Here is a 112987-nt window from a genome sequence, read left to right as displayed (position 1 = left end):
GACTTCGCATTCGTACGGGCCTGGCGCGGCGACCGCCACGGCAACCTCGTCTTCCGTCGGGCTGCCGCCAACTTCAATCCGCTGGCCGCGATGGCCGGCCGCATCACCGTCGCGGAGGTCGAAGAGCTCGTGGAACCCGGCGAGTTGAGGCCCGACGAGATCCACCTGCCGGGCGTCTTCGTCCAGCGCGTCGTGCGACTCACCCCCGCCCAGGCCGCCGACAAGCACATCGAACACCTCCTGACTTCCGCGCCTTCGACACGAGGGACCGTACGAGCATGAGCTGGACCCGCGACCAGATGGCCGCCCGCGCCGCCGCCGAACTCACAGACGGCTCCTATGTCAACCTCGGCATCGGCCTGCCCACCCTCATCCCCGGGCACCTGCCACCCGGCGTCCACATCGTGCTGCACTCCGAGAACGGCATCCTGGGCACGGGCCCGTACCCGTACGAGGACGAGGTCGATCCCGACCTGATCAACGCGGGCAAGGAGACCGTCACCGTCCTGCCAGGCGCGTCCTTCTTCGACTCCGCGTCCTCCTTCGGCATGATCCGAGGCGGCCACATCGACACCGCCGTCCTCGGCGCCATGCAGGTCTCCGCCCGCGGCGACCTGGCCAACTGGATGATCCCGGGCAAGATGGTCAAGGGCATGGGCGGCGCCATGGATCTCGTCCACGGCGCCCGCCGCGTCATCGTGCTGATGGAGCACACCGCCAAGGACGGCTCACCGAAGATCGTCCGGGACTGCACCCTTCCGCTCACCGGCGAACGCTGTGTCCACCGCGTCATCACCGACCTCGGCGTCCTCGACGTCACGCCCGACGGCCTCGCCCTGGTGGAGACCGCACCCGGCGTCACCCTCGACGAGATCACCGCGAAGACCGCCGCACCCCTGCGCGCCGACGCCGTCACCGCCGCCTGCTGAACATCCCGGACCATCTCAGACGCCGGCAAACCCCAGGCCTCGACGAAACGGCGCCGCAACCTGTCGATTCAGCGTGTGGCCGTTCGTTGAGACAGTGAGCCGCCGGTGCGGTGCCGGTGCGGGACGAAGGCTGTGGTGAGGATGAACGAGGTACGGACGCTGCTCGGCGGACGGGGACTGGTCGAGTCGCCGCGCTGGCACGGTGATCGGTTGTACTTCTCCGACTGGACCGCCGGTGAGGTCATCGCCGTCGATCCGGCGGCCGGTCACAGCGAGGTGATCGCGCGCGTGGCGTCGCTGCCGCTGTGTACCGCCTGGCTCCCCGACGGGCGGATGGTGATCGTCTCGTCGCCGGACGGGCAGCTGCTGCGCCGGGAAGCCGACGGCTCCCTGGCCCCGTATGCGGACCTGGGCAGGCCGGGCTGGAACGACATCGTGATCGACGGCCGAGGCAACACCTATGTCAACCGCGGCGACTTCAACCCGATGGCGGGGGAGGAGTTCAGGCCAGGCTCGGTCTCACTGGTCACGCCGGACGGCTCGGTGCGCCAAGTGGCCGACGACATCGCGTTCCCCAACGGGATGGCGGTGACGCCCGACAACTCCACGCTGATCGTCGCGGACTCCTACCGGCACAGCCTGGTGGCCTTCGATATCGGCGCGGACGGCGGGCTGTCCGACCGGCGTGTCTGGGCCGACCTCGGCGAGGGCACCCCGGACGGCATCTGCGTCGACGCGAGGAACGCCGTCTGGTACGCCGACGTGCCGGGCCGGTGCTGCGTCCGCGTCGCCGAGGGCGGCGAGGTCCTGGACCGGATCGACCTGGACCGTGGCGGCTTCGCCTGCGCGCTGGGCGGCCCCGACGGCACCACCTTGTTCATCGTGGCCGCCGAGTGGCGGGGGATGACGGAGTCCGAGATGGTCACGCCCGGCTCCGGCCAGGTGCTGGCCACGGAGGTCGAGGTCCCGGGTGCGGGTTGGCCGTGAGACCGGCCGTCGTCGCGGCGGGCGGACGTACCTCCGCGACCGCCTCGCTCACACGGGAGGACGTACCTCCAGGACCACCGCCGTGCCGCCCACGGACCGGTCCTCGTACAAGTCGATCCGCCGGCCGGGTTCAACATGCCGCCACCCGGAGGGGACAAGGGGAACGAGCCGCACCAGTGCCCGCCCGCCGGGTTCGAGGAAGGGCTTCTGCTCGACCCAGAGCGCCGCGATGTTGACGGACAGTTCACCCGCGGGGGTTCGGTGGCCGATGTCCCACATCGGCCGCAGCACACCCGCCCCGCCGATGGGCGTCGTCCGTCGGCTCTCCCCGGCCGGGCGGAGCGTGAGGTCCGCTCGGATCACGCCCTGACGGATCTCGTGGCAGCGCCAGTGGCACCAGGCCGCGCTCCGCTCCATCCGCAGCTGCTCGGCGGCTGCGGCGAGCGTCTCCCAGAAGCTCAGCGGCGGGGGACCGGCGTCGCCGAGCTGCTCCAGCAGGCCGAGGGCGATCTCCCACTCGTCGGCGACGAGGTGGTCCCAGACGTCGCGCACCGTGAGGTCGTCCTCGGTGGCGGTCTCCTCGGGCACCAACAGGGAAGCCGCTTCGAGCAGTTCGGTCACGTCCATGCGCCGATTCTCGGCCATCGCGTCCAGGGGGTGCAGGGGCGGGGGGCTCCAAGGCGGAGTAGGGATAACCCTTGATTACCCCCAAGTAGGTGTCATGTATCGGTCAAGGATGCAATCCTTCCCCCACCTGTCGCGCAGGTCGCACAAGGCCTGTCCACGGTCTCGTTCCCGCACGCCCCTGCTCAGCTCGTCCGGACAGCACACCCGTCTGCCCGGTCTGTCACCGGCCGCCCCACATGTGGCCGTCGCAGAAGGAGTACGAGTGAGACGTATCCCCCGTCAGGCGACCGCGGCCGGAGCCCTCGTGGCCACCGCCGCATTCCTGGCCGTCGGCATACAGGCGGTCCCGGCGGCCGCCAAGCCCGCCCCCCACGCAAGTCCCCTCAAGGCAGGCGCACTTCAGGCCAAGCTTTCCCCTGCACAGCGCGCCGCGCTCATCAAGACCGCGACGGCGAAGACGGCTACGACCGCCGGCTCCCTCGGTCTCGGGGCCAAGGAGAAGCTGGTCGTCAAGGACGTCGTCAAGGACGCCGACGGCACCCTCCACACCCGCTACGAGCGCACCTACGCCGGCCTTCCGGTTCTCGGCGGTGACCTCGTCGTCCACACCCCGGCTTCCGGCACCGGAACCCTCGGCACGACCTTCAACAACAAGCACACCATCAAGGTCGCCTCCACCACCCCGAAGCTTGCCGCGGTCACCGCCCAGGGCAAGGCCCTCAAGGCCGCCAAGGCGCTCGACGCGGTCAAGCCCGCCGCCGAGAAGGCGCGCAAGGTGATCTGGGCCGGCACCGGCACCCCTGTCCTGGCCTGGGAAACCGTGGTCACCGGCCTCCAGGACGACGGCACCCCGAGCAAGCTGCACGTCATCACCGACGCCGCGACCGGGGCGAAGCTCTCCCAGTTCCAGGGCGTCGAGACCGGTACGGGCAACAGCCAGTACAGCGGCACCGTCAGCATCAACACCACGCTGTCCGGCTCGACGTACCAGCTGTACGACACCACGCGCGGCGGCCACAAGACGTACAGCCTCAGCAACGGCACGTCCGGCACCGGCACCTTGATGACCGACTCGGACGACACCTGGGGTACCGGCTCCGGCTCCAACACCCAGACAGCCGGCGTCGACGCCCACTTCGGCGCCCAGACGACCTGGGACTTCTACAAGAACACCTTCGGCCGGAGCGGCATCAAGAACGACGGTGTCGCCGCCTACTCCCGCGTCCACTACAGCACCGCGTACGTCAACGCGTTCTGGGACGACGACTGCTTCTGCATGACCTACGGCGACGGCTCGGGCAGCACCCACGCCCTCACCTCGCTCGACGTCGCCGGCCACGAGATGAGCCACGGCGTCACCTCCAACACCGCGGGTCTGGAGTACTCCGGTGAGTCCGGCGGCCTCAACGAGGCCACCTCCGACATCTTCGGCACCGGCGTCGAGTTCTACGCCAACAACAGCAGCGACGTCGGCGACTACCTCATCGGCGAGAAGATCGACATCAACGGCGACGGTACGCCGCTGCGTTACATGGACGAGCCCGACAAGGACGGCGGCTCCGCGGACAGCTGGTACTCCGGCGTCGGCAACCTGGACGTCCACTACTCCTCGGGCCCGGCGAACCACATGTTCTATCTGCTCTCCGAGGGCAGCGGCACCAAGACCATCAACGGTGTCACCTACAACTCGCCGACCTCCGACGGCGTCGCCGTCGCCGGCATCGGCCGGGCCGCCGCGCTGCAGATCTGGTACAAGGCGCTGACGACGTACATGACGTCCAGCACCAACTACGCGGGCGCCCGCACCGCGGCCCTCAATGCCGCCACCGCCCTGTACGGCGCCAGCTCGACCCAGTACGCGGGAGTGGCGAACGCCTTCGCGGGCATCAACGTCGGCGCCCATGTCACCCCGCCGTCGAGCGGCGTGACCGTCACCAACCCGGGCAGCCAGTCCTCCACCGTCGGCACCGCCGTCAGCCTGCAGATCTCGGCCAGCAGCACCAACAGCGGCTCGCTGACGTACGCCGCGACCGGACTGCCGACCGGCCTGTCGATCAGCAGCTCCACCGGCGCCATCTCCGGCACCCCGACGACGGCCGGCACCTACAGCACGACCGTCACCGTCACCGACAGCACCGGCGCGACCGGCACTGCGGCCTTCACCTGGACGGTCAGCTCCTCCGGTGGCGGCGGCACCTGCACCTCGGCCCAACTGCTGGGCAACCCCGGCTTCGAGTCGGGCAACACCACCTGGACCGCCACGAGCGGTGTCATCACCAGCTCCAGCAGTGAGGCCGCCCACGCCGGTTCGTACAAGGCCTGGCTGGACGGCTACGGCTCGACGCATACCGACACGCTCTCCCAGTCGGTGACCATCCCGTCCGGCTGCAAGGCCAGCTTCACCTTCTACCTGCACATCGACAGTGCGGAGACCACGACCAGCACCCAGTACGACAAGCTGACGGTCACCGCGGGGTCGACGACTCTGGCGACGTACTCCAACCTCAACAAGGCCACCGGGTACACCCAGAAGACCTTCGACCTGTCCTCCTACGCCGGTACCACCGTCGCGCTGAAGTTCAGCGGTGTCGAGGACTCCTCGCTCCAGACCAGCTTCGTCGTCGACGACACCGCCGTCACGACCAGCTGACCGGCACCACCTGATCCCTTCCGAACCGGCCGTGGCCCGGGGCATCCGCGAGGACGCCCCGGGCCACGCGAACTGTCAGCGTGCCGGCCGCACGTATCGCGCGAGTACGGCGGCGCCCACCAGCTCGGCCGACAGACACTCCAGGTATGCGGGCGGACCGCCGGCCGGGAAGAGCCGGTCGCCGGCGCCGAGGACCGTGGGGAAGGTCAGGAGCCGGAACTCGTCGATCAGGTCCGCGGCCATCAGCGTGCGTACGACGCTCAGGCTGCCGGCGACGATCACATCGCGTTCTTCGTGCTTGACGGCGTCGACGAGGTCGTCGTCGAGGATCCGGGAGTTCGCCCATGCCGATGTGCTGGTCAGCGTGCGGGTGGCGACCAGTTTCGGCGCGGCGTTCATCCGCGCCGAGAACGCGTCGTCGCGTCCCGGCCAGATCCGGGAGAACAGCTGCCAGGTCGTCCGGCCCAGCAGCATGACCCCGTTGTCCAGCGTGCTCCCGAGCCGGAACTTGTCCCCGGCCGCCGTCTCGGGCCCGTGCCGGAACGCCCAGCCTCCGGTCGCTGTGCCCCCGGACCCGTCCGGGTCGGACACGATTCCGTCCAGGGTGATGAACTGAATGACGATGACGCTCACGGCGAATGTCCCTTCGGTCGATGCTCACCTGTACATACCGGCGGCATCGGCCGAACTCATCGCACCGGGCGCGACTTGTCGGAGGGAATCCCCGGGGGCAGGTCGAAGACCCGGAACACGTGTGGATCGGCGAACACGACGTTGTGTGCGACCCGGCCGCCGGTGATCGTGAGGACCTGGAGCGTGTGCAGCCGATGACCGCCGCCCGGTTCCGGCGCGTACGCGGCGAGCGCGGGCTGGCCGTTGGCAGCCAGGCGCCGCATCTGCCAGCCCGTCCCGCGCAGGTCGAACACGCGGTGCATGAACAGGCCGTAGTCGTGACGGCCCCGGTACCACAGTGGGACCGGCGGCATTTCCAGGATGGCGTCGTCGGTGAGGAGCCGTACGAGCGCGGGGACGTCGGCCGCCTCGAAGGCCCGCAGGTACCGCTGGACCACCGCGCGTACCTCGGGATCGTCCGGCTCCGTGACCTCACCCGCGTCACCCACCTCCACGAGGGTGGCGCGGGCCCGCTGCAGCGCGCTGTTGACGGCCGGGACCGTGGTTCCCAGCTGCGTGGCCACCTCGGCGGCGGTGAACTCCAGCACCTCGCGGAGCACGAGCACGGCCCGCTGCCGCGGCGGCAGGACCTGCACCGCCGCGACCCACGCGAGCCGCAGGTCGGCCCGTGCCTCCGTGCCGAACCGCGTGTCCGGAAACGGCTGCAGCCAAGGGATGTCGTACGCCGGTGTGAGCGGAGCCCCGGGATCGTCGCTCGGGGCGCCCAGCCCGGACGGCAACGGACGCCGCGCGCGCCCCTCCAACGCGGTCAGGCACACGTTGGTGGCGATGCGGTACAGCCACGTCCGCAGCGACGCGCGCGTACTGTCGTACCGGTCGCGGGCCTTCCACGCGCGCAGCAACGTCTCCTGCACCAGGTCCTCGGCCTCGTGGAACGACCCCAGCATCCGATAGCAGTACGTGACCAGTTCACCGCGGTACGGTTCGAAGTCCATGGGCCGGCTACTCGAACCGTGAGGGGTCGCCCGCCCCGAGGCGGACGATTTCCGGCTCCGGGCCGGAGAAGTCGATGACGGTCGTCGGCTCGGTGCCGCAGTCACCGGAGTCGATGACCGCGTCCACCACGTGATCGAGCTCTTCCTTGATCTCCCAGCCCTGGGTGAGGGGTTTGTCCTCGTGGGGCAGCAGCAGGGTGCTCGACAGCAGCGGCTCGCCGAGCTCGGCGAGGAGCGCCTGGGTCACGACGTGGTCGGGAATCCTGACCCCGACCGTCTTCTTCTTCGGATGCAGCAGCCTGCGCGGCGCCTCCTTCGTCGCCGGGAGGATGAAGGTGTAGCTGCCGGGAGTCGCCGCCTTGACGGCGCGGAACACCGCGTTGTCGACGCGTACGAAGTGGCCCAGCTGCGCGAAGTCCTGGCACATCAGGGTGAAGTGGTGCCGCTCGTCGAGCTGGCGGATCGAGCGGATGCGGTCGAGCCCGTCACGGTTGCCCAGCGCGCACCCGAGCGCGAAGCAGGAGTCCGTCGGGTATGCGATCAGACCGCCGCCACGGACGATCTCGGCCACCTGGCCGATGATGCGTCGCTGCGGGTTTTCCGGGTGCACGTCGAAGTACTTGGCCATACGCCGAGCTTAGGACCGCGCGGGCCCCTCCCCGGACCACCGACGCCGGTGAACCGCCGGGACGGCCGGCGCCCGGCTCCGGCATCTTCACCGGTCACGGCTATAGGAACCTTGAGGTCCTCTCGCTACCCTCCGCCGCATGATTTCCACGGTGGTCTGGGGTACCGGCAATGTCGGCCGCGCGGCCATCCGCGCCGTAGAGGCCCACCCGGCGCTGAAACTCGCGGCCGTGCTCGTCCACAACCCCGGCAAGGTCGGCCGCGACGCGGGCGACCTCGCCGGGCTCGACCAGGAGTTGGGGGTCGCCGCGACCGACGACATCGACGCGGTACTGGCCCTTGGTCCCAGGGCCGTGGTGTACGCGGCGTCCGGCGACATCCGGCCCGACGAGGCGCTCGCCGATATCGGCAGGGCGATCCGGGCCGGTGCGGTGGTCGTCACCCCCGCGCTCTACCCCCTCTACGATCAGCGCAACGCCCCGCCGGAGTTCCGCGATCCGGTGCTCGCCGCCATCGAGGACGGCGGCGGCTCACTCTTCGTCTCCGGCGTCGACCCCGGCTGGGGCAATGACGTACTGCCCCTGCTGATCAGCGGTCTTGGCACCGAGGTGGACGCCATCCGCTGCCAGGAGATCTTCGACTACTCCACGTACGAACAGGAGGAGTCCGTACGGTATCTGGTCGGCATGGGGCAGCCGATGGGCTACGAGCCGCTGATGCTCGCGCCGTCTGTCCCCACCATGGTGTGGGGCGGGCAGATACGGCTGATGGCCCGGGCCCTCGGCGTCGAACTCGACGACATCCGCGAGACCATGGACCGGCGCCCGCTCGAGGCCACGGTGCGCACCCGGACGATGGGCGAGTTCGCGGCGGGTACCCAGGGCGCCGTGCGGTTCGAGGTGCGGGGGATCGTCGGGGGCGAACCCCGGATCGTCATCGAGCACATCACCCGTATCCACCCGTCCTGCGCACCGGACTGGCCGACGCCGCCCGACGGCGACGGGGCCCACCGCGTGATCATCGAGGGCCGTCCGCGCATCCAGGTCACCGTCGAGGCCACCGACGAGGGCGAGAACCGCTCCGCGGGCGGGAACGCCACCGCGGTCGGCCGGCTGGTGAGCGCCATCGACTGGCTCGTCGACGCGGAACCCGGACTCTATGACGCGCTCGACGTCCCGCTGCGACCCGCAGTCGGCAGACTCGGAAGGAAGTGACCCATGACCATGCGCATCGACATTCCCGAGGACCAGGAGCCGATCGGGTACGTGTGGGGCGAGATGGTTCCCGGTATCGGCATGGCCGCCGCGAACTTCTCGCTGTCGGTGTACGAGCACTCGACCCTGGGCCTGCGCGAGTTCGAGGCCGCGCGGCTGCGCGTCGCGCAGATCAACGGGTGCCAGTTCTGCCTCGACTGGCGCACGGAGCGCGAGGGGCGGAAGGTCGAGGAGGAGTTCGCGGACGCGGTGACCCAGTGGCGTACCACCGACGCCTTCGACGACCGCACCCGGCTGGCCGCGGAGTACGCCGAGCGGTACGCCCTGGATCACCACGGTCTCGACGACGAGTTCTGGACTCGGATGACCGCGCTCTACAGCCAGCGCGAGATCGTGGAGCTGAGCATGAGCATCGGATCCTGGCTGGCGTTCGGCCGGCTCAACCATGTGCTGGGCCTGGACACCGTGTGCGTGCTGCCCACCCACTGAGCGGGTCCGGGCCGCCCGGTCGGCCCGGACGCGCTAGAGGTCGGTGGCGATGATCGTCTCGATGTTCCGTTCGGCGAGCGCCGTGATGGTGACGAACGGGTTGACGCTGGTGTTGCCGGGGATGAGCGAGCCGTCGATCACGTACAGGCCCGAATAGCCCTGCAGACGGCCGTAGTTGTCGGTGGCCTTGTTGAGTACCGCGCCGCCGAGCGGGTGGTACGTGAGATGGTCGCCCCAGATCTTGTAGGTGCCGAAGAGGTCGGTCCGGTAGATCGTCCCCTCCTTCGCGTTGATCTTGTCGAAGATCGACTTGGCCATGTCGATGGCCGGCTGCTTCCAGGCGGTCTGCCAGTTCAGGTCGACGCTGTTGGTGGCGGCGTTCCAGGAGAACTGGGCGCGGTTCGGGTTCTTGGTGATGGACAGATAGAACGACGCGTAGGTCTCGATCCCGGTGGGCAGCGGAGCGACCTCGGCGAACGCGCCCCCGGCGGTCCAGTTGTCGATGCCGCCGCAGGGAATGCTCGCCTGGAGTGCGCCGGTGGGGTCCCACAGGTGGTTGGCGCGGCCGCACATGACGTTGCCGTTGTCGCCCCAGCCCTGGCCGATCTCGGAGTTGAGGCTGGGTAGCGCCCCGGTGGCCTTCAGCTTGACCAGCAGCTTGCTGGTGCCGACGCTGCCGGCCGCGAAGAACACCCGGTCCGCGGTGACCGTCTTGGTGGCCGTGGTGCCGCCGGTGGTGTTGAGCTGGTCGATGACGACCGTGTAGCCGCCGGCGGCCGCCGGGGAGACCGAAGTGACCTTGTGCAGCGGCGAGATGGTGACCTTGCCGGTGGCCGCCGCCTGGGCGAGGTAGGTCTTCTGCAGGGACTTCTTGCCGTAGTTGTTGCCGTAGAGGATCTCGCCCGCCAGCGCCGACTTGGGTACGGTTCCGGCGGCCTCCTGCTCCATGTAGTCCCAGTCGTACACGTCGGGCACGAAGACGAAGGGGAAGCCGGAACGCTGGGCCTGTTTGCGGCCGACTCGCGCGTACTGGTAGCAGTCGGCGCTCTCGAACCACGTCGGATCGACGGTGCCGACCCCGAGTCCGGCGTTTGCGCGCGGGTAGTACGTGCCGTACATCTCGTCGGCGTCGACCGACGGGAGGATGGCGCCGAAGTTCTCGCGCTTGGGCGTGACCGCCATACCGCCGTTGACCAGCGAGCCGCCGCCGACGCCGCGGCCCTGGTACACGAGGATGCCGCCCATGTCCTCGGCGTCCAGGATCCCGGTGTAGAGGGGGACGTCCTTGTCGATCGGGAAGCCGAGGAAGTTGCTGAGGGGCTGCTTGGTCCTGGTGCGCAGCCAGTACGACCGGTAGTCCGGACTCGTCGTGTTGGCGAAGATCTTGCCGTCCGAGCCGGGGGTGTCCCAGGCCATCCCCATCTCGATCATCTGAACGTCGACACCGGCCTGGGCGAGGCGCAGGGCGGCGACGGAGCCGCCGTATCCGGTGCCGATCACGAGGACGGGAACGTGGGCCCCGGAGGCGATCGGTCCGGCCGCCGTGACGACCTGTTCCGCAGCCGCCGCGGTGTGACCCGCAAGGGTCATGGCTCCAAGAATAGAACTTGTTCCAGCAATGAATCTTCGACGGGAGACACCCCTGGAGTCCTTGTTTTGCTGGGTAGTGTCACTCATGTGACGCTCCTCACTCTCTTTGAGTGGGAACACGTTCTACTGTTGCTTGCGTGTTAAGTCACTACATACCGGTTGGTAACTTCTGCCCGATCTTGGGGTGGTAGGGGAGTTGCGGTCCGGGCCTCTTGACTTCACAAGACCCCCGCGCCACATTCCTGACGCTGCATCAGAACCGGTACGGCGGGGGCCCGTTGGTTCCCGGAGCACAGCACGCCTCACATTCCTTCGCCCTGCTGGAGCGCCCTGCCATGTCCACGAGCGCGGACCCCGCAAGACGTACCGAAACCCCCGCCGCACCCGGCCCCTCGCGGCGCCGCGTGCTCGGTGCCGCGACAGGAGCCGGGCTCGCGCTCGCGGCCGGCCTCCCGGGTGTCACCGAGGCGGCCGATCTGCCCCTGCTCGGCACGTACGACGTCGTGGTGATCGGTTCCGGGGCGGCGGGGATGACCGCCGCGCTGACGGCCGCGAAACAGGGCCTCAGCTGTGTGGTCGTGGAGAAGGCGGCCACCTTCGGGGGCTCGGCGGCGCGCTCCGGCGCGGGCATCTGGATCCCGAACAACCCGGTGATCCTCGCCGCCGGCGTCCCCGACACCCCGGCGAAGGCCGCCACCTACCTCGCCGCGGTGGTCGGTTCCGGTGTCTCCGCCGACCGCCAACAGGCCTTCCTCGGCAACGGACCCGCCATGATCTCCTTCGTCATGGCCAACAGCCCGCTCCGCTTCCGCTGGATGGAGGGCTACAGCGACTACTACCCCGAGCTGCCGGGCGGGCTGCCCAATGGCCGTTCCATGGAGCCGGACCAGCTCGACGGGAACATCCTGGGCGCCGAACTCGCCCATCTGAACCCGCCGTACATGGCGGTCCCGAGCGGCATGGTCGTCTTCAGCGCCGACTACAAATGGCTCACGCTCTCCCTGGTCAGCGCGAAGGGCGCCGCCGTCGCCACCGAATGCCTCGCCCGCGGCACCAAGGCGGCACTCCTCGGCCAGAAGCCCCTGACGATGGGCCAGTCACTGGCCGCCGGGCTGCGCGCGGGACTGCTCGCCGCGCAGGTGCCGGTGTGGCTCAACACCCCGCTGTCCGACCTGTACGTGGAGAACGGCTCCGTCACCGGCGCCGTGGTCACCCAGAACGGCACATCCGGCCTGGTCAGGGCCCGACGCGGGGTCATCGTCGGCTCCGGCGGCTTCGAGCACAACGCGGCGATGCGCGCCCAGTACCAGCAGCAGCCGATCGGCACCGCGTGGACGGTGGGCGCCAAGGAGAACACCGGCGACGGCATCCGGGCGGGGCAGCGGGCCGGCGCCGCGCTCGACCTGATGGACGACGCCTGGTGGGGCCCGGCGATCCCGCTGCCCGACGAGCCCTACTTCTGCCTCGCCGAACGCACCCTGCCCGGCGGCCTGTTGGTCAACGCCGCCGGAGCGCGCTTCGTCAACGAGGCCGCCCCCTACAGCGACGTCGTGCACACCATGTACGAGCGCGACGCGGGCGCGCCCGACATCCCGGCGTGGCTGATCGTCGACCAGAACTACCGCAACCGCTACCTCTTCAAGGACGTCGCACCCACGTTCACGTTCCCGGACGCGTGGTACACCTCCGGCGCCGCGTACAAGGCCTGGACGCTGGACGCCCTGGCCACCGCCATCGGCGTACCCGCGGCCGCCCTGCGCACCACCGTCAGCCGCTTCAACGGCCTCGCCCAGAACGGCAAGGACACCGACTTCCACCGCGGCGACAGCGTCTACGACCACTACTACACGGATCCCGCGATCCTCCCCAACTCCTGTCTGGCACCCCTGTGGCTCGCCCCGTACTACGCCTTCAAGATCGTCCCGGGGGACCTCGGCACCAAGGGCGGGATGCGCACCGACGCCCGGGCGCGTGTGCTGCGCTCGGACGGCACCGTGATCCCCGGCCTGTACGCGGCCGGGAACGCCAGCGCGGCGGTCATGGGGCACAGCTATGCGGGCGCGGGCTCGACGATCGGTCCGGCGATGACGTTCGGCTACATCGCGGCGCTGGACATCGCGGCGGGGGCGACGGGCTGACGGCGACGGGCGTGCTTCACCGGAGGTCCCACGCTTCCGTGATCGCGCCCGTACGTACTAGTAGGTACAGCCCCAGGGTTGTGCTGAGTCCTCAACCGAGGTGCCCGCCGGGTCCGGCCGGGCCGCCTTCCGTACCTTCCGGCAGCGGTGTGAGGACCAGCATGGTGACGTCGTCACGCACCGTGGTGCAGAACCGCACAAGGTCCTCCCACACGCTGTCGATCAGGGCGGCCGGCGTCTCCTCGTCGAACTTGGGCAGACGCTCGGCCAAGGGGTAGAAGGCACCGCTCTCGTCCCGGCTCTCCGTCACCCCGTCGGATGCCAGGAACAGCCGGTCACCGCGCTCCAGCCGGACGGTGCGCCCCTGCGGCATAGAGGCGTCCAAGAGCCCGAGACCCAGCGGAGCCCCCGGCTCGAGATCGAGTTCGACGGCCTCCGCTCCCCGCAGAAGCAGCGGAGGCGGATGCCCGCAGGACACCAGCCGCACCTCATCCGCGCCGGGCGAGAACTCCAGGAGTACGGCGGTCGCGAACAGCTCGGCGTGTTCGGTACCCGCGGAGTCCACGACCAGCCTCCGGTCGAGGCGGGCCGCGGCCGCCTCCAGCCCGCGCTGGTCGAGAACCGCCTCCCGGAACGCTCCGAGAAGCGACGCGACCGTACCGACGGCCGACAGCCCGTGCCCCTGCACATCACCCATGACGGCCCGGACTCCATAGGGTCCCTCGCGCACCTCGAAGAAGTCGCCGCCGACCAGCGCCGCGCGCTGTGCCGCCCGGTACAGACCGGCGCAGCCCACCGGGCCGACGCGCTCGGGAAGCGGCGGCAGGACCGCGAACTGGGCGGCTTCCGCGACGGTCCGCACCGTGACCAGGTGGGCGTCCCGACGGCTGCGCACCAGGGACACGAACACGCTCAGCACGGCGATGAAGCTGATGGTCATCAGATCGGTGTTGCCCGGGCGGTTGAGCTCCAGAGCGGGCACGTTCAACAGAATGACGACGGCGACGCCGAACACTCCCGTCGCCACAGGCCCGTAGGAGAGCACGGCCAGCGACGGAATGGTGCCCAGCAGAAAACCGATGTCCAGCGGCTCGCTACTCGCGAACTCCGCCACGCAGACCCCTACCAGCAGCGCCGGCGGCAGCATCCGAACCCAGCGCGGAGGCGGCGAGCCACGCAGCCAGCCCCGCTCCTGATCGTCCCGCCGCACTGAAGCGGCCCTGCTGGCCATGACGCTCCTCCTTACACCACCACGCTCCTCCGTTCGGTCCCACCGCGCACTCCGGTCCGCGTGCCAACGGCGGCAAACCCATCACGGTGATCACGGCCGCCCGGCGTCTTCACCTCTGCGCGGCAGCGGTCCGTGCGCACGCGGAAGCCGTACGCACTCGCACGGCAGCGATCGGCGAGACCCACTGCGCGGCGCGGCGTTTTCCCACTCAAGCAAGATGACCGGGGCAGCTGGTCGAGGAACCTCGCCCGCTGCCGCCGATCCACACGGCGACAGCAGGTCTGTCCGGAGTCGAACCGATGGCACCGTCGTACGCGGCGCGTCGCCGCTTCGCGAGGAGGTCGTCCGTCCACAGCGGACGATGAGGGGAAAGGGGAGTACCCACTCCTTTCCACTCTCAACGTATAGCGCACCGGGGGGCTTGCGGCAAGGCCCCCGTCGTGGCGCAGAATCTCCGGCCGAGGCCAGAATCCGCGGAAATCGGGAGTCGCAAAGTGCGTGTGTTGTTGTCGACGTATGGGTCGCGCGGGGATGTCCAGCCGATGGCGGGACTCGCGGTGCGGTTGCGGGAACTCGGCGCGGAGGTGCGGGTGTGCGCGCCGTCGGACGAGGAGTTCGCGAAGCTGCTGGCCGGTGTCGGCGTGGAGCTGGTGCCGGCCGCCGAGCCGGTGCGCACACTGGTGACCGGGACGGCGCCGCTGACGCCGGAGGGCTTGCCCCGGCGCGCGGCCGCGTTGGTCGCCGCGCAGTACGAGGCGGTCGCCGCGGCGGCCGAGGGATGCGACGCGGTGGTGGCGACCGGCCTGGTCCCGGCGGTGGCCGGGGCGCAGTCGGTGGCCGAGGAACTGGGCATCCACTTCGCGTACGTGGCCTACTTCCCGACCATGCTGCCGTCGCCGCACCACGCGCCGCACGCGCTGCCGGGCCGGCCGTTCCCGCCGGGCGTGACCGACAACCGGGCGCTGTGGGACTGGAACGACCAGAGCTTCAACCTGCTGTACGGCCCAGGGATCAACGCCCACCGGGCGTCGCTCGGCCGGCCACCGGTGGACGACGTCCGCAGCCACGTCTACACCGGCCGGCCGTGGCTGGCGGCCGACCCGGTCCTGGCCCCGTGGCAGGAGACGGCGGACCTCGATGTCGTGCAGACCGGCGCATGGCTCCTGCCGGACGAACGCCCGCTGCCGGCCGAGTTGACGGCGTTCCTGGAGGCCGGCACACCGCCGGTGTACGTGGGCTTCGGCAGCATGCCCATGCGCGAATCGACGGACGTCGCGCAAGTGGCCATCGAGGCGGTGCGCGCGCAGGGCCGCCGCGCAATCGTCGCCCAGGGCTGGGCCGACCTTGGCCTGATCGACAAGGGGGACGACTGCTTCGCCGTCGGCGACGTCAACCACCAGACACTGTTCGGCCGGGTGGCCGCCGTCGTGCACCACGGCGGCGCGGGTACGACGACGACGGCCGCCCGGGCCGGCGCGCCTCAGGTGGTGGTACCCCAGATCGTCGACCAGCCGTACTGGGCCGCCCGGGTGGCCGAGTTGGGCATCGGCGCGGCACACGACGGTCCGACTCCGACCTTCGAGTCCCTGTCGGACGCGCTCACCACCGCCCTGACCCCCGAGACCCGAGCACGAGCGAGGGCCGTGGCCGCCACGATCCGCACCGACGGGGCGACGGTGGCCGCGAAGCTGCTGCTCGACGCGGTCAGCTGAGAAGGGCCGCCCGTGCCCGCGTGAACCACGCGGGATCGTCGAGCCAGGACCCAGAACACGAGAATCGGCAAACGCCGGCGACCTGGCCCGGCAAGGCCCCGGAGTCCACCTCAGGCGGCGCGTCGCTCGTCACGGCCACCAGGTTCGACACGCCCTGCCCAGACATCCGGCCGCACGCAATGGTCGCAAGTGACCTCAGATCGGAGCCCGTCACGTGAACCCCCTGACCACCAGGGCGTTTGACCTTCCCCACCACCTCTCCGCAAAGGCCGACCCGACGCTGATCGCCGGCGATGACCAGCACTTCGCGGCCATCGCGGAGTGCCTTGAGCAGTCGATCGCCGAGCTGTCCGACCGCCTCGAAACCGCGCGCAAGGCGCCCGGCGGCCTGGGCCGGCAAGGGATGGACCGGGACATGGAGATCCACCGGCTGACCGCTCGTCTGCGCGCACTGCGGCGCTTCGGTTTGGACCTGTGCCTCGGACACATGGTCGGCGCGGACAACCCCGAGCCCGTGTACGTAGGACGACTTGGCCTCACGGACAGCGCGGGCCGTCGGCTGCTGGTCGACTGGCGCTCCCCCGCGGCCGAACCGTTCTTCGGAGCCACCCACGGCAACCCGATGGGTCTGGCAAGCCGCCGCAGGTATCGCTGGACCGGCGGCCGGATCAGCGACTACTGGGACGAGGTGTTCACCTCGGACGGGATTGCCGGGCACGCAGCGCTCGACGACCAGTCCGCCTTCATCGCCAGCCTGGGCAGCAACCGGTCGCCACGGATGCGAGACGTGCTCGGCACCATCCAGGCCGACCAGGACGCCATCATCCGCGCGGGATCCCGCGGCGCTCTCGTCGTCGACGGCGGTCCGGGTACCGGGAAGACCGTCGTCGCCCTGCACCGCTCCGCCTACCTCCTCTACTCCGATCCTCGCCTCGGTCACCACCGGGGCCGCGTGCTGTTCGTCGGACCGCACCGGCCCTACTTGGCCTACGTCGCCGACGTCCTGCCCAGCCTCGGAGAGGAGGGTGTGCAGACCTGCACCCTGCGGGACCTGGTCGACGAGGGAGCCGCAGCGGCCACCGAGGCGGACCCGAACGTGGCCCTCCTCAAGTCGTCCGCGAACATGGTGAAAGCGATCGAGACGGCCGTCAGGTTCTACGAGGAGCCGCCCACCAAGGGGATGACGGTCACGACCCACTGGTCCGACATCTGGCTGAGCGCCGATGAATGGGCCACAGCGTTCGAAGCAGCAGAACCCGGTACTCCGCACAACGAGGCGCGCGACCAGGTCTTGGAGGAGCTGCTCACGATCCTGGTGGACAAGCACGACGGCGACGCCCCTGATGACCTGCTCCGCAAGTCGCTGCTGCGGAACAGGGAGCTGCTCACGGCCTTCAACCGCGCGTGGCCGCTCCTCGAAGCGGCCGACCTGGTCGGAGACCTGTGGTCGGTACCCGCCTACCTGCGGATGTGCGCTCCCTGGCTCAGCCCCGATGACGTGTCACTGCTGCAGCGCGGGGAAGCCCAGGCCTGGACGGTGTCCGACCTGCCGCTCCTGGACGCGGCACGGCAGCGGCTCGGCGACCCGGAGGCGTCCCGACGCAAGCGTCGGAACGAGGCCGCTGTCGCCGCCGAACGCGCGGGCAGGGCCGATGTCATCGAGATCCTGCTGCGGGACACCGAGATCGACGAGAGCCAAGGCGCGGTGGGGATGCTGCGCGGAAGGGACCTGCAGGACACCCTGATCGACGAGAGCGCACTGCCCGGCACCGAACCGGATCTGCTCGCCGGCCCGTTCGCGCACATCGTCGTGGACGAGGCCCAGGAACTGACCGACGCCGAGTGGCAGATGCTGCTGCTCCGATGCCCGTCCCGGAGCTTCACCATCGTCGGGGACCGCGCTCAGGCCAGGCACGGGTTCACGGAGTCGTGGCAGGAACGGCTCGAACGGATCGGGCTCGACCGGGTCAACCTGGCCTCCCTGAGCATCAACTACCGGACGCCGGAAGAAATCATGACGGAAGCCGAGCCGGTCATCCGGGCCGTGCTCCCGGACGCCAACGTGCCGACCTCCATCCGCAGCGGCGGCGTCCCCGTCGTCCACGGATCCGCTTCGGATCTGAGCTCGATCCTCGACACCTGGCTCGCTGCACATGCCGACGGGATCGCCTGCGTCATCGGCGATCCCACATTCCGCACGACGTCCCGTGTCCGGGCGCTGACCCCGGAGCTGTCGAAGGGGCTCGAGTTCGACCTGGTCGTCCTCATCGACCCAGAGGCGTTCGGCAAGGGCATCGAAGGAGCGGTCGACCGTTATGTCGCGATGACCCGAGCGACCCAGCAACTCGTCATCCTCACGAGCTCCTGACGCCGGTCGGACGTATGTCCACTCCCGCACCGCTCCGCTAGCATGTTCGAGCTCACGGCGAGCGTCTTGATCGTCCGCCCTTCGTCGGAAAACCATGCCATCCGGCATGAAGGGCAACCCAATTAACTGACATCTACAAATCGGCCAAACAACAATTGATATCTATAGCGTCGCGGATATTTTCGCGAATAAAGTGCAGAACTACGTTCGCCGCGTGGCGTCAACCGCGGGCGATGCTGTGGGCCACGGCGGGGTTGGCGGCACTCGGATTCCTCATCATGCTGGAGATCGTCGCTCGTCGCTACGGCCTGCCGGGGCCGATCACCAACCAGGTGCGAGAGCTGATATTCGCCCCCAAATCGGGGCCGTTGTTGTACGCCAGTATGGCGTTGATGATGGTGGTGCTCACCTGGCGGCAGCGGTTCATCGCGGCTGGCGCCGCGATCGGTATCGACGTCGTCTTCTCGCTGGTGCGGTGGGCGGTCGACGCCAGGACGACCGACGGCCAGCCCTTCGGAAATGGCGCGTTGTGGGTGATTCTGGGCTGTGCGGTCATCGCCGTCACGCGCCGCACCGGCCGGGAACGTGTCCTGCTGCTGAAGGGCGTCGGGCTGGGCCTGCTGCTGGTGGCCGGCCGCAAGACCGGCGATACCTGGCTACTCATCACATCGAAGACCCGCCCTGCGGTGCTGGACCAGTACGTGGCAACCGCCGATCACGCCCTCGGTGACCCCTCGTGGCTGGCAGGCCGGATTGTCGAGGCCACCGGCCCGATCGGCGCCCATGTTCTCGACTACGTCTACGTTCAGCTCGCGGTGGCCGCGGTCGTCGTCGCGCTGTACCAGCTGCGTAACGTGGCGGTCGAGCGCCGCTTCCCGCGCCATCATCTGGTGCGCACCTTTCTGGTCATCGGCCTCCTCGGGCCGGCCATCTACATGATCTTCCCGGTGGTCGGACCGGTCTTCGCCTACGGCACCGGCGCCTTCGGCACCGGCGGCGGGCACTGGCCGGTGGCCAACCTGTGGCCGGACACGCCGCCGCCGCTCACGGCCCCGCACCCGATGCCATTCGACGAGATCACCCCACGCAACTGCATGCCCAGCCTGCACACGGCGTGGGCCACCGTGATCTTCGTTCATTCCCGCAAAGGCCCACGGATTCTGCAATGGGCAGGCGCGTTCTGGCTGATTGCCACGCTCAGCGCAACGCTGGGATTCGGCTACCACTACGGCGCCGATCTCATTGCCGGCGTGGTGTTCGCGCTCACGATCGAGGCAGCACTGCGCGCGCATGACCGCGGCTGGGACCGGCCGGGAATCCAGCTGGTCACCTACGGCGCAACAGTCTTCGCTGCGCTCTTGGTGTCATATCGCTATCTGCCGATGGAGATGGCCCAACACCCGTGGGTGGCTGGACCACTTCTCATTCTGGCGATGACCTCAGTGGTCCACCGCTACGTACGGACCAGCAAACTGTGGGAACCGAAGACCGCACCGGCGCAGCAACCGGAACCGCAACCCGAACTGGTTTGAGTCATGTTGCATCACTGCTTGGCTGCGCTGCCGCGGCTGATGGCGTTGAGCCAGTCCTCGACGGAGACGACATCTGCCCACTGCGGGAACAGCTTTTCGGTGAGGACCCGGTGCACCTCGGGGTCGGTGTCGAGGCAGGCATCGACCAGGACGGTGAGGCCGATGTCCAGGTCGATGGCTCGGCACAGGGTGGACAGCACTACACCGCTGGTGGCGATGCCGGTGAGAACAAGACTGTCGATATCGCGAGCCCTGAGTACCAAGTCGAGATCGCTGCCCGAGAACGCGCTTCCTCGCCTCTTGGTGACCACGATGTCGTCCTGCTGGGGTGCGACGTCGTGGTGGATCTCGGTGCCGGGGTCGCCCTCGGTGAACAGACCGGCCTGCACGGCGGTGGTGAGCACCCTGTTGCGTGTGCTGACGTCTGGATGGCCCGGCCGTAGCCCGATGACCACGTAGATCACGGGAATGCCCGCCGCGCGGGCACCGTCGATCGCCTTGCGCAGGCGCGGCAGATATCCGGAGCCGTCGTCGGCGATGCCCACGATGTCCCGTTGAACATCCATCACGAGTAAGGCGCTGTTCGCCATGCGTGCCGTCCTTTCGTCACTGTGGACGGCGCGCGGCCGAGGGGAGATCCTCCTGGCCGATGTGCCGCCGTACGCGGCGGGTCGCCGCTTCGCGAGGAGGCTGTCCGTCCACAGGGGACGACAAATAGCAAAGGCAAGGAGATCCCTCTCCTTGCCTCTCTCAACTTATAGCGCACTGGGGGGCTTGCGGCAAGACCCGGTTTGTCCCGCAGAATCGGCGGCCGAAAGCCAGAACCTGCGGAAACAGACGGGGAGTTGCGAAGTGCGAGTGTTGTTGACGACGTGGGGGTCGCGGGGGGACGTCGAACCGCTGGCGGGACTGGCGGTGGCGTTGCGGGAACTCGGTGCGGAGGCGCGGGTGTGCGCGCCGCCGGACGAGGAGTTCGCGGCGCTGTTGGCGCGTGCCGGTGTGCCGCTGGTGCCGCTCGGCCCGACGGTGCACTCGGTGGTCGCCGGGACGAAGCCACCGACGGCCGAAGACGCGTTCCGGCTCGCCCCCGAGCTGGTCGCCGCGCGGTTCGACACGCTCACCGCGGCGGCCGAGGGATGTGACGCGCTGGTGGCGACCGGCCTGATGCCGGCGGGCGCACGGGACGTGGCCGAGAAACTGGGCATCCGCTATGTGCTCGCGTGCTTCCACACCCTCGGACTGCCGTCGCAGCACTTCCCTCCAGGGAGGCGGCCAGGCACGCCGTCCCCGCAGGACGAGACCGACAACCGGGTGCTGTGGCAGCAGGACGCCCAGAGGGTGAATGCGTTGTACGGCGAGGCGCTCAACAGCCATCGGGCGGCGATCGGATTGCCGCCGGTGGACAACGTCCGCGACCACGTCCTCACCGGCCGGCCGTGGCTGGCGGCGGACGCGACGCTGTGTCCGTCGCAGGGCAGGACGGACCTCGACCTCGTGCAGACCGGGGCGTGGATCCTGCCCGACGACCGCCCGCTCCCGCAGGAGCTGGAGACCTTCCTGAACGCGGGCGCACCACCGGTCTACGTGGGCTTCGGCAGCATGGCCGCGCACGCGCCGAAGGACATCGCCCGGGTGGCCATTGAAGCGAGCCGTGCGCAAGGCCGCCGCGTACTCCTCGCCCGCGGCTGGGCGGACCTGGCCCCGATCGACGACGCCGACGACTGCTTCGTCGTCGGCGAGGTCAACCAACAGGCACTGTTCCGCCGGGTGGCCGTCGTAGTGCACCACGGCGGCGCGGGCACCACGACGACGGCGGCCCGGGCCGGCGCGCCTCAGGTGGTGATCCCCCGGATCGCGGACCAGCCCTACTGGGCCGGCCGGGTGGCCGAGCTGGGCATCGGCTCGGCTCACTACGGCCCGACGCCGACCTTCGACTCCCTGTCCGCCGCGCTCACCACGGCCCTGACCCCCGAGACCCGAGCACGGGCGAGGGCCGTGGCCGGCACGATCCGCACCGACGGGGCGACGGTGGCCGCGAAACTGCTCCTGGAGGCAGCCGGCCCGGAAAGGCCGCCGGTGTCCGTGTGAACCACACGGACACGTCGAGCCGGGGACCGGCGGGCAACGGCGCCTGCTTCCGGGATCATTCCGCTGGGCGTTCTCAACCAACATGCGGCGGTCTCGCTTGCTCCGGGGCGGTCAGCACCTGGTCGGTGGTGTCGTGTTCGACGACGCGGCCCTGGTGCGTCACGATCAGCTCGTCGGTCACCTGCTGGACGACGGCCAGGTCGTGGGTGACGAAGAGACAGCCGATGCCGAGCTCTTCGCGCAGGTCGGCGAGGAGGTTGAGTACCTGCGCCTGGATGGAGACATTGAGCGCGGAGACCGCCTCGTCGAGTACGAGGATCCTCGGCCGGGACACCAGGGCGCGGGCGATGGCCAACCGCTGGCGCTGCCCCCGGAGGGAGCGCTCGGCCTCGAACGTGCCATCCGGGCGTCCAGGCCCACCTGGTCCAGGAGTTCGGCGGCGCGGTCCCGGCGCAGATCACGGTCGGTTTCATGCAGGCGCAGGAGCTCGTCGATGCCGTCGCCGATGGTCTGACGCGGATCGAGGGAGGCGTACGGATCCTGGAAGACGAGCTGGATGCGGCGGGCGCGGCACAGCCGTTGGGCGCGGACAGGGCGGTCGGGGCGCGTGCCCCGGCCGGTGGTGACCGCCTCGCCGTCGATGCGGATCGTGTCCGCCGTCGGAGTCTCCAGGCCGACGAGCATCCGGGCCACCGTGGTCTTGCCCGAGCCGGACTCGCCGACCACGCACATCGAGCCGCCGGGCGGGAGGGCGCGGGAGAGGGAGAGGGGAGTCCCCAGGGCTTCGGCGTAGTCGGGTGGCGTCCGATTTGTGTTCAAGTGAGGCCGACTTCGACAAGATCAAGACGGTTCGCGCAACCGCCATGCCGTGGGAGGCGGCGGCGTCCCGTCACGGTGCGAAACTGCCGCCCGCCCTCCGTCACAGTCCTTGTTTCACCTATCGAATTTCGATAGATTCCCATCGCAACTCGATGGAAGGATGGGTCATGGGGAAGCTGACAACGCGTGCGCTGCGCGCCGTGCTCGCGGTGGTGCTCGCCGGCACCGTGTTCGTGCAGGCGTTGATGGTGTGGACGTTGGTCAGCGGGAGTGACCCGGAGGACGGGTCGCTGCCGCTGACCGCGCTGCGCGTGGTCACGATCCTGGGCATGGTGTCGGTCCAGGTCGCGCTGGTCTGCGTATGGCGGCTGGTGGCGATGGTGCGACGCGGAACCGTGTTCTCCCATGCCGCGTTCCGGTACGTGGACGGCGTGATCGGCGCGATCGTGGCGGCTGCCCTCCTGTGGTTCGCGGTCACGGTCATCAATGCGCCGGGCCAGCGAGACGACCCGGGCGTCACCCTCATCATGGGCGGGATTGCCGTGGCCATCCTCGGGGTCGCGCTCATCGTGCTCGTGCTGCGGATGCTGCTCGCCCAGGCCGTCGCGCGCGACGTCGAAGCGGCGCAGATGCAGGCCGAGTTGGACGAGGTGATCTGATGCCGATCGCCGTCGACATCGACGTGATGCTGGCCAGGCGGAAGATGTCCGTGGGCGAGCTCGCGGACCGCGTAGGGATCACGCCCGCCAACCTGGCGGTACTCAAGAACGGCCGCGCCAAGGCGGTGCGCTTCGCGACGCTCGCCGCGCTCTGCGAGGTGCTCAAGTGCCAGCCGGGCGACCTGCTGCGCTGGGAGGCCGAGGACGCCGCGGGCGGATGACGTGCCCTTCCAAGATCATGGAGTTCTCGATGCCCCGTGATCCGAGCGGAAGACCGTGCCTGCCGACGCATCATCACCGATCCCGCCTGCCTTTGACCAACTCGGCGAGCATCCCGGGGCCGTGCCCGAGGAGATCCCGGGCCTGCCGGAGCGACTGGCCGAGGTGCCCGACCCCCGCGATCCGCGCGGCGTACGGCACGCTCTGGTCGTCGTGCTCGCGCTGACCGCGTGCGCGGTTCCGGCCGGAGCGACCTCCCTGCCGGTGGTGGGTGAGCCGATCACCGACGCCCCGCCGTCCGTCCTGGAGCGGCCTTGGCGTACGGCCCGATCCGCTGTCCCCGAAGCGGTGCCTGCCGGCGGAGGCGACGGTGCGGCGGCGGCTGCTGGGCCGCATCGACGGCGACGCGCTGGACCGGGCGGTGGGCCGCTGGCTGGCCGACCGGCGCGCTGGGGCCGACGGTCAGCTGCACGCAGTGGCGGTCGACGGCAAGACCCTGCGCGGAGCGGCCAGGCCACGGGCCACAAGATCCATCTGCTCGCCGCCTGCGACCACCTCTCCCGCCTGGTCCTGGCCCAACTCGACGTAGGCGAGAAGACCAACGAAACCACCTGCTTCCAGCCTCTGCTGGAGACCCTCGCCGACCCGGCGGGAGCATGGTCGTGACCAGCGACGCCATGCACACCCAGCGCGAGCACGCCAGCTACCTGCTCGGCCGAGCCGCGCACTACATCGTGACCGTGAAAGGGAACCAGAAGAAGCTCCACAAGCAGCTCAAGTCCCTTCCCTGGAAGCAGATCCCGCTGCAGGGCCGCACCCGCGACACCGGCCACGGCCGCGGCGAGATCCGCCGCATCAAGGTGTGCACGGGGAACAGCTTGCTCTTTCCCGGCGCCCGCCAGGCCGTCCAGCTCAAACGCTGCCGAATGGATCGCAAGACCGGCAAGGTCAGCATCAAGACCGTCTAGCTACTCCAGCCGTAGATCGTGATCTCGATGGTGAGGGGCGCCGAGGCGACAGTCGGACAGCGTCGACCATCTGGCCGAGACCGCCCACGCCGTCGGCTCCTTCTCCCTCTACCCGAGTTCACCGAGACGGAGGGCGTCCCTTATCTCGCTGAGCTTCGCGGTCGTCGCCGGGGTCTGCTCCTGCGCTTGTTCAGCGAGTCGGAGGGCATCGTCAATCTCGCTGAGCTTCGCCGAGGACAGGACGGCCGCCCGCTCTATCAGGTCGTCCCGTGACACAGTGGTCAGCCACGTGCAAGGGGTGAAGCCTGGACGCGGGAACGCGAGCCGCAGCACGCCTTCGAACGGCACTCCTTCACCGGCGCCCACCATCACTTCGATGCCCAGACCGCTAATGTCGACGCCCGCCGGAGCGACGACCTGCATCACCCGGATCCCGGACGCGTCGTCTCCCGACAGCAGTACGACCAACCTCCGCTCGTCGAACTGGACCCACCAGACTTCGCCACGTTGCACAAGTCCTCCAGACACAGGACGGCAGACAGACGCTACGCGAGCCTGACGCGCTGTGGAGACGGGTGCGGCCACCGTTGATCATCGGTGTGTGAAGACTGAAGATCACGCTGTGGCCGCAGGTCACAGCGTAAACCCTGCCCACTGGCAGGAGGCGTTCGAGGGCCTGATGAGCCGGATAGCGGGACGGTTCACGCGGGTCGAATCCCGGCGCCGAGCCCGGAAGTTGGTACTCGGCCTGCTGTCGGACCTGCCGCGCAAGAACTGCTGGACCATCGCCGAGTGGGCCGGGGACAGGACCCCGGACGGCATGCAGCACCTGCTCGGGCGGGCCAAGTGGGACGCCGACCAGGTCCGCGACGACGTGGGTGACTACGTGGTGGAGCATCTGCACGACGACGAGGCGGTGCTGGTGGTCGACGAGACCGGCGACGTGAAGAAAGGCACCGACACTGTCGGTGTCCAGCGCCAGTACACCGGCACCGCCGGACGCGTCGAGAACAGCCAGGTAGCCGTTTACCTCGCCTACTCGACCCCGCGAGGGCACGCGGCGATCGACCGGGAACTCTATGTTCCGCGTTCCTGGACCTCCGACCCCGACCGCTGCCGGGCCGCCGGACTCGGTGACAAGACGGAGTTCGCGACCAAGCCAGAGCTGGCCGCCCGCATGGTCCCCCGATTCCTGGACGCCGGCCACCGGGCCGCATGGGTCGCGGGAGGCGAGGTCTACGGCGGCAACCCGAGGCTGCGCGCCGCGCTGGAGGAACGCGGCACCGGCTACGTCCTAGCGGTGGCCTGCTCGCACGAAGTCACCACAGGCGCCGGGAAGTTCCGCGCGGACACGCTGGCCAGGAAGGTGCCCAAGAGGGCCTGGCAGAAGCTGTCCGCAGGGGTCGGAGCCAAGGGCCACCGCTTCTACGACTGGGCCGTCATCGACCTCACCGACCTCCGGCCCGGGAGCCAGCAGTTGCTGATCCGCCGCAACCGCAGCACCGGCGAACTCGCGTACTACCGCTGCTACTCGCCGGCCGCAGTGCCGCTGACCACCCTGGTGCGCGTCGCTGGATCAAGGTGGCGGGTCGAGGAGTTTTTCCAGTCCGGCAAGGGCTTGGCGGCCTTGGACGAGCACCAGGTCCGGCGCTACTCGTCCTGGTCCCGCTGGGTCACCCTGGCCATGCTTGCGCACGCCTTCCTCGCCGTCGTCCGCGCGAACGAACACGACCGTCATCCCTCACCCGACGAGCTGATACCGCTCACCTGCAACGAGATCCAACGACTGTTCATCACGCTCGTCATCCAACGGCGTCTTTGACCCTGTCGACCGGCTTGGCTGGTCCGTCTGGCGACGCCGCCACCAGGCCCGATCCCAGACCAGCCACTAACGACGACAAGCCGCTCAAGCATGAAGATCACGATCTACGGCTGGAGTACTAGGCGGTCAACTGCCTCACTGCGGAACAGGCCACACCCGCCGAGCCCGCCCGGCTGATCCGCAGCCACTGGAAGATCGAAGCCCTGCACCACGTCCGAGACGTGACGTTGGCCGAGGACGCCTCCCAGCCGCGAACCGGATCCGCGCCCCGCCATGGCGACCTGGCGCAACCCCGCCATCGGCGCCCTTCGCCTCGCCGGGAAGAGCAGCTTCGCCGCCGGCCTCCGGCACAACGCCCGCGACGCCAGCCGACCGCTCCCGCAAGATCATTCACGGAGCGTGTGCCAGATCCTTGAATCTGGGTCTGGTCGAATTCTCGTGACGGCCACGATCGGTTCTCTGGGCGGCGGATCACATTCATCTGCTCAGGCCGTATTCCGGGGCGCTCTTCCTCCCTTCGTAGTCATAGTCGGTGAAGGGTGGTGGCGCCTCCCGCCATGTTGTGGCTGGGATGAGGGAGAACGCTGGCCGGTCGCCGGTCGACGGAAAGATTACCAACGCGACCGCCCGGTGGGGTTCCAACGGGAAGTCCTTCTTGTGTATGAACTTGTGTGGCGCCGGGCGGGCCTGGAACGACTCGCGTATATGCGTGGCCAGGTCAGCGGCGCAGCTCGACCGCGGCGAACCGCTATTGCCCCTGGTGGACCGCACGATGCGGCACGGCCGGGGCGCGCCTCTGTCAGACTGCCTGCTACTGCGCCCTGTGCGCAGTCCAAGGGTGCGATCGCTCTGTCATTCGGGAGTCGGAAATGCAGATTACGGGACTCGTCGTCTCGGCTATCGCTCTACTCGTGAGTGGTGTCGCCGTTCGTTACACGACGCGGACGGATAAGAGGGATGTATTCCTGAAGCTACACGAGACACTCATTTCTCCGGAATTGCAGAGAGGGAGAAGGGTATTGTTCGATCTCTATCGTCGGCAGGGTGTAGTCGAGGACCTCAGGCAGGAAGACTACGAACTCGCCAATCGGGCCCTGGCGGCTCTAGACGTTGCCGCATATTACTGCGAGAAGAAGTATGTGAGTGAGCAGGATTTCCTGGATCTCTGGGCTCCGGCTCTAGGCCGGTTGAAGTACGCCGCCGCACCCTTTATTGAACATCGAGACGGGATGTTTCCAGGAATCCCTGTTTGGCCTCACTACAGGCGACTGGCAAGTCAAGCTGAGTTGCGCCTCACTTCCTCGGGTGTGGCCGCATCTGTCCTCTCTGATCGAAACCTGTAGTGCGGCAGCTGCCCACGAGGTCGGCGCCGGCCAAGCGCGCCGCCTGAGTCTTGGAGCCCCAGTTTGGAAGATCGCGTATGCGGATCGGGGCTGAGCTGGCGCAATGCTGACGTGCGGGTTCTCCGGCTGCTCCCCGACGTTCCCCGTTGTTTCCTGCTGATCGCTGCACGCTCGGGGTAGGCCAGGGGTACGCCAGGGGCACGGCTGCGCCTCGCCCGGGGCGTGTGATCTAGGGCACGCGTCAGTCGGGGACGCACATCATGCTGTGGGCCGGCACAACTGGATCTCCGGGGAGCGGATCGATTCCACGGACCCGTACGGCCACGATGCCGGTGGCGATGGGGGAACGACCCAGGGGCTTCGTCAAACGCCAGCGGAAAGGCTCTGGGACCTCTTTGGCGGGCAGTTCCATGGTGGCGAGGCTGACCCACCGGTCGTAGTTAGTTGGGTATACGCGAATCAATGCTCCGCATTCGGGGCAGATCGGCGGCTCGATCCACGAGACGTCGTCAGGGTCGGGCTCAGGTCGTGGGGCGGCCGTGGCTCCATCGGCCTTCGCCATCTCGTTCGCGAGGACGTTCCAGCATGTCTCGCAGAGTCTCGACATGAGGTCGATCCGCCCGCGATCACGCACGGTGGGGCCCGCCTCTCCGCAGCAATGGCATATGAACCACTCTTGATCCCCTAATGCCCCCATGTGTTCGAGTGTGAGTGAATCTGACCGGATGTCAGTAGGGCGCGATTCAGCCTCATTTGTTGATCACGCGACCGTGCGGTCGACCGGATTTCAACGGCGGCCCGACTTGCCTGGCTCCCGCACGAGAGTGAAGATCCCTGAGCCGCCGTGTCACCGTGACAGGAGGCAGGGCCTGGGGGGAGTCATGGCGCAGCGGATGAATTTGCTGGGAGAACCGGGGGTGGGGCTGCCGGGAGGGCCGGGCAGGCCTGTTCCGAGCCGTGCGGACGTGCGGATGGCTCGCGGCCGGGTGTTGGGTATGTTCCTCGCGCTGATCCTCTGCGTGATCGCTCTGCTGGTGAGCTGGTACCAGTCGCGGGATGTATTCACCGGAGCCCACGGCCCCTTTCCCGCCGCGTTCGCCGCCGAAGCCCCGGCTGCGCCTGAACACGTCATGCGCCGGAATGGGGGTGAGCAAGCCGTGGTGCACGGGCTGTCCCTGCGGTGGACGGATTCCGGCATGGCGGCGGTGAACCTGCTGACCGGCAAGGAGTACTGGCGCTACGAGCGCCGGGACACGAACGACTCTGCTGTGTGGTCGTTCGGGGAGTCGGAACGCACCGTGGTGGCCCGCTTCACCGACGGGAAGCTCGTCGCCATCGATCTGCGCACGGGCAAGCTGCTGTGGCATGCAGAGATTCAGGCCGGCGACCACCATCGGTCCGTGGAGCTCGTCGGCGGCCGGGCCGTCACCGAGGATCCCGGCGCCGTGCGTGCCTTCGACGAGCGCGATGGCCGGAGTCTGTGGACGGTGAACACGTCTGAGTCGTGTCCCGAGGTATTCCTCCATTCCGTGCACGCCCTGCCGGACCATCTGAGCGCCGTCCACGTCTTGTGCAATGCGTCGAGCGATGACGACCGGGACAGGTACGGCCTTCTGCTCGGGGTCGACAACCGTACGGGCAAGGTCCTGTGGCGGCAGCGCACCGTGGACCCCGAGCTGACGGTCTGGGGTGACGGGCACACGCTCGTCGCGCCGGACCCGGACCGCCCGCAGACCATCCAGTTGCTCGACATGAACCGTCGAGGGATGTGTCCAGGCGCCGCTCTCCCCCTGGAGGAGGGGGACGCGGTCGCTGGGGGCAGCGGCACCGTACTGTCCGGCACCGACCCGAAGGAAGGCTCCGAGGACCACGACACTCTCCTGCACGCCTACGACACCCGAGACGGACAACCCTCCTGGCAGTTGCGGGCGCCGACCGGCCAGGAGTACGGGCTCCCCGAGATCGCCGACGGCCGGGTATACGTCGTACGCCAGCCATTCCTCACGGGGGCAGATGCAGGTCGCCGGATACGCGCCGACCTGCTCATCCTCGACGCGGACACCGGGCGCCTGCTCCACACCCTGCGGCTGCCGGCCATGACCGCGCCGGACGACTCTGACGACTTCGAGAAGCTCGACATCCTCGACACCGCCGACGGCGCGGTGAGCATCGGTTGGCGAGACAGTTATGGGGACCTGCTGATCGCCACGGACTGACCCCCGCCCTCGCCACGTCATCGACCGACGGTGCGACCTGCGACTCGGCTGTCGACGGTTGTCGGCGTCGGTCGTCGTTGAGTGCCGTCCGACGGCGCCGAGTCGGCCCTAGGGAAACTCCGGGGCCGCTGACGCTTCCCGCTGCCCGGCCCGCTCGATGCTCCCCTGGTCGGGGACGCACATCATGCGGTGAGCCGGTACGACGGGCTCGCTCGGCAGCGGATCGACTCCACTGACCCGTGCGGTGACGACGGGGGATCGGGCCGGGAGCTTCGTCAAACGCCTGCTGTGGCTCCATCGACTTCGGCCATCTCGTTGGCGATGGTGTTCCAGCAGGCATCGCAGAGCTTGGGCATGGGTCGATTCGCCCTCGCTCGCGCACGGTGGAGCTTGCGTCACCGCAGCGATCACATACGAACTGGTATTGATCGGATAAACCCCTCATGTGCCTAAGGACTCCCAACAAAAGTGGTGGGCTTGACCCGGTCAGGGGTCGGTGTCGTGCACGAGGCCGCCGGGTAGCGGGACGCGGTCAGCCGCGTAAGCGCACGCGATAAGCCCGGCGACGCCGGCGGTCATCCCCGGGATACTGGTCGCCCATGGATGAGGTCAAAGTCGTCGTCGCCCATTCCGAGCGCGCGACCCTGCGCGTCGGCGACGTGTTCCTGAAGGTGGACGCCGATCAGGCGCGCATCGACGTCGAGGTCGAGGCGATGGCCCTGGCGCCGGTCCCGACTCCGGAGGTCCTGTGGTGTAAGCCGCCCGTGCTCGCGATGGCTGCACTCCCGGGGACGACGCTTGGGCGCCTCGGCGGGCCGTCGACCGGGTCGCCGGCGGCGTGGGCCGCGGCGGGCGCCGCCATCCGGAAGCTGCATGACGCGCCGCTGCCGGCCCGGCCTGGCCAGGCCGGGCGGAGCATCGTCGCGCTGGCGGCGGAACTCGACGATGAGTGCGAGTTGCTCGTGACGAACGGCGTTCTGCCCGCCGACCTGGTCACCCGCAACCGCCAGGTCGCCGAGGTTGCGCTCCGACCTTGGACTCCGGCGTTCACGCACGGCGACCTGCAGATCGCGCACGTCTTCGTCGACGGCGACGAGGTCACCGGCATCATCGACTGGTCCGAGGCGGGCCAGGGTGATGCCCTGTACGACCTCGCCACCTTCACGCTCGGACACGAGGAGCACCTCGACGACGTCATCGCCGGCTATGGCACCGACGTCGACCTCGACGTGATCCGCGCGTGGTGGTCGTTGCGAAGCCTGTTGGTGGTTCGCTGGCTGAGCGAGCACGGCTTCGACCCGTTCGAGCCGGGTTGTGAGGTCGACGTGCTGAGATCCCGTATGTGAGGCTGCGCGGGCCCGACTGCTACGTATGCGTTCTGATGCATCGAGACGCATCGAACAGGCCATCCCCTGGGGCGATCGCCCGCCCTTACTCTCGACAAAGTGCGGTGCGCAGTCGTCGCCGGCAGATGACGACGCAGTCGACGGTGACGAACGCGTGGTGGATGTCGTCGCGGATCTCCCAGCGGATACGCAGGCGGCGGAACCAGTGCAGCAGCGCGATCGCTCCTTCCGCGACCCAGCGGTACACGCCCAGGCCTGAGCCGTGCCCGGTGCCGCGCCGGGCGAGGTGCGGGGTGATCTGGAGCCGGCGGACCTTGTCCCGGCAGACCTCGTGGTCATGGCCGCGGTCGGCGTACAGATACCTGGGGCGGCGCAGTGGCTGTCCGCGCTTGCCGCGGATCGGCGGGAGGGCGCGGCACCCGAACGACGATGCAAGGAAGGAACGTTGTGAGCGAACTGGCTACGGGTGTCTTGGTGCGCGTCGTCGCATCCAGAGCGGGCGAAGCTGTGGCAGGTGCCTCCGTGGCTGTGGTGCTGGACACCGTGCTCTTCATCGAGCGGGGCGACCTAAGGCTCTCGGGCCGTGCCGGAGTGATCCAGATAGGTGTCCTGGTTGCGGTGGCTGCTCTGTGGATCGTCAATCTCCTCGCGGGGCGCTCCGGCGAGCTGCGCGCCCACGAGAGCGCGGTGCCGGTCGACGATCCGCAGGCGCTAATCGGGCAGGAGCCAGAGCAGCGGCGGCTCATGAGGTGGGGACAGATCCGTCTCGCGGCAGCCATGCTGGTGTACACGCTGGTGTGCGTGTACTTCTTCCACCAGCCGCTGCTCGCGCTGACGCTGCCAGCCGTTTTGCTGATCTCGCTCGTTCACGCGTGGCGTATCGCGGTCTGGGAACGACGGCACGGCGTGGTCCTGTGGAAGCCGGCGCTGTCCTCAGTGGGCCGCGAGGAGTGGCGGCGATCGCCGTACTACTCGACTCCGGCCGAATGCCCGGTTCGGACCGTCCCCTGGTGCTGGTCGTCAGTCGGCCGAGCCAGTGACGCGTTCACCGCGCTCACGCCCGTGCGCGCCCGTTGACCCGCCATCACCGATGAGGGGCGGTAGTAGGCGGCAATGAGAAACGCGAGCGCCGTACCTATGCCACAGCTCAGCCAGCCGTATCGTCCCCCTGAAGACGTCAAGGCAATGACCGCGGCTTCTTGCCTGAGGCGGCAACGGGGTGGCGTGGGAGGGGACTCAGGGTTCGATGACGAGGCGTTCGATGAGGCCGTCGCGGAGTGTGAACTGGTAGCGCAGATCGATGGTGCCGCCGGGGAAGTTGCCTTCTAGGTGGTGGGTGGCGATGTAGTGGGTCGCGTCGGTCTGCTGGGCGTCGGTGAGGTGGATGGTGTAGGTGAATTCGGTGGCGGATCGGTCGAGCCATCCCTCGATCGCCTCGGTGCCGTCGTAGGTGTTGCCGTCGTCGATCACCGTGGCTTCGCGGGTGAACGCCGTGATTGCGGTGGCGGTGTCGTGGGCGCGGTGCGCTTTCAGGTAGCGGGTGATCACCTCGGGCAGGGTGTCCGGGGTGCTGGTTCGGGGCTGGTTGTCGTGCATGACGCTCCTTGGAGTGACGGCGGCTTCAGACGGTGGGGGTGGTGCCGCCGTCGATGACGTGTTCGGCGCCGACGATGGCAGAGGCGCGGTCGGAGACGAGGAAGGCGACGAGCTCGGCGACTTCCTCGGGCCGGTTGGGACGGCCCAGCGGGATGCCGCCCAGCGAATCCATGAGCCGTCCCAGCGCCGCCTCCTGGGTGATGTCCGCGTCGTGGGCGATCCGGGCGACGAGGTGGTCGGCGGCCGAGGTCTGCACGAAGCCCGGTGAGACGGTGTTGACTCGGATGCCGTGCGGGGCGACCTCGTTGGCCAGACCCTTGCTGTAGGTGGTCAGGGCGGCCTTGGCGGCGGCGTAGGCCAGGGTGCCGTTCCACAGCGGCATGCGGCGCTGGATCGAGGTGACGTGCACGACGGCCCCCTTGCCCGTGGCGATCATGTGCGGCAGGAGTGCGCGGTCCAGGCGGACGGCGGCCAGCAGGTTGGTGTTCAGCTCCCTGGCCCAGTCTTCCTCGCCGAGCGCCCTGAACCCCCCGGCCGGTGACTCGGACCCGCCGAGGGTGTTGACCAGGATGTCGACGCCTCCCACGCGGGCGTCCACCTCGGCGGCTACGTGGGCTGCGCCCTGGGCGGTGGACAGGTCGGCGGTGATGAACGCCTTCTCATCTACGTCGTCGGGGCGGCTGCGGGCGGTGACCAGTACGGTTGCGCCGGCCTGGGCGAGACGTCGGGCGATGGCGGCTCCGGTGCCCTTGGTGCCGCCGGTGACCAGAGCGCGTCGGCCGTCGAGGGATTCGCTGATGGATGTGGTCACGGTGTGCTCCGTAGAAGCTAGTTACTTCGACTTTAGCAGTAACTGAAGGGGTGGTCGCCATGGCGAGCCGGATCAGGCTGGAGGACCGGGAGTGCCCGCTGTCCACGACGGTGGAACACGTAGGCGAATGGTGGACGCTGCTGATCCTCCACGACGCCTTTGACGGCTACACCCGCTTCGACCAGTTCCAGGAGAGGGCATGTCCCGCAGCCGGCGACGGCATGCGTCACCGTTACGCGACACGACCGGCCACCCCCGCGGAGGCGTAAGGCTGCCCCGGACAAGCGCCAAACGGCCTTGAACAGGGCCGGAACGCACAGGTCGCACCTGATCGACCGGGCAACACCGGCTCGCCGCCGGTATGACGCATGCTGGTGGACCTTCGCGCTCACAGCACTAGCCGGAGCCGGTGGGGAGGGAGAGGCCCGCGTAGACCTGGTTGAGGACGGTGGGCAGCAGGGCTTGGGCCGTGGTCCGGCCGTCGGGCGACAGGGTCAGGTTCGTCCAGATCACGAGCGTGACGTCGTTGACCGGGTCGTGGCCGATGAAGGAGTTGAACCCGGGGAGTTCACCGCCGTGGTAGTACATCGAGGCGTTCGGACCGAAGCGCTGGTAGGCGATGCCGTAGCCGTACTTCTGCCCGTCGGGCGCGGCCGGGTCCTCGGCTTGCGGGCTGTGGAGCCACTGCTGCTGGTATGCGGCGTTCAAGACCTTGCCCGTCACCAGGGCCCGGATCCATGTGGCCAGGTCGTCCGCCGTAGAGACGGCGCCTCCGGCGGCGGTGGCGTAGGAGGGGTTCTGGTGGGTGTAGTCCAGGGGCCGGAGCTTTCCCGACCGTGCCGCCGCCTGCATGTCGACGGGGTAGGGCTGGTCGACCAGCGCGTAGGCCGATCCGCCGTACATGTAGCCGTGTGAGTAGGGGGCGGGGAGGGACAGGTCGTCGGCGGCCGGCAGCGACGTGCCCTTCAGTCCGAGCGGGGCGAACAGCCGGTCCCGGAACTGCTGGGCCAAGGGGCGGCCACCCGCCTTTTCGGCGACCAGGCCCAGCAGTACGTAGTTGGTGTTGCTGTATTCGTAGGACGCGTCGGGCGCGAAGTCCGGCGGGCGTCGGAACGCGATGTCCAGCAGTGCCTGCGGCGTCTCGGCCTTCCCAGGGTCTGCGTCCATCCTCGCGGCGAGTTCGGGTGCGCTGGTGTAGTTGTAGAGCCCGCTGCGCATCTTCAGCAGCTCGGCGATGGTGATGTGGTCGCCGTTGGGCACTCCCGAGACGTAGGCGGACACCGGGTCGTCCAGCCGGAGCTTGCCGTCCTGGGCGAGGAGGGTGATCAGCGCCGAGGTCATGGTCTTGGTGTTGGAGGCGATCCGGAAGTGGTCGGCCGTAGTGGGCGGTGTGGCCGTGCCCAGCTCGGTCGTGCCGACGATCGCCCGGAAGGTTCCCTGCGGGGTGCGGAGCAGGACCACCGCGCCGGGGACCATGAGGTCCTTCGCCGCGCGCTCCACGGCGGACTGGAGCGCGGCGGGATCGATGGGCTTCAGCGCCGAGGGAGTGGGGGCGGAGGCGCTCGCCGTAGCCGCTGGCGTGGCCGACGATTGCGAGAGCGCCGTGGCGCTCGTCCCCGGGGGCAGGGCGCAGCCTCCGATCAGCAGGGCCGCGCACGCTGCGGGCAGAGCCGTACGGCGGGCAGTGCGCGAGAAATTTCTCATGTCGGCATCACAGCCCTCGTGCCCGCCGACGGTAACGAGCAAGGGACGGACGGACGGCTGCGCCCCGTCCGGCAGGGCGTAGCGGTGCGGGACGGAGGCTCGCCGCGGCAGTGGGCGCCGGTGGAGCGGCCGGTCTATTCGACCTTGGCCCAGTCGAGCGTGCGCTCCACCGCCTTCTTCCAGCCCGCGTAACCCTCCGCGCGCTGGTCTTCGGACCATTGGGGCTCCCAGCGCTTGGACTCCTGCCAGTGGGTGCGCAGTTCGTCGGTGTCCTGCCAGAAGCCGGTGGCCAGACCGGCCGCGTAGGCGGCGCCGAGCGCGGTGGTCTCGGCGACCACCGGACGGCTGACCGGTACGCCGAGAACGTCGGCCTGGATCTGCATGCACAGGTCGTTGGCGGTCACACCTCCGTCGACCTTGAGCACGTCGAGGTGGACTCCGGAGTCCTGCTCCATGGCCTCGACGACGTCGCGGCTCTGGTAGCAGATGGCTTCCAGGGTTGCCCGGGCCAGGTGGCCGTTGTCGTTGTACCGGGCGAGGCCGACGATCGCGCCGCGGGCGTCGGAGCGCCAGTACGGGGCGAACAGGCCCGAGAACGCGGGGACGAAGTACATGCCGCCGTTGTCCTCGACGGTACGGGCGAGAGTCTCGCTCTCGGCCGCGTTGCTGATGACCTTCATCTGGTCGCGCAGCCACTGCACCGCGGATCCGGTGACCGCGATGGAGCCCTCCAGCGCGTAGATCGCCGGGCTGTCGCCGAACTGGTACGCCACGGTGGTGAGCAGGCCGTTCTGCGAGCGGACCAGCTCCGTGCCGGTGTTGAGCACCAGGAAGTTGCCGGTGCCGTAGGTGTTCTTGGCCTCGCCGGGCGCGTAGCAGACCTGTCCGACGGTGGCCGCCTGCTGGTCGCCGAGCACCCCGGCGATGGGGATGGCGGCGCTCAGCGGCCGGGAGGTGCGGGTCACCCCGAACGCCTCCCGGTGGGACGAGGGGTTGATGGTGGGCAGCATCGCCCGGGGGACACCGAAGAAGCCCAGCAGCTCGTCGTCCCAGTCGAGGGTCTCCAGGTCCATGAGCATGGTGCGGCTGGCGTTGGTCACGTCGGTGGCGTGGATGCCGCCGTCGGGGCCGCCGGTCAGGTTCCACAGGACCCAGCAGTCGGTGTTGCCGAAGAGGGCGTGTCCTTGCTCCGCCGCCTCGCGCACCCCGTCGACGTTCTCCAGGATCCACTGGATCTTGCCGCCGGAGAAGTAGGTCGCCGGCGGCAGGCCCGCCTTGCGGCGGATGACGTCGCCCTGGCCCGAGCGTTCCAGGGCCGCGGCTATGGAGTCGGTGCGGGTGTCCTGCCAGACGATGGCGTTGTAGTAGGGGCGGCCGTTGCGCGGGTCCCAGACCACGGTGGTCTCCCGCTGGTTGGTGATGCCGATCGCCGCCAGGTCGGTCGGGGACACGTTCCCGTGCCGCAGGGCGTTCTGCATCACCGAGTTGGTGCGCTCCCAGATCTCCACCGGGTCGTGCTCGACCCACCCGGAGCGCGGAAGGATCTGGGCGTGTTCCAGCTGGTGCTTCGCCACCTCGTTGCCGGCGTGGTCGAAGATCATGAACCGGGTACTGGTGGTGCCTTGGTCCACCGCGCCTACGAAGTCAGCCATGGGTTACCGCCTCTGTCGTCGGTGTCAGTCCTCGGGGGCGGCGATGCTCCCGGGAGGCTCCGGCTCCCCCGTCGGCAGGAACCGACCGATGAACGTCTTGTACACGCCCGCGCCGACCAGACCGCCGATCAGCGGACCGATGATCGGCACCCAGAAGTAGAAGTTCCCGTACTGATCTCGCCATGCTCCGCTGTAGCCCGTGAGGTAGCTGGCCAGCCGGGGACCGAAGTCACGTGCCGGGTTGATGGCGTAGCCCGCGTCGGTACCCCAGGCCATGCCGATACCCACCACGACCAGGCCGATGATGAACGGGGCCATGTTGGCGCCAGGAGGTGTGTTGAGCAGGTCCGTGATGGCCAGGATCATCAGCAGCAGGATGGCGGTGCCGATGATCTGGTCGCGGAACGCGCCCCACTCGTGAACCGGCAGGTTCGGGTTGCCGTTGGCGGGCAGCGTGGAGAACACACCCTGCGTCTTGATGGTGTGACCGGGGTCGAACGTCCCCAGCGCTTCGGTGTAGTTCCAGCGCACGATGAGGGCCGCCACGAACGCGCCGATCGTCTGGGCCACGACGTAGGGCGCCACCTTGGCCCACGGGAAACCCTTGAACGCGGCCAGCGCGAGGGTCACCGCGGGGTTGAGATGGGCGCCGCTCAGCCGTGCTGCGACATAGACACCCATGGTGACGCCGATACCCCACGCCCAGGAGATGCTGTCGTGGTTTCCGAGGCCCCCCGGTGGCGTCGTGAGCCCTCCGCCGGCGACCACTTGGGCCACCACGCCGACACCGAAAAGGATGAGGATCATGGTGCCGGCGAATTCAGCCGACAGCTCGCCGATCAGCCCAGAGCTTTTGAAACGCTCAGCCATGGAAGCCCGCTTCCCGCCGGCCCAGGACCGGCCGTCGAATGCCCGAGCCCTCCCCGGATCAGCATAGGACGTTCAAGAGTTAACCGCAGAAATGGCGATATATCAGGCTTTAGGGCTATCGGTGGGATGGGCGGAGCCAGGTGCGAGAGGGGATCGCAGCGTCCTGAGGACGGCTGACGGCGCGGGCATGCTCACCGCCCGACCCCTGCTCGGCGGCGAGGCTCTGGATACCGCGGTGGGGATGGGACGGGGCGGGCGGTGCCGGGATTCTTCGGGCTGAGGACGTCCTGATCAGATGCTCCTGATCAGATGCTCCTGATCAGACGGTCCTGGTCAGGACCGTCTGTGTCAGACGAGGTCGAACCGGTCCAGCTTCATGACCTTGTCCCACGCCGCGACGAAGTCGTTCACGAACTTCGCCTTCGCGTCATCGCTCGCGTAGACCTCCGCGAGCGCGCGCAGCTCGGAGTTCGAGCCGAAGACGAGGTCGGCACGGGTGCCGGTCCACTTGACGGCGCCGGAGGCGTCGCGGCTCTCGAACTCGTCCTGCGCGGCGGACGTCGACGTCCACTCCGTACCGAGGTCGAGCAGGTTGACGAAGAAGTCATTGGTCAGCGTGCCCGGCCGGTCGGTGAAGACGCCGTGCTTGGACTGGCCGGAGTTGGCGCCGAGGACACGCAGACCACCGACGAGGACCGTCATCTCGGGCGCGCTGAGGTTCAGCAGGTTCGCCTTGTCCGTCAGCAGGAACTCGGCCGGCAGGCGGTTGCCCTTGCCGACATAGTTGCGGAAGCCGTCGGCCTTCGGCTCGAGCGCGGCGAACGACTCGACGTCCGTCTGCTCCTGCGAAGCGTCCACACGGCCCGGCGTGAACGGCACCTCGACCTCGACGCCGGCGGCCTTGGCCGCCTGCTCGACGGCCGCGGAGCCCGCGAGCACGATCAGGTCGGCGAGGGAGACCTGCTTGCCGCCGGCGTTGAAGGACTCCTGGATGCCCTCCAGCGTACGGAGCACCTGCGAGAGGTCGTCCGGGTTGTTGACCTCCCAGCCGCGCTGCGGCTCGAGGCGGATGCGGGCACCGTTGGCGCCACCGCGCTTGTCGCTGCCTCGGAAGGTGGACGCCGAGGCCCAGGCCGCGGAGACGAGCTGCGCGATCGTCAGGTCAGAGCCGAGGATCTGCTCCTTGAGGGAGGCGATGTCGGCGGCGTCGATGACCGCGCCCTGGCGCGTCGGCAGCGGGTCCTGCCACAGCAGCACCTCGGAGGGGACCTCCGGGCCGAGGTAGCGCTGGATCGGGCCCATGTCGCGGTGCGTCAGCTTGTACCAGGCGCGGGCGAACGCGTCCGCGAACTCCGCCGGGTTCTCGTAGAAGCGGCGCGCGATCGGCTCGTAGATCGGGTCGAACTTCAGCGAGAGGTCGGTGGTGAGCATCGTCGGGAGCTTCGTCTTCGACGCGTCGTGCGCGTCGGGGATGATCGCCTCGGCGTTCTTCGCCACCCACTGGTTCGCACCGGCCGGGCTCTGGGTGAGCTCGTACTCGTACTCGAAGAGGTTCGTGAAGAACCCGTTGCCCCACTGGGTCGGGGTGGCGGTCCAGGTCACCTCGAGGCCACTGGTGATGGCGTCGCCGCCCTTGCCGGTGCCGTAGGTGCTCTTCCAGCCGAGGCCCATCTGCTCCATCGGGGCGGCCTCGGGCTCGGCGCCGACGAGGTCCGCGTCGCCCGCGCCATGGGTCTTGCCGAAGGTGTGGCCACCGGCGATGAGGGCGACGGTCTCCTCGTCGTTCATCGCCATGCGGCGGAACGTCTCACGGATGTCGCGGGCCGCGGCGATCGGGTCCGGGTTCCCGTTCGGGCCCTCCGGGTTGACGTAGATGAGGCCCATCTGGACCGCGCCGAGCGGGTCCTCCAGCTCGCGGTCGCCGGTGTAGCGCTGATCGTCGAGCCAGACCTGCTCCGGGCCCCAGTAGACGTCCTCGTCGGGCTCCCACACGTCGGGGCGGCCGCCGGCGAAGCCGAAGGTCTCGAAGCCCATCGACTCCAGGGCGACATTGCCGGCAAGGATCATGAGGTCGGCCCACGACAGGCTCTGGCCGTACTTCTTCTTGACCGGCCACAGCAGACGGCGGGCCTTGTCGAGGTTGCCGTTGTCCGGCCAGCTGTTCAGGGGAGCGAAGCGCTGCTGACCGGCGCCGCCGCCACCACGGCCGTCGCTGATGCGGTAGGTGCCCGCGCTGTGCCACGCCATGCGGATCATGAGCGGGCCGTAGTGGCCGAAGTCCGCCGGCCACCAGTCCTGCGAGGTGGTCAGCACCTCCGCGATGTCCTGCTTGACGGCCGGGAGGTCAAGGGTCTTGAACGCCGCGGCGTAGTCGAACTGCTCGCCGAGGGGGTTGGCCACGGCGGGGTTCTTGGCGAGGATCTTCAGGTTGAGCTGTTCCGGCCACCACTGGCGGTTTCCGCCGCCCTGGGTCGGGTGCGGGGCGCGTCCGTGCGCGACCGGGCAACCACCTCCGCCCTCCGTGTTCGCGTCTACGACGTTTGCATCTTGGTTGTCAGACATGGGAATCCTTCCGGACCAGGCGGATCACGGTGCTCAAGAACTGCGGGCGATGGAACGGGCGGGGCGCAGGGCCCCCGTGGATGACCTCGGCCTCGTCGGTCGAGAAGCCGTGGTCTTCGGACGCGGTGGGGCAGGGCGCTTCGCCGGCCGCGCGGTCGACGTCAGCGACGACACCGTACGACCGGTACACGACGTGATGGTGGTTGTCCTCGACGCGTCCCTCGAACCGGGCCGGGCTGCCGGCCTGTTCGACGCGGCGTACGGTTCCCGCCGCGGTGAGCGCGGGGAGGTCCCCACGGACGACCTGAAGGGAGACATGGCCCACCAGCGCGACGTGCGCGGCCGTCACCCGCAGGCCGGCACCGCCGCAACTGCTCGGCGGTGGTCCCGTCACGTCTCTGTCTCCTGCCGTACTGGAATCTTCCTGTCCCTTGGCTATCGCCAGAACTGATCCTACGATGGACAGAGTCCAAGTCAAGAAGCGCGCCAAACCCATATCCAATCGGAACCCGGATGTCCATAGGTAAACTTCGGGTATCCCTCCGAACCTGAATAGGTGAACCGATATGAGTGACCTGCTGGAGCGGCTGCGAGCGCGTGGCTGGCGGTTGACGTCCCAGCGGCGTGTCGTTGCGGAGGTCCTCGACGGCGACCACGTGCATCTCACGGCCGACGAGGTGCACGCCCGCGCGGCACAGCGGCTGCCCGAGATCTCGCGGGCGACCGTCTACAACGCCCTGGGCGAGCTGGTGTCGCTCGGTGAGGTCACAGAGGTCTCCACCGACGGCCGCGCCAAGCGCTACGACCCCAACGCGCACCACCCGCACCAACACCTAGTCTGCTCCAGCTGCGGTACCATCCGCGACGTCCATCCGGCAGGCAACCCGCTGTCCGACCTCCCTGCGGAGGAGCGGTTCGGTTTCACCGTGTCGGAGGTCGAGGTCACCTACCGAGGGCTGTGCCCGTCCTGCGCCTAGGCACTGCGTGCCCTGTCCGGGTACGGAGCGCGCGGTGCGGCGCCGGCCGTCGGCCTGCCTGTCTTCCTGTCGGCTGTCGTTCTGTCGGCCGTGGGCGTCGCTCCGGCGAAGATCGGTGCCGCCGGATGGGTCATGGTCCGCAGGACGGCTGTGATCAAGCCATGTTCAACTCGCAGGGCCATGCTCAACTCGCATAGTTCATGAGGTTTGGGTGGTAGGTTCGGTGGCATGGGGATGTCTCTGGCCGACCGGGTCCGTTCGGCGGTGGCGGCGCTCATGCACGCCACGGGCGAGTCGCAGACCGATCTCGCGGCCGCTCTGGGGGTGAGCCAGGGCCAGGTGAGCCGCCGTCAGTCCGGCGCTGCCGCGTGGAGCCTGGACGACTGCGAGGCGGTCGCAAAACACTTCGGTATCGATGTGCTGGACCTGATGGCCGGGCCGACCCGGGCCTCCGAATCCCTGCCGGACCTCCGGCGCCGCGCGCTCGGCCGGCGTGCCCCTGGCGATGGCTCGGTTGTGCGGGAGGGCGTCGCCCGATGACGAACTTCGACGCGATCGACGCGCTGCTGGCAGCGGCCAAGCAGGAGGTTCCGCTGCCGCCCGTCGAGGTACGACGCGGGCTGCGCGAGGAGTTGAACCTGTCGCGCACGCAGGTGGCACAGGCTCTCGGGGTGAGCCCTTCCACGGTGGGTGGCTGGGAGTCGGGCCGGGACCCGGGCGGCGAGGTCCGGGAGAAGTACGCGTACTTCCTTGAGAGCGCACAGGCCAAACTGCAGGCCCAGGCCCAGGCCCAGGCCCAGGAAGCGGTCGTTGTCGCGGACGAGGGCGCGGACGTCGGCTCCGTTGTCGGCGAAGACGAGGGTGAAGCCGAGGCCGCGGCGGCCGACGGCACCGCGGACGAGGTGGAGACCCTCGCGGAGCCCCGGCCCTGCGTGCTGTGCGGCAGTCCGGCCTACGACCAGGTCGCCGGCTTCCCGCAGCACCTGGACCCCGCCGACTGCGGCACGGCAGAGCCCGCACAGGCGCCGCGACCGCCCCAGCCGGCCCTGCGTGAGGGCGATTCGGAAAGCCCGCGTCCGCGTACACAGGTGAAGCCGGAAGGCTCCGGTCCGCGCACGCAGGTGAAGCCGGATGGCTCCGGTCTGCGCAAGCAGGTGAGAATCGTCCCCGTCGGACGCCGCATCCAGGCCGCCTCCGACACCCCCGACTTGATCGGTGAGGCCGTCGTGGCAGCGCTCGCCCAGCACGCCGGCGATGTCGAGGAAGCGACCGCGGCGCTGGTGAAGCGGGCGATCCCGGACGCGATGGCGCTGCTGGACGAGACACGCAAGGGCGGCCGCTACGACATCGTCGCCCACCCGTGGATCCCGGAGATCCTGCGCAAGCAGACCGCCCGCGGCGCCGACCGGATCTGGGAGGCCCGCCCGAAATGGACCCGCCCCGAACTCCCTTCCGGACGCCACGAGGTGACCGCACTCGACATCAACGGCGCCTACCTGTCCGCACTCAAGACCCACCTGCCCATCGGCCAGCTGGAACACTCCACCGACCCCACCCACGACCGCCGCCGCGCCGGGGTCCACCTCATCACCCCACCGGCCTGGGACCATGACGCCGTCCTTCCCAGCCCGCTCGGCAACCGCGACGAACCCGGCCCGTTGTGGGTCACCGAACCCACCCTCCGCCTCCTGCTCCGCCTGTCCTCACCCGCCTACGCCCTGTGCGACCCGCCCGAGATCCACGAGTCGTTCACCTCCGGAGCGACCGAGGGCCTGCTGGAGAAGTTCCGCATCACCCTCAAAGACGCCCGGGACACAGCGATCGCGGAGCAGGACGAGGTGACGCTGGAGTACGTGAAAGCGATGTACTCGAAGTTCGTCTCCACGATGGGGGAGTCGAACTACAACCGTGAGTTGTACCGCCCCGACTGGATGCACCTCATCCGCTCCCAGGCCTTCGCCAATCTCTGGATGAAGGCCTACAAGGCATACGACGAGGGCCTCACCGTCGTCCGTGCGATGGGCACCGACGAACTGCACGTCATCGGCGACTGGCGCAGTGTCTTCGCGGAAGGCCGCGGTGTTGCTCAAGTGAAGGTCAAAGACACCTACTCCGTCGGCGACGACATCGACCCGGCCGCTGCGGGCGAGCACGACGACTGAGCGCAACAACTGAAGACGCGTTTGGTGCCGGCGGCGATCCGCGCCGGCGTCCAGCACTGATCCTCATCCGTGTCACCCTGAAACGCCGAACCACCTCCTGATCACTGACCCCCGCCTCGATCAAGTCGGCCGCAGGGAACCGCACACGAACAGTGAGCACACCGTCAGCCGTCACCTGGCCGAGAACGTCCACCACGAATGATCTCCAGACCTGGACCCTGCGGATCCTTCGAGCTCAAACGAGCGGTGGGCGGTCCGCGACCGGGGCGGGAGTACGGTGGCGGTACCGAGCGCACCTCGCACGCCGTCATCCATGTCGGCGTCGCCCTCGGGGAACGGCAAGGCCGGAGCACATCGCGTCCGGTCGGAAATGAGCCGCCCCACATGAGCCTGATGAGTCTCGGAGTACTCGCCTCCTCCCGCAAGGAGAACGAGTTCCGGTTGCCGCTGCACCCCCGCCACCTCGACCGTATCGCCCCGGATGTACGCGAGAGGATCTTCCTCGAACAGGGCTACGGCCAACGGTTCGGCGTCGCCGACGACGCGCTGCGACCACTCGTGGCCGGCCTGCGCTCGCGCGAGCGACTTCTCGCCGAGTGCGACGTCCTGTTGCTGCCCAAACCGATGCACGACGACATCGCCGAGCTGCGCGAGGGTCAGGTGCTGTGGGGATGGCCGCACTGCGTGCAGGACGCGAAGATGACCCAGATCGGCATCGACCGACGGCTGACCCTGATCGCCTGGGAAGCCATGAACCACTGGACGTCCACGGGCGCCTTCAGCGTCCATGTCTTCCACAAGAACAACGAACTCGCCGGCTACTGCTCGGTGCTGCACGCCCTGCAACTCGGCGGGCTGACCGGCAGCTACGGGCGCCGCCTGCGCGCGGTGGTCATCAGCTTCGGCGCCACGGCGCGCGGAGCGGTCACGGGCCTGGGCGCCATGGGGGTCACCGACGTCACGGTGCTCACCCAGCGCGCCGCCGCAGCGGTGGCCTCACCGATGCCCTCGGTGGTGATGGCCCACTTCGAGGAGCAGGAGGACGATCCGTCGCGCCTGCGGGCATTCACCGCTGCCGGTTCCATGCCGCTGGCGGAGTACCTGGCCGGATTCGACATCATCGTCAACTGCGTCCTGCAGGACACCGACGCGCCGCTCATGTTCGTCACCGACGAGGAACTCGCCCTGTTCCGGCCGGGGACCTTCTTCATTGACGTCGCCTGCGACGAGGGCATGGGCTTCGAATGGGCCCGCCCGACCACCTTCGGCGAGCCCATGCCCGCGGTGGGGTCGGGCTGCCACTACTACGCGGTGGATCACAGCCCGTCCCACCTGTGGAACTCCGCCACTTGGGAAATCAGCGAGGCGCTCCTTCCCTACCTGCGCAAGGTCATGAGCGGCCCCGCGGCATGGGACACCGACGACACGGTCAGAAAGGCCATCGAGATCCGCGACGGCGTCGTCCAGAACCCGAAGATCCTCTCTTTCCAGCACCGGTCAGCCGCCTACCCTCATGCTCCCGAGGTCCCGGCGACTCCGCTGAGCTCAGTGGTCTAGAGATCATTCACAGTGGGCTCGGCCTGGTGACGGCTGACGGTGGGTACAGGTCGATGTCGTCGGTGCCGAGCTGCTTCAGCGAGCCCTGGACCGCGGCCTTGACGTTGGGCGCGCCGCTGTCGAGGCCCTCGCGGCCGGTGTACGACACGGAGCCGAACGTCGACGTCAGCACCACCTGGTCCCGGTGGCCCTTGAGGCCCTTGCCCGCGAGCTCCTCGTTGAGGAAGGGTCATATGCCTCGGCCGTGTCGATGTGGGTGATGCCGAGGCCGAGGGCGCGGTGGATGGCCCGTATGCCTTCCTCGTTGTCGGCGTTGGCTCCGGTGCAGAGCGCGTTGATGGGTACCACCCGCAGCGCTGCCCGCGGTGGCCGCCGCGTGGCAGACCGCGTTGTGCCGGGGAGCGCGGTTCCGGGGTGCGACACGGCCCCCTTCGCGCCTACCGCGCAGGTCACCGGTCCCCGCACACTCGAAGCCATGACACGTGAGCAGCACTCCGGCCGGAGTACCGAGATGGGGCGCTTCCTGCGCGCCCGCCGGGCCGGGGTGACCCCCGCCGAGGCCGGTCTCCGCCCCAACCCCGCGCACGTGGTCAGCCGCACCAAGGACCTGCTCGCCGCCAACCCCGGCGGGCTGCGGCTGCTCACCGGCATCGAGGAGTGGCCGGTCAGGCAGCGCAACATCGCACGCTACGTCTTCCTGCACCCGGCGGCCCGCGAGCTGTTCCACGACTGGAACTCCTAGATCCGCGACTGCGTCGCCCGCCTCTGGGAGCGCTATGACGTCAGAGGCACCACCCACGGACGCAAGGTGTTCCACCATCCCGAGGTCGGCGACCTCACCCTCGGCTACCAGGCCATGGAGCTGGAAGGCACTCCCGGCCATCGCCTGATCACGTACTACGCCGAACCGGGCACTCCTGAGTACGACGCGATGATCCTCCTCGACCTGCTTGGGCAGGACCAGCCCGCGAAGCAGGCATTGGCACCGAGCGGCGCGTCGGCACCCACCGCAGGTGAGGCGGTGGCCCCCTCTTCCTGACCGCATCCCTGCCTGTCAGCCGGTCGATCGCGGTCCTGTACGTGGCCGGGCTCCTGCTGTTCGGCCGGATCATGCTGAGGGCGTGGGGCGGATTCCGCCTGGCGGCACTGTGCCTCGTGCTCGCCGCAGTGCCGGCGGCTTCCAGGCTGTCACTGGTCGCCGCGCTGGCGGGGGTCGTCGTGGTCCTGGCCGCTGTGGCGGCAGCGGAAACCTGGTGGTACGCGGAGCTGCGGCGAAGGGTGCGCGGATGAACCACTTGATACGGCCACCTCACCGGATAGGGCCGACAACCGCCACAACGACAGGAGCCACCGTGCCCACATCACCCGACCAGAGCATCCGTGACCAGGTCATCGAGGCCTACCGCGCCCACCTGCAAGCGATGGCAGACGGCGACACCGACACTCTCGACGACCTGCTCGACGACGGCTTCACCCTGACCCACATCACCGGGTACCAGCAGCCGAAGGCCGAGTGGCTGTCACAGATGCGGGCCGGGAGATTCGTCTACCACAAGGTCGATGAGAAGAGCGTGACCGTCGACATCGACGGCGCCACTGCCCACCTCGTCGGCCGGATCGTCACCGACGCGACCGTCTACGGGGCGCACGCCGCCTGGCCACTGCAACTCGCCATGGACTACGCCCGCGAGGGCGACACCTGGATCGCCCTCCGCTCAGTCGCCACGACCTGGTGATCCACCCAGCGCGGGCACGCGGGCATCCGAGCGAGCCGCAAGGTGGTACCGGCCCATGAGCGGATTCTGGACCGTCAGCGTCAGCGTCAACGCCGCACCGCAGCGGTGAGCGCCACGTCGAACCGCGCATCTCGACGCATCACCGCTGCGGCTTTGCACACGGGTCTGCACCCGGTGCAATATCCCGTCGTTCACCTGCCGGGTCACCCCGCCCCCTGTCCGCATCAACGATCCGGACAGGGGGCGGCCACATGATCGGCCGGACAAATCCTGGGTCGTCAGGCCTCTCAGACGGTGCCGCAGTCCGAGATGACGATCTTCTTGGAGGTGGTCCCGGAACCGCTGCCGAGCCCCTCGATCGCCTTCACGACGTCCATGCCCTCGACTACCTCACCGAAGACGACGTGCTTGCCGTCCAGCCAGTCGGTGACGATGGTAGTGATGAAGAACTGGGAGCCGTTGGTGTTCGGGCCCGCGTTGGCCATGGACAGCAGGCCCGGCTTGGTGTGCTTGAGCTTGAAGTTCTCGTCGGCGAACTTCTCGCCGTAGATGCTCTTGCCGCCCGTGCCGTTCTGCTTGGTGAAGTCGCCGCCCTGGAGCATGAAGTTCGGGATGACCCGGTGGAACGGCGAGCCCTTGTAACCGTAGCCGTGCACGCCGGTGGCCAGTTCGCGGAAGTTCTGCGCGGTCTTCGGGACGACGTCGTCGAAGAGCTTGAACTCGATGCGGCCGATCAGCTCGCCGTTGGCGGACACCTCAAAAAAGACGTTCTCGCTCATTGCTCTGCTCCTCTGGATTCGAATGGTTGCCCCCCCAGGGTAGGAGGCGGAGGAGGTGGGCGTGTGATCCGGGTCGATCATGCGTCGTGTCGCTCGGGAACATGGAGCGACGAGGTGTCGGCGACCCGGCCGACGGGAAGGCGTTCGCGGGCGACACCCTGTTCCACGCGCACGCACATGTCCCCGCCTGGCACACCGCACCCCCATCTGCGGTCGCCTGCGCGAGCCGGATGGAGACCGCGGCCCGCCTCTGGCACCGGCAGAGGTCGTGACGCACTCCTCTACGGAACGCATCATCTGATGGCCCGACCTCGGCTCGTCGGACCCGGGATTCGCCCTACGTGCTTGTCGGTGCCGCCTGCTGCACGACCTCAAAGGACCACAGCGTGGACCCGCTCGCCGCCGGCTTGGGACGTTCGCCGCCGGCCGTGTCACCGCCCTGGTGGGCTGTCTTCATGGGGCCTTCCATCCAGGCTTGGAAGGATTCCTCGTCATGCCACCGTGTGTAGACGAGATAGCTGTCGGTGCCTTCGACGGGGCGGAGGAGTTCGAACCACTCGAACCCGTCGGAGTTCTCCACGGCATGGGCGCGAGAGGCGAAGCGCTTCTCCAGCGTCTCTCGCTGCTCGGCGGGGACGGTCAGTACGTTGATCTTGACTACGCTCATGGCCCCATCCTGCCGTACGGCCGGGCGGCGGCTATGCAGCGGCTCGTGCCGGGGGCGGTTTCGTGGGAAGCCACCCGGATCGGGGCCCGTACCGAGGCATGTGACGGCGCCACGGTTTCTGTGCCGTCCAGCCGAGTCCAGTCCAGCCCGAGTTCGGCCAGCGTCCGCCGCTTGTCGCCGCGGGCTCGGCACGCCGGGTGGTGTGCGTCGGTGAAGGTGCTGCCGACCGGAGTGGGCAACGGCTGGAGCGATCGGGCTCAACTCACGGTCCAGTTCGTAGTCGTAGTCGTAGTCGTAGTCGCAGTCGCAGTCGCGGAACAACTGCACCTGCACCGGCCGCTGTTCGGTACGGCCGACTCCCACGTGTCAGGGGTGGCGGTCCGGGCTCCGAATCCCGTACAGCCACCCCTGACACTCCCGGAGGACGGACGTGGATCAGTACCCGTAACGACTCTTGATGTGGCGCCAGAAGTCGCGGACCATCCACTTGTCGAACTCGGTGATCTCCGTCGCGCTGCCGGCGTTCATGATGAAGCCGCCGACGCCTGTCGGGGTCCAGTCGTAGAAGTCGTCCAGGCCGAAGGTGTGGCCGACCTCGTGCAGATAGATGTGCAGGTTCTCCTCGTCCAGGGCGTCCGTGAAGTACTCCTGGTCGACGCGCTGGCCCCAGTCACCGCCCGCGCCGCCGAAGCCCATCCCCTTGGTGAGCCACAGGGACTGGTCGTAGTGGCGCTCCTCCTTGCCGGGGCACTGGGAGTAGTCGCCGTCCTGGTGGAAGAACCGGCCGCAGGGCGGGGCACACTGGGGGGCGCCTCCCTCGTCCAGGTTGCCGGCGTAGATGTCGACGGAGTCGTCGGTCCACTTCAGGGTGGAGCGGTCCTTGACGGCCCAGCCGACGACCTTGACCGAGACCTTGGCGTACGGCCACTGGTTGTAGCCCTTGCCGTCCTCGGTGAGGGCGGCCATCCACTTCCCGAACTGCTTCTGCAGGGTCGACTCGATCCGGTCGCGGAGGGTGGCGGTGACCGGGTTGTCGGAGTCCCAGCGGACGCAGTAGTTGATGCTGCCCTTGTTGGCCATGATCTGGTCGAAGCCGTAATTCTTGAAGCCGTAGATGTCGGGGTACGTCGACGCCATGTGGTCCCAGACCTGGCCGAGCGGCGTGACGAGGCCGGTGGAAGCCATCGGCCCACTCGCCGGTCACGCGGTAGTCCACCTTGCAACTGGACTCGGCACCGTTCGCCAGCATGGGCACCAGAGCACCGGTCGCCGCCACGAGTGTGGCGGCGACCGCGACAGGGATCGGGCGCATGAGGCGTTTGCGCAGGCGGTGGGTCGTACGGGGCGGTCTCAGGAGGTGGATCCTTCGGGAAGGTCTCGGGATGTCAGACCTAAGTGGCCGCCCAGGCAAGGATGGTTGCCATCGGCCAGCAACCCATTCCAACAATCGCAGCGCAGATGCAGACGTCAACGCGACAAAGGCTGTCGGCGCCTGCCACGACATTCGCCGACCTGGTCAAGACGATCGGGCGGCAGCCTCAGTCGAGGCACGGTTCCCCGTCAGGAGGCTGCGAGTTCTCGCTGGGGGACACCCGATGGGGATCAGGCCACGCTTCGTTTCCTTCCGCCTCGTGCCGTCCTGACCACAAGAGACGCCGAACCTCCGGGTCGCCACCGCCCCACCGCACTGCTCGCGTTCAAGGTTCGGGCCGTTGCTTCCGTCGAGCCCACAGCAGTAGCCGCCGCATCGCTCCGGTGTCGGCTGCGTGGCCGGACGACTGCACGGTCCTGTACTGGTGGCGCTATCGCGATACCGGGTTTTGGCGTCGCAGCGGCTGAGGCCGGTCGGCCGGCTTGCTCGTCGAGGCGGGCCAGGGCCATGCCGTGACTGGGTACGATCACCGGCCATGCCCGCCATGTCGTGAATCACGCGCGCCGATGCCAGACCTTGGCCGGGCTCGTAGGCGTCTCAGGTTCCGTTCGCGGGCTGTTGGTACACCTGGCCGTCGAGCGTCGTGGCCAGGGTGCCGGTGGCCTCGAACACGTTGGTCAGCACGTCGATCGTGAGATGAAAACCGTCGCGGCTGGACTTCTTGGTGCCGTGCGCGCGGCCCGTCTGCACCAGGTCCGAGTACCAGTCGACCTTGGCCGTCGTCACGGTCGGGTTCGCCGCCGTGACGCTCTCCGTGCCGTCCAGCACGTGCACACCGTCGTCGGAGTAGTGCGTGTAGGTGACGGCGACGGTGCTGATGGCCGTACGGGCCGCGTTCTCCGTGATCCGCACCTGCGCCGAGCCGCAGACCTTGCCGCGCAGGGTGTAGGTGCCCTGCGGCGGATACGGCCGGGTCGGGGTCGGGCTGCCAGGCACGTACGGCGTGCCCCAGGGGACGTCGTCGGAGATCGGGGCGGTCGAGTGCGGGTGGATCGGCTGACGACTGGTGAGGCGGGCGATCATCATGCGGGATGTGCGGCCGCCGGGCTCGGTGGACGTCTCGCACGCCAGCGGGTTGGCTCCGCCGCACGCGGGTGGTACGGCGAGCGCCTGCCAGTACACGATGCTTGTGCCGTCCGGCGACCACCTCGGGTCCGCCATCCCGTTCCAGTTCGGGTCGTTGACGCTGCCGGGACTGCCGTCGCCGGAGGCGTTGATCCGTTGGCCCTGGTAGGTGCCGCGGTCGCCGTACCGGTCGATGAGGTACGGCTGGAAGAACCGCCGCTGCCCGTTGTTGCGGGTCGACGAGGTGGCGCTGGTGGTGATCAGATCGGTGATCGGCGGGATGCCCCGCATGCCGGCGAGGAACATCTGGCGGCCGGAGGCGCGGGTGTCCATGACGACCGTCCACTTGTCGTCCGGTGAACTGTCCACCGGGTCCGTGTACTCGGGGTTACGGGTGAGCCGGCGCACCTTACCGGTCGTCAGGTCGGCGGCGAAGACGTCGATGTTGGAGGACTCGGCCGGGTGACCGATGTAGAGGACCTCCTTGCCGTCCTTGGTGAAGCCGCGCAGCTCACCGACCGAGATGGCGTTCGCGTTCACCTTCAGCCGGTTCGGGTGGTCCGGGTCGACGACGACGGGCTGCCGGTCCGGGGCCGGGTCGAACAGGCGGGTGACGTGGGTGAGGTCGTAGTGGGATGCGAGCGGTGTGCCTGTTGCGGGGTCCGGGTTGAAGCTGAGGCGTGCGAGGTGGGCGAACTGGCCGAGTTTGCCGTTGGAGTAGGTGGCGCTGTTGAAGCCGAGGTGGATGCCGTCCGGGTTCAGCCGCAGTTCGCGGATGGAGCCGCCCGCCCCGGAAGCGTCCGCGGTCACGTTCCAGCGGATCGGGTAGATGTGGATCCGGGCCGGGGTGCAAGCCGGGTCGGTGAGGCGATAGGGGCCGCAGTCGATCACGTTGGTTCCGGCCAGCACGCGCCGGCCGTAGGGGAACGGCTGGGCGTAGTCGAGTGCGGCACTCCGTCCGACCGCGTTCGCCTCGGGCACACCACAGGTGAGGCACTTCCACGGATCGCCGCCCGGGAAGATGGTCCCGTCGGTCTTCACGACGATCAGCTGGAGTCCGGTGTAGATGCTCGCCGGATCGGGCGACGCGGGCGCCCCCGCGAAGCCGACCGTCGCGACGACTTGGTGGCCGTCCGGGAGAAAGCCCCCCGACTGGAGGTTGACGGACTGGCCGATACAGCCGGTCCGGTGCGGATTGACCGCACGGGTGCACGCGCCCTGCGCGGCGCTCGGCGCGACTGGGGGCAGCGGCAGCTCACTCACCGAGATCGGCTCGGGCTTGGGCGCGTGCAGGTAGCTGCTCACGGCAGTATCCGTTCCGGCAGTGCGGTCCGTCGCCACCGCGGGCACCGTCAGCGTTGCCGCCATGACGCCGAGCAGCAAGAAGAGCCACGCGTACGACCATCGCATCCGTCGGCCACTCATCCACTGATTCGACATGTACATGCACGCTAGGGCGCTTCTCGGTGGAGCCGCAAGGGTGGTTACCGGATTTGAAGAATCACATTCTCGTCGCCTTGCTATTGGGTGTGTATCGGAAGTGGATCAAGTCGCAGTGGCGAGCTCGACGAGATGCCGGGCTGTGCCGGCAGGATCGATGATCTGATGGAGGTGTGCGCCGGGCAGGTGTGCCACGCGCCAGCCGCGTTCGCGCGCGTCGGCGGCAAGGTCGTCATACGGAGGGCCGAACAGCAGGTAGGAGCAGGGATGGTCGTCCCATCCGCCGGGGACCGGGATGTGCTGCTCGTAGTACGACAGTGGCAGGGTGGGCTGCTCCTCAACGACTGTCTGTCGCACCATCGGATCGGAGAACATGGGTGCGACGTCTGCCTCGTCCCACCAGTCGGTCCAGCGTGGCAGCCTGCCGCTCACAGCCATCGGGCCGAGGAACTCCAACAACTCGGGTGAGGCGACAGGGGTCGGTCCGATCCGGGCCGGCAGCGCGGCATCGACAAAGACCGAGCTGATCACCGGATGATCGAGGCCCGAGCGAATCGCCGGGAGGAACAAGCCTGCGTTGCTGTGGGCCACCAACGTGACGGGACTGCCGGCCGGGACCTGCCGGAGGTCGTCGCGGACGGCATCGACGATGCGGGGCCAGAACGGCGGAGCACCGGCGCCTATATGCAACAGGGACGGCACCCGTACCCGGTGTCCCGCCGCCGTGAGGTGTTCGGCCACCGGGTGCCAGGTCGAGGGACCTACGGACGGACTGTGCACGAGAACGAAGATCGGCTGCATGTGACGATCCTGCCGCCCGTGTCATCGGAGCCGCGACAGTCTTGGCCGACAGCAGAACGCTTCGCTTCGAAGAAGCCAATGCGCCGCCGCAGTACGGCCGTTCACAACCATTCGTTGATGGCAGCGATGAAGACGGTGGCCTGGCGGGGCTTCAGTTGCGTGGATCCATCATGTGGATGCGCGGCCTCAACCCGGGCCGCGGTAGCGGCGTCCGGCTGGCAGGCCGACGCCGCTACCGCTCATGTCAGGCCGGCGAGGTGACCGCTCGGCCGAGGTGCCGGGCGAAGAACCGGACCGCGCTGTCGGCCTCGAACCTGGGCAGTTCCTTGTGCCGGCCCGCGTTGGCGTGCAACGTCTTGTCCTTCGAGGCGAAGGCGTCGAACAACGCGAGACCGGACTGGCGCGGGATGTGCTCGTCGTCCCACTGGAGCGCGAACTGGATCGGGATGGTGATCTGCTTCGCCGTGTCGGCCAGGGGCTCGGGCCAGAAGAGACCGAAGACCGCGGCGGTGATCCTGGGTTCGATCGCCGTCAACGGCACTCCGATCGCGGTGCCCATGTTCAGGCCGAAGTAGCCGACCGGCTCTTCGGTGCCGATCTCCGGCAGTTCCTGGAGGGCGTCCAGGGTCGCCTGCCACTCGGGCACGGCGCGCTCTGCCAGGTGGGCGTTGTAGCGGACGACGATCGGGCCGACCGGCTCACCCGCCGCCATCGCCCGCTGCATCACGGCGATCTCCTGCTCGTCGTGCGCTGTGCGCGGCCGGTCGCCGTGCCCGGGCGCGTCGATGCAGGCGACGTGGAAGCCGCAGCCGGTCACGAGGAGGTGTGCACGGCCCGTCATCGCCGGTGCCTTTTTGTGCGTGCCGCCGCCGTGGCCCATCAGCACCAGAGGCGCGCGATCGGCGCCGGATGCGGGTGACCAGAGCACGCCGGGGATCCCGCCCACGATGAAGTCTCGTTCGACGACACCGTTCGACGACGTCTCCGCAGTGAACTGCACAGAATGCATAGGTTGTTGCCCTTCGGGAGTGCCTTGTTGTTGCGGCGCTCCCGGCGACACCTAAGTCAATCGCCCGACCGTGACGAACAGGGGGAGCACCCAAACGAATACAGCGTTCATGGGTCTCACCTCCTCGGGCGGTGTCGCGGTCGTCTGCAAGCTACCAGCGCGAACATCATCCCGCCCAACCCTTTTTCCTGCCACGTGACCAGAACTCCGGACAGGCCCTGGGAGCAGGTCAAGGAGACCAAGTGGAAGGGGTGCAGGGTGGCGGGATCCGGGCCATCCCCCGGACAGTTCCCGCGCCGAGACGGACTGTCACCGGATGTGCCCGCTCCCGTACAGTCCGTGGTGCCAGCGCTCCCTTACGGCCAAGCCCAGCGGTTGACCAGGAGAGGAAACATGGACACCGAAGCCAGTCTCGGCTCCCTTCCGTACGTTCCCGGAACGGGACGGCCGGTCCCCGAAGCCGAGCCTGGACTCGTGGAGCGGTGGCGATCAGGGGGAGGCGAACTGGTCGAGCTGCTGTCCCAGGTGCGCGAGCGGTTCGGCGGCATCGCCGCGTTCCGCCTCGGGCCGGCCCCCACCGTTCTCGTCACCGACCCGCAGGCGGTCCAGCACGTACTCGCCCGGCACCCGGAGCGGTACGTCAAGCGCTCCCACCGTGCCCGTGTGCTGATCGGCGACGGCGTCCTCGCCGCCACCGGTACGGCGTGGAAGCGGCAACGCCGCCTGTTGCAGTCGCAGTTCACCGGTACCGGCATGCGCCGCTACGAACAGCGGATCACCGAGGCTGCCCGGACCACCGCCGGGCGCTGGGACGGGTACGCCCGTACCGGGCAAACCCTCGATGTCGGGCGGGAGATGCGCCGCTTCGCCCTGGACGCCATCTGGCGCTCTCTCACCGGGCACCCTCTCGACGAACGGACCGAGCGCGAACTGGCCGCCGTGGCAGCCGTGGCGGCCGCGCTTCCGACTCTGCCCGCTGATGTCACCGACGCCCAGGACGCCGTTGCCGCCGATCTCGCCCGGATCGATGCGGTCGCCCAGCACGCCATCGAGGCCGCCCGCAGCGGGGCGGCCGGCCCCGACAGCCCGGGCCTGCTGCACGTCCTGGTCGACGCCGCCACCGAGCGCCCCGAGTACACCGACCGGCTGATCCGCGACGAGCTGGTCACGTTGCTCGTGGCCGGGCACGAGACCACCGCCACCACCCTGACCTGGCTCTACCTGCTCCTCGACCGGCACCCCGCCGCACGCGAACAAGCTCTCGCCGCCGGCGACGAAGGCTCAGCGCAACGTCGCCAGGCCATCCAGGCCCTGGTCCACGAGACGCTCCGGCTCTACCCGTCCGCCTGGATCCTGCCCCGCCACGCCACCGAGGACGACACCCTTGCCGGCTATGCCGTCGAGGCGGGCACCGACATCCTGGTCTGCCCGTACCTCACGCACCGCGATCCCGAACTGTGGCCAGACCCAGAGGACTTCGACCCCCGGCGCTTCAACACCCCGGACGGCCGGCCCACCCACCCGGGCGCCTATTTCCCCTTCGGTATCGGTCCCCGCGCCTGCCTCGGTCTGCAGTTCGCGCTCCGCGAATCGACGGTCCTGCTCGAACACCTGCTGCCGGTCCACACCGTGGCCTTCCACTCCACCCCGACGAAGGCGGCGTACGGCATCACCGTCCGTCCCGACGGCGCCACCCCCGCAACCCTGGCACCGCCACTCACCTGAAGCGGACTGTGCGGGGAACGGTCCGCAGGACGGGCAGCGCATACGCAGAGGAGATTCAGCAGATGCCCATCCAGCGGGTGGCGGCCGGCCACCCGCTACCGGGTCACACAGAGCCGCGTCTGATACGGCGCAGGAGCACCAAGCCCGCGATCACGAGAATTCCTCCGGCCGCGGCCGGCCACAGGTTCGTGCCGGTGTCGGCCAGATCGCCGGTGACCGCTTGCGGTTCGGTCTGCGCCTGCGACGTGGACTGCGCCGTCGCCTGCGCGGACGGAGCGTCTGCGCCCGCGGCCGGCGTCTGCCCGCGGTGGGTCGCTTCGCTGCTGTGGTCGTCGTCCGTGCCACCCTGCGGTGCGGCGGCCGCGTCGCTTCCTGCGGCCGAGGGCTTCGTGTCCGCCTTGGGTACCACGCCGCCGTCGCCGGTGGCCGAGGCGCCGCCTGTCGGTTCGGTGCCCTGCGTACTGGTCGGGGGCGGCGGAGTCTGCGTGCCCGCGGGGGTGCCGGGGTCCGTCGCTTGGTCGCCACCGGACGAGGCGTCAGGACTCGGTGTCGGCTCGTCCTGCGACGGCTCAGCTGTGCCAGAACCGCCACCGCCACCGTTGCTGCCCGCACCGTCACCGTCGTCGCCACCGTCTGCACCGTCGCCGCACTGCCGGCCGGAGTTGATGCAGTCCACCATCTCCCGCATGAGGGATGCGTCGAAGACGTTGATGAAGTCGTCGTGGTCGGTGATCGCCTTGTGCAGCTGCTCGGGGAACCCGTCCACGGCGTACGGGTTCTTCACTTGGCCGTTCTCGATGGTCGGCGCCGGAACGTCGTAGACCAGCCGCATTGTCAGCTGCGGAATCGCCTTGAAGCCGCCTGAGCAGTTGCCGTCGGCGTCGGTGAAGGCAACGTGCGCACGGTGGTTGGCGCTGTCGATGTTCTGACCGTCCCAGCAGCTCTGGAAGGCGAACGTCCGCACCACACTGCTGCTCTGGGGACAGATCGGGTACTTGTCCGTCAACTGCACCTTGTCCTCGAAGCCGGTGCAGCTCCAGTGGGCGTTGGCGTTCGCGGTGCCGTTGGTGAACGCCTTCGCGTCGCCGGTGATGATGCGCAGGAACGTCGGCATCTCGACGACCTTGCTCTGCGGGCTGCCGATGAACTCGATCTGCGCCTGCTTTGCCTGCAGGACCTTCCCGACGTTGCCCTCCAGGCCGCCACCGTTCTTGTCGGCGTCGAACTCCTGCGTACCGTCCTGCAGTCGGACCACCGGCCAGTAGTACGTGGACTTGTCGCCCTGGTTCTGGCACGTGGTCGAGGCGTTGGCGAGATCGTCGTTGCTGGCGAACGCGTCGTTCGACTGGTTGCCGACGTAGTCGTGCAGGTGGTGGGCACCGTTGGCGACACCGGGCGCCACGATCACGTTGTCGGTGTTGAACTTCTTGTTGGCGTTCACCCCACACGAACTGGTGAACGTGCCGGTCGAGGCGTCGCCGCCGTTTGCCGGCTTCTGCTGCACGTTCGGCTGAACCGTCGTGATGTCCACGAAGTCCGCGGCGACGGGACTGCTGACGCCGTTCGCGTTGCCGCCCTGCTGCCCGTTGTTCTGACTGCTGTTGTTGTTGTTCTGCTGCTGGCCGTTGTCGCTCTGGCCACCCGTGTTGTTCTGGGCCTGGTCGGCGGGGACCGCGGTGCAAGAGGCGAGACCGTCGAGCGAATTCGGCGCCTCGGCGCCCGCACTCTTGAAGTCGATCTTGATGCGGTCGATGACCGCGCCCCGCTTCTCGTTCAGCGGGCCGAGGATCGAGTTCTGCACGAAGTTCGCATCCTCCGCCTGTGCCTGCTGCGTCGAGGCCAGTCGGGCGTACGCTTCGGAGATCTGCTGGTCGAGGAGGGCGAGTTGCTTGTCGGTGTCCGCCCTCGCTTGCTGCGGCACCTCTGTGAGCTGGCTGCCCACGTCCGGGCAGTCGATCGTGGCGGCTCCCGATGCCCGGGTCTGGTTACTGCCAGTCGGGTTCCCCTCCTGACTGGGCGCGCCGCCCCAGCCGCCTTCCGTCGCTGAAGCGTAGACGTTCACCGCTACCAGCCCGCCTCCGCCCAATATCAGCGCGGCTGCAGCAAATGTCGCACGACGCGCACCCGTGGGGCGGCGTCTGCGTGTGTTGCGTCTCACGTGAGTGCTCCTACGCTTCGTAGCAGGCCAGGCATGAAAATCCCCCGTCCCATACGTAGATGAGCCCGGTCGCGTTCAATCGCCTCGCAGATTCACAGCAGCCTCATATCCGGGTTCCGGGCGATCACGGCCTCGGAGCCTCGGAGCCTCGGGTGCTCGCGAGCAATGGCATGAAGCAGCCCCCGTTCTGGACGGCTTGAGCGACTTCCTACGCGGGGACCTAAGATCCACTGATGTACCGATCCCCCTCCGAGCTCATTGCGCAGTGTCGACAGAACTTCGGCTCTGGGCCGCGGTCGTTCTCCTGGCGGGACAGGCGGACGTATCTCCGCATACCTCGTCGGAGGTGGATGTCTGACGATCCATTGCTCGGCATAATCGAACAGCAGGACTTGCTCCTGGAGAAGGGCATCGTGGTCTGGGCATCGCTAGTTCAGGCCAATCAGCTTCTGTTCAAGCCGGGCCGTTACGATCATCCAGCAGTCGTGCTCTACTGCGCCGATCCGGAGAGCTTCGACGATCAGCCCGACGAACTGCGGGCTGTTGCACGGAAACTGTACTCAGTCAAGGGGAAGCTCCTGGCAGATCCTGTGCTGCAGCCATTCGCCAACATGTTGTGCAGGGAGCTGTCCCGGGAGATGCGGATGCCGGTTCCTCCAAGCCTGGTCGATGGAGCGCCCGCGTACTGCACAGATGTGATCGTCGCTCGACGGCACTTGCCGGCCAGGACGCTCGACCACCCACTGTTCCCGTTGGTCATCCTCCCGACCTGCGACGCAACGATGATCCTGCCCAGCCGGTTCTGGCCAGACGAGTTGCTCAGTGCCTGGGTGGGCGTGCCTGCCTGAGTTCACGACAACTTCTGGAGTGTCATGCCTCCGGTGCATAAGTCGGGAGAAGCGGCGAAGCCGAACAATGAAGCCCTCTGCCTGCGATCACTCCCGCAGTCAGCTATGCGGATCGCGTCGCCTATTCTCTAGATCATGGAGGACTTGGAGGCCTTTCGAGCAGCGGTCAGAGCGCATGCGGCAGCCATGCTGAATGGCAATGCTTCACCGTACGATGCGGCGTTGGAGATCTGGGGTCTCGCATGTCGTGCGTGGCCAGGGGATGACGGTGACGAAGCGTGCTATTCGCTTCAGCTCGTCTGGGGCGCGCTGACCGATTGGGTTGAGCTTCGGTCTGCGGAAACGGATCAAGCAGAGATGCACATGATTACGGCCGCCCGTGAGTGGCTGACCATCGAGGGGGATCGAGAGGCCGAGGCCCGGTACTTCGATCGTTGGGTTTACGGCGTCCTCGGGTACGAGCGTCCGGCTCCGCCACGAACCTAGTCCGCGATCTTGAAAACCGTCGTGGCAGCGATGTGACCGTGGGTTCAAATCCCACACCCACCGCAGGTGAACGGCCCCTGACCAGGGAAATCGGTCAGGGGCCGTTCTCGTGCCCGCTGTCCGCCAGCGACGGTGGCTCCCCGCTGTTTCCCGTCCGAACGGGCACGGGAGGGGCACGACGGCTGGCGATCTCTAGACGGCGAGCAGACCGGCGAGCAGCAAAGCCGCCACCGCAGAGAAGAGCCGCGGCTTCCTCCAGCCCGGTCCCGAAGCCTGGCGGTTCAGCTCCCACATGAACACCAGACCGCCACCAAGTCCCAGCGCGCTCCGCAGCAGGAAAGCGATGGTGTGCACTGGGCGCCTCCAGAGGCCTTCGAACGGACGTGAAGGCTATCCCTGGTGGCGGTCGCGTGGATGGCCAGCCCCGTTCACGCTTGTTGATGTCAGTCGCTGATGTCAGCTCACCGTGCCGGTCTTGACCTGGCGAGACGCTGTGGCATCAGCTTCCCTGGGAGGTAAGATCCGCTGCCGACCTGCGGGAAGTCCGAACGGGCGGCCTCCAGGGGGTGTGAAGTGGCTGAAGCAGTTAGGTTGCCGCGCGGACAGGCCCGGTTTGCCTCCGCCGCGCTCGCCGCGTTCGCGTTGGTGACTGTCGCGGCCGGGCTGGCAGCGTGGCACAAGTACCAACTGCTGGCGGGATCGCCGGCGCCGGGGCCGTACGTAGACAACCCATTGGTCGAGGTCGACACGTATTTCAGAAACCTGATGGGCTGGCGGACGGGTCTGCTCCTCGCGGCCCTGCTTCAGTTCAGCATCTGGCTTGCCAACATGCGCGACGTCGCGGATGCGCTCTGGCGCCAGGGCCAGCGTCGGCGCAGGGCGTGGCTCGTCTTCGGCTGGGTGATACCGGTGGCGCAGCTCTTCATACCCAAGATGTTCGTCAACGACCTCTGGGCTGCCAGCCGGCCGAAATCGCAGCGTCGTCGCGGACATCCCCTGCTCACGGCATGGTGGCTGTCCGTCCTCGTCGCGGCGAACGCATACAACGATGCCCCCAAGGCACTGAAGAAGGCGGTCACCGCCAGCCAGGCTCGCCATGCCCTTCGCCAGATCATGTTCAGCGATGGTTTGGACATCTGTGCCGCTGCGCTCTCGATTGTCGTCGTCTGGCAGCTCATTCGCAGGTTGGAGAGCGCCACACTGACTGCGACGCCGCCCGCTGAGGTCTGCCCGACGGGTCAAGCGAAGTCCTGAGGATCCCTGGGCATGCGCATGCTCACGCGGTCGGTGGAGTCTCGATGACCGAGTCAAGTCGGCAGGGCGCCGGCCCTCGGCTGAAGGTGGCACCCCGCGCGGTACCCAACTTCTGAGGTCTGGCCTCATCCTTATCAGGTCGATCACGGGGGTCTGTCAACGTCGGCCAACGGCCCTTGCGCCTCGGTCGATCGTTCACTGAGGTCCGGCGCTGATCGCTGCGGTTCGTGCTTGTTGGTGTCAGCCGCTGGTGTCAGACGCCGCATGCAGTCTTGACAAGGCTTACCTCGCCGCTCTACAGCACCCGTCCTACTCCTCCGGTTCCCACGCGCGGAGCAGGTCGAACAAACCTGCGTCTCCGTCGATCTGCAGTGAGTCCGCCGGGATACGGTCGTACACGAAGAGGACCAGCTCACTGGCCGTGCCGCGGACGGAGACGCCAGCCGCGTTCGGGCCCTCGTCGGCAGCGGCGACAGGCGTCGTGCCGGGCGCGGGGATACGGGTGGAGCGTGCGCCGTCGCCGTCGACCGTTAGGCGCCAGGAGTGGCCCTCGGTGGCGTGGAAGTCGAAGGCAGTGGGCTTGTGCGGCCAGGCACTCGTCGTTGCGACGCAGGTGAACAGGAACTCCTCGACACCGTCGAGTGCCACCTCATCCGGCAGCGGCTCCGGGGCACCCACAGTGACCTGGGCGTCGTAGGTGTGCACCGCGATCTGCTGGAGCTGGTGCCGGGCGACGGCGCCACAGGTCTGCGGCGACTGCGACGCACCCCACCACGTCCAGCAACCGCGATCCGGGCCGGCCTCCCGCAGTGCGTCCAGCAGCTCCTGCGTCGACGCGGCCAACCAGGCCGGAACGGCCTCGCGCTCCCGAGGCGCAGCCGGGGCGCCCTCTGGTACGGACTTGGCCGGAGCAGGCCCTGCGGCGACGGTGGCGGCCCAGGCGCGGCGCCCCTCGCCGATGTGCTGCGCCAGATCGAACAGCGTCCACTCCGGGCAGGTCGGCACCTGCACGTCGAGGCTGGGCGCGGAGGCGACCGCGGCGCGGAAGGCGCTCGACCGTTCGTCGATCAGTCGCAACAGAACGGGGAACGTAAGTGTCGTTGTCACATGGACTCACTATCACCGTGTTCCAACAATCGGACAGTGATTTTCACAGCCGAGGCGGCGAGCGCGCGGCACGGGCCGGGCGCCCTCAGATGACGCCGTGTCCACATTGTCAACGACCCGGGACTGAGAGTCCCGGGTTTGCACAACGGGCGCCACTGGTTGTGGTGCTGGGTTTGCGTCTTGTCCCACGGCCGGGTTTCGGGGGTGGGTCTGGGACGGTTGACTGCGCCCCGCGTCGCCACAACTGTTCCGCGCGGGCGCGGATGTTGCGGGAGCCGTTCCGGTCCGCGTGATCAACGAATCCGCAGTTCCGGCACGCGAACCAGGCCTGCGAGACCCGGTTCGCCTTGTCGATGTGGCCGCATTCGGCGCAGGTGCGGGAGGTGTACGCCGGATCGACGTGCACCACCGGCACCCCCGCGTTGCGAGCCTTGTACGCGATGAACGCTCCCAGCTGGGCAAAGCTCCAGGAGGAGTGGGTGGCCCGTTGGGGCTTGCGAAGCCGTACCCGCTCACGGATGCCCGTCAAATCCTCCAGGGCGATGCCGCGACCGGTGCGTTCTGCCTCGGCCACCACGTGTTTCGCGATCTTGTGGTTGATGTCTGTGGCCCGCCGCGCCTCCTTGCGGCGCCGTTTCTTCAGGCGGCGGTTGGCGGAGGGGGTGTTCTTGCGCTGGAGTTTGGTCCGCAGGGTGCGCTCGCGCTCCCGTCCCCGGTTCAGTGCGCGCCCGGCCATGATCTGGCCGTCCGAGGTGGTGGCGATGTTCACGATCCCCAGATCGATCCCCAGGAACTCCTCCACGTCGGCTTTGAGTGGGTGCTCGGGGATCTCGCAGGTGGCGTTCAAAAACCACATGCCGTCCCGGAACAGCAGGTCCGACTCGCCCTTGCGGTACAGGGCCAGGCGCGCCAGATGCTCCGGGGAGGCGGTGAACGCCACCTTCTTCGTCCGGCCCGGCAGGGTCCACAGGGAGACGGTGCGCTCGGTGATCTGCCAGGACAGCATCCGGTCGTCGTAGGGCTGCGCACCTTCGGGGCGGAAGGCCACCGGTTTCCCGGCGGCCCGCCGGTAGCGCTTCGACCACGGCTTGCCCAGGTTCCCGGCCTTCAGGTTCGCCTTCAGCGTGGTGTAGGCGTCACAGGTTTTCTTGATCACGTGCTGGGCGGCCTGCGCACCCAGCCCCCACTGCTGCTTAACCTGAATGTAGGTATGCTCGCGCAGGGCGAAGTTCCGCTTCACGTCCTTCTCGAACGCCACCGACGACACCCAGGAAGCTGCTTCGTTACAGGCGCGCAGGGTCGCCTCAAGTGCCGCCGCCTGCACGGGCGTCGGCAGCAGCTTCACCTGCACCACCAGCTTCACCCGTGCGACGCTACCCGCCCTCCGGATCACCGGCATTCGAACACCGAGATCTCACCGGGCCCTCCGGGCCGGTTTGTTGGCCGCGCTCCGCGCTGCACGGCGCGGCGGCGCTCCGCGCCGCCCAGCTCAGGATGCGATTCCTCCCGGGCGTGAACGCCCGGGGTTCCTCGCAAGATCATGCTGAATTGTCGTATGGGGACGGCTGACGGGAGTGGATACTGGCCCCGAATGCAGGCACGGATGAGGAGCACGGTCAGTGACCAGCGACAACCGCATAGGACCGCCCAATTTTGGCAGCGAACGCGACATGCTGCGGGCCTTTCTCGACTACCACCGCGCGACCCTCGCCATGAAGTGCGAAGGGCTTACTGACGAGGAGTTGCGACAGCAGTCGATGCCGCCGTCGACGCTCTCGCTGCTGGGCCTGGTGCGGCACATGGCGGAGGTCGAGCGTGCTTGGTTCCGGCGGGTGTTCGAGGACAACGACGCGCCCATGGTCTGGTCCGAAAAGATCGACTTCCAGGCGGCGTACGACGCGAGCGCGTCGACCAGGGCGGAGGCGTTCGCAGCCTGGGAGGCCGAGGTGGAGAACTCGCGCCGTATCGAGCGGGAGGCTGAGTCCATGGACCACGCCGGGTATCAGCCAAGGTGGGAAGAGGAGGTGTCGCTGCGGATGGTGATGGTGCACGTGCTCCTGGAGTACGGCCGCCACAACGGGCACGCGGACCTTCTACGTGAGGGTGTCGACGGGACCGTGGGCGCCTGAGTCCGCAGGAGTCACCAACCTCCGGGGCAGTCCGAGCCGTCGCTGTGGACGCGTGCGGCCCACCACGTACGCGGGGTTGGGGCGCAGGCTCTCCAGCGGCAGATCGGTGCCGGCGGGCACGGACAGGCTGGGCACGGCCGCCGGTGCGGCCGGCTGCCCGTCGGCACAGGCGGCGAGGTTCCGCAGGTGCTTGTGTTCGGCCTCGTCCAGGCGAAGAGTGCGGGTGATGGCGTCGACGACGGAGGGGCTGGGGCGGGTCTCCGTGCCGCGTCCGAGACGTGTGTAGTAGTCGTTGCTGATCCCGGCGAGGGTGACCACTTCCTCGCGGCGCAGGCTGGGCGTGCGGCGCAGCCCGCCGCTGACCGGCAGACCGACGTCGCCGGGTGTCACCCGGGAGCGGCGGGCGCGCAGAAAACGCCCCAGCTCGATACCGCCGCTGCCACCGCTGTGCTGCTCACGTGCCATGTTTTTCAGACTTGCACCCCGTGACCGCTCCGGGTCTGCGGGCTGAGTGCCGTCGCCACTCCTGCCAGCCACATCGGCAGCCGGCCGCGCCTCTGGTTGAGGCAGGGCGGGGGAGTAGCAGGTCCACGACCTGGAGCCCACGCGGACCGACCTTCGTACTCAGCTCTCCAGGCGCGCCCGGTCCTTCTCCGTTGCCGCGTAGCCAGGCACGGACGGCCACCGGACTGTCAGCACCACCGACTCCTCCTCCGCGAACCATGAGTGGTCGACTCCGTGCCCCCACACGACGTAATCGCCCTGCTCTTGCAGAACAACGCTGCGGCCGGGCAGGTCAACGCGGAAGCGGCCGCTGACAAGAACCAGGAGAGCCGTGCGTTCCTCGCCTCTCACCCATTCCAATCGCTCGTCGCCGCGAGGATGGACGCCCCATTTGATCTCCACGGCCTCGCTGTGACGTGGATCGTCGACGTCCTTGAAATGGCCGAGAAGCCACCCTCGGTCCAGTGGCGCGTCCTTGCCCGCATTGCCCACGTACACGCTGTCGTTCACGTTGCGGGATGCTAGCAACCGCTCTCGCAGGCGCCATCACCGCAATGACAGTTCCTGAGCCAGACCTTGTCCCAATTCCCCGCCGTCCGGCCGTTGTTGTTGGTGTCGTCCGAGCCCGGCGCGAGTTCGTGGAGGCGGTCGGCGTCCGGGTGGCAGTGTGTGGCTGACGCCGCGTTTGAAGCGGTCGCCGCCGCGCTGCACCGGCTGCCTCGCACCCCTGGCGGCCGCCACTCGACAGCGCGCCTCGAGTACGGAGATGTTGCGCAACCCCTTGACGCGTCTCGCTCCGTTGCGTAGATATGTCTGCGCAGTCATGGCAGCGCAGTCAGACGGGAACTGGCCACGTTGTCACCTGCCGGAGATCAGGAGACACGCATGGCACGACTGGCAGGCCGCAGCACAGGCACCGCGCCGCGCAGTATCGACGTGGCGCGTCTGGCGGGCGTCTCGCAGAAGACGGTGTCCCGGGTCATGAACGGTGAGCAGTACGTCTCCGACGACGTACGCCGACGTGTCCTGGAAGCCGCCGACGCGCTCGGTTACCGGCTGAACCACGCCGCCCGGGCGCTGGCCTCCGGACGGACCCAGACCATCGGTGTGGTGACGCTCGGAACGGCCCTGTACGGGCCCGCCTCACTGCTGATGGGCGTCGAACGTGCCGTACGGGACACCGGTTACGCGCTCCGCGTGGTCAACACGATGGAGGGCGACGCCGCGGGCATCGCCGGTGCCGTCGACTCGCTCCTCGAGCAGGGCGTGGACGGCATCGTCATCTCCGAGCCGATCGACGAGGAGGGCGGCGCGAACCTCTCCGTCCGCGTCGACGTCCCGGTCCTGACCCTCGGCGCACCGCCGCCGTTCGCCGCCTCCCAGGTGGTGACCGCGGGGCTCGTCTCCCATCAGCTGGCACAGGCCGTCACCGAGCACCTGCTCGAACTGGGGCACACGACCGTCCATCACCTCGCAGGTCCCCAACGCTGGTTCGCCGCACGGGACCGTCTTGAGGGATGGCGTGCGACGCTGGCCGCGCACGGCAGACGGGAACCGCCTGTCATCGAGGGTGACTGGTCGGCCGCCTCCGGCTACGCGGCCGGTCGCCGGCTGGCTGACGACGACAGCGTGACGGCCGTCTTCGCCGCCAACGACGACATGGCCATCGGTCTGATCCGCGCGCTGCTGGAAGCCGGCCGGCGCGTACCGGAGGACATCAGTGTCGTCGGTCTCGACGACATTCCGGTCGCCGCTTATGTGACACCGCCCCTGACGACGGTCCGACAGCCGTTCGACGCGACGGCGCAGGACGGCCTCAAGCTGCTCGTGCACGCCATCGAGAACCCGGACGCGGACCCGATACCGGTGGACAACCCGCCGGTCAACCTCGTCGTCCGCGAGTCGACCGCACCCCCGCCGAACCGGACGACCCCGGAACGCTGCCGGACCACGGACTGACTCCGCAAGAACCCCGTTCTCCGACCCCGACCACGAGGGGAGTTCCGCCCACCCACAGCCCGTCCACCCCTCCCACCTGCTGCGACACCCGTAATCGAGTGCGCGAGCCGACCCACCCGCATCAGGTCGTCGTACCTCCCACTCGCCAGCGCCGCGGCCTGGGCACTTCCCTTGAGCCGACCATCGCCCAGGCCGGCGTCCCGTCTCACGCCCTCACCGGCGCGAGCCCCCTTTTCGGTCAACGAGCGTGACGTGCTCGGCCCCGGGATCTGCGAGGAACGTGCTCGTCCCGCCGGCCTTGCCCCGCTCCTCACGCCTGAACGCACCTCCCGGCATCCCTTCAGCGCGCCGTCGCCCGGCGCGCGGATCCCTTACGCCTCTCTGCGGAGTTCACCATGTCCAGATTTGCCACAGCCGCTTCCTCGGCCTCCCTGAACCGTCGTGGCTTCCTCGCCGCGACCGGAGCCCTGACGCTTGCGAGCACGCTGTCCGCCTGCGGTGGCGGCGACTCGGGCGGCTCGTCCGCTACGTCCGCCAAGCCGGTCAGCCAGGCCGACATCGACAAGGCCATGAAGACCCCGACCGAGCTGACGTTCTGGACCTGGGTCCCGAACATCGCCCAGGAGGTCGCGCTCTTCGAGAAGAAGTACCCGGCCATCAAGGTCAAGGTCGTCAACGCAGGCCAGGGCACACCGCAGTACACCAAGTTGCGTACTGCCCTGAAGGCCGGCAGCGGCGCCCCCGACATGGTGCAGATCGAGTACCAGGCCATCCCGACCTTCACCATCACCAACAGCCTGCTGGACCTGCGGCCCTACGGCGCCTCCGCGCTGAAGAGCCGGTTCGTCGACTGGACCTGGAGCCAGGTCAGCGGCGGCAAGGGCGAGGTCTGGGCGATCCCGCAGGACACCGGGCCGATGGGCATGCTGTACCGCAAGGACATCTTCGACAAGCATGGTATCCAAGTGCCCGCCACCTGGGACGAGTTCGCCGCCGCGGCCCGCAAGCTCCACAAGGCCGACCCGGACGTGTACCTCACCAACCTGGCGGCGAACCAGGCCGCCGCGTGGCATGGCCTGCTCTGGCAGGCGGGCGCCAAGCCGTACGTGACCTCGGGCAAGAGCGACATCGCCATCAGCGTCGACGACGCCGTCTCCCGGAAGCTCGGCGTGTACTGGGGCGGACTGGCGAAGGAAGGCGTGATCGGCGTCGACCCGGACTTCACCGACTCCTGGTACGCCGGACTGAACAAGGGCAAGTACGCCACCTGGCTCACCGCCGCCTGGGGGCCCGCCTTCCTCTCCGGCTCGGCCAAGTCCACCGCCGGCAAGTGGCGCGCGGCCCCGCTCCCGCAGTGGGACGCCGCCAAGCCCAGCTCGGGGAACTGGGGCGGCTCGACGACCGCGGTCATCCGCTCCACCAAGAACCCGATCGCGGCGGCCCAGTTCGCCCAGTTCCTCAACAGCGATCCCGCCAGCGCCAAGATGTTCGCCACCGAGCAGTTCTTCTTCCCGGCGACGAAGGCCGTGCTCGCGGACGCCGAGTTCGTCGGAGACGCGCCGTCCTTCTACGGCGGCCAGAAGGTCAACCAGGTCTTCGCCGACGTCAGCAGCACCGTCAACCCCTCCTTCCAGTGGCCGCCGTTCCTCGACCAGGTGGCCACGGACTGGACCGAGACCGTCGGCAAGTCCCTCGCCGGCAAGTCCGACACCGTCCGAGCGCTCGGCGCATGGCAGACACGGCTCACCACCTACGCCAAGAGCCAGGGCTTCACCGTCAAGACCTCCTGACGGAGCGTCGGGTCCCGCGCCGCGGCGCGGGACCCGCCCGTCCCCCACTCGCCCGATCCCACCCCTCAGAAAGGCCCGATGATGACTGCCACAACCGCGGCCTCCCCCAAGGGCCGGCGCCGAGACGGGCCGACATGCCCCGGGCGCGACGGCACGCGCCGCCGCCGGTCGGCAGGGCCACTGTTCATCGCCCCGTTCATGGTGCTGTTCCTGCTGCTCTTCCTCGCCCCGCTCGGTTACGCCGCCTACCTCAGCCTCTTCCAGGAGAAGCTCATCGGCGGCTCGACCTTCGTCGGCCTGGACAACTACGTCACCGCGCTGAAGGACCCGCTCTTCCTCAAGGGCATCGGCCGCGTCGCCCTGTTCTTCCTGATCCAGGTCCCCGTGATGCTGCTGCTGGCCCTGTTCTTCGCGCTCGCCCTGGACAGCGGCCTGCTGCGCCTGGCCCGGGTGATCCGCCTCGGCATCTTCGTCCCGTACGCGGTCCCGAGCGTGATCGCCACCCTCATGTGGGGTTACCTCTACGGCCCCGACTTCGGCCCCTTCGCCCAGATCAGCCGCCATCTCCACCTGCCGGCCCCGCACTTCCTCAGCGACAGCTGGATGCTCGGCAGCCTCGCGAACATCGTGACCTGGGAGTTCGTCGGCTACAACATGATCATCCTGTACGCCGCCCTGCGCACCATCCCCGCCGAGCTCTACGAGGCCGCCGCCATGGACGGCGCCGGCGCCTGGCGGATCGCCTGGTCCATCAAACTCCCCGCGCTGCGACCGGCGTTGACCCTCACCCTGCTGTTCTCGGTGATCGGCAGCTTCCAGCTGTTCAACGAACCGAAGTTGCTGATGAGCGTCGCCCCGGACGTGATCAGCAGTTCCTACACGGCCAACCTCTACGCCTACTCCGTCGCGTTCATCAGCCAGCAGACCAACTACGCGGCCACGGTGTCCTTCATCCTCGGGCTGATCATCGTGATCGTGTCGTACGCCTTCCTGCTCACCGCGAACCGCAGGAGGACCTCATGACCACCGTGACCCCCGCACAGTCTCCTGCTTCGACGGGGAAGCGGCTGCCCGCCGAGGCCCGCACGCGGCGCCGTTCGCCGTCGGCCCGCCGGCGCAGCACCCCGCTCACGATCGCCATGCTGGCCGTCCTGGCGTACTTCCTGCTCCCGCTGTTCTGGCTGCTGATCGCCTCGACCAAGAGCACCCAGGACCTGTTCAACAGCTTCGGCCTGTGGTTCTCGCACGCCCCGCAACTGCTGTCGAACATCAAGGCCACCTTCACCCAGGACGACGGCGTCTACGGGCGCTGGCTGCTCAACACGGTCCTCTACGCCGGGGTGAGCGCGCTCGGCGCCGCACTGCTCGCGGCGGCGGCCGGCTACGGCTTCGCCAAGTACCGCTTCCGAGGCCACGGCGCCGCCTTCAACCTCATCCTCGGCGCCATCATGATCCCGACCACCGCCCTGGCGATCCCCACCTACCTGCTCTTCGCCAAGGCGGGCCTGGTCAACACCCCTTGGGCCGTCATCCTGCCTTCCCTGATCAGCCCCTTCGGCCTCTACCTCATGCGGATCTACGCCGAGGACGCCATCCCCGACAGCCTCATCGAGGCCGCCCGCATGGACGGGGCCGGAGAACTCAGGATCTTCTGCACGATCGCGCTGCGGCTGCTGGCCCCCGGTCTGGTGACCGTCATCCTCTTCACGCTCGTCGCCACCTGGAACAACTACTTCCTGCCGCTGATCATGCTCAACGACCCGAACCTGTACCCCATCACGGTCGGGCTCTCCTCCTGGGCCGCCCAGGCGCAGAACGGCGGCGCCGGAGCCAGCAGCGACATGCTCGCCCTTGTGGTGACCGGCTCCCTGATTTCGATCGTCCCGCTCGTCCTGGCCTTCCTGATGCTCCAGCGGTACTGGCAGAGCGGCCTGGCCACCGGCGGCGTCAAGCAGTAGCCCGCGCATTCCTCACACCATTCCCCGTATCCCCGGAGGTTTCCCTTCATGGCGGCTCTGCCTGCCCGCGTCCTCTTCGGCGCCGCGTACTACCACGAGTACACGCCCGCCTACGGCTCCCAACTGCCGCCCGACGAACGCCTCAAGACCGACCTGGACCTGATGGCCGAGGCGAACTTCACCGTGGTCCGGGTCGGCGAGTCGGTGTGGTCGACCTGGGAACCGGAGAACGGCCGCTTCGACCTCGACTGGCTCCAGCCGGTGCTGGACGGCGCCCACGAGCGCGGCATCTCCGTCGTCATCGGCACGCCGACGTACGCCGCGCCGCAGTGGCTGGCCCGGCAGTACCCGGAGATCACCGCAGAGCACGCCACCGGGCAGCGCCTCGGCTGGGGCGCCCGTCAGGAGATCGACTTCACCCACCCCGCCTTCCGGTTCCACGCCGAGCGGATCATCCGCAAGATGGTGGCCCGGTACGCCGACCACCCGGCGGTCATCGGCTGGCAGGTGGACAACGAGCCGGGCCTGCACCTCTTCCACAACCACGGCGTTTTCCAGCGCTTCGTGGACCACCTGCGGGAGAAGTACGGGGACGTCGAGACCCTGAACCGCGAGTGGGGCCTGGTGTATTGGTCCCACCGGCTGTCGACCTGGGCGGACCTGTGGACACCGGACGGCAATGAACAGCCCCAGTACGACGTCGCCTGGCGGGAGTTCCAGGCCCGGCAGGTCACCGAGTTCATCGGCTGGCAGGCCGACATCGTCCGCGAGTACGCCCGCCCCGACCACTTCGTCACCACCTGCATCTCCTACACCCGCCAAGGGGTGGAGGACGACGAGATGACGGACCGCCTCGACATCGCGTCGGGCAACCCGTACTACGACATGCAGGACGGCCTGCTGCTGCCCGATCCGACTCCCGACACCCACGAGCAGCAGTGGAAGACCACCGGGGTGTGGTCGATGTACCAGACCGCCGACTGGATGTTCTCCTCGCGTCAGGAGCCGTTCCTGGTCACCGAGACCAACGCCCAGAGCATCGGTTTCCCGTGGGACAACCGGCCCGGCTACGACGGCCAGTGGCGCCAGGCCGCCTGGGCCCTCGTCGGCCGCGGTGCCCGCATGATCGAGTACTGGCAGTGGCAGACCCTGCGCTTCGGCGCGGAGACCTACTGGGGTGGCGTCCTCCCGCACAGCGGCCAGCCCGGCCGTACCTACGCCGAAATCGCCCGTCTCGGCGCGGAGTTCGAGGCCGCCGGCCCGCTGGTCGCCGGTCTGGAACCGGACGCCGACATCACGATGGTCTACTCGATGCCGAGCAAGTGGCTGATGCAGAAGTACCCGCCACTCGCGACCGCCGACGGCGAACCGGACGCCACCGCCTACCACCGGTTCTTCGACCCCTTCTATCGCGGCGCCTTCGAAACCGGCCGGCAGGTCCGCATCGTCCACGCCCGCCAGCTGCACGACCCGCGCGGCGAACGGGAGGGGATGACACCGGAGGAGGCCGTCCAGCGTCACCCCGTCCTCGTCGCCCCGGCCCTGTATGTCGTCGACGACACCACGCTCGACTGGCTGGAGGCCTACGCCCGGGCAGGCGGCCACCTGGTCCTCGGCCCGCGCACCGCCTACGCCGACCACGAGGCACGGGCCCGCCACGAGCCGACCCCCGGACGTCTCGTCCCCGCAGCGGGCGTCCGGTACGACGAGTTCAGCAACCTCACGCGCGAGGTCCCGGTCCGCGCCGTGCCGGGCAGCCCGCTCGACGTGTCTGCGAACGCCACGGCGACGCAGTGGATCGAGGGCCTCACGGTCGTCGACGCGGATGTCCTCGCCACGTACGAGCACCCGCACTACGGCCGCTGGCCCGCCGTCACCACCCGCCGCCACGGCGAGGGTCGGGTCACCTGCGTCGGCGCGATACCGGGCCGCGGCCTCGCCCGGACGCTGGCCGAGTGGCTGGCCCCGGCCGCCAGCAGCGGGTGGCGCGACCTGCCCGCGTCCGTCACCGCGACCACCGGCACATCACCCGACGGCCGCCGCGTCCACATCGTCCACAACTGGAGCTGGGAGCCGCAGAGTGTCGCGGCCCCGGTGGACCTCTCCGACGCCCTGAACGGCACGTCCCACCCGACGGGCACGCCGCTGGACCTCGGGGCCTGGGACGTACGCGTGTTCGTCTCCTGATCCACCCCTTGTGAACACCTCACCGTAGTCATCCCCTGAGGAGGGGCCATGCAGCGAAGAAGGCTTGGACGAGCCCTCGGCATCTTCACCGCGACATCCGCGATCCTGGCGACACCCATGTTCAGTGCGCAGGCCTACGACCCGACGGGCGGCATCCTCTACCAGCTCGGCAGCGAGCCGTGCCTCAAGGGCCGGGGCAACTGCGCGGTCTACCCGAAGTCGGCGGAGCTGCCCGGCGGGCGACTGGTCGCGTCGTTCGAGAAGTCCACCGTCGTGACCTCGACGGGCAGCGCCGACAAGCAGACCCTCCCCGTCTACAAGAGCGACGACCACGGAACGACCTGGCAGTCGCTGTCCGAGGTCAAGGCTCCGGCGTACCTCTCCAGCGACCCCCAGTACGCCAAGTACACGAGCAACTGGACCAACCCGTACCTCTACACGCTTCCGCAGGACGTCGGGAACCTGAAGCAGGGCACGCTCCTCCTCGCCAGCGTCGTCTCGGGCGACGACTACTACTACAAGGAGCACAAGGCGGCCGACCCCAACTGGACGCCGTCGAACGACGGAGACCGCAAGGACCTGGCGATCGCCCTGTACTCCAGCACCGACGACGGTGCGACATGGAGCGTCGTCAACGTCATCGCGACCGGCGGCTGGCAGGGCGGCAGCGCGGGCGCGGTCGGCCAGAACATCGCGGCCGCCAACACGAACAAGCAGGTGGACCCCATCTGGGAGCCGTACCTGATGGTCTACAAGGGCCAACTCGTCTGCTACTACTCCGACGAGAACGACTACACCGGCTTCAACGCGACCACCGGCGTCCCGACACTCGACCCCGCCAACAACACCGCCACGGACTCGCACGGCCAGATCCTCGCCCACAAGACCTGGAACGGCACCAGCGCCCAGTGGAGCGACCCCGTCGTCGACATCGCCGGACTGAACCAGGACATGGGAGGCGGCAAGACGGAGATCGGCGGCGGGCGGCCGGGCATGGCGAACGTCGTGCGCACCACGGACGGCAAGTGGCTCCTGACCTTCGAGTACTGGGGCGGAGGGGTCAACACGCGGTACGTGCTCGCCGACAACCCGTTGAAGTTCTTCCTCGGCTCCGCCACGGGCACCGGCGTCACCTCCCTGCCCCTCGACAGCGGATCCCACGCTCTCGCGGTCAACGGCAGCCCGGTCGTCATCAGGCTTCCCGGCGGCCGCCTGGTCTACAACGCGGCCGGCAGCGGCAACGTCTGGGTCAACGACAGCGGGCGCAGCGACGGCACGTGGAAGGAGTACCAGACGACCTCCCCGGCCGGCTACAGCCGCAACCTCCAGTACGTGGCGGGCACCGGCCGCCTCGCGATCCTCAACAACCAGGGCACTTCCACCATCGCCTACGCCGAGACCGACCTCGGCCACTCGGACGGCGCCTACTACCAGTTGGTCAACCGCAAGACCGACCAGGTGATCGGCACCGGCAACAAGACCAACGACGCGAACATCGGCAACGGTGACGTCCCCGACGTCCGCCTGGAGGCCCCGGGCTCCGCGGACAACGGGGACACCCAGTACTGGCACATGGCGACCGAGCCGAGCGGCGGCGTGACCCTGCTCAACAAGTCGGGCGGCCGGGCCGCGGCCATCTGGACCGGCAACGCGACCGCAGGCCAGAAGATCGGCCAATGGGTCGACAACAGCGACACCGGCAGCTGGAACCTCGTCAAGACCAGCGGCGGGTTCTACAGACTGCAGTCCGTCAAGAACACCAGCTTGTACCTGACGGGAGCGTCCGCCGGGGCACAGCTGACCCTGCAGACCGCGGTCACCGACGGCTCGCAGGACTGGGAACTCGTCCAGTAGGCACCGTGAAGCCGGGGTCTGGCACTCGCTGTCAGGCCTCAGCCCTCATTCGCCCGATCGAACGTCGTTGGCCGACATCCCGACTGCCAAGTCCGAACGGCCCGCCGCCATCATGGGCACCTCCACCTGCCATGTGATGAGCTCCGACCAGCGGGCGACCGTGCCGGGCATGTGCGGGGTCGTGGACGGCGGAATCCTGCCGGGTCTTTGGGGATACGAGGCCGGACAGAGCTGCGTCGGTGACATCGGGCGGCCGGTGGCGGGCCCCCTTCCGCGACGGCCTGCTGATCAGTGCTGGGTGGAGGTGCGTCCGTTCGACGGCGGCGGGGGCGCGGTCGAGGCGCGGACGATGAGGTCGACCGGTGGATCACTCGCCGCCAAGGGTTCGGCCTGCGGGTTCTCGATGGCGTGCACGAGACGTTTGAGTCCTTCCTGGGCCACGGCGTCGAACGGCTGACGCACCGTGGTCAGGGGAGGGGACACATAGGCGGCGACCGGGATGTCGTCGAAACCGACGACGCTCACGTCCTCCGGCACCCGCCGGCCGGCTTCCGTCAGCGCGCGGATCAGCCCGATGGCCATGTCGTCGTTGGCTGTGAAGACCGCCGTCACGTCGGGGTCGGTGGCCAGTTCGCGGCCCGCCGAGTAGCCGGAGGCGGCCGACCAGTCGCCCTCGACGACCGGCGGTTCGTCCCTGCCGTGAGCCGCGAGTGCCGCCCGCCATCCGTCGAGACGGTCCCGGGCGGCGTACCACCGCTGCGGACCGGCGAGGTGATGGACGGTGCGATGTCCCAGGTCGAGCAGGTGCTCGGTGACCGTGCGCGCCATCAGTTCGGCGCCGACCCCCGCGGCCAGCACCCTGGGCGCGGCGAACGGCGGTGGCGCGCCACAGACGAGGACCGGCACGTCGACGCGAAGGGAGCTCTCTGTCCCGTCCCCGTCCCCGCCCTCGTCGATCGGCTCGGAGATGACGATGCCGTCCACACCCTGGTCCAGCAGCGAGTCCACGGCGCCGGCGATGCCCGTCGGGTCGCCTTCCACGGTGTTGACCACACGCAGCGCGTATCCCGTGTCCCGGACCGCGCGCTCGACGCCCATGAGCAGCGACGCGGGCCCGTACAAGGCGGTACCGAGCGTCACCACACCGATGGAACGTGTCCGGCCCGAGGCGAGCGCGCGAGCCGCGTTGTTGCGCCGGTATCCGAGTTCCTCGGCGGCCTTGAGGACGCGTCGACGCACGTCCGCGGAGACGTACGCCTCGTCGTTGAAGACCCTCGACACCGTCTTCTGGGAGACCCCTGCCAACTGGGCCACGTCCGCGCTGCGCGGCGGGGTGGAACTCCTGCCCCGCCCGGTCTCCCGCGTCATGGTGCCTCCCGATGGTCATACGCCCGAGCCCAATGGTCTCAGACACCCACATCGCACCGGCATCGCCGAACCAGTCCGTCGGTCCGTCCGCGCAGGCGGCGTGATCAGCCGGGTCGGCGTGCCGCAGCCCGAGGCCGTACCGGTCGGCTTCACCAGCCTGTTCGGCCCGAACATCACGCTGACCGGCGGCCCCTGCTCCGGCGCGGGGCTACATCGACGGACTGCTCCCCGGTGTGGCCCGACCGGCACAGACACACGTCGAACCAGAGGCCACCGGTGAACCACTCCGCGGGGCCATGACCGCCGGCGGGTGCTTGAGGACTGCCCGGGCCAGGCCTCCCGCTCGTGCGGATCAGCGGGGCGACGGCACCCTGCGGGACGTGTGTGAGCTGCGCCGTCGCGCTCATCCAGGCGGGACGGCCCTTGCCGATCCGCGGTCGATACTTTTCATCCATCAGGGGGTCGTCAGCTCTCCGACACGAAGGGCGGAGGTCACGCCGCCGTCCATCAGCAGGTCGGTTCCGGTGATGAAGCCGGCCTGCGGGCCGAGGAGGAAGGCCGCGGCGTCGCCGACCTCGTCAGAGGTGGCGAACCGCTTGGCGGCGCAGACCTCGCGTACGTGCTCGAACCACTCGCGCCGCGGGCCGGACAGCTCGTCGAGGGCCAGCGGAGTGATGATCACGCCCGGGCTGATGGCGTTGACGCGCCCTCCGCGCTTGCCCCACGCAGCGGCGGCGGTCTGCACGCGCAATGACCCGGGCGAACGCGTCGAGCACGTAAGCGGTGCCCAGCAGGTCCACGTGCAGAATCCGCTCGATGCTGGCCTGGGTGGGCGACACGCCGGCGGCCTGGATCACATGGGTGACCGCGCCCATCCCGGCGGCTGTGGCGGCCAGCGCCTCGACCTGGGCCGGATCGGAGATGTCGGTGGCCTGGGTGGCCACCTCGAATCCGTCTCCGCGCAGCTGTTCGGCGGCGGCCTTGGTCGCCTCCTCGCTGTGGGCGGCGAGCAGCAGCGTTCGGCCGGAGCCGACCCGGCGGGCGATGGCCTGGCCGATGCTGCCAGGGCCGATGACGACGACGATTTCCTTGTTCTGCTCGCTCATGCTGTTCGGATCCTTCTCGCTCTGTTCGGGTGGTGATGCGGCCCGGTCGCCAGCTGGTGCCGACCGCGCGAAGCGCGAGCCACTGGCCGTCGACCCGGGCGTAGTCGAAGGCCGGCTGCAGGTGCCAGGGGGCACGCATGCCGCAGACGGCGGCGTCCGTGATCGTGCGGCCGGCCAAACGCGCCGTATTGCCCCGCACTTCGACGTCCACGCTCTTCTCGTCCACGCTGTGGCAGTCGAACTGTCCGGCACGCATCTGCGCGAGCCACTCCCGCTTCGGCTGCACGCACCCGGACCGGTGGGTGACCGCCATGGAGTGGTGCTCCGCTCCTCGGGTGGGAATGGGTGACGCCATCCAGCCTCGCGCCTCCGTCTGCTCTCTGGCAGGCCGCAGTGAGCCAGGGAGCGACAGGGCCCCCATCGCGCTCAGTGGATCAAGTGCCTGATCTGCAACAGCGAGCCGCCGGGCTCCGCCAGTCAAGCCGCCGGGGTGAGGAACTGGTGGCCGCCACGCAGCGTGGTGCGGAGTTTGCGCTGGGTCGCACGGCTGTCGAGGCGTACGTCGAGGGCTCCGGGAAGCGCGCTGTCTGCCCGCAGACCTGTGGGCAGCCGGGTGTCGTCGAGTCCGTCGCGCCTGGCTATGAGGACGCCGAGTTCGTGACGGCTGAGGGCCTCACTTCCACCGAGATGGTGGATGCCGCTCGCTTCTCCCGACGCGAGTTCCATGAGAGCTGCGGCCAAGTCGGCCACATGCACCGGGCAACGGATGTCGTCTGTGAACAGGACGCCGGCACGGGGCTCGGCGGCAAGTTCGTGCACTGCACGTTCGTGTACGGACTGTCCGTCGCCGATGATCAGCGAGGTGCGGGCGACCACGGCGTCCGGATGAACGAGAAGGACCCCTGTCTCCGCCGCGGCCTTCGCTGCCCCGTACGGGGTGACGGGATCGGGCAGGCAGGACTCGTCGTAGTGGACACGGGCGCCGGAGAACACGGCGTCACTGGAGACATGGATTAGCCGGCTACCGGACTTCGCCGCAGCCATCGCCAGACGGACAGGACCCTTGGCCGTGACCGCCCAGTCCGCCTTGCCGCTCGATGCGTTGACGATGAGACGAGGGCTGACCTCGGCCACGACCGCTTCCACACTTCCGGGATCCCGCAGGTCGAGGGCGTGCCACGCGACCTCTTGAGTGCTCCCGGGCCTGGTCGCGTAGGTCCCGGCCGTCGTGAGCCCGGCCACGGTCGCTTGCCGGACCAGCTCGGCACCCAAGAACCCGGAACCACCAACGATCAAAACGGTCACGACGCGACACCCTAGGCCCGATGCGCTGTGCTTGTGGCGCGCTTGGGGTGGTTCCGTGAAGGGGCGCCGCCAGTTGGTCAGGCGGACGGCTTCGGTAGCAGTGGCGCACGCACTCACCGCGGGTCTGCTGCCCCAGTGGCGGGCCCGGGCGCAGGCCTCCCGCCGGGTCGCTCGGGCACTCGGGAGCCAGCTCAGCGTCCGCCTGGATCCGGACAGACCCAACCAGTGATGTGACTCCCAGTCACTTTGCGTACGTCTCCTGCTGGTTCCTGGAGTGAGCAAGACGATAGGAGTTGGTGCCCGTCTCGATGATGTTGCCGCCGCACATCGATGCTCTCACCGCAATGAGTTCAGCGGGGCTAAAACTCCCTCGCACCCCCTGCCGCCAACACCGGGGGCACGTCCCATTTGCCGGAACGGAACATGCCCCCGCGTTCGTCGTCGCGTCTCAGGCGGTCGTCTCGGCGGACGATGCGCGCTCGGCGTCGCGGGCGGCGACCAGTGAGGTGTGGGTGGGAGCGTCGGGTACGCCGGCCGGCCGGTTCTTGGCGGACTCCTTGCGCAGGACGGGCAGAACCTCTTCTCCGAGGAGGTCGAGCTGTTCGAGCACGGTCTTCAGCGGCACGCCCACGCCGTCCACGTTGAACAGCTGGCGCTGGTAGTCGCCGAAGTTCTCGCGGAAGGTCAGGGTCTTCTCGATGACCTGCTGGGGGCTGCCGACCGTCAGCGGTGTCTCGTCCATGTACTGCTCCAGCGACGGTCCGCCGCCCATGATCGGTGAGCGGTCGAAGTAGGGGCGGAACTCGCGTATGGCGTCCTGGGAGTTGGGCCGCATGTAGATGTGGCCGCCGAGCCCGACGATGGCCTGTTCGGGGGCGCCGTGGCCGTAGTGCGCGTACCGCTCCCGGTAGAGGCTGATCAGCTTCTGGAAGTGTTCCTTGGGCCAGAAGATGTGGTTGGCGAAGAAGCCGTCGCCGTAGTAGGCGGCTTGTTCGGCGATCTCGGGGGAGCGGATGGAGCCGTGCCAGACGAAGGGCGGTACGCCGTCCAGCGGCCGGGGCGTGGACGTGAACGACTGCAGTGGCGTACGGAACCTGCCCTCCCAGTCGACGACCTCCTCGCGCCAGAGTTGGTGGAGAAGCGCGTAGTTCTCGATGGCGAGGTTGATGCCCTGGCGGATGTCCTTTCCGAACCAGGGGTAGACCGGGCCGGTGTTGCCGCGGCCCATCATCAGGTCGACGCGGCCGTCGGCCAGGTGCTGGAGCATCGCGTAGTCCTCGGCGATCTTCACCGGGTCGTTGGTCGTGATCAGCGTGGTGGCCGTGGACAGGATGATCCGCTCGGTTCGGGCGGCGATCCAGCCGAGCATGGTGGTGGGGGAGGAGGGCACGAACGGCCGGTTGTGGTGCTCGCCGGTCGCGAACACATCGAGCCCGACCTCCTCGGCCTTCTGCGCGATGGTGACCATCGCCTTGATCCGCTCGTGCTCGGTCGGTGTCCGGCCGGTAGTGGGGTCCTGTGTCACGTCACCGACAGTGAAGATCCCGAACTGCATCGCACCCATCTCCATATGGTTGATGTATCAACTCCAGCCGGGAACGTGATGCCGGGTGCGGGTATTCCTACTGTTCCGTCGATGGTCCCCGCCTCTGGTGTGCGGTGATGTCATCGCGGAGTCGACGGTTGACGAGTCAACAATGTCACCCTAGGGTTGCGGTTGATCAATCAACTAATCCTGCATCTTTTTCCTGTGCAGGCGCGGACAGCGTGAAGGGAACCCCGTGTACATCACCGCCGCCATCCTCAGTGTGATCCTCGCCCTTGTGAGCCTGGCCGCAGGTGCGCCCAAGGCGCTGCTCAAAGGTGATGTCCCCGCCGGGCTGCAGTCCCACATGGGGTTGAGTGCCGGGTTCGTCCGGTTCATCGGGCTGGCTGAGGTCGCCGCCGCCGTGGGCCTGGTCATCGGGCTCTTCTGGCAGCCCCTGGGTGTCGCCGCCGCTGTCGGCATGACCGTCACGCTGGTCGGTGCGGTCGTCTTCCACGCCAGGGTGGGGGACTACGCCAACCCTGAGACCAAGGGGAACGCGATGGCGCCCATCGTGCTGGCCCTTGTCTCGGTCGCGACCGTCGTGACGCTGAGCCTGGCCATGTGAACCGGAGGCTTCGCATCGGCCGCCCGCGGTGAGCGCGCGTCCGCAGCGGTGGCCGCCGGTCCTGCGTCCCAGAATCCTCCCGATCCTCCCGATCGTCCGGAGTACCTCACATGGATCCGCTGTCCGACGTTCTCGGCCTGCCGAACGTGGAGGGCGCGACGCACTGGTCCTGGACCAGCGGTTCAGCGGCGAGCGTGCCCGTCATGACCTCGGCTGACGGCCCGCACACCAGGACGCGCTCACCGAGCTGGCGCGAGGCTGACTTCCCGGGGCCGAGCAAGGCTGGGGGCTCCTGCTCGCAGCTGGCAGCGTGTGCGGCGAGACGCTCGAACGGGACCGGCGCCCCTTCGCGTGGACAGGTTCGTCGAGCGCGCCTCATGCCCCGAGGCCCCACCCCGCGTGGAGCGCTTCCTATCGGTCAGTCGGGCTGCTTCTCCATGTGGTCCAGGACCCGTTTCGAGATCTGGGCGAGTGTGCTGAGCTCTTCCGGGGTCAGGGCGTCGATGAACAGTCGGCGGACGTGCTCGACGTGTATGGGAGCGGCTTCTTCGATCGCCTTGTAGCCGGCCGGGGTGGCGACGATGAACGCTCCGCGTCCGTCGTCGGGGCATTCCTCCCGGGTCACCAGTCCGCGCTTCGTCATCCGCGTGACCTGGTGGGACATCCTGCTCTTCTCCCACTCCACCAACTTGGCCAGGTCCAGGAAGCGCATCCGCCCGCCGCCGGTCTCGGTGAGGTTCGCCAGCACGATGTAGTCGGAAGCCGACATCTTGGAGTCGGCCTGAACTCGGCGGGACAGCCGGCCGATGAGCGTCTCCTGCATGCGGATGAAGCCGTCCCAGGCGGACTTCTGTTCCGGGGTGAGCCAGCGCGGCTTCGCGTTCATGAAACGAGTGTAACGAGATCGTTGACAGCTCATCTATTCGCGTTGACGCGGTGGATCGAATCGATGCCTCAGCGGGCGCCGGGCGGTGTGCCGTCGCGATGCTCGCGGCGGAAGTCACCGGGTGTGGTGCCCGTCAGGCGGGTGAAGAACTTGCCGAAGTTGGTGGGTTCGCTGAAGCCCAGCCGGTGGGCGATGACGGCGACCGGGTCGTCGGTGTGGGCGAGCAGGCGCTGCGCCTCCAGCGCGACGCGGGCGTCGATGAGCTGCTTGACGGGCTGTCCGGTGGCCGCGAGGCAGGCCCGGGTGAGGGTCTTGACCGTGTATCCGAGGCGGTGGGCGTAGTCCTCGGCGCGGCGTGTGGTGGTGTACGAGCGCGGGAGACGGTGCCGGCCGGGCGCGTGTACTCGGCGGTCAGCTGGGTGAGCAGCGCGGAGAGCGTGGCGTACTCGCGGCCTGCTCCCAGCTGTCGGCGGACGGGTCCGTGCCAGGCCGTGAGCAGGCGTTCGGCGTCGGTGAAGCGGGGCGGGAAGGCGGGGGTGAAGAGCAGATGCGTGCCGTTCATCGTGTCGGCGGGGCCGAAGCGCTGGACTTGGCCCGGCCGCACCCTCAGCAGAGTGCCGGGGCGGCAGGGGTGGGTCACGTCGTCATCAATGTCCCGCACCCGCACACGTCCAGCCACGTGAGCATTGTCCTCGTCCGGCCGAGGCCGGACGGTGAACTGTCCAGTCCGGCTCCTACGATGCCGGTCATGGCACGCTTTGAGGATCTTCTGTCCCCGTTCTGGGACACCAGCAGCGACTACGGAGTGCAGCCGCCCCTGACCGACCGGGCGGTCGGGGAGGCCGAGCGGCTGTTGAACGTCACACTCCCCGACTCACTGTTGGACCTGCTCCGCAATCAGAACGGTGGCCAGGTCAGCGACAGCCGGAATGCCTTCCCCACAAGCCTGCCGACCTCTTGGAGTACCGACCGCGTCCCGTTCGACAGCGTGATGGGCATCGGTCACCGCGAGCGGACGCTGTCCATGCTCGACAGCCCGTACCTGGTCGAAGAGTGGGGCCTGCCCACGGCCGTGGTGCTGGTCTCGGGTGATGGGCACTACTGGATCGGGCTCGACTACCGGACCTGCGGCCGACACGGGGAACCGTCCGTTGCCTGGTTCGATGCGGACGACAACTCGGAACTGGCCCTCGCGCCGGACTTCCGGTCCTTCATCAAGGGACTCACCTCCGCCCGGGAGTTCGAGAGCGAGCGCAGCGAAGGCTCACCCGACTGACCTCACCCGCGAAGCGCCCACCAGCGGAGGCCAACTCCCTAGCACGAGCCCCATCACCGGGGCGAACCATGCCTGATGCGGCACTAGATGACGAGGGGCAGCAGGAGGACCAGTTCGCCGGCCACTACGGAGATGATTGTCTCCATGACGGACCAGGATTTCCGGCGACCCGTTTCGCCTCGCTCAGGCACCGTGCTCCAGCACGGGCGCGAGCTGCTCCGTCCACTTTGAGGTGGCGTGCTGAGGTCGCGGTAAGTGGCGACGTTGAACCGTTTGCAGTGCGAATAAGTTGATGCATCAACCGGATGGGTTAGTCTTGATTCAGGTCGGCCGGACTCCCGTCGGATTGAGCGGGATCAGGTCCATGAGGAGGACACATGGCAGTAGAAGTGAGTGACGTTCCCGAGGCCAAGCGGTACGAGGCCCGGGTCGACGGGGAGTCCAAGGTCGCGGGCGTCGCGGAATACATCCGTACGACGGAACTCGTTGCGTTCGTGCACACCGAGGTCGCGCCGGAGTACGAGGGCAGGGGAGTCGGGTCCGCGTTGGCCCGCGCCGCCCTCGACGATGCGCGTGCCTCGGGCCTGCGGGTGCTGGCCACCTGCCCCTTCATCGCGGGGTGGATCGGCCGTCACCCCGAGTACCAGGACCTGCTGTACCAGTCCCGCAGCAAGGTCAGCGACTGAACGGCCGAGCACGGCAGTGAGGGAGACCGGTATGAGCGGCAGATCCGAAAAGAAGGCGTACGAGGGGCAGTCGATCACGGTGACCTTCGAGGCCGGGCGCTGCCTGCACGCCGCCGAATGTGTCCGTGGTCTGCCCGAGGTGTTCGACACGGCCGAGCGACCGTGGATCCAGCCCGACAACGCCACGGCCGATCGCCTGGCCGAAGTGGTGCGGCGCTGCCCCTCGGGCGCACTGCAGTACCAACTCGCGGACGGCGGGGCGGAGTCCCCGGACCGGCCCACGCGGATCACGCGCGGTTCCGCCGGACAGCTGACCGTGCGCGGCGAGCTGAGCGTGGACACGCCGGAAGGCCCGCGCACCGAGACCAGGGTCGTGCTGTGCGGCTGCGGGCAGAGCCGCCTTCAGCCGTACTGCGACCACTCGGGGCCCTGCGGTCAGTGACGCAGCCGTGCCCGTCCCATCCCGACGCAAGCAATTGCCCCCGAGAGACCACAAGAGCTTGGAGCCGAGCAGATGTCCCGTGCAGTGCCGTTCTCCGAGTACGGCGCCACTGACGTGCTGCGTGTCGTCGATGTTCCGCCGCCCATCGCCGGCCCCGGTCAGGTGCGGCTCGCGGTGCGGGCCGCGGGTGTCAATCCGATCGACTGGAAGATCCTGCATGGCTACATGAGCCAGGTGATGCCCCTCGACCTTCCGGGCGGCCTCGGGTCCGACGTGGCCGGTGTGGTCGACCAGGTCGGCGAGGGGGTGACCGGGTTCAGCGTCGGCGACGAGGTGCTGGGGGCCTCCATCACCCCGTCCTACGCCCAGTCCGCACTCGCCGACCCCGCCGCGCTGCTCGCCAAGCCGGCCTCCGTTCCGTGGGAGGTGGCCGGGACCCTGGCGGGCCCGGGCATCACCGCCTGGGAGGTGCTGAACAAGCTCAAGGTGGCCAAGGGCGAGACACTGCTGGTTCATGCCGCCGTCGGTGGCGTGGGCACGTTCGCCGTGCAGCTGGCCGTCGCCCGTGGGGTGCGCGTCATCGGCACCGCGAGCGAGCGCAACCACGAGCAGCTCCGCTCCCTCGGCGCGGAACCGGTCACCTACGGCAAGGGGCTGGTCGAGCGCGTACGGGCCATCTCCCCCCCCAGGGTGTCGACGCGGTCCTCGACGCGTCCGGCCGCGGTGAGATCCCGGACTCGATCGAACTCGCCGGTGGCCCGTCGCGCGTCCTGACTCTCGTGGCCTTCGACGCGGCCGGCAGCGGTATCCAGATCCATATGACCGAGCCGGGAGCGGGCGGTCCCCAAGCGCTCCGGGACATCCTCGCCCTCATCGAGGCGGGGCAGCTGCGGGTGCCGATCTGGCGGACGTACCCCCTCGACGAGGTGGCGGCCGCGCTGGAGGTGAGCCAGTCGGGGCACCTGGGCGGCAAGCTCGTACTGCTCCCGGCCTAGAGGCGGACCGGGCGCGCGCTCCGCTCGAGCACGCGCGCCCCGGAGTCGTGGGCGTATGGGGGACGCGGATGCGGTGGGCCGCCTGCTGATGGCCCGCGGCTCCCCTGCGGTGGTGTTCTCAGTGCTTCAAGGCGCTCAGGACGGCGGTGGCCATGCCTTGTTCGCCGCGTTCGTTGGGGCGGACGACGGCTGCCGGGCTGCTGGGCCGGAGGGGCTCGATCCAGCGGGTGTCTGCCGGGGAGCAGGCATCGTGGCCGGTGGACGGAGCGAAGGTGTCGACGTATGTCGCTCCGGCGGCCTGTGCGCGTTCGCCGAGCATGGTGTTGAGCTGCTGTTGCTTCTGGTGCAGGAACGAGACGTCGCCGGGGGCGAGGGGCATGTCGCGGCCGCAGTGGGTGCCGGTGACGGGCACGATCGCCGGGTTAGCCGACGACGTAGACCTGGGCCTCGGGCGCGCGGCGTTCGATCTCGGTCAGGGCTCGGGTGAGCCGGTCACCCGTGGCACGGATCTTCTGGGCCACGGCGTCGGTGCCGTCGGAGGTGCACTTCTCCTTGCAAGGCGCCTTGTCGGTGGACTGGGGTGTGGTGAAGTTGGTGATCGTGGCGCCGCTGCAGCTCACGTCGCGGAAGTCGGCTGCCTTGAGGCCGAGTTCCTTGGCGACGAGCGCCGGGTAGTTGCGGCCGGACCGGTCGCAGCCGACCGGATTGCCGGTCTGGGGAGGGATCTTGGGGCCGGAGGTGTACGAGTCGCCGAGGGCGACGTAGGGCCCCTTGGGCGTCTCCTTCTTGTCGTTGCTGTCGGAGTTCTGTCCGATGCTCACGGCGGTGACGAGTACCCCGCACGCCAGGGCCACGCCTGTGCCGGTTCGTGCCAACGGTCCCATTGCTGTGTCCTGTTCTTCGTCGCGGATGCTGGGGTGCGGGGACGTTTCGGTGAGCACAGAGCGGTGTCGGGGTGGCCCGCGGGGTTCGGGCGCGTGGGGTGGGGCGGGTCAGGCCGGGCGTACGAGTCCGGTGTCGTAGGCGAAGATCACGGCCTGGACGCGGTCTCGGGCGTCGATCTTGGTGAGGATGCGGCCGATGTGGGATTTGACGGTGGATTCGGCCAGGTGGAGGCGCTCGGCGATCTCCTGGTTGGTCCAGCCGGTGGCTACGGCGGTGAGGACCTCGCGTTCGCGCTGGGTGAGGTCGTCGAGCCGGCGCTGCTGCTTGGGGAGTGGCCGGGGAGGCGGTCGTTGAAGGTGTCGATGAGTTTGCGGGTGAGGCCGGGGGAGATGACGGCGTCACCGGCGGCCACCGCCCGGACGCCGGCGACGAGTTCTTCGGGCAGGGCGTCCTTGAGCAGGAAACCGCTGGCTCCGGCGCGCAGGGCGTCGTAGGCGTACTCGTCGAGGTCGAAGGTGGTGAGGACCAGGATGCGGGAGCGGCCGCCGGACTCGACGATGTGGCGGGTTGCCTCGATGCCGTCCATGCCGGGCATGCGTACGTCCATCAGGACGACGTCGGGCGGAGTTCGGCCGTCATGCGGACGGCTTCGCTGCCGTTGGTGGCCTCGCCGACGACGGTCATGTCGGGCTGGGCCTCCAGGAGCATGTTGAAGCCCATGCGTTGCAGGGCCTGGTCGTCGACGATGAGGGCGGTGGTCATGAGTGGTGCTTCTCCGGGGAGTTGGAGGTCGGGGTGGGGATGAGGAGTGCGTGGACGGTCCAGCCGCCCTGGTCGTTGGGGCCCGCGGTGACGGTGCCCTGGTAGAGAGCGGCACGTTCACGCATGCCGACCAGGCCACGGCCGCTGCCCGCGCGGCGACGGCCTGTTGCCGGGGCGCGGGCCGGGCCCGGGTCCTCGACGGTGACCCGAACGGCGTCCGGGGCGGCCGCGACGGACACGCGGACCGAGGTGTCGGAGACGGCGTACTTGACCGTGTTGGTCAGGGCCTCCTGGACGATGCGGTAGACGGAGAGCTGGAGACCCGGGGGCAGGCCGGTCAGGTCGCCCTGGGCGTCCAGGTCCACGGTGGGGCCGGCCGCGCGGACGCGGTCCAGCAGTGAGTCGAGGTCGGACAGACCGGGTTGGGGGGCGAGGGGTGCGTCGTCCGCTCGGTCCTTGTCGCCGTCGTCGTCGCTGATGACGGCGAGCAGGCGGCGCAGTTCGGCCAGGGCATCGCGTCCGCTTGCGCTGATGATGCGGAGGGTCTGGGCGCCGCGTTCCGGTTTTGTCTCGGCGAGGGCGGCGGCGACCGGACCGTCGCCGAACACGGCGCGGTGAGCGGTGATGCCGGGGATACCGAGGCTCGCGCCGAGCTCGTCGCCGACGTGGTCGGGGAGGGGGACGGCCTGGTGGTCGGGTACGACGGTGTACTGGGCCGCGGTGCCGAACGGACGGTAGGACTGGGCGCCGTGGGTCCACACCCGCTGCCCCACACGGCGGGCGTCAGGCAGGACGCGAAGTGCCTTGTCCGGCCCGTCCTGGAGTCCGAGCGGACCCGGCGGCTCTGTTCCCTGCCGGCGGACTGGAGCGCGTCGGTGATCGCGCCCTGGGCTACCGGCGGTGCATGGTCTCCAGAGCGGCGGTCAGTACGTGGGGGTCATGGTGGCCCTTGTAGACCTCCGGGGGGCGCTTGTCCAGGTTCAGGAGCTGTGCCACCGCCGTCCAGGCGGTTCGCACGGAGTACTCGACGGTGAAGACGACATCGTCGGGCACCTCCGCGAACTGTCCGATGAAGGCCAGGTTCACCGATCCCTCGGGCACCACCTGGGGCCGGTCGCCGCCGCGACGGGCCAGGAACTGGCTGGTGATGTACGGCATCACGCACGGCACGACGGTGGAGGTCTCCAGGACCCGGGCCGCTGTCTGCTCGTCGAACGGGAGGTGGTGCAGGACCTCTTCGAGGATCTCCCGGCCGGAGCACATGGTCATCGGCTTGGGCGTGTGGTTGCCTGCACGGCCGGGGAACAGGCCGTAGCCCCACCAGACGGAGACATCCTCGGGCTGGTCCCGGTAGACGGGCTGTCGGTTGGCGACGATGGTGAGCAGCCAGTTGGAGTCGGTGAAGGTCATCAGGCCGCCCTTGCCGGCCGGACGGCGGCTGAACTCCTCGAGTGCCTTCAGGAAGGCGGGGTCCTTCGTGGTGACCGTGAACGACTCCCAGCGGGACGCCTTGACGTCCTTGTCGAAGACTTCCGGGTCGCCGAAGTCGTCGCGTCCGCGGGCCAGCCGGTGCCACAGCAACCAGGCGTCCGAGCGATGCGGAGCCGGCGGGGGCGCGGAGGTGTGCGAGCCGAGGCTGGAGGCATCGGTCATGGACCCGTTGGTGACGAAGACGAGGTCCTCGGGAGTGACGGCGATCTTCTCGTCCTGGCCGTCCCGGCTCAGGTAGAGAATCTCGACCGTGCCGCTCTCGGTTCCCGGAGTGAACCCGAGGTCGATGACACGGCAGCCCGTGTGGACGGTGACACCGCGCTCGCGGAGCCAGGTCGTCAGCGGCCGCACGATGGAGTCGTACTGGTGGTAGCGGGTCCGGTGGATGCCCGACATGGTGGAGAACCCGGGGAAGAGGTGGATGAAGCGCCTCAGGTAGCGGCGGAACTCGATCGCGCTGTGCCAGGGCTGGAAGGCGAACGTGGTGCACCACATGAACCAGAAGTTGGTGGTGAAGAAGTGTTCGCCGAAGCAGTCGGTGATCCGCCTGCCGTCCAGGTGCCCCTCGGGGGTGGCCAGGCAGCGGATCAGCTCCAGCCGGTCACGCTCGGAGAATCCCATCGAGGTCGTGTCGAGGATCTTGCCGTCTCCGTCGACGAGACGGGCGATGTCGTCCCAGGCGAACTCCTCGTGTCCGGCCAGGATCTCCTCCGTCACGGAGACGGAGGGGTCGTCGAGGGTGGGGATGCCGGACAACAGGTCGTACGTGCAGCGGAACTCGGCCTCGAACATCCGCCCACCGCGCATGGTGTAGCCGGCGTCCGGCGTACCGGCCGCGTCCAGGCTGCCGCCGACGGTCCGCTGTTCCTCGAAGAGGTGGATGTCGGATCCCTTGAAGCCGCCGTCGCGGATCAGGAACGTGGCAGCGGCCAGCGATGCGATCCCGCTGCCCACCAGATATGCCTTGGCCATCACACAACTCCTCGTTCTCGCAGGTCGATCGGGAATCACTTATCCCAGGGTCTTTTTTCGGCCCGGGGTTCCGCAGTGGGCCGTTGGTCACCTCATGGGTCCGGACGGCCCTCGAAGTGGATTTCCGCGCTGTTCGCCCACAGGCGGAAGGCAGCACGGCGGCCCGGGTCGGTGGACCGTCACGGACCGGGCTTGTTCTCACCACGGATTCACGCCGTGCGGGAGTCCTCTGCCGCGCTGCCGGAGTCCGAGGCGGGACCCGACCGCCCGCTTCCGCCGCGCCACGGCGGGGCCGTCGTCCGGTGGCCGTTGTCCCAGGCATGGGTGGCCTTGTCGGTCTGGCGGCGCAGCCGGTCCTGGAGTCGGTCGATGACCCCCGTGCCCGTAGCGTCTTCGGCCATGGCGACCACCTGGTGACCGCCGACATGCAGGTCGGCCGTGGCCGACCACGGGCGGTCGGCGTGGTGGGCGGTTGCCCGCACAATGCGCACCTCGCCGGTGACGGCGGGCAGGCCCGGCCTGGTCACGACGGCGTCGATCTTCGTACGGGCGTACGCCAGGGTCTCCTCGTCCACGGCGCCATCGGAGCGCAGCTGAATCATGGGCGTCGCCTGGGTGTTGTCGGTGCTCATGCTGGGTTCCTCCTCGGGGACATCAGAACGTTCGGTGCGGTTCAGGCCGCGGTGTCGGGCAGCCAGAGGTCGGGCCCGAAGATCTCGTAGCGGATGCGTCGTGCGGGAATCCCGGTGCTCAGCAGTTGTCCGCGTACCTCGCGCATGAAGGGGAGCGGGCCGCACAGGAACATCGTGGCGCCGTAGGGGAGTTGGATCTCGCTCAGGTCCATCAGGCCGGTGCGGGAGGCGGGTTCTTCCGGTCCGGGTCGCTCGTACCAGAAGACGGCTCGGGCGCCCGGCAGTTGCCTGACGAGGTCGCGTGTCTCGGCGCGCAGGGCGTGTTCGGCGGGGGAGCGGTCGGCGTGCAGGACCAGTACCGGGCGGGTCGAGCCGTGAGCGGCGAGGTGGGCCAGGATGCCGGCCATGGGAGTGCAGCCGATTCCCGCCGAGACCAGGACGAGAGGGACGGTGGCGTCGGCCCGGTCGTCGAGGAACACATCGCCGAACGGCGTGGACAACGTCAGTTCGTCCCCCTCACGGATGTGGTCGTGCAGCAGGTTGGAGACCTCGCCATCCGGACCGGCGGCGTCACCCGTGACTCGCTTCACGGTGATCCGCCGCAGTTCTCCGCCCGGGTCCGAGGACAGGCTGTACTGACGCAACTGGTGCACTCCGCCGGACATGCGCACCCGTACGCTCACGTACTGTCCCGCCCGGGCCCGCGGCGCCGGCTCGCCGTCCGCCGGGCGGAGCAGGAAGGACACCACGTCGGTGGTCTCGGCGCGGCGTTCGACGACCGTCCACTGCCGCCAGATCTCGCCGGGCTGCACCCCGGCGTCCTGGTAGAGGCGGGCTTCCTGGCTGATCAGGGCGCCGGCCATCAGCCAGTAGACCTCGTCCCAGGCGGCCGCCACCTCGGGTGTGACCGCGCCGCCGAGGACCTCGGCTATCGCGCCGAACAGGTATTTGTGCACGATCGTGTACTGGTCCTCGGTGACGCCGACGGCCGTGTGCTTGTGCGCGATCCGGGCCAGCAGCACGTCCGGGCGGGTGTCCGGATCGTCGAGGAGCGCGGTCGCGAAGGCGCCGATCGAGCCGGCCAGGGCGCGGCGCTGGGCGCCGCTGGCCTGGTTTGCGCGGTTGAACATCCCGTCGAGCAGTTCCGGCCGGTCGTTGAACATCGTGTCGTAGAAGCGGGTGGTGATCTCGTCGAGCGCCCCTGCCACGGCGGGCAGGGTGGCCCGTACGAGAGCGGCGGATTCTGTGGACAGCATGGAGCCTCCCGGACAGGGCGGATGAAGGGGAAAGGAGCCGCATCGCGTTGGGGCGGCGGTCTTCTGTGTAGCAGGCGTCGGACCGCGTTTCGGAGCCGTTTGGCGGCAGTGGGCGAAGAGGGGCCGAAGGGCCCCATCACCTCAGGCGCATCGGCCCCACCGGGTCCGTGCGGCCGGGGTCGGACGGCGCTTTGGCGCTGCCCCCTCGACCCCTGCCACGGCCGTCCTCGTGGAGGGGCGCCTACGAGGCAGCCGTCGCCCGGATGGTGTGGGCGGCGACGAGCCACGAGGCCTGCCCACACGGTCGTCTGAACACGCCAGGCCTGGTCAGTTCACCGGAACGGCGGCTGCGATGCGCGCGCTACGGTCGTTCTGCCCGTTCGTCGTCCGGAGGGCCCTGCACACGGCCGTAGTAGGCCGTACGCATGAGTTCCTGCATGTCGTCGAGCATGGGCATCCGCGGGTTGGCCGGGGCGCACTGGTCCTCGTAGGCGTTGAGAGCCTGCTGGGGGAGTGCGTCCAGGAAGGACCGCTCGTCGACGCCGAGAGCCTGGAACGTCGGCTCGATACTCAAGGCGTCGCGGAGGCGTTCCACTGCTGAGGCGAGGGACTCGACGCCCTCGGCCGGGGTGGTGGCGGGCAGTCCGAGGGTCTGGGCGATGTCCTGAAAGCGTTCGGGGGCACGGTAGTTCTCGTACTTGGGCCAGCCGGTGGGCTTCGTGGGGACGGTGCCGTTGTAGCGGATGACGTGCGGAAGCAGAACGGCGTTGGTACGGCCGTGCGCGATATGGAAGGTGGCGCCGAGGGTGTGGGACATGGCGTGGACGATGCCGAGGAAGGCGTTGCCGAAGGCCATGCCCGCGATGGTGCCCGCGTTGTGCATCTTCTCCCGGGCCTCCGGCCGGGCCGCGCGGTCGTTCACCGCTGCCTCGATGTTGGCGAAGATCAGCCGGATCGCGTGCAGGGCGAGGCCGTCGGTGAAGTCGTTGGCGTAGACCGACACGTACGCCTCTATGGCGTGGGTGAGGGCATCGAAGCCGCTGTCGGCGGCCAGCGCCCGGGGCAGCCCAGTAGTGAGGAGCGGGTCGATGATGGCCACACTGGGAGTGAGGGCGTAGTCGGCCAGCGGGTACTTCTTGCCGGTGGCGGGGTCGGAGATGACGGCGAACGGGGTCACCTCGGCGCCGGTGCCGGAGGTGGTGGGGATGCACACCAGGCGGGCGAGCCGGCCGAGGACGGGGAAGCGGAAGGCGCGCTTGCGGATGTCGGAGAACTTGTGCCGCATGTCGGCGAAGTCGACGTCCTTGCCCTCGGCCTGCTGTTCGTACAGCAGCCACATCACCTTGGCCGCGTCCATGGGAGAGCCGCCGCCGAGCGCGATGATGGTGTCCGGGTGGAAGTCGCCCATCAGGCGAGCGCCGCGCCGGACGGAGTCGATGCTGGGCTCGGGTTCGACGTTGTCGATGACCTGGATGGTGACCGGTTCCCGGCGCCGCCGTAGCACGCGCTCGACCCGGTCGACGAGGCCGAGCCGGGTCATCGTCGCGTCGGTGACGATGGTGACGCGGTGAACCTCCGGCATGGAGGCGAGGTACTGGATGGCCTGTGGCTCGAAGTAGATCTTCGGTGGGACCTTGAACCACTGCAGGTTGTTGCGGCGCACCGAGACGCGCTTGACGTTCAGCAGCTGGGCGGCGGACACGTTGTTCGACACCGACGTGCTGCCCCAGGAGCCGCACCCCAGTGTCAGTGACGGCAGCAGGCTGTTGTAGATGCCGCCGATCGCGCCCTGGGAGGACGGGGCGTTGACGATGATCCGCACGGTCTTCATGCGCCTTCCGTACGCCTCCGCCAGCGCGAGGTCCTCGGTGTGGATGACGGCGCTGTGCCCCTGCCCGTGAAAGGCCACCATGTCGGCGGCCAGGTCGAAGCCCCGCTGCTCGGAGTCGGCGCGGAGCACGGCGAGGACCGGGCAGAGCTTCTCCCGGGTGAGCGGTTCGTCCGCGCCGACCCGGTCGGCCTCGACCAGGATGAGCGACGTGTCGTCCGGCACGGAGAATCCGGCCTGCTCGGCGATCCAGGCCGGGCTCTGGCCGACGGCCGCGGAGTTGACCTTGGGCTCGCAGCCCGCGCCCGCGGTGCCCGCGGGGAACAGGAACGCCTCCAGCTTGGCCTTCTCCTCGGCGGTCGCCAGATGGGCGTGCAGGGTGAGGAATTCGGCGAGGGCCGAGTCGTAGATCTCCTCGTCCAGGATGACGGCCTGTTCGGAGGCGCAGATCATGCCGTTGTCGAACGACTTGGACAGCACCAGGTCGTTTACGGCTCGGCGCAGCTTGGCGGTCCGGTGGACGTAGGCGGGGACGTTGCCGGCGCCCACTCCCAGAGCGGGCTTGCCCGCCGAATAGGCGGCCTTGACCATGGCGTTGCCGCCGGTGGCGAGGATCAGGGAGACACCTGGGTGTCGCATCAGGGCGCCGGCCGCCTCCACGGACGGGGCCTCGATCCACTGCACGCAGTACTCGGGCGCACCCGCTGCGACCGCCGCGTCGCGCACGATGCGGGCCGCCTGCAAGCTGCAGCGCTGAGCGGAGGGGTGGAAGGCGAACACGACCGGGTTACGTGTCTTCAGCGCCATCAGTGTCTTGAAGATCGTGGTGGAGGTCGGGTTGGTCACGGGAGTGATGGCGCACACCACGCCGACGGGCTCGGCCACCTCGATCATGTCCTCGATGTCGTCGCGGGCGATGACGCCCACCGTCTTCATCGGGCCCATGCTGTGCGTGACGTGCTCGCAGGCGAACATGTTCTTGGCGGCCTTGTCCTCGAAGACGCCGCGTCCGGTCTCCTCCACCGCGAGCCGCGCGAGCGCGGTGTGCTGGTCCAGGGCGGCGACCGACGCCTTCTTCACTATGTGGTCGACCTGCTCCTGATCGAGCGCCTCATAGTCGGCGAGTGCCTTGAGCCCGTTCGTCACCAGCCGGTCCACCGTGATGGCGATGTCGGACGGCGTGGCGGCGGGGCCGGCGGTCGCGGCTGGGTCGTCGTGGCGGGTCATGGGGGCGAGCCTCCGTTGTCGAGAGGGCACCGCCGCAGAGGCGGCGGCGCGTGGAGGGAACGGCACGGCTGGGGGAGAGAAAGAGACCGGTACCGCTCCCACCAGCACCGTCTCTCGTCCGGGGTGCTCCGGCCCAGGTCCCGTTGGTCCCTTTGTCGGGCTGACCGGCCCCGAAGCCTCCGGGCCGCGCTACGCGCCCTGGGCGAGCTGGGTGGGGAACACGGTCTGTTCGTCGAACAGTTCGCGGTTCTGGAGAGAGTGGACTCGGGTCATTCCGTTGGTCTTGCGGGAGCCAGGCAGGGGCGAGGGCGCAGGTCGCGTTGGCGAACTCCCTCAGGAGTCCTCTCACACGGCCTACCTGGCCCAAGGCCAGTGAACCCCCGCGTACAAGGGCCGTTGTGGACCTCTGACAGGCCCTATTGGCCCATGCGCCCCGCCCTGCGGCGGGGTTGGCTGGAAGCACAGAGAAGGACATCGACGAGGGAGGGCGAGGGCAGTGGGTACCAGTCTCACACCGGAGTTTTGGGAGCGGTTCGCGGTGCTGCTCGTGCTTGCGGCGGGTCTGACGTGTGTCCTCGCCGCGGTCTTCGACGATCTCGCCGTCCGGGTCCTGCGCAGTCGGGCACACAGGACGCCGCCACAGGCGCCGTACCGGCCGGAGCGGAACGACCGCCGTGCGTCGGTGCACTGCTGAGGCGTTCGGCGAGCAATGCTTCGTGGGCTGGGGACTTGGTCCCCGGCCCGCGCCGCGTGTCACAGGCACCCAGTGACATCAAAACTCGGTTCTGGCACAGATCTTGGGGATCGGTCACCGAGGGTCGCTGAAGCAGACCACCGGGCTGAGCTGGGAGGTTTGGTGCGCGACCGGCTCGGGGCACAGTTGTGTCCCAGGTGCTCTGGAGCGAGCCCGTACTGATCTGCGGTTTCACTCGGGAGGCGGCATCCGGCTGCCCGTCAAGGTGCCAGTTGAGCGCGGCGTGGTGAGCCGGTGTCCAGGGTTTCGGCGGTGTCGTCCGTCCGGTGGCTCAGCTGTTCGGTCACGTCCACTACTCCGTCCACGCCTTGGCACAACCGCACGGCGACGGGGATGAGGGATTTCCGTTCGACGGTTCCCTTCAGGGACACCCGGCCGTCCACGACACGAACGGTCACCGAGTCGGGGGCGATGCCCAGCGTGCGGACCAGTACGTTCCCGGAGATCTCCTCGCGGATGGCACTGTCACCGCGTAGGAACACCCGCAACAGGTCGGCGCGGCTGATCAGTCCGATCAGCCGGTCGGCTTCGTCCACCACCGGCAGCCGCTTGATGTGGTAGCGCTCCATCACCTGGGCGGCCTCCACCACTGTCCATTGCGGCCGGGCCGTGATGGCCGGGCTGTTCATCAGGCCTTCAGCGGTGGTCGCCTCCCGCTTGGCCCGGTCGACGGGGCGCGAGTGCAGGACCGGCAGCAGCCCTGCGGGGTCCAGCTGGCCCGCCTCCTTGCGCAGTAGATCCGCCTCGGAGACCACACCCACGGGCCGGTCGTCGTCGTCCACGACCGGTACCGCCGTGATGTCGTACTCGGCGAGCAGCTTGGCGATCTCCTTGAAGCCGGTGTTTTTGCGTACTCGTACGACCGATGTCGTCATCAGATCGCTCACCATCCGGTGCTGCATGACTCCCGCCTCCTGCGTCACATGTGTCCCCCTTCCACTGTGCGGCGCCCTGGGCCGTCGCCCCATGGGCCGGTCGGCCCCGGCTACGGCCGACCGGCCCGGTGGGCGCGAGACGTCGATGCTGAGGAGACGTGTGCGGGAGCGCCGGTCAGGTGACCGGAGGCCAGCCGGGAGTTCGCGATCGCGCGGGCCTGTGAGGTGCACCTGGTCAGCAGCACCGCGAGCCATGCTTTCCAGGTCCGCCGGCCGCCACACGGTCGAACGAGAACCGACGCGAGACCGTTCTGCCCTTGTGCCCACGGCGCTTTCGCAGCCTGCTCGGTCAGTGCTGATCTGCCTGAGGGCCAGTGCCGTCGAGACCGAGGTCGAGGTAGGGGTCGGGGTCCGGGTCGAGGAAGAGGCGCGGTGTGCGGCGCGGAGTGGGAGGTCCTTCCGGGCCGTAGCCGAGTCGGATGAGCATCTGGACGTGGTCGAACGGAGACGTCGCGGAACGCAGCTCGTCGCGGAGATCGGTCCACTCCAGGGCCTGGTGCAGAAGCGAGGTGCGCACTCCGTGGGCTGTCGCGACGAGCAGGACGCGCTCAAGAGCCTGTCCGGCCCGGAGCCAGTCGATGCGCCGGTCGTGACAGGTGCTGAGCGACACGAGCGTAGGTGTCCGTTCGAACGGCCGGGCCGGTAGCTGTTCCAGGGATCGCCGCGCGCTGAAGTCACGCAGAGGAAGCTGCTCAAAGGTGTCCTGGGGCCCGAGCGCCGTGGACGGGATGCCGGTGTCCGCGGCCCCGTCCCGGTTCGTCCAGCGGCGGCTTTCGGTGCTGCGTGACGGGTCGGCGTGGTTGCGGTGCTCCGCTTCGGCGGTGACCCGTAGCAGCCGCGCAGTCTCGCGCGGTCCGGTGACGGCGAGCGTCGCGCCTTCGGAGTGGGCGGCTTCGGCAAGTTCGTGGAGCACGGCCCTGGGAACAGGTTGGTTGGCGAAGGGGAAGCGGCTGCTGTGCCGGTGCCAGATCGCCTCGTACAGGTCGTCGCCGTGGAGTGTGCGCGGGCTGGTGCGCATGGTGATGTGCGTGGAGGCGAGCAGACCGGGGTGGTGGGGATCCGGGAGCAGCCGAGTGACCGGCTTCCAGCCGAACTGACTCACCGCTACCCGCAGATTGAACAGGGCCGCGCCGGCGGAGATGTGCAGGGCCCGGCCGTGCGGGTCCTCGTGCGGAAGCCCCCGCTCGGCGGCGGCGTGGATCTCCATGGTGGTCGAGTCGGCGTCGAGACGGAAACGCCAGGGCTGCGTGTTGTGCATCGAGGGCGCGGCGACGGCCGCCGAGATCAGCTTCTCCAACGCTGATGAGTCGAGATATGTGGCAGACATGCGGGCCTCCTCTCGGACGAGGCGAGCTGCAGGGCGTGCGATGCCCTGAGCCTGCTGCCGTGAGAAGAGCGGGGCGAAGGGGCCGTCCGGCCCCAACCTGAGGCTGGGTGGGTACCGAGAGCGGGCAGCAGCGCCGAGTGGCCCCTCCTGGCCCGGAGTCTGGCCTGCTGGTCCCCGATGGAGGGTCCGGTCGGTCCCTCCCGTTTGGTGGGCGCCGGTGGGACGTTCCTCGCAGCAACTGACAGGGAGTGCTGTCGGTACTCGGAAGGGGGTGTGCACCGATGGCGAGCACGTGTCGTACGAAGGCGGCGAAGGTGTGGTTGTGGCGCTGGCGGCGTAATCCATTGCGGCGTCACAGCGATCGCGTGGAGGCTTGGATCGTGCTCGTCACCTGGGCATTCGTGCTGCAGGTCGGGGTGCTCGCGGGCCTGGCGGCGGCGGAGTCGGTGCAAAGTGGCCTTGCCGAACAACGCGCCGGATCGCGCGCGATCCCGGCTGAGCTGACCGAGGACGCGGCGAAAACCGCGCTCACCAGGACGTCCGTTTTCAGCGGCGACGACAAGGTATGGGGGACGGTTCGCTGGACCGCCGCTGACGGTACGGCGCACAGGGGGCGGACAAGGGTTGAGCCGAGCAGCGCCGCGGGCGCCACGGTCACCGTGTGGACGGACGACAAGGGCAGGTTGGTGGCGAAGCCCGTCACCGCATCTCAGGCGCGACTGCGGGCGGTGTTCACCGGCGTGCTGGCCGGACTGGGCGGCGGCGTCGCGGTGCTGGTCTGCGGACGGCTCGTACGCGTCGGTCTGGACCGGCGTCGCGTGGAACAGTGGGACGCGGAGTGGGAGCGGATCGGACCCAAGTGGAGCCGCGCGACCGGATGAAAGGCGCAGGCCGGGGACATCGCCGGGCCGGTAGGCCCACCCGCAGCCCGGTCTGGGCGCGCCACGCTGGAAGCACCAGGCAAGAAGGACGGTGTCCTCACCGTCACTGTTCCAGTACCGGAGGCGAAGACGGGTACCAGGAACTTCCCCGTGCAACACGTCTGAGCGTGGGTTCACCGTGCGCGGCCGGGAGATTCCTTCCGGCCGCGCACATGTCCGCCCATCGCCCGCCCGCCGGGCCATCGCCGGTTCACGGTGTCGCATTGCGCGTCCGCGTCCTTGATCGTGGGCCCTGTGACGAGGGGGCGGCGTCCGAACCGCCGGAGAGGTCGCATCTGACATCGACCACGCCCTCGACGGCCGACACACCAGACGGGCGGCGACGGGCGTCAGTGAGGAGTCCTCGGACTTCCCGGTGAGTGTCACGACGCCGTCTCTCACCTGCACCCCCTCGGGACGTCATGTACGGACGAGGGCGGGATCCAGGAAGGGGGCGGGACACGAGACGCAGATGCACGGACCGTCTGCGGATGACCTGCTCTCGCAGATGCGTGAACCCCTCGTCACTGTGCTGACCAGCGTGCGTACGGAGGCCGGCGCTGCCCGCCTGGGCGCGCAGGAGCGGAGGCGTCACGGGCCTCCCGATCCCGGAGCGGGGTCGTTGGGACCCACCGCTCGGCGCGGTCGCCGTCGTACCCGCCCTGGACCACAAGTCCAACAGGCCTTGCAGATAGGGCCGTTCAGCCCCACGGCCGCGGCCCTTCGGCATCCGCCGCCATGTGCCCCGCGCCACCAGAGTGGTTGCTGTCGGGCACCGGTCCGGCACTCTCCGATTCCCCGAAGGGATCACCATCATGGCCGTGCACGAGCACCCTCACCGGAGCCCGGGGTTCCACCTGCCGTCGTTCCGCAGGAGCCGGACCGCGTCCACCTCTGAGTCCGCCGTGTCGGCGAGCACCGACACACACTCTCTGCGGGCCTACTCCTTCGCCTCGCTCCGGCTGCTGACGGGGTTCGTCTTCCTGTGGGCGTTCCTCGACAAGACCTTCGGCTTCGGTTATGCCACTGCGTCGGGCAAGGGCTGGATCGACGGCGGCTCGCCGACCAAGGGCTTCCTCGGTGGCGTGGCCGCGGGGCCGATGGAGTCCACCTTCCACTCCTGGGCGGGCGACACCTGGGCCGACTGGCTGTTCATGGCCGGCCTGCTGGGTATCGGGCTCGCCCTGATCGGCGGGATCGCGCTGCGGCTGGCCGCTGTCGCGGGCACGGCGTTGATGGCGCTGATGTGGATCGCCGAGTGGCCGCCCGCCAAGCACCTCTCCGACGGCTCGGCCAGCATGTCCCCCAACCCGTTCGTGGACTACCACCTCATCTACGCCGTCGTCCTCATCGCCCTGGCGCTGGTCGCGGCAGGCGACACCCTCGGCGTCGGCAAGCTCTGGGCCAAGCTGCCCATCGTCCGGAACCACGGCTGGCTGCGCTGACCGCTGGAGAGGAGGGCCGGCCTCATACAGGGGGCCGTCTTCTCCTCCGCCGGCCGCGGGTCCATGGGGCCGATGGGTTCCTTCCGGGGACCCGCGGCCCCTGCACCGCGCCCCCCTCACGACGCGACGCTGGAACCGGCGTCGAGCGATCCCGGTTCAGGAGGTGGAGATCATGCCCCGCACCGTCTGCTGCGGCGCCATCTGCCCGAGCTGGCCGTGCCGGTGGTGAACCTCGTCGACATGACCCGGCTGCTGCGTCAGCTGATGGCCGACGCCCGCACCCGGCAGCACGCCTGGATCCGCGAACACGGCACCGACCTGCCCGAGGTCACCGACTGGACCTGGACCGCCTGAAAACCCCTACCCCGCATCAGCTGAAAACCCCACCCCCGCGAAGGAGTTCATCGCCATGACCGTACGCGTCGGCATCAACGGCTTCGGCCGCATCGGCCGCACCTATCTGCGCGCGGCACTCGACCGGGCGGAGGCGGGCACCCAGGACGTCGAGGTGGTCGCCGTCAACGACATCGCGCCGCCCGCCACCCTGGCCCACCTCCTGGAGTACGACTCGACGTTCGGACACATCGGACGTGAGGTCCTGCACGACGACAGCTCGATCACCGTCGACGGCCGACGCATCTCCGTCTCCGCCGAGCGCGACCCGGGGGCCCTGCAGTGGTCCGACCACGGCGCCGACATCGTCATCGAGTCCACCGGCCGCTTCCGTGACCGCGACGCCGCCGCACTGCACCTGAAGGCCGGCGCCCACACGGTGCTGCTCTCGGCGCCCGGCAAGAACGCGGACGCGACCATCGTGATGGGTGTCAACGACGACACCTACGACCGGCACAGCGACCGGATCGTGTCCGCCGCCTCCTGCACCACCAACTGCGTCGCGCCCATGGTCAAGGTGCTCCACGAGGCCTTCGGCATCGAGCGCGGCGTGATGACCACCATCCACGGCTACACCAATGACCAGTCCCTGCTGGACGGTCCCCACAAGGATCTGCGCCGGGCCCGCTCGGCGGCCCTCAGCATCATCCCGACCAGCACGGGAGCCGCCCGCGCCGTCGGGCTGGTGGTACCGGAGCTGGCCGGCGCCCTGGACGGCATCGCGGTGCGCGTGCCCGTCGAGGACGGCTCGCTCACCGACCTCGCGGTGGTTCTGCGGACGGCGGCGACGGCAGAGGAGGTCAACACCGCCTTCGCCGAGGCGTCGGAGGGACCACTGAACGGCATCCTCCGCGTCTCGAAGGCGCCGATCGTCTCCCGGGACGTCATCGGCGACCCCGCCTCCTGCGTCTTCGACCCGGCCCTGACCCAGGCCAACGGCACGCTGGTGAAGGTCTTCGGCTGGTACGACAACGAGTGGGGCTACACCAACCGGCTCCTCGATCTCACCGCACTGGTGGCCGACAACCGTTGACAGCGGAGCGACGCGGCCCGCGTACCCCGTCTGCTGCGGGGCGCGGGCCGCCGTGGTCCTCGACACCGACTGCGTCATCCGGTGCCGCTGCCGGAGCTGTCCGAGCCCGGCTTCACCATTCGCACCGAGGCCATCGCGGGGTGCAACTGTGCCTGGCTGCTGACCAGTTGAGGATCTCGGTGTCTCATCCGACCGGGATCCGATCGACGTCGCCCGGGCGCACCGCACCATGTCCGTGGCGCCCGGGGAATCCTGCACCCTCACCCTCACCCTCACCCTCACCCCGCCGACCGTGACCGGACGGTCCTTGCGTCAGCGCGGAACCACGGTCACCGGGCACTCGGCGTGCTCCAGCACGGCCCGCAGTGTGGACCCCAGCGACCGGCCCGCGCGGCCGACCACCAGGAGCCCCGCCGAGGCCGACGCATGGACCAGGGCCGCCGACGGGCTCTGCAAACGGACGTCCTCGTAGACGTCCACCTGCGGATACTTCTCCCGCCAGGGCCGCAGCGCGTCCGACAGCAGTTGGACCTCCTGGTCCTCCCACGCGCCACGGTCCTCCTCCGGCACCGCGTAGGGCATCCACTGCTCGGCGGCGGACGGGAGCTGCCAGGCATGCACGGCGTGCAGCCGGGCACCGCGGCGCCGGGCTAGGTCGAACGCGAAGTCCACGACCGCGCTCACCGGATCACGGGCGTCGACCCCGACAACGATCGGCTCGGTCATGACAGTTCGTCCCTCCGTGCGTACGGGAGTCCAGGGTGTCCACCATCCGCCGTGGTCCGGCCTTTGATGCAGGGGCCGACCGGCCCATACGGCGCACCCGATCAGCCCCTGGGACGGAGCCGCGCAGCGCTGGATGCTCGAAGGGCCAAGAGGTTTGAGGAGGCCGAAGATGACGGACGACGAGCGCGACCGCCCCACCGTGCACGCCCTGCTCGCGGACGGCACCACCGTGTGCATACGGTCCGTGCGGCCCGGTGACCACGAGCAGCTGCGAGGACTCTACGAGGAGATGTCAACGGAGAACCTCCGGCTGCGGTTCTTCGCCGCGAGCCGCCGCTCCGCCGACCTGGCCGCAGACCGGGCCGCGGCGCCGGCGCGCCCCGGTTACCGCGCGCTGCTCGCCGAGACCCAGGGCCGGGTGATCGGCCTCGCCGAGTACGAGACCGGCGACGACGCGCAGACGGCCGAGATGTCGATCGCCGTGGCCGACGGGCTGCACCACCGAGGCGTCGGCACCCTCCTTGTCGAACACCTCGTCTCCGCGGCCCGTGCGGACGACGTCACCACGTTCACCGCCGACGCGCTCAGCGAGAACTACGAAGTGCTCCGGCTCTTCACCGACCTGGGCCTGCGCGCCGCACGCCGGTTCGAGGGCCCCGAGGTGCGCTGCACCATCGCACTCGCCGAGGACGACACCTATCTTTCAGCCGTCGAGGCCCGTGGCCGGGCCGCCGACATCGCCAGCCTGGAACCTCTGCTGCGCCCCGACGTGGTCGCCGTGGTCGGCGCCGGCCGCAGGCCCGGATCGGTGGGACGGGCCCTCCTGCACCATCTGCACGCCGGCGGATTCACCCGGCGGCTCTTCGCGGTGAACCCGCACGTCTCGTCGATCCTCGGCGTGCCGTCCTACCCGTCGGTCGGCGCCCTGCCCAAGGTCCCCGATCTCGCGGTCCTCGCGATCCCGGCCGATGCCCTGCCCGCCACGGCCGAAGAGTGCGGCAAGGCCGGCGTCCGGGCGCTGCTCGTGGTGACCGCCGGGCTCGACAGCGACCAGGCGGAAGCGCTCATGGCAGCGTGCCGCACCTACGGCATGCGGCTGGTCGGCCCCAACTGCCTCGGCATCTCCAACACCGACCCGAGGCTCCGCCTCGACGCCACCTTCGCCGCCGGCCATCCGCGCCCCGGCACGGCGGGCGTCGCCGTACAGTCCGGCGGCGTGGGCATCGCCCTGCTCGACGGGCTGTCCCGGCTCGGCATCGGCGTCTCCTCCTTCGCGTCGCTCGGCGACAAGTACGACGTCAGCGGCAACGACATGCTCCAGTGGTGGGAGAGCGACGGCCGTACCGACCTCGCCCTGCTGCACCTGGAGTCCTTCGGCAACCCGCGGGCATTCGCCCGCACCGCCCGGCGCGTGACCCGCCGCATGCCCGTCCTGACGGTCGACGCGGGCCGTACCGAGGCCGGTCGCCGTGCCGCCGCCTCGCACACCGCGGCCGCCGCGACCCCGACCGTGACCCGGCAGACGCTGTTCACCCAGGCGGGCATCACCGCCACCGGCTCGGTGGGTGAACTCCTCGAAACGGCCGCCCTGTTGCACTCCCAGCCGCTACCGGACGGGACCCGCGTGGCGATCGTCACCAACGCGGGCGGCGCGGGTGTCCTCGCGGCGGACGCCTGCGCCGAGGCCGGACTGTCCCTGCCCGCCCCCACCCCCGAACTGATCGACGACCTGCTCGCGCTGCTGCCCGAGGGCGCCGCCGTGGGCAACCCCGTCGACGCCACGGCGGCCGTCACGGAAGACCAGCTCAGGGACTGCGTGGACCGGCTTCTGCGGTACCCGGGTATCGACGCCGTGCTGGTGGCTCTCGTCCCCACCGCCGTCGCCGTGGCGACCGGCGACGACCTCGTGCGCGCCCTCACCGACGGCCCCGGACGGCGGGAACGGCCGGTCGCCGTCGTACGCCTTGAGCAGGACCTGCCGGTCAAGCTGCTGCCCACGCCGGAGGGCGGTGCCATCCCTTCGTACGCCGAGCCGGTCGCGGTGGCGCGGGCCCTGGCGCACGCCGCCCGTCGTACGGCCTGGCTGAACCGGCCCGCGGGCACGATCCCGGAGCTGACGGAGGTCGACACGGCCCGAGCGCACACGGTCGCCGAGACCTACCTCGCCGCCCATCCGGACGGCGGCTGGCTCGACCCGCGCACCTGCGCCGAACTCCTCGCCTGCTACGGCATTCCGCAACTCCCGTGGGCCTGGGCCGAGACCGAGGACGACGCCGTCATCGCCGCCGAACGACTGCGTGGTGCCGACGGCCGCGTGGTCATGAAGGCACAGTGGCCCGGCCTGGTCCACAAGAGCGAACAGCACGCGGTCCATCTCGACCTCCAGGGTGACGCCCAAGTGCGCGCCGGCTTCCGGGACTTCGAGACCCGCTTCGCCGGACTCATGACCGGGGTCGTCGTCCAGCCGCTGGCCGCGCGCGGCACCGAGCTGTTCGCAGGCGTGACGCAGGACGAGGTCTTCGGCCCCCTGGTGCTGTTCGGGCTCGGCGGTACGGCGACCGAGGTGCTGGCCGACTACGCCGCCCGGCTCGCCCCGCTGACCGACCACGACGTTCACGACCTGATCACCGCGCCGCGCTGTGCGCCACTGCTGCTGGGCGCGCACGGCAGCCGGCCGGCCGATCTCGAGGGCCTCGAACAGCTCCTGCTGCGGCTGTCCCGTATGGCGGGCGAGCTGCCGCAGCTCGCCGAGGCCGACTTCAACCCCGTCCTGGCGACACCGGCCGCGGCCACCGTGCTGGACGCACGCGTCCGCCTGCTGCCGCGCCGGGCCCAGGACCCCTATTTGCGCCGACTGCGCTGAGGAGGAACAGACATGAGGCAGAAGAAGGTTGGATCGGTCATGGCGACGGAGGTCGTCACCGTCCGGTACGACACGCCGTTCAAGGAAGTGGCACGGCTGCTTGCAGAGCACCGCATCAGCGGGCTGCCGGTGGTCGACGAGGACGACAAGGTCCTCGGTGTGATTTCCGAGACCGATCTCATGGTCCGGCAGGCGGGTGTACCCGACCCCTACGAGACGCCGCGCCGCCCCCGGTTCGCCGGGCTGACCCGCGGAGCCCGTCGGCAGGCCGCGAAGGAGCACGCCCGTACGGCCGGACAGCTGATGTCCGTGCCGCCGGTCACCGTGCATGCCGACGACACCATTGCTGAGGCGGCCCGGACCATGGCACACAACCGCGTGGAGCGGCTGCCGGTGGTGGACGAGGAGGACCGGCTGGTCGGCATCGTCACCCGCCGCGACCTGATACAGGTCTTTCTGCAACCGGACGACGTCATCCGTCGCGAGGTGATCGACGAGGTGCTGGTCCGCACGCTGTGGCTGGCCCCCTCGGCCGTCAACGTCGGTGTGCACGAGGGTGTCGTCACCCTCGACGGCCATGTGGAGCGCCGGAGCGAGGCGGAGATCGCCGTCTCCATGACCGACCGGATCGACGGCGTGGTCGCCGTGACGGACAAGCTCACCTACCGGATGGACGACTCGCACCTGCGGCCGGACGAGCCGGCCCTGCACGGAGTCACCGAGGAATGGCTGCGAAAGCTCTGAACCAAGGCGAGAGGAGGGGTACCGCCATGCTGAGCAAGGTGGTCGTCGCCTACGGGACGACGAACGGATCGACCGCGCGGATCGCGGAGACCATCGCGGAAGTCCTGCGCAAGGAGGGCGTGCTCGCCGAAGCGGTGCCCGCTCGCTTCGTGACGGACATCGAGTCGTACGACGCCCTGGTGGTGGGCGGCGGGCTGTACGCGGGGCGCTGGCACAAGGACGCCCGCCGCTTCGTCCGTCGGCACGGCCGGGCACTCGCCGGGCGACCGCTGTGGTTCTTCAGCAGCGGTCCCCTCGACGCCTCGGCCACGGAGAAGGACATACCGCCCGTTCCTGGCGTGCGGCGGGCCATGACGCGGCTCAACGTCCGGGAACACGTCACGTTCGGGGGCTGCCTGGAAGGAGGGGCCAAGGGATTCATCGCCCGGAAGATCGTTTCCTCCGGGAAGGGCGGGGACTTTCGTGACTTCGGGCAGATCGAGGCGTGGGCCGCGCGCGTCGGTACCGAGCTGGTGTCCGGCGCACCGGCGGAATGAACCCCGCGCCGATTCGGGACCGGGCGCAACCGGACCCTTTCCGGCTTGCGCCCTGACGCCGCCCTGAAGCCTGATGCGACCGGACGAGACTCCGACGACCGGGGGCTGGTGTCTGAACCGCGTTCAGGATTTCCGTCGTCGGAGGGGTGCGTGGTGCCGCCGAGGCCTCCCAGGCAGTACCGTGACGGCAGTCGAACTGGTGCGCGGCCTTGTCCGCTTGATGGGCCGGAGGAAGCGATGGGCGCGGACGCGCGCGGGGGTTCTGAGCAGCATCTGCCCAAGCTTCGGCTCGACGAGTTGCTGGGCGAGCTGCAGGTGCGCATCGACGCGGTGCGGGGTACCCGGGACCGTCTGCACAGCCTGCTGGAGGCGGTCCTGTCGGTCGGACGGGAGCTGGACCTGCCGCAGGTGCTGCGCAGCATCGTCGAGGCCGCTGTGGTCCTGGTGGACGCGGAGTACGGGGCGCTGGGCGTGATCGGCGGTGACCGGAAGCTGTCCGAGTTCCTCACTGTCGGGATCGACGAGGAGCGGCGGTCCCGGATCGGGGCGCTGCCCAGTGGGCACGGGCTTCTCGGCGAGCTCATCCGGCACCCGGAGCCTCTGCGGCTGCCGGAGCTCTCGGAGCATCCGGAGTCGTACGGCTTCCCCGCCCACCACCCGCCGATGCATTCCTTCCTCGGCGTGCCGATCCGGGTACGCGACGAGGTGTTCGGCAACCTCTACCTCACCGAGAAGCGCAACGAGCGGGAGTTCGACGCGGAGGACGAGTCCGTCCTGTCGACCTTGGCCGTGGCCGCCGGGGTCGCCATCGAGAACGCCCGGCTGTACGAGGAGACCAGGCTCCGCGAACGCTGGCAGCGGGCCAGCGGCAAGGTCACCAGTGTTCTCCTGACCGGAGCACCCAGCGCGGAGGTGCTGGAGCTGATCGTCGACGAGGCCCGGAAGATCGTCTCCGCGGACATGGGCATGATCGCGGACAACATACCGGGCGAGCAGGCGCTGCGGCCGGCGCTCGCCGTCGGGCTCGGCGCGGAGCAGCGCGGTGGCTTGGTGATGTCGGCCCGGGCCGGCTTGGTCGGAGCCGCGCTCAGCTCCGCGGAGCCGGTGGTCAGCTCCGACATCCAACGCGATGCCCGCGAGGGCGAGGGGGAGCCCCAGTGGGCCGGGCTCGGACCCGTGGTCGCGGTGCCGCTCGGTACCAGCGGGAAGGCCCGGGGCGTGCTGCTGCTGGGGCGGGTGCAGGGCGGCGCGCCGTTCGGCGATGCGGACACCGGGCCGCTGCTCGGGTTCGCCGACCAGGCGGCACTGGCGCTGGAGCTGGCCGAGCGACGGCGGGACGCGGAACAGATCGCGCTGCTTCAGGACCGTGACCGTATCGCTCGTGACCTGCACGACCTCGCCATCCAGCGGCTCTTCGCGGCCGGGATGACGCTGCAGAGTGCCCAGCGCTTCATGGAGCACCCCGAGGGCATGGAGCGGCTGGCGCGGACCGTCGACGACCTCGATGACACCATCAAGATCATCCGGTCCACGATCTTCGGCCTGCGTACACACGGCGGAAGAGGCCGGGAGGGCAACGGATTGCGCGGCCGGGTGTCCGAGGCGGTCACGGCATCCACCACGTCGTTCGGTTTCGCGCCCGCGCTGCGGATCGAGGGGCTCGTCGAGACCGATGTCCCCGGCGACATCGCCGACCACGCGGTTGCGGTGCTCGGCGAGGCGCTGAGCAACGCGGCCCGGCACTCCGGCGCTCAAGCCGTGGACGTCCGACTTCAGTGCGCCGGGGGCGAGTTGACGCTCACGGTGACGGACGACGGCTGCGGGATGTCCGGTGACGTCCAGCGCAGCGGGCTGAAGAACATGGAGGAGCGGGCCGTGGGTCTCGGCGGAACACTGACACTCGGCCAGCGGCCCGAGGGCGGTGGCACGCGGCTGGTGTGGTGGGTGCCGGTGGGTCCGGCCGGCGCGGCGACGGCCGGCGGCTCGGCGAACGGCTGAGACCGTCGGTGCCGCGGGTGTCCGGACTTCTTCGGCCGCGGACGGACGGGGGCCGACCGCGTCGTTCCCCCTCGCCTCTGAAGGGATACGGATTCAATGTGCGGGGAGGCTGGCGGTGTTGGGGTGCTCCAGCTGGCTGGCCAGGACCGCCGCCTGGACCCTGCGCTGGACACCGAGCTTGGCCAGGAGCCGCGAGATGTGGTTCTTGACCGTCTTCTCGGACAGGTGGAGCTTCTTGCCGATCTCGCGGTTGGTGAGCCCGTCCCCGATCAGCGCGAGAATCTCCCGCTCGCGGGGTGAGAGGCTGGCGAGTTCGGGCGCGAGTGCCGGGGCCTCGGTGGGGTCCGCGCGCAGGGAGCGCATCAGCCGGGCCGTGGTCGTGGGGTCCAGCATCGACTGCCCGGATGCCACCGTGCGTACCGCCGAGACCAGGTCGGAACCGCGGATCTGCTTGAGCACCTAGCCCGAGACTCCGGCCATGATGGCGTCGAGCAGGGCTTCCTCGTCGTCGAACGAGGTCAGCATCAGACAGGACAGCTCCGGCATCCGGCTGCGCAGCTCCCGGCAGACGCTGATCCCGTCGCCGTCCGGCAGACGGACGTCCAGGACCGCGACATGCGGCCGCAGCGCCGGGCCGCGCACCAGCGCGTGCTCGACACTGCCCACATCGCCGACCACCGAGATGTCCGGCTCGGCGTCCAGGAGATCGGTCAGACCGCGGCGCACCACCTCGTGGTCGTCCAGCAGGAAGACCCGGATGGGGTCCTGTTCCGTGAACATGCGCGCCTCGGCCATGACGACCCCTTGTTCAGCGAGTTCTTGCGAGGAACCCCGGGCGTTTACGCCCGGGAGGAATCGCATCCTCAAGGCTGCGTTGTGGTTGTTCGGCCGCGGAGGGGCTGAGTGTCACGCGTGGCGGAGACCGCCGGGCGGGGACCATCCGTTCGTTCGATCGGGTGAGCGGCATCGAACGTGTGGTGGCATCTCGCGCGGGTGTGTACGTTCGGTCGGCCCCTGGTCACTGCTCCGGTCCGCGGGACGGCCCCGTCAGCTCGAACTCCACGTCCACCACACCTTCGACGGCCCGCACCAGGCGGGCGGCCACCGGCACCAACGAGGTGTCCCGGATCTGACCGGCGAGTGTGACGACACCATCCCTCACCTGCACGCGAACAGGGGACGAGGGGGCACGGAACAAGTACGACACGATTTCCCGCTGGACCTCCTCGGCGATGTCCTCGTCGTCCCGCAGGAACACCTTGAGGAGATCGCCGCGGCTGACGACGCCTTCGAGCTTGCCCATGTCGTCGACGACGGGGAGCCGCTTGACCTTGGCGTGTGCCATGATTCGCGCGGCCTGCGCCAGGGTCGCGTCCGCGTGGACGGTGACGACCGGGGCCGTCATCAGGTCCTCGGCGGTCACCGCGCCGGCCTTGGTGAGGTCCGAAAGGCGCCGAAGCTGGGTGTTGCGGTCCGGGTCTCCGTCCCGGAACTCCTCCTTGTGCAGCAGGTCAGCCTCGGAGACGACGCCGACCACGCGGTCCTCGCCTTCCAGGACGGGCAGGGCACTGACCTTCCACTGCTCCATCAACTGCACGATCTCTTTGAAGTTGGCCTTGCGGCCGACGGCGGCGACGGTGTGGGTCATCACGTCGCTGACGATGTGCGGGGTGCCGTGCATGCTGACTCCTCGGTGGATGGCGACGCGGTCAGCGAAGGCTTCCGCTGCCGTAGGGCGCGTACATGTCCAGCAGTCGGGTCCTGGCCGACCGCAGCCGGCGGGCGACGATGTCTCCCACCCACTGGCCCACGGCCATGCCCAGCGCCGGATCGGCCTGGCACATGCCGCGTACGACGTCGGCGTCGAACTCGTAGGCGCGCACCGGGCTCGTGGCCTCGGCGCCCAGGTGCCAGGTGTGCGGTCCGAACAGCCAGGACCAGCCGACGAGTTCGTTGTGCCCGACGGTCTCGATGACGGCCGCGCGGCGGCCGGGCACGCGCATGTCGAGGGCCACCGTGCCGGTACGGACGATCCAGAACCGGTCCGCTCGCCGGCCTTCTTCGAACAGGCGGGTTCCTTGGGGGAACGACACCTCCCGGGCTACGTGCTTCAGGCGCTCGCCGTGCTCGGCGGGCAACGCCCGCAGCATGCTGGAAGTGGGGGAAGCGTTCATGATCCTGTCCTCTTCCTGGAGCGCGATCCTGCCACCTCCAATCTCTCCTCGAAGCCCCGTCCTCACCATGGGCCGAGCGGCCCCGAGGCCGGGCCGTACGGCATCGCCCGGTGCATGCGGTCCGGCGTCTCATCGCGCCGCACGGGAGCGAGGCTGCCCGGGGGTGGAGGGGCGGGACGACACCGGGGCCATAGGGCCCCCCGAAAGGGCCTGCCCGGCCCCTGCACCCGGGCCCAGCCCGGTATCAGGCTCGATGGGGACAAGAGGAATCCACCGGTATGCACGCAGGAGGTGCGGACCATGCTTCGATACGTCGCCGCGGGGATCGACGGGACTCCCGAAGGTCTGGCCGCCGCGCACTGGGCGGCCAGGGAAGCCGTGCGCCGAGGCACGGCGCTGCGGCTGGTGCACGCCTGGGAGCGGCAGCCGCGGCCCGCCCCGGCCGTGCCCGCGGACATGTCGCAGCGGTCCTGGGCCGAGGACATGGTGGCGCAGGCGTCGGACAGCGTGCGCGCCGCGCACGCCGGCCTGCGGGTCGTCACCCGCTCGGTCGCCGACGCGCCGGTCGGGGCCCTGCTCGCGGCGGCCGAAGAAGCCGATCTGCTGGTCATCGGCTCCCGTTGGATCAGCGGCGTCACGGGGTTCCTGACCGGGTCGGTGTCACAGCGGGTGGTCGCCAGGTCACCGCGTCCCGTGGTGCTGGTGCGGGCGGGGGAGTGCACCGCCCGCGAGCACTTCTCGGCGGTGGCCGGAATCTCCCCCGACGAGATACCCGAGACTCCGTACCGCGATGTCGTGCTCGGCTTGGACACGGACCGGCCCTGCGACGAACTCATCGAGTTCGCCTTCGACGCCGCCCGACTCCGTGCCACCCCGCTTCGCGTGATCCATGCCTTCAGCGCGCCGCCCGCCTACGCGGCGATCGACAGGCTCGCCCCGGTGAACGGCCCCGAGCTGCTCGCCGAGCACGAGCGCGCCGTGGTCGCGACGCTGCGCCCCTGGTGCGAGAAGTTCCCCGAGGTCGCCGTGACCGAGACCGTCACCGAAGGGCGCGCGGCCGGCGAGCTGATCCATGCCTCGGCCGGCGCGGCCCTCCTCGTGGTGGGCCGCCGGGTGCGGGGGAGCCTGCTCGGCAACCACCTCGGCTCCGTCGCACATGCCGCACTGCACCACGCACCCTGCCCCGTCGCCGTCGTCCCGCACGCCTGAACAGCCCCGGAGGATGAGAGAGATGACCAGGTACGTGTACGAATTCTCCGAGGGCGGCCGTGACATGGCGGACCTGCTCGGCGGCAAGGGAGCCAACCTGGCGGAGATGACCCGCCTGGGACTGCCGGTACCGCCCGGCTTCACCGTCACCACCGACGCCTGCCGGGAATACCTGGCAACGGGCGAGGAGCCGGGAGAACTGGCCGCCCAGGTCGCCCACGCGCTGGTGGAGCTGGAACGACGCACCGGTCATGAGCTGGGCGGCCGTGACAACCCCCTGCTGTTGTCCGTTCGTTCGGGCAGCAAGTTCTCGATGCCCGGGATGATGGAGACGATCCTGGACATCGGCCTCGGTGACGCATCCGTCCTCGGGCTCGCCAAGGCCACCGGCAGCGAGCACTTCGCGTGGGACTCCTACCGTCGTCTCCTCCAGATGTACGGCCGCACGGTCCTCGGTATCGCCCCGGAACGGTTCGACCGGCGCGGGAGCACCGACGACCCCGCCCAGCTCGTCGAGGACTTCAAGCAGGTGATCCGGGACGCGACGGGCGAGGAGTTCCCACAGGACCCCGGCGCGCAGCTGTACCGCTCGATCCGGGCCGTCTTCCGCTCCTGGAACAGCGAGCGCGCCCGCCTCTACCGCCGCCGTGAACACATCCCCGACGACCTGGGCACCGCCGTGAACATCCAGGTCATGGTCTTCGGTAACCGGGGTCCGGACTCCGGCACGGGAGTCGCCTTCACCCGCGACCCGGCCACCGGCGCCCGGGGTGTCTACGGCGACTACCTGCGGGACGCCCAGGGCGAGGACGTCGTCGCCGGTATCCGCAACGCCGTGCCACTCGCCGAGCTGGAGCGGCTCGACCCGTCCTCGTACCGGCAACTCATCGAGCACATGGGCACGTTGGAGCACCATTACCGCGATCTGTGCGACATCGAGTTCACCATCGAGCGCGGCACGCTCTGGATGCTCCAGACCCGGGTCGGCAAGCGCACCGCCGAGGCCGCCTTCCGTATCGCCGAGGCGCTCGTCGACGAGGAACTGATCGGCGAGGACGAAGCGCTCGCCCGCGTCGGAGGGGCGCAGCTCGCCCGACTGATGTTCCCCCGCTTCGAGGCACACGCCGAGACGAAGCCCCTGGCGCACGGGGTCCCGGCCTCTCCCGGCGCCGCCGTCGGAGCGATCGTCTTCGACTCGGCCGAGGCGGTGCGCCGCGCCGAGACGGGGGAGAAGGTGATCCTCGTACGCCGGGAGACCACCCCCGACGATCTGCCCGGGATGGTCGCGGCCGAGGCCGTGCTCACCAGCCGCGGCGGCAAGACCAGCCATGCGGCCGTGGTGGCGCGCGGCATGGGCAAGGTGTGCGTGTGCGGCGCCGAGGAACTGACGGTGGACGTCGAGGCACGGACGCTCACCGCACCCGACCGGACCGTGCTCGCCGAAGGCACGGTGCTCTCCGTGGACGGCACGGCGGGCACGGTCCACCTCGGGGCACTGCCACTGACCGACTCGACCGTCGGCCGCTTCCTGGACACCGGGGAACGCGGCGGGCCCTTGACGGACGCCGTGGCCCGCACCCTCGAACACGCCGACTCCGTACGGCACTTGGGGGTGCGCGCCAACGCCGACACCCCCGAGGACGCGGCCCGCGCCCGCCGCTACGGAGCCGAGGGGATCGGCCTGTGCCGCACCGAGCACATGTTCCTCGGCGAGCGACGCGGCCTGATCGAGGCGATGATCCTCGCCGAGGACGAGACCGGGCGGCGCGCCGCCCTGGACGCGCTGCTGCCGCTCCAGCGGGCCGACTTCAGCGGCATCCTGGCCGAAATGGACGGCCTGCCGGTGACCATCCGGCTGATCGACCCACCGCTGCACGAGTTCCTGCCCGACCGCACCGACCTCGCCGTCCGCGTCGCCACCCACCCCACCGCACACGACCGGCGCCTGCTGGCCGCCGTGGAGCGCATGCACGAGAGCAACCCGATGCTCGGGCTGCGCGGCGTTCGTCTGGGACTCGTTGTCCCGGGGCTGGTCGAGATGCAGGTACGGGCGATCGCCGAAGCCGTTGTGGAGCGGCTGCGGGACGGGGGAGACCCCCGGGCCGAGATCATGGTTCCGCTGGTCGGCACGGTCGGGGAACTGCGGATCGTGCGGGCGGCTGCGGAGCGCGTACTCGCCGAGGTGTCGAAGGCGTCCGGGCTCACCGTCGACTGCCCCATCGGCACGATGATCGAACTGCCCCGCGCCGCGCTGACCGCCGGCCGGATCGCCGAGGCCGCCGACTTCTTCTCCTTCGGCACCAACGACCTGACCCAGACGGCGTGGGGACTGTCCCGCGACGACGTCGAGGCGTCCTTCTTCCCCGCCTACCTCGCCCAGGGGATCTTCGCCACCTCGCCCTTCGAGACCCTCGACCGGGACGGCGTCGGCCGACTGGTCCGGATCGCCGTCGAGGAGGGCCGCGCGACGAACCCGACCCTGAAGATCGGCGTCTGCGGCGAACACGGCGGCGACCCGGACTCCATCCACTTCTTCCACGACACCGGCCTCGACTACGTCTCCTGCTCGCCGTTCCGCGTTCCCGCCGCCCGCCTGGAAGCGGGCCGCGCGGCGCTGGCGAACCGGGCCGACGGGGCGTCCGCGGCCACCTAGCCAACACCGACCAAGGGGAGGGAAAG

The 112987-nt window shown here is 69.1% G+C and carries 100 protein-coding genes and 11 pseudogenes (1 of these 111 cut by a window edge); 57 read left to right on the top strand and 54 right to left on the bottom strand.

The genetic code is table 11. The features are described 5' to 3' along the window. The 3 genes from AB5J50_RS03685 to AB5J50_RS03675 all read left to right on the top strand — a co-directional run. Window positions 1–282, top strand: partial view of a CoA transferase subunit A gene (locus AB5J50_RS03685; RefSeq protein WP_369254820.1) — the end only. 501 nt of this gene lie to the left of the window's left edge; the window shows 282 of its 783 coding nt (coding positions 502–783); the start codon falls outside the window, past its left edge; it ends in the stop codon at window positions 280–282. Beyond that, complete coding sequence (locus tag AB5J50_RS03680) at window positions 279–929, top strand: CoA transferase subunit B (protein ID WP_369254818.1); 651 nt, start codon at window positions 279–281, stop codon at window positions 927–929. Before AB5J50_RS03685 ends, AB5J50_RS03680 begins: the two co-directional genes overlap by 4 nt. Before the next feature lie 141 nt (window positions 930–1070). Further along, window positions 1071–1916 carry an SMP-30/gluconolactonase/LRE family protein gene (locus tag AB5J50_RS03675; RefSeq protein WP_369254816.1) on the top strand — a complete coding sequence of 282 codons (846 nt, stop codon included), beginning with the start codon at window positions 1071–1073 and terminating at the stop codon, window positions 1914–1916. Window positions 1917–1964: 48 nt separating this feature from the next. On the opposite strand, the gene AB5J50_RS03670 is transcribed toward AB5J50_RS03675, so the two are convergent. After that, window positions 1965–2543 carry a hypothetical protein gene (locus AB5J50_RS03670; protein ID WP_369254814.1) on the bottom strand — a complete coding sequence of 193 codons (579 nt, stop codon included), beginning with the start codon at window positions 2541–2543 and terminating at the stop codon, window positions 1965–1967. 262 nt (window positions 2544–2805) lie between these two features. Here AB5J50_RS03670 and AB5J50_RS03665 point away from each other — a divergent pair, with 262 nt between their 5' ends. Continuing rightward, window positions 2806–5193, top strand: coding sequence for a M4 family metallopeptidase (locus AB5J50_RS03665; protein ID WP_369254812.1), 2388 nt, complete (start codon window positions 2806–2808; stop codon window positions 5191–5193). Window positions 5194–5268: 75 nt separating this feature from the next. Here AB5J50_RS03665 and AB5J50_RS03660 read toward each other — a convergent pair whose 3' ends face one another. From AB5J50_RS03660 to AB5J50_RS03650, 3 genes are read right to left on the bottom strand one after another with little or no spacing between them, the layout of a single operon-like run. Then, window positions 5269–5826: a dihydrofolate reductase family protein gene (locus AB5J50_RS03660; protein ID WP_369254810.1), complete on the bottom strand. Its 558-nt coding sequence runs from the start codon at window positions 5824–5826 to the stop codon at window positions 5269–5271. Window positions 5827–5882: 56 nt separating this feature from the next. Further along, window positions 5883–6821, bottom strand: coding sequence for a sigma-70 family RNA polymerase sigma factor (locus tag AB5J50_RS03655; protein ID WP_369254808.1), 939 nt, complete (start codon window positions 6819–6821; stop codon window positions 5883–5885). Between the two features lie 7 nt (window positions 6822–6828). After that, window positions 6829–7449, bottom strand: a complete 621-nt coding sequence (locus AB5J50_RS03650; RefSeq protein ID WP_369254806.1) for an L-threonylcarbamoyladenylate synthase — start codon at window positions 7447–7449, stop codon at window positions 6829–6831. A gap of 139 nt (window positions 7450–7588) precedes the next feature. Between AB5J50_RS03650 and AB5J50_RS03645 the strand changes: the two genes are divergently transcribed. Then, window positions 7589–8662 (top strand): dihydrodipicolinate reductase, encoded by a 1074-nt coding sequence (locus AB5J50_RS03645; RefSeq protein WP_369254804.1) that lies wholly within the window; start codon window positions 7589–7591, stop codon window positions 8660–8662. A gap of 9 nt (window positions 8663–8671) precedes the next feature. Next, window positions 8672–9151 carry a carboxymuconolactone decarboxylase family protein gene (locus AB5J50_RS03640; RefSeq protein WP_369265295.1) on the top strand — a complete coding sequence of 160 codons (480 nt, stop codon included), beginning with the start codon at window positions 8672–8674 and terminating at the stop codon, window positions 9149–9151. Window positions 9152–9184: 33 nt separating this feature from the next. Here AB5J50_RS03640 and AB5J50_RS03635 read toward each other — a convergent pair whose 3' ends face one another. Continuing rightward, entirely contained in the window at window positions 9185–10828 is a 1644-nt protein-coding gene (locus tag AB5J50_RS03635) for a GMC oxidoreductase (protein WP_369254802.1), read from the bottom strand. A gap of 248 nt (window positions 10829–11076) precedes the next feature. Here AB5J50_RS03635 and kstD point away from each other — a divergent pair, with 248 nt between their 5' ends. Further along, window positions 11077–12879, top strand: a complete 1803-nt coding sequence (gene kstD, locus AB5J50_RS03630) for a 3-oxosteroid 1-dehydrogenase (RefSeq protein ID WP_369254800.1) — start codon at window positions 11077–11079, stop codon at window positions 12877–12879. Window positions 12880–12970: 91 nt separating this feature from the next. Here kstD and AB5J50_RS03625 read toward each other — a convergent pair whose 3' ends face one another. Continuing rightward, window positions 12971–14110: a PP2C family protein-serine/threonine phosphatase gene (locus AB5J50_RS03625; RefSeq protein ID WP_369254798.1), complete on the bottom strand. Its 1140-nt coding sequence runs from the start codon at window positions 14108–14110 to the stop codon at window positions 12971–12973. Between the two features lie 494 nt (window positions 14111–14604). Here AB5J50_RS03625 and AB5J50_RS03620 point away from each other — a divergent pair, with 494 nt between their 5' ends. The 3 genes from AB5J50_RS03620 to AB5J50_RS03610 all read left to right on the top strand — a co-directional run bounded on the left by AB5J50_RS03620 (window position 14605) and on the right by AB5J50_RS03610 (window position 19722). Then, the gene (locus AB5J50_RS03620) at window positions 14605–15822 is read left to right on the top strand and encodes a glycosyltransferase (protein WP_369254796.1); all 1218 of its coding nucleotides are present in this window, start codon (window positions 14605–14607) and stop codon (window positions 15820–15822) included. Window positions 15823–16036: 214 nt separating this feature from the next. After that, the gene (helR, locus tag AB5J50_RS03615; protein ID WP_369254794.1) at window positions 16037–18190 is read left to right on the top strand and encodes an RNA polymerase recycling motor ATPase HelR; all 2154 of its coding nucleotides are present in this window, start codon (window positions 16037–16039) and stop codon (window positions 18188–18190) included. Between the two features lie 233 nt (window positions 18191–18423). Then, window positions 18424–19722, top strand: a complete 1299-nt coding sequence (locus AB5J50_RS03610; RefSeq protein WP_369254792.1) for a phosphatase PAP2 family protein — start codon at window positions 18424–18426, stop codon at window positions 19720–19722. An 11-nt stretch (window positions 19723–19733) separates the two neighbouring features. Here AB5J50_RS03610 and AB5J50_RS03605 read toward each other — a convergent pair whose 3' ends face one another. Beyond that, window positions 19734–20312, bottom strand: a complete 579-nt coding sequence (locus tag AB5J50_RS03605; protein ID WP_369254790.1) for a cysteine hydrolase family protein — start codon at window positions 20310–20312, stop codon at window positions 19734–19736. A 262-nt stretch (window positions 20313–20574) separates the two neighbouring features. On the opposite strand from AB5J50_RS03605, the gene AB5J50_RS03600 reads away from it, so the two are divergent. Then, on the top strand, window positions 20575–21810 hold the full coding sequence (locus AB5J50_RS03600) for a glycosyltransferase (RefSeq protein ID WP_369254788.1): 1236 nt from the start codon (window positions 20575–20577) through the stop codon (window positions 21808–21810). Window positions 21811–21883: 73 nt separating this feature from the next. On the opposite strand, the gene AB5J50_RS03595 is transcribed toward AB5J50_RS03600, so the two are convergent. Further along, window positions 21884–22165, bottom strand: a complete 282-nt coding sequence (locus tag AB5J50_RS03595; RefSeq protein WP_369265762.1) for a hypothetical protein — start codon at window positions 22163–22165, stop codon at window positions 21884–21886. After that, window positions 22166–22542, bottom strand: a pseudogene (locus tag AB5J50_RS03590) (ATP-binding cassette domain-containing protein); the annotation flags it as partial. A 254-nt stretch (window positions 22543–22796) separates the two neighbouring features. Here AB5J50_RS03590 and AB5J50_RS03585 point away from each other — a divergent pair. From AB5J50_RS03585 to AB5J50_RS03570, 4 genes are all read left to right on the top strand, one after another. After that, window positions 22797–23288, top strand: a complete 492-nt coding sequence (locus AB5J50_RS03585) for a DUF2975 domain-containing protein (protein WP_369254786.1) — start codon at window positions 22797–22799, stop codon at window positions 23286–23288. After that, window positions 23288–23509: a helix-turn-helix transcriptional regulator gene (locus AB5J50_RS03580; protein WP_010981499.1), complete on the top strand. Its 222-nt coding sequence runs from the start codon at window positions 23288–23290 to the stop codon at window positions 23507–23509. Before AB5J50_RS03585 ends, AB5J50_RS03580 begins: the two co-directional genes overlap by 1 nt. 121 nt (window positions 23510–23630) lie before the next feature. Then, window positions 23631–24173 carry a transposase family protein gene (locus AB5J50_RS03575; RefSeq protein WP_369254784.1) on the top strand — a complete coding sequence of 181 codons (543 nt, stop codon included), beginning with the start codon at window positions 23631–23633 and terminating at the stop codon, window positions 24171–24173. Beyond that, window positions 24170–24475 carry a hypothetical protein gene (locus tag AB5J50_RS03570; RefSeq protein ID WP_369254782.1) on the top strand — a complete coding sequence of 102 codons (306 nt, stop codon included), beginning with the start codon at window positions 24170–24172 and terminating at the stop codon, window positions 24473–24475. Before AB5J50_RS03575 ends, AB5J50_RS03570 begins: the two co-directional genes overlap by 4 nt. 108 nt (window positions 24476–24583) lie before the next feature. Here the strand turns inward: AB5J50_RS03570 and AB5J50_RS03565 are convergent, their stop codons facing one another. Continuing rightward, the gene (locus tag AB5J50_RS03565; protein WP_283968348.1) at window positions 24584–24988 is read right to left on the bottom strand and encodes a type II toxin-antitoxin system PemK/MazF family toxin; all 405 of its coding nucleotides are present in this window, start codon (window positions 24986–24988) and stop codon (window positions 24584–24586) included. A 166-nt stretch (window positions 24989–25154) separates the two neighbouring features. On the opposite strand from AB5J50_RS03565, the pseudogene AB5J50_RS03560 reads away from it, so the two are divergent. Then, window positions 25155–26367, top strand: a pseudogene (locus tag AB5J50_RS03560) (IS701 family transposase). Between the two features lie 799 nt (window positions 26368–27166). Beyond that, window positions 27167–27640 carry a hypothetical protein gene (locus AB5J50_RS03555; protein ID WP_369254780.1) on the top strand — a complete coding sequence of 158 codons (474 nt, stop codon included), beginning with the start codon at window positions 27167–27169 and terminating at the stop codon, window positions 27638–27640. 241 nt (window positions 27641–27881) lie between these two features. On the opposite strand, the gene AB5J50_RS03550 is transcribed toward AB5J50_RS03555, so the two are convergent. Then, window positions 27882–28202 (bottom strand): DUF6083 domain-containing protein, encoded by a 321-nt coding sequence (locus AB5J50_RS03550; RefSeq protein ID WP_369265294.1) that lies wholly within the window; start codon window positions 28200–28202, stop codon window positions 27882–27884. A gap of 433 nt (window positions 28203–28635) precedes the next feature. Here AB5J50_RS03550 and AB5J50_RS03545 point away from each other — a divergent pair, with 433 nt between their 5' ends. Both AB5J50_RS03545 and AB5J50_RS03540 read left to right on the top strand, forming a co-directional pair. Further along, window positions 28636–29856 carry a PQQ-binding-like beta-propeller repeat protein gene (locus AB5J50_RS03545; protein WP_369254778.1) on the top strand — a complete coding sequence of 407 codons (1221 nt, stop codon included), beginning with the start codon at window positions 28636–28638 and terminating at the stop codon, window positions 29854–29856. Window positions 29857–30455: 599 nt separating this feature from the next. Next, window positions 30456–31202, top strand: coding sequence for a phosphotransferase family protein (locus tag AB5J50_RS03540; protein ID WP_369254776.1), 747 nt, complete (start codon window positions 30456–30458; stop codon window positions 31200–31202). A gap of 85 nt (window positions 31203–31287) precedes the next feature. Here AB5J50_RS03540 and AB5J50_RS03535 read toward each other — a convergent pair whose 3' ends face one another. Further along, window positions 31288–31449 (bottom strand): hypothetical protein, encoded by a 162-nt coding sequence (locus AB5J50_RS03535; protein WP_369254774.1) that lies wholly within the window; start codon window positions 31447–31449, stop codon window positions 31288–31290. A 275-nt stretch (window positions 31450–31724) separates the two neighbouring features. Here AB5J50_RS03535 and AB5J50_RS03530 point away from each other — a divergent pair, with 275 nt between their 5' ends. Then, window positions 31725–32279, top strand: a complete 555-nt coding sequence (locus AB5J50_RS03530; RefSeq protein WP_369254772.1) for a hypothetical protein — start codon at window positions 31725–31727, stop codon at window positions 32277–32279. Between the two features lie 159 nt (window positions 32280–32438). Here the strand turns inward: AB5J50_RS03530 and AB5J50_RS03525 are convergent, their stop codons facing one another. Continuing rightward, on the bottom strand, window positions 32439–32798 hold the full coding sequence (locus AB5J50_RS03525; RefSeq protein WP_369254770.1) for a nuclear transport factor 2 family protein: 360 nt from the start codon (window positions 32796–32798) through the stop codon (window positions 32439–32441). A gap of 25 nt (window positions 32799–32823) precedes the next feature. Next, window positions 32824–33609 carry an SDR family oxidoreductase gene (locus tag AB5J50_RS03520; protein ID WP_369254768.1) on the bottom strand — a complete coding sequence of 262 codons (786 nt, stop codon included), beginning with the start codon at window positions 33607–33609 and terminating at the stop codon, window positions 32824–32826. A gap of 59 nt (window positions 33610–33668) precedes the next feature. Between AB5J50_RS03520 and AB5J50_RS03515 the strand changes: the two are divergent. Beyond that, a pseudogene (locus AB5J50_RS03515) lies at window positions 33669–33803 on the top strand (winged helix-turn-helix transcriptional regulator); the annotation flags it as partial. Window positions 33804–34005: 202 nt separating this feature from the next. Here AB5J50_RS03515 and AB5J50_RS03510 read toward each other — a convergent pair. From AB5J50_RS03510 to AB5J50_RS03490, 5 genes are all read right to left on the bottom strand, one after another. Next, entirely contained in the window at window positions 34006–35313 is a 1308-nt protein-coding gene (locus AB5J50_RS03510; RefSeq protein ID WP_369254766.1) for a serine hydrolase domain-containing protein, read from the bottom strand. A gap of 134 nt (window positions 35314–35447) precedes the next feature. Then, on the bottom strand, window positions 35448–36965 hold the full coding sequence (gene glpK / locus AB5J50_RS03505) for a glycerol kinase GlpK (RefSeq protein WP_369254764.1): 1518 nt from the start codon (window positions 36963–36965) through the stop codon (window positions 35448–35450). A 24-nt stretch (window positions 36966–36989) separates the two neighbouring features. Then, window positions 36990–37835, bottom strand: a complete 846-nt coding sequence (locus AB5J50_RS03500; RefSeq protein ID WP_369254762.1) for an MIP/aquaporin family protein — start codon at window positions 37833–37835, stop codon at window positions 36990–36992. A 348-nt stretch (window positions 37836–38183) separates the two neighbouring features. Next, window positions 38184–40397: a catalase/peroxidase HPI gene (gene katG / locus AB5J50_RS03495; RefSeq protein WP_369254760.1), complete on the bottom strand. Its 2214-nt coding sequence runs from the start codon at window positions 40395–40397 to the stop codon at window positions 38184–38186. Further along, window positions 40390–40752, bottom strand: a complete 363-nt coding sequence (locus AB5J50_RS03490; RefSeq protein WP_369265293.1) for a transcriptional repressor — start codon at window positions 40750–40752, stop codon at window positions 40390–40392. Before AB5J50_RS03490 ends, katG begins: the two co-directional genes overlap by 8 nt. A gap of 211 nt (window positions 40753–40963) precedes the next feature. Here AB5J50_RS03490 and AB5J50_RS03485 point away from each other — a divergent pair, with 211 nt between their 5' ends. From AB5J50_RS03485 to AB5J50_RS03470, 4 genes are all read left to right on the top strand, one after another. Continuing rightward, window positions 40964–41374 carry a Fur family transcriptional regulator gene (locus AB5J50_RS03485; RefSeq protein WP_327426164.1) on the top strand — a complete coding sequence of 137 codons (411 nt, stop codon included), beginning with the start codon at window positions 40964–40966 and terminating at the stop codon, window positions 41372–41374. A gap of 228 nt (window positions 41375–41602) precedes the next feature. After that, a complete protein-coding gene (locus AB5J50_RS03480) occupies window positions 41603–41914 on the top strand; it encodes a helix-turn-helix domain-containing protein (RefSeq protein ID WP_369254758.1) in 312 nt (103 codons plus the stop codon). After that, complete coding sequence (locus tag AB5J50_RS03475; protein WP_369254756.1) at window positions 41911–43536, top strand: helix-turn-helix domain-containing protein; 1626 nt, start codon at window positions 41911–41913, stop codon at window positions 43534–43536. Before AB5J50_RS03480 ends, AB5J50_RS03475 begins: the two co-directional genes overlap by 4 nt. A 384-nt stretch (window positions 43537–43920) precedes the next feature. Further along, window positions 43921–45093, top strand: a complete 1173-nt coding sequence (locus AB5J50_RS03470) for a N(5)-(carboxyethyl)ornithine synthase (protein WP_369254754.1) — start codon at window positions 43921–43923, stop codon at window positions 45091–45093. 43 nt (window positions 45094–45136) lie between these two features. On the opposite strand, the pseudogene AB5J50_RS03465 reads toward AB5J50_RS03470, so the two are convergent. After that, window positions 45137–45417, bottom strand: a pseudogene (locus AB5J50_RS03465) (aldo/keto reductase); the annotation flags it as partial. A gap of 241 nt (window positions 45418–45658) precedes the next feature. Between AB5J50_RS03465 and AB5J50_RS03460 the strand changes: the two are divergent. The 3 genes and pseudogenes from AB5J50_RS03460 to AB5J50_RS03450 all read left to right on the top strand — a co-directional run. Then, a pseudogene (locus AB5J50_RS03460) lies at window positions 45659–46132 on the top strand (transcriptional regulator); the annotation flags it as partial. Window positions 46133–46173: 41 nt separating this feature from the next. After that, window positions 46174–46383, top strand: a complete 210-nt coding sequence (locus AB5J50_RS03455) for a hypothetical protein (RefSeq protein ID WP_369254752.1) — start codon at window positions 46174–46176, stop codon at window positions 46381–46383. 62 nt (window positions 46384–46445) lie between these two features. Beyond that, on the top strand, window positions 46446–46829 hold the full coding sequence (locus AB5J50_RS03450) for a nuclear transport factor 2 family protein (RefSeq protein ID WP_369254750.1): 384 nt from the start codon (window positions 46446–46448) through the stop codon (window positions 46827–46829). Between the two features lie 287 nt (window positions 46830–47116). Here AB5J50_RS03450 and AB5J50_RS03445 read toward each other — a convergent pair whose 3' ends face one another. Then, window positions 47117–47608 carry a peptidylprolyl isomerase gene (locus AB5J50_RS03445; RefSeq protein ID WP_369254748.1) on the bottom strand — a complete coding sequence of 164 codons (492 nt, stop codon included), beginning with the start codon at window positions 47606–47608 and terminating at the stop codon, window positions 47117–47119. Between the two features lie 101 nt (window positions 47609–47709). Here AB5J50_RS03445 and AB5J50_RS03440 point away from each other — a divergent pair, with 101 nt between their 5' ends. Next, window positions 47710–47880, top strand: a complete 171-nt coding sequence (locus AB5J50_RS03440; protein ID WP_369254746.1) for a hypothetical protein — start codon at window positions 47710–47712, stop codon at window positions 47878–47880. 65 nt (window positions 47881–47945) lie between these two features. Here the strand turns inward: AB5J50_RS03440 and AB5J50_RS03435 are convergent, their stop codons facing one another. The 5 genes from AB5J50_RS03435 to AB5J50_RS03415 form a co-directional block, all read right to left on the bottom strand. Continuing rightward, window positions 47946–48275, bottom strand: a complete 330-nt coding sequence (locus AB5J50_RS03435) for an antibiotic biosynthesis monooxygenase (protein WP_369254744.1) — start codon at window positions 48273–48275, stop codon at window positions 47946–47948. A 435-nt stretch (window positions 48276–48710) separates the two neighbouring features. Further along, the gene (locus AB5J50_RS03430; protein ID WP_369254742.1) at window positions 48711–49460 is read right to left on the bottom strand and encodes a hypothetical protein; all 750 of its coding nucleotides are present in this window, start codon (window positions 49458–49460) and stop codon (window positions 48711–48713) included. Between the two features lie 784 nt (window positions 49461–50244). Next, the gene (locus AB5J50_RS03425; RefSeq protein WP_369254740.1) at window positions 50245–52197 is read right to left on the bottom strand and encodes a hypothetical protein; all 1953 of its coding nucleotides are present in this window, start codon (window positions 52195–52197) and stop codon (window positions 50245–50247) included. Between the two features lie 120 nt (window positions 52198–52317). Continuing rightward, window positions 52318–53013 carry an alpha/beta hydrolase gene (locus AB5J50_RS03420; protein WP_369254738.1) on the bottom strand — a complete coding sequence of 232 codons (696 nt, stop codon included), beginning with the start codon at window positions 53011–53013 and terminating at the stop codon, window positions 52318–52320. Between the two features lie 244 nt (window positions 53014–53257). After that, window positions 53258–54022, bottom strand: coding sequence for an alpha/beta hydrolase (locus AB5J50_RS03415; RefSeq protein WP_369254736.1), 765 nt, complete (start codon window positions 54020–54022; stop codon window positions 53258–53260). A gap of 393 nt (window positions 54023–54415) precedes the next feature. Here AB5J50_RS03415 and AB5J50_RS03410 point away from each other — a divergent pair, with 393 nt between their 5' ends. After that, window positions 54416–55747, top strand: a complete 1332-nt coding sequence (locus tag AB5J50_RS03410) for a cytochrome P450 (RefSeq protein WP_369254735.1) — start codon at window positions 54416–54418, stop codon at window positions 55745–55747. 103 nt (window positions 55748–55850) lie between these two features. Here the strand turns inward: AB5J50_RS03410 and AB5J50_RS03405 are convergent, their stop codons facing one another. Continuing rightward, window positions 55851–57905, bottom strand: coding sequence for a DUF1996 domain-containing protein (locus tag AB5J50_RS03405; RefSeq protein ID WP_369254733.1), 2055 nt, complete (start codon window positions 57903–57905; stop codon window positions 55851–55853). Between the two features lie 350 nt (window positions 57906–58255). On the opposite strand from AB5J50_RS03405, the gene AB5J50_RS03400 reads away from it, so the two are divergent. Both AB5J50_RS03400 and AB5J50_RS03395 read left to right on the top strand, forming a co-directional pair. Then, window positions 58256–58753, top strand: coding sequence for a hypothetical protein (locus AB5J50_RS03400; protein WP_369254731.1), 498 nt, complete (start codon window positions 58256–58258; stop codon window positions 58751–58753). A 135-nt stretch (window positions 58754–58888) separates the two neighbouring features. Further along, window positions 58889–59239 (top strand): hypothetical protein, encoded by a 351-nt coding sequence (locus AB5J50_RS03395; RefSeq protein ID WP_369254729.1) that lies wholly within the window; start codon window positions 58889–58891, stop codon window positions 59237–59239. A 192-nt stretch (window positions 59240–59431) separates the two neighbouring features. Here the strand turns inward: AB5J50_RS03395 and AB5J50_RS03390 are convergent, their stop codons facing one another. After that, a complete protein-coding gene (locus tag AB5J50_RS03390) occupies window positions 59432–59593 on the bottom strand; it encodes a hypothetical protein (RefSeq protein ID WP_369254727.1) in 162 nt (53 codons plus the stop codon). A gap of 219 nt (window positions 59594–59812) precedes the next feature. Between AB5J50_RS03390 and AB5J50_RS03385 the strand changes: the two genes are divergently transcribed. Beyond that, window positions 59813–60493, top strand: coding sequence for a DUF4328 domain-containing protein (locus tag AB5J50_RS03385; RefSeq protein WP_369254725.1), 681 nt, complete (start codon window positions 59813–59815; stop codon window positions 60491–60493). Window positions 60494–60802: 309 nt separating this feature from the next. On the opposite strand, the gene AB5J50_RS03380 is transcribed toward AB5J50_RS03385, so the two are convergent. Further along, window positions 60803–61600, bottom strand: a complete 798-nt coding sequence (locus tag AB5J50_RS03380; protein WP_369254723.1) for a maleylpyruvate isomerase N-terminal domain-containing protein — start codon at window positions 61598–61600, stop codon at window positions 60803–60805. 109 nt (window positions 61601–61709) lie between these two features. Then, the gene (locus tag AB5J50_RS03375; RefSeq protein WP_369254721.1) at window positions 61710–62963 is read right to left on the bottom strand and encodes an RNA-guided endonuclease InsQ/TnpB family protein; all 1254 of its coding nucleotides are present in this window, start codon (window positions 62961–62963) and stop codon (window positions 61710–61712) included. A gap of 256 nt (window positions 62964–63219) precedes the next feature. On the opposite strand from AB5J50_RS03375, the gene AB5J50_RS03370 reads away from it, so the two are divergent. Next, window positions 63220–63729, top strand: coding sequence for a DinB family protein (locus AB5J50_RS03370; RefSeq protein WP_369254719.1), 510 nt, complete (start codon window positions 63220–63222; stop codon window positions 63727–63729). Here AB5J50_RS03370 and AB5J50_RS03365 read toward each other — a convergent pair. Then, window positions 63694–64194 carry a helix-turn-helix domain-containing protein gene (locus AB5J50_RS03365; protein ID WP_369254717.1) on the bottom strand — a complete coding sequence of 167 codons (501 nt, stop codon included), beginning with the start codon at window positions 64192–64194 and terminating at the stop codon, window positions 63694–63696. The genes AB5J50_RS03370 and AB5J50_RS03365 overlap by 36 nt on opposite strands. Window positions 64195–64353: 159 nt before the next feature. Continuing rightward, complete coding sequence (locus AB5J50_RS03360) at window positions 64354–64743, bottom strand: signal peptidase I (RefSeq protein WP_369254715.1); 390 nt, start codon at window positions 64741–64743, stop codon at window positions 64354–64356. Between the two features lie 375 nt (window positions 64744–65118). On the opposite strand from AB5J50_RS03360, the gene AB5J50_RS03355 reads away from it, so the two are divergent. The 7 genes and pseudogenes from AB5J50_RS03355 to AB5J50_RS03325 form a co-directional block, all read left to right on the top strand. After that, window positions 65119–66192 carry a LacI family DNA-binding transcriptional regulator gene (locus AB5J50_RS03355; protein WP_369254713.1) on the top strand — a complete coding sequence of 358 codons (1074 nt, stop codon included), beginning with the start codon at window positions 65119–65121 and terminating at the stop codon, window positions 66190–66192. A 395-nt stretch (window positions 66193–66587) separates the two neighbouring features. Continuing rightward, complete coding sequence (locus AB5J50_RS03350) at window positions 66588–67982, top strand: ABC transporter substrate-binding protein (RefSeq protein WP_369254711.1); 1395 nt, start codon at window positions 66588–66590, stop codon at window positions 67980–67982. A gap of 81 nt (window positions 67983–68063) precedes the next feature. Then, window positions 68064–69005, top strand: coding sequence for a carbohydrate ABC transporter permease (locus AB5J50_RS03345; protein WP_369265292.1), 942 nt, complete (start codon window positions 68064–68066; stop codon window positions 69003–69005). Beyond that, window positions 69002–69940: a carbohydrate ABC transporter permease gene (locus tag AB5J50_RS03340; protein WP_369254709.1), complete on the top strand. Its 939-nt coding sequence runs from the start codon at window positions 69002–69004 to the stop codon at window positions 69938–69940. The genes AB5J50_RS03345 and AB5J50_RS03340 overlap by 4 nt, the downstream gene beginning before the upstream one ends. A gap of 48 nt (window positions 69941–69988) precedes the next feature. After that, entirely contained in the window at window positions 69989–72127 is a 2139-nt protein-coding gene (locus AB5J50_RS03335) for a beta-galactosidase (RefSeq protein ID WP_369254707.1), read from the top strand. 48 nt (window positions 72128–72175) lie between these two features. Next, the gene (locus tag AB5J50_RS03330) at window positions 72176–73981 is read left to right on the top strand and encodes an RICIN domain-containing protein (RefSeq protein WP_369254705.1); all 1806 of its coding nucleotides are present in this window, start codon (window positions 72176–72178) and stop codon (window positions 73979–73981) included. Window positions 73982–74087: 106 nt separating this feature from the next. After that, window positions 74088–74228, top strand: a pseudogene (locus AB5J50_RS03325) (FGGY-family carbohydrate kinase); the annotation flags it as partial. A gap of 41 nt (window positions 74229–74269) precedes the next feature. On the opposite strand, the gene AB5J50_RS03320 reads toward AB5J50_RS03325, so the two are convergent. The 6 genes and pseudogenes from AB5J50_RS03320 to AB5J50_RS03295 all read right to left on the bottom strand — a co-directional run bounded on the left by AB5J50_RS03320 (window position 74270) and on the right by AB5J50_RS03295 (window position 79315). Then, entirely contained in the window at window positions 74270–75349 is a 1080-nt protein-coding gene (locus tag AB5J50_RS03320; RefSeq protein ID WP_369254704.1) for a LacI family DNA-binding transcriptional regulator, read from the bottom strand. Window positions 75350–75803: 454 nt separating this feature from the next. After that, complete coding sequence (locus AB5J50_RS03315) at window positions 75804–76043, bottom strand: SDR family oxidoreductase (protein ID WP_369265291.1); 240 nt, start codon at window positions 76041–76043, stop codon at window positions 75804–75806. Continuing rightward, entirely contained in the window at window positions 75928–76455 is a 528-nt protein-coding gene (locus tag AB5J50_RS03310; protein WP_369254703.1) for an SDR family NAD(P)-dependent oxidoreductase, read from the bottom strand. The genes AB5J50_RS03315 and AB5J50_RS03310 overlap by 116 nt, the downstream gene beginning before the upstream one ends. An 88-nt stretch (window positions 76456–76543) precedes the next feature. Continuing rightward, a pseudogene (locus tag AB5J50_RS03305) lies at window positions 76544–76768 on the bottom strand (nuclear transport factor 2 family protein); the annotation flags it as partial. A gap of 164 nt (window positions 76769–76932) precedes the next feature. Further along, window positions 76933–77760: an NAD(P)-dependent oxidoreductase gene (locus AB5J50_RS03300; RefSeq protein ID WP_369254702.1), complete on the bottom strand. Its 828-nt coding sequence runs from the start codon at window positions 77758–77760 to the stop codon at window positions 76933–76935. 448 nt (window positions 77761–78208) lie between these two features. Beyond that, window positions 78209–79315, bottom strand: coding sequence for an LLM class flavin-dependent oxidoreductase (locus AB5J50_RS03295; RefSeq protein WP_369265290.1), 1107 nt, complete (start codon window positions 79313–79315; stop codon window positions 78209–78211). Window positions 79316–79541: 226 nt separating this feature from the next. Here AB5J50_RS03295 and AB5J50_RS03290 point away from each other — a divergent pair, with 226 nt between their 5' ends. Beyond that, window positions 79542–79913 (top strand): DoxX family protein, encoded by a 372-nt coding sequence (locus AB5J50_RS03290; protein WP_369254701.1) that lies wholly within the window; start codon window positions 79542–79544, stop codon window positions 79911–79913. A 418-nt stretch (window positions 79914–80331) separates the two neighbouring features. Here the strand turns inward: AB5J50_RS03290 and AB5J50_RS03285 are convergent, their stop codons facing one another. Both AB5J50_RS03285 and AB5J50_RS03280 read right to left on the bottom strand, forming a co-directional pair. Beyond that, on the bottom strand, window positions 80332–80799 hold the full coding sequence (locus AB5J50_RS03285) for a MarR family winged helix-turn-helix transcriptional regulator (RefSeq protein WP_369254700.1): 468 nt from the start codon (window positions 80797–80799) through the stop codon (window positions 80332–80334). Window positions 80800–80867: 68 nt separating this feature from the next. After that, window positions 80868–81610 (bottom strand): annotated as a pseudogene (locus AB5J50_RS03280) (helix-turn-helix domain-containing protein). Here AB5J50_RS03280 and AB5J50_RS03275 point away from each other — a divergent pair. The 4 genes and pseudogenes from AB5J50_RS03275 (at window position 81548) to AB5J50_RS03260 (ending at window position 84198) form a co-directional block, all read left to right on the top strand. Beyond that, complete coding sequence (locus AB5J50_RS03275; protein ID WP_369254698.1) at window positions 81548–82075, top strand: SMI1/KNR4 family protein; 528 nt, start codon at window positions 81548–81550, stop codon at window positions 82073–82075. The pseudogene AB5J50_RS03280 and the gene AB5J50_RS03275 sit on opposite strands and share 63 nt — an antisense overlap. A 377-nt stretch (window positions 82076–82452) precedes the next feature. Continuing rightward, window positions 82453–82761 (top strand): GNAT family N-acetyltransferase, encoded by a 309-nt coding sequence (locus AB5J50_RS03270; protein ID WP_369254696.1) that lies wholly within the window; start codon window positions 82453–82455, stop codon window positions 82759–82761. 31 nt (window positions 82762–82792) lie between these two features. Next, complete coding sequence (locus AB5J50_RS03265; protein ID WP_369254694.1) at window positions 82793–83203, top strand: (4Fe-4S)-binding protein; 411 nt, start codon at window positions 82793–82795, stop codon at window positions 83201–83203. Window positions 83204–83275: 72 nt separating this feature from the next. Continuing rightward, window positions 83276–84198 (top strand): annotated as a pseudogene (locus AB5J50_RS03260) (NADP-dependent oxidoreductase). Window positions 84199–84316: 118 nt separating this feature from the next. On the opposite strand, the gene AB5J50_RS03255 reads toward AB5J50_RS03260, so the two are convergent. The 8 genes and pseudogenes from AB5J50_RS03255 to adhE form a co-directional block, all read right to left on the bottom strand. Continuing rightward, a complete protein-coding gene (locus tag AB5J50_RS03255) occupies window positions 84317–84610 on the bottom strand; it encodes a hypothetical protein (RefSeq protein ID WP_369254692.1) in 294 nt (97 codons plus the stop codon). A 10-nt stretch (window positions 84611–84620) separates the two neighbouring features. Next, window positions 84621–85019: a hypothetical protein gene (locus AB5J50_RS03250; RefSeq protein WP_369254690.1), complete on the bottom strand. Its 399-nt coding sequence runs from the start codon at window positions 85017–85019 to the stop codon at window positions 84621–84623. Between the two features lie 171 nt (window positions 85020–85190). Further along, window positions 85191–85845: pseudogene (locus AB5J50_RS03245) on the bottom strand (response regulator). Continuing rightward, window positions 85842–86618: an ATP-binding protein gene (locus AB5J50_RS03240; protein ID WP_369254688.1), complete on the bottom strand. Its 777-nt coding sequence runs from the start codon at window positions 86616–86618 to the stop codon at window positions 85842–85844. Before AB5J50_RS03240 ends, AB5J50_RS03245 begins: the two are co-directional and overlap by 4 nt. Before the next feature lie 118 nt (window positions 86619–86736). After that, window positions 86737–88347: an oleate hydratase gene (locus tag AB5J50_RS03235; RefSeq protein ID WP_369254686.1), complete on the bottom strand. Its 1611-nt coding sequence runs from the start codon at window positions 88345–88347 to the stop codon at window positions 86737–86739. A gap of 170 nt (window positions 88348–88517) precedes the next feature. Next, a complete protein-coding gene (locus AB5J50_RS03230) occupies window positions 88518–88940 on the bottom strand; it encodes a hypothetical protein (RefSeq protein ID WP_369254684.1) in 423 nt (140 codons plus the stop codon). A 41-nt stretch (window positions 88941–88981) separates the two neighbouring features. Then, on the bottom strand, window positions 88982–90196 hold the full coding sequence (locus tag AB5J50_RS03225) for a globin domain-containing protein (protein WP_369254682.1): 1215 nt from the start codon (window positions 90194–90196) through the stop codon (window positions 88982–88984). Window positions 90197–90557: 361 nt separating this feature from the next. Continuing rightward, window positions 90558–93251 carry a bifunctional acetaldehyde-CoA/alcohol dehydrogenase gene (gene adhE, locus AB5J50_RS03220; RefSeq protein WP_369254680.1) on the bottom strand — a complete coding sequence of 898 codons (2694 nt, stop codon included), beginning with the start codon at window positions 93249–93251 and terminating at the stop codon, window positions 90558–90560. A gap of 496 nt (window positions 93252–93747) precedes the next feature. Between adhE and AB5J50_RS03215 the strand changes: the two genes are divergently transcribed. After that, the gene (locus AB5J50_RS03215) at window positions 93748–93945 is read left to right on the top strand and encodes a hypothetical protein (RefSeq protein WP_369254678.1); all 198 of its coding nucleotides are present in this window, start codon (window positions 93748–93750) and stop codon (window positions 93943–93945) included. Window positions 93946–94205: 260 nt separating this feature from the next. Here the strand turns inward: AB5J50_RS03215 and AB5J50_RS03210 are convergent, their stop codons facing one another. Then, window positions 94206–94907: a CBS domain-containing protein gene (locus AB5J50_RS03210; protein ID WP_327426106.1), complete on the bottom strand. Its 702-nt coding sequence runs from the start codon at window positions 94905–94907 to the stop codon at window positions 94206–94208. 322 nt (window positions 94908–95229) lie between these two features. After that, the gene (locus tag AB5J50_RS03205; RefSeq protein WP_369254676.1) at window positions 95230–96267 is read right to left on the bottom strand and encodes a nitroreductase family protein; all 1038 of its coding nucleotides are present in this window, start codon (window positions 96265–96267) and stop codon (window positions 95230–95232) included. Window positions 96268–96548: 281 nt separating this feature from the next. On the opposite strand from AB5J50_RS03205, the gene AB5J50_RS03200 reads away from it, so the two are divergent. The 4 genes from AB5J50_RS03200 (at window position 96549) to gap (ending at window position 100058) form a co-directional block, all read left to right on the top strand. Then, window positions 96549–97148 (top strand): hypothetical protein, encoded by a 600-nt coding sequence (locus AB5J50_RS03200; RefSeq protein ID WP_369254674.1) that lies wholly within the window; start codon window positions 96549–96551, stop codon window positions 97146–97148. An 854-nt stretch (window positions 97149–98002) separates the two neighbouring features. Further along, window positions 98003–98632: a hypothetical protein gene (locus AB5J50_RS03195; RefSeq protein ID WP_369254672.1), complete on the top strand. Its 630-nt coding sequence runs from the start codon at window positions 98003–98005 to the stop codon at window positions 98630–98632. Between the two features lie 72 nt (window positions 98633–98704). After that, window positions 98705–98986 carry a hypothetical protein gene (locus tag AB5J50_RS03190; protein ID WP_369265760.1) on the top strand — a complete coding sequence of 94 codons (282 nt, stop codon included), beginning with the start codon at window positions 98705–98707 and terminating at the stop codon, window positions 98984–98986. A 55-nt stretch (window positions 98987–99041) separates the two neighbouring features. Further along, the gene (gene gap / locus AB5J50_RS03185; protein ID WP_369254670.1) at window positions 99042–100058 is read left to right on the top strand and encodes a type I glyceraldehyde-3-phosphate dehydrogenase; all 1017 of its coding nucleotides are present in this window, start codon (window positions 99042–99044) and stop codon (window positions 100056–100058) included. Window positions 100059–100370: 312 nt separating this feature from the next. Here gap and AB5J50_RS03180 read toward each other — a convergent pair whose 3' ends face one another. After that, window positions 100371–100784, bottom strand: a complete 414-nt coding sequence (locus AB5J50_RS03180; RefSeq protein WP_369254668.1) for a universal stress protein — start codon at window positions 100782–100784, stop codon at window positions 100371–100373. Between the two features lie 169 nt (window positions 100785–100953). On the opposite strand from AB5J50_RS03180, the gene AB5J50_RS03175 reads away from it, so the two are divergent. From AB5J50_RS03175 to AB5J50_RS03160, 4 genes are all read left to right on the top strand, one after another. After that, entirely contained in the window at window positions 100954–103647 is a 2694-nt protein-coding gene (locus tag AB5J50_RS03175; protein WP_369254666.1) for a GNAT family N-acetyltransferase, read from the top strand. A gap of 12 nt (window positions 103648–103659) precedes the next feature. Then, window positions 103660–104391 (top strand): CBS domain-containing protein, encoded by a 732-nt coding sequence (locus tag AB5J50_RS03170; protein ID WP_369254664.1) that lies wholly within the window; start codon window positions 103660–103662, stop codon window positions 104389–104391. Window positions 104392–104417: 26 nt separating this feature from the next. Then, a complete protein-coding gene (locus AB5J50_RS03165) occupies window positions 104418–104927 on the top strand; it encodes a flavodoxin domain-containing protein (RefSeq protein WP_369254662.1) in 510 nt (169 codons plus the stop codon). A gap of 237 nt (window positions 104928–105164) precedes the next feature. Then, window positions 105165–106925, top strand: coding sequence for a GAF domain-containing protein (locus AB5J50_RS03160; protein WP_369254660.1), 1761 nt, complete (start codon window positions 105165–105167; stop codon window positions 106923–106925). 93 nt (window positions 106926–107018) lie between these two features. On the opposite strand, the pseudogene AB5J50_RS03155 reads toward AB5J50_RS03160, so the two are convergent. The 3 genes and pseudogenes from AB5J50_RS03155 to AB5J50_RS03145 form a co-directional block, all read right to left on the bottom strand. Further along, window positions 107019–107720, bottom strand: a pseudogene (locus AB5J50_RS03155) (LuxR C-terminal-related transcriptional regulator). 223 nt (window positions 107721–107943) lie between these two features. Next, window positions 107944–108606: a CBS domain-containing protein gene (locus AB5J50_RS03150; RefSeq protein WP_369254658.1), complete on the bottom strand. Its 663-nt coding sequence runs from the start codon at window positions 108604–108606 to the stop codon at window positions 107944–107946. Window positions 108607–108634: 28 nt separating this feature from the next. Beyond that, on the bottom strand, window positions 108635–109099 hold the full coding sequence (locus tag AB5J50_RS03145; protein WP_369254656.1) for a Crp/Fnr family transcriptional regulator: 465 nt from the start codon (window positions 109097–109099) through the stop codon (window positions 108635–108637). Window positions 109100–109399: 300 nt separating this feature from the next. Between AB5J50_RS03145 and AB5J50_RS03140 the strand changes: the two genes are divergently transcribed. Both AB5J50_RS03140 and ppdK read left to right on the top strand, forming a co-directional pair. Beyond that, window positions 109400–110308 (top strand): universal stress protein, encoded by a 909-nt coding sequence (locus AB5J50_RS03140; RefSeq protein ID WP_369254654.1) that lies wholly within the window; start codon window positions 109400–109402, stop codon window positions 110306–110308. 22 nt (window positions 110309–110330) lie between these two features. Beyond that, on the top strand, window positions 110331–112961 hold the full coding sequence (gene ppdK, locus AB5J50_RS03135) for a pyruvate, phosphate dikinase (RefSeq protein WP_369254652.1): 2631 nt from the start codon (window positions 110331–110333) through the stop codon (window positions 112959–112961). The last annotated feature ends 26 nt before the right edge of the window (window positions 112962–112987 follow it).

Source organism: Streptomyces sp. R35, from assembly GCF_041053035.1.
Lineage (GTDB): Bacteria > Actinomycetota > Actinomycetes > Streptomycetales > Streptomycetaceae > Streptomyces > Streptomyces lutosisoli.
This window is presented reverse-complemented; position numbering and strand designations above follow the sequence as displayed.

Bases quoted from the DNA above. Each gene is read 5' to 3' on its own strand.
- AB5J50_RS03675 (WP_369254816.1), top strand. From the start codon at position 1,071: ATGAACGAGGTACGGACGCTGCTCGGCGGACGGGGACTGGTCGAGTCG.
- AB5J50_RS03680 (WP_369254818.1), top strand. From the start codon at position 279: ATGAGCTGGACCCGCGACCAGATGGCCGCCCGCGCCGCCGCCGAACTC.
- AB5J50_RS03435 (WP_369254744.1), bottom strand. From the start codon at position 48,275: ATGAGCGTAGTCAAGATCAACGTACTGACCGTCCCCGCCGAGCAGCGA.
- AB5J50_RS03445 (WP_369254748.1), bottom strand. From the start codon at position 47,608: ATGAGCGAGAACGTCTTTTTTGAGGTGTCCGCCAACGGCGAGCTGATC.
- AB5J50_RS03555 (WP_369254780.1), top strand. From the start codon at position 27,167: ATGCAGATTACGGGACTCGTCGTCTCGGCTATCGCTCTACTCGTGAGT.
- gap (WP_369254670.1), top strand. From the start codon at position 99,042: ATGACCGTACGCGTCGGCATCAACGGCTTCGGCCGCATCGGCCGCACC.
- AB5J50_RS03640 (WP_369265295.1), top strand. From the start codon at position 8,672: ATGCGCATCGACATTCCCGAGGACCAGGAGCCGATCGGGTACGTGTGG.
- AB5J50_RS03345 (WP_369265292.1), top strand. From the start codon at position 68,064: ATGACTGCCACAACCGCGGCCTCCCCCAAGGGCCGGCGCCGAGACGGG.
- AB5J50_RS03205 (WP_369254676.1), bottom strand. From the start codon at position 96,267: ATGTCTGCCACATATCTCGACTCATCAGCGTTGGAGAAGCTGATCTCG.
- AB5J50_RS03645 (WP_369254804.1), top strand. From the start codon at position 7,589: ATGATTTCCACGGTGGTCTGGGGTACCGGCAATGTCGGCCGCGCGGCC.
- AB5J50_RS03655 (WP_369254808.1), bottom strand. From the start codon at position 6,821: ATGGACTTCGAACCGTACCGCGGTGAACTGGTCACGTACTGCTATCGG.
- AB5J50_RS03650 (WP_369254806.1), bottom strand. From the start codon at position 7,449: ATGGCCAAGTACTTCGACGTGCACCCGGAAAACCCGCAGCGACGCATC.
- AB5J50_RS03525 (WP_369254770.1), bottom strand. From the start codon at position 32,798: ATGCACGACAACCAGCCCCGAACCAGCACCCCGGACACCCTGCCCGAG.
- AB5J50_RS03265 (WP_369254694.1), top strand. From the start codon at position 82,793: ATGAGCGGCAGATCCGAAAAGAAGGCGTACGAGGGGCAGTCGATCACG.
- AB5J50_RS03540 (WP_369254776.1), top strand. From the start codon at position 30,456: ATGGATGAGGTCAAAGTCGTCGTCGCCCATTCCGAGCGCGCGACCCTG.
- AB5J50_RS03350 (WP_369254711.1), top strand. From the start codon at position 66,588: ATGTCCAGATTTGCCACAGCCGCTTCCTCGGCCTCCCTGAACCGTCGT.
- AB5J50_RS03180 (WP_369254668.1), bottom strand. From the start codon at position 100,784: ATGACCGAGCCGATCGTTGTCGGGGTCGACGCCCGTGATCCGGTGAGC.
- AB5J50_RS03605 (WP_369254790.1), bottom strand. From the start codon at position 20,312: ATGGCGAACAGCGCCTTACTCGTGATGGATGTTCAACGGGACATCGTG.
- AB5J50_RS03150 (WP_369254658.1), bottom strand. From the start codon at position 108,606: ATGCACGGCACCCCGCACATCGTCAGCGACGTGATGACCCACACCGTC.
- AB5J50_RS03485 (WP_327426164.1), top strand. From the start codon at position 40,964: ATGAGTGACCTGCTGGAGCGGCTGCGAGCGCGTGGCTGGCGGTTGACG.
- AB5J50_RS03320 (WP_369254704.1), bottom strand. From the start codon at position 75,349: ATGACGCGGGAGACCGGGCGGGGCAGGAGTTCCACCCCGCCGCGCAGC.
- AB5J50_RS03440 (WP_369254746.1), top strand. From the start codon at position 47,710: ATGGAGCGACGAGGTGTCGGCGACCCGGCCGACGGGAAGGCGTTCGCG.
- AB5J50_RS03585 (WP_369254786.1), top strand. From the start codon at position 22,797: ATGGGGAAGCTGACAACGCGTGCGCTGCGCGCCGTGCTCGCGGTGGTG.
- AB5J50_RS03510 (WP_369254766.1), bottom strand. From the start codon at position 35,313: ATGAGAAATTTCTCGCGCACTGCCCGCCGTACGGCTCTGCCCGCAGCG.
- AB5J50_RS03670 (WP_369254814.1), bottom strand. From the start codon at position 2,543: ATGGACGTGACCGAACTGCTCGAAGCGGCTTCCCTGTTGGTGCCCGAG.
- AB5J50_RS03550 (WP_369265294.1), bottom strand. From the start codon at position 28,202: ATGGCGAAGGCCGATGGAGCCACGGCCGCCCCACGACCTGAGCCCGAC.
- ppdK (WP_369254652.1), top strand. From the start codon at position 110,331: ATGACCAGGTACGTGTACGAATTCTCCGAGGGCGGCCGTGACATGGCG.
- AB5J50_RS03335 (WP_369254707.1), top strand. From the start codon at position 69,989: ATGGCGGCTCTGCCTGCCCGCGTCCTCTTCGGCGCCGCGTACTACCAC.
- AB5J50_RS03175 (WP_369254666.1), top strand. From the start codon at position 100,954: ATGACGGACGACGAGCGCGACCGCCCCACCGTGCACGCCCTGCTCGCG.
- AB5J50_RS03270 (WP_369254696.1), top strand. From the start codon at position 82,453: ATGGCAGTAGAAGTGAGTGACGTTCCCGAGGCCAAGCGGTACGAGGCC.
- AB5J50_RS03210 (WP_327426106.1), bottom strand. From the start codon at position 94,907: ATGCAGCACCGGATGGTGAGCGATCTGATGACGACATCGGTCGTACGA.
- AB5J50_RS03225 (WP_369254682.1), bottom strand. From the start codon at position 90,196: ATGCTGTCCACAGAATCCGCCGCTCTCGTACGGGCCACCCTGCCCGCC.
- AB5J50_RS03275 (WP_369254698.1), top strand. From the start codon at position 81,548: ATGGCACGCTTTGAGGATCTTCTGTCCCCGTTCTGGGACACCAGCAGC.
- AB5J50_RS03340 (WP_369254709.1), top strand. From the start codon at position 69,002: ATGACCACCGTGACCCCCGCACAGTCTCCTGCTTCGACGGGGAAGCGG.
- AB5J50_RS03610 (WP_369254792.1), top strand. From the start codon at position 18,424: ATGCTGTGGGCCACGGCGGGGTTGGCGGCACTCGGATTCCTCATCATG.
- AB5J50_RS03200 (WP_369254674.1), top strand. From the start codon at position 96,549: ATGGCGAGCACGTGTCGTACGAAGGCGGCGAAGGTGTGGTTGTGGCGC.
- kstD (WP_369254800.1), top strand. From the start codon at position 11,077: ATGTCCACGAGCGCGGACCCCGCAAGACGTACCGAAACCCCCGCCGCA.
- AB5J50_RS03580 (WP_010981499.1), top strand. From the start codon at position 23,288: ATGCCGATCGCCGTCGACATCGACGTGATGCTGGCCAGGCGGAAGATG.
- AB5J50_RS03475 (WP_369254756.1), top strand. From the start codon at position 41,911: ATGACGAACTTCGACGCGATCGACGCGCTGCTGGCAGCGGCCAAGCAG.
- AB5J50_RS03295 (WP_369265290.1), bottom strand. From the start codon at position 79,315: ATGCAGTTCGGGATCTTCACTGTCGGTGACGTGACACAGGACCCCACT.
- AB5J50_RS03420 (WP_369254738.1), bottom strand. From the start codon at position 53,013: ATGCAGCCGATCTTCGTTCTCGTGCACAGTCCGTCCGTAGGTCCCTCG.
- AB5J50_RS03310 (WP_369254703.1), bottom strand. From the start codon at position 76,455: ATGAGCGAGCAGAACAAGGAAATCGTCGTCGTCATCGGCCCTGGCAGC.
- AB5J50_RS03415 (WP_369254736.1), bottom strand. From the start codon at position 54,022: ATGCATTCTGTGCAGTTCACTGCGGAGACGTCGTCGAACGGTGTCGTC.
- AB5J50_RS03330 (WP_369254705.1), top strand. From the start codon at position 72,176: ATGCAGCGAAGAAGGCTTGGACGAGCCCTCGGCATCTTCACCGCGACA.
- AB5J50_RS03430 (WP_369254742.1), bottom strand. From the start codon at position 49,460: ATGGCTTCCACCGGCCTCGTCACGCCGCTCGGCCAGGTCTGGGACCAC.
- AB5J50_RS03500 (WP_369254762.1), bottom strand. From the start codon at position 37,835: ATGGCTGAGCGTTTCAAAAGCTCTGGGCTGATCGGCGAGCTGTCGGCT.
- AB5J50_RS03625 (WP_369254798.1), bottom strand. From the start codon at position 14,110: ATGGCCAGCAGGGCCGCTTCAGTGCGGCGGGACGATCAGGAGCGGGGC.
- AB5J50_RS03480 (WP_369254758.1), top strand. From the start codon at position 41,603: ATGGGGATGTCTCTGGCCGACCGGGTCCGTTCGGCGGTGGCGGCGCTC.
- katG (WP_369254760.1), bottom strand. From the start codon at position 40,397: ATGTCTGACAACCAAGATGCAAACGTCGTAGACGCGAACACGGAGGGC.
- AB5J50_RS03635 (WP_369254802.1), bottom strand. From the start codon at position 10,828: ATGAGTGACACTACCCAGCAAAACAAGGACTCCAGGGGTGTCTCCCGT.
- AB5J50_RS03230 (WP_369254684.1), bottom strand. From the start codon at position 88,940: ATGAGCACCGACAACACCCAGGCGACGCCCATGATTCAGCTGCGCTCC.
- AB5J50_RS03365 (WP_369254717.1), bottom strand. From the start codon at position 64,194: ATGGCACGTGAGCAGCACAGCGGTGGCAGCGGCGGTATCGAGCTGGGG.
- AB5J50_RS03190 (WP_369265760.1), top strand. From the start codon at position 98,705: ATGGGTTCCTTCCGGGGACCCGCGGCCCCTGCACCGCGCCCCCCTCAC.
- AB5J50_RS03425 (WP_369254740.1), bottom strand. From the start codon at position 52,197: ATGAGTGGCCGACGGATGCGATGGTCGTACGCGTGGCTCTTCTTGCTG.
- AB5J50_RS03395 (WP_369254729.1), top strand. From the start codon at position 58,889: ATGGAGGACTTGGAGGCCTTTCGAGCAGCGGTCAGAGCGCATGCGGCA.
- AB5J50_RS03355 (WP_369254713.1), top strand. From the start codon at position 65,119: ATGGCACGACTGGCAGGCCGCAGCACAGGCACCGCGCCGCGCAGTATC.
- AB5J50_RS03400 (WP_369254731.1), top strand. From the start codon at position 58,256: ATGTCTGACGATCCATTGCTCGGCATAATCGAACAGCAGGACTTGCTC.
- AB5J50_RS03285 (WP_369254700.1), bottom strand. From the start codon at position 80,799: ATGAACGCGAAGCCGCGCTGGCTCACCCCGGAACAGAAGTCCGCCTGG.
- AB5J50_RS03410 (WP_369254735.1), top strand. From the start codon at position 54,416: ATGGACACCGAAGCCAGTCTCGGCTCCCTTCCGTACGTTCCCGGAACG.
- AB5J50_RS03470 (WP_369254754.1), top strand. From the start codon at position 43,921: ATGAGCCTGATGAGTCTCGGAGTACTCGCCTCCTCCCGCAAGGAGAAC.
- AB5J50_RS03195 (WP_369254672.1), top strand. From the start codon at position 98,003: ATGGCCGTGCACGAGCACCCTCACCGGAGCCCGGGGTTCCACCTGCCG.
- AB5J50_RS03140 (WP_369254654.1), top strand. From the start codon at position 109,400: ATGCTTCGATACGTCGCCGCGGGGATCGACGGGACTCCCGAAGGTCTG.
- adhE (WP_369254680.1), bottom strand. From the start codon at position 93,251: ATGACCCGCCACGACGACCCAGCCGCGACCGCCGGCCCCGCCGCCACG.
- glpK (WP_369254764.1), bottom strand. From the start codon at position 36,965: ATGGCTGACTTCGTAGGCGCGGTGGACCAAGGCACCACCAGTACCCGG.
- AB5J50_RS03170 (WP_369254664.1), top strand. From the start codon at position 103,660: ATGAGGCAGAAGAAGGTTGGATCGGTCATGGCGACGGAGGTCGTCACC.
- AB5J50_RS03165 (WP_369254662.1), top strand. From the start codon at position 104,418: ATGCTGAGCAAGGTGGTCGTCGCCTACGGGACGACGAACGGATCGACC.
- AB5J50_RS03160 (WP_369254660.1), top strand. From the start codon at position 105,165: ATGGGCGCGGACGCGCGCGGGGGTTCTGAGCAGCATCTGCCCAAGCTT.
- AB5J50_RS03145 (WP_369254656.1), bottom strand. From the start codon at position 109,099: ATGAACGCTTCCCCCACTTCCAGCATGCTGCGGGCGTTGCCCGCCGAG.
- AB5J50_RS03545 (WP_369254778.1), top strand. From the start codon at position 28,636: ATGTTCCTCGCGCTGATCCTCTGCGTGATCGCTCTGCTGGTGAGCTGG.